Annotated in this window: 104 protein-coding genes and 3 tRNA genes (1 of these 107 only partly in view); 46 read left to right on the top strand and 61 right to left on the bottom strand. The window is 63.2% G+C overall.

Annotated features, from left to right (window positions below; genetic code table 11):
- From ACQ4WO_RS02065 to ACQ4WO_RS02015, 11 genes are all read left to right on the top strand, one after another.
- Positions 1 to 411 carry the end of a glycosyltransferase family 2 protein gene (locus ACQ4WO_RS02065; protein WP_436480023.1) on the top strand. 411 nt of this gene lie to the left of the window's left edge, so only the last 411 of its 822 coding nucleotides appear in the window; its start codon lies beyond the left edge, outside the window; its stop codon occupies positions 409 to 411.
- A gap of 63 nt (positions 412 to 474) precedes the next feature.
- Positions 475 to 1608 (top strand): N-acetyl sugar amidotransferase, encoded by a 1134-nt coding sequence (locus tag ACQ4WO_RS02060; protein ID WP_099401472.1) that lies wholly within the window; start codon positions 475 to 477, stop codon positions 1606 to 1608.
- On the top strand, positions 1605 to 2219 hold the full coding sequence (gene hisH, locus ACQ4WO_RS02055) for an imidazole glycerol phosphate synthase subunit HisH (RefSeq protein WP_436480022.1): 615 nt from the start codon (positions 1605 to 1607) through the stop codon (positions 2217 to 2219). The genes ACQ4WO_RS02060 and hisH overlap by 4 nt, the downstream gene beginning before the upstream one ends.
- Positions 2220 to 2222: 3 nt before the next feature.
- On the top strand, positions 2223 to 2981 hold the full coding sequence (locus ACQ4WO_RS02050; RefSeq protein WP_436480021.1) for an AglZ/HisF2 family acetamidino modification protein: 759 nt from the start codon (positions 2223 to 2225) through the stop codon (positions 2979 to 2981).
- A gap of 61 nt (positions 2982 to 3042) precedes the next feature.
- Entirely contained in the window at positions 3043 to 5178 is a 2136-nt protein-coding gene (locus ACQ4WO_RS02045; RefSeq protein WP_436480632.1) for a bi-domain-containing oxidoreductase, read from the top strand.
- A gap of 46 nt (positions 5179 to 5224) precedes the next feature.
- Positions 5225 to 6865: a heparinase II/III family protein gene (locus tag ACQ4WO_RS02040; protein WP_436480020.1), complete on the top strand. Its 1641-nt coding sequence runs from the start codon at positions 5225 to 5227 to the stop codon at positions 6863 to 6865.
- Entirely contained in the window at positions 6862 to 8076 is a 1215-nt protein-coding gene (locus tag ACQ4WO_RS02035) for a glycosyltransferase family 4 protein (protein ID WP_436480019.1), read from the top strand. Before ACQ4WO_RS02040 ends, ACQ4WO_RS02035 begins: the two co-directional genes overlap by 4 nt.
- 7 nt (positions 8077 to 8083) lie before the next feature.
- Positions 8084 to 9028, top strand: a complete 945-nt coding sequence (locus tag ACQ4WO_RS02030; RefSeq protein ID WP_436480018.1) for an NAD-dependent epimerase/dehydratase family protein — start codon at positions 8084 to 8086, stop codon at positions 9026 to 9028.
- Positions 9029 to 9033: 5 nt separating this feature from the next.
- A complete protein-coding gene (locus tag ACQ4WO_RS02025) occupies positions 9034 to 9594 on the top strand; it encodes a sugar transferase (RefSeq protein WP_436480017.1) in 561 nt (186 codons plus the stop codon).
- A gap of 76 nt (positions 9595 to 9670) precedes the next feature.
- A complete protein-coding gene (locus tag ACQ4WO_RS02020; protein ID WP_436480016.1) occupies positions 9671 to 11593 on the top strand; it encodes a polysaccharide biosynthesis protein in 1923 nt (640 codons plus the stop codon).
- Between the two features lie 293 nt (positions 11594 to 11886).
- Positions 11887 to 13116, top strand: coding sequence for a GumC domain-containing protein (locus ACQ4WO_RS02015; RefSeq protein ID WP_436480015.1), 1230 nt, complete (start codon positions 11887 to 11889; stop codon positions 13114 to 13116).
- A 470-nt stretch (positions 13117 to 13586) separates the two neighbouring features.
- Here the strand turns inward: ACQ4WO_RS02015 and ACQ4WO_RS02010 are convergent, their stop codons facing one another.
- The gene (locus ACQ4WO_RS02010) at positions 13587 to 15131 is read right to left on the bottom strand and encodes a DEAD/DEAH box helicase (protein ID WP_436480014.1); all 1545 of its coding nucleotides are present in this window, start codon (positions 15129 to 15131) and stop codon (positions 13587 to 13589) included.
- A gap of 170 nt (positions 15132 to 15301) precedes the next feature.
- Here ACQ4WO_RS02010 and ACQ4WO_RS02005 point away from each other — a divergent pair, with 170 nt between their 5' ends.
- Positions 15302 to 15724, top strand: coding sequence for an oxidoreductase-like domain-containing protein (locus tag ACQ4WO_RS02005; RefSeq protein ID WP_436480013.1), 423 nt, complete (start codon positions 15302 to 15304; stop codon positions 15722 to 15724).
- 11 nt (positions 15725 to 15735) lie between these two features.
- On the opposite strand, the gene ACQ4WO_RS02000 is transcribed toward ACQ4WO_RS02005, so the two are convergent.
- Positions 15736 to 17421: a methyl-accepting chemotaxis protein gene (locus ACQ4WO_RS02000; RefSeq protein WP_436480012.1), complete on the bottom strand. Its 1686-nt coding sequence runs from the start codon at positions 17419 to 17421 to the stop codon at positions 15736 to 15738.
- Positions 17422 to 17976: 555 nt separating this feature from the next.
- Between ACQ4WO_RS02000 and ACQ4WO_RS01995 the strand changes: the two genes are divergently transcribed.
- The 6 genes from ACQ4WO_RS01995 to ACQ4WO_RS01970 all read left to right on the top strand — a co-directional run bounded on the left by ACQ4WO_RS01995 (position 17977) and on the right by ACQ4WO_RS01970 (position 22087).
- On the top strand, positions 17977 to 18696 hold the full coding sequence (locus ACQ4WO_RS01995) for a Crp/Fnr family transcriptional regulator (protein WP_034747863.1): 720 nt from the start codon (positions 17977 to 17979) through the stop codon (positions 18694 to 18696).
- A gap of 71 nt (positions 18697 to 18767) precedes the next feature.
- Positions 18768 to 19373 (top strand): glutathione S-transferase, encoded by a 606-nt coding sequence (locus ACQ4WO_RS01990; protein ID WP_436480011.1) that lies wholly within the window; start codon positions 18768 to 18770, stop codon positions 19371 to 19373.
- 120 nt (positions 19374 to 19493) lie between these two features.
- Positions 19494 to 19985, top strand: a complete 492-nt coding sequence (locus ACQ4WO_RS01985) for a DUF4265 domain-containing protein (RefSeq protein WP_436480010.1) — start codon at positions 19494 to 19496, stop codon at positions 19983 to 19985.
- A gap of 356 nt (positions 19986 to 20341) precedes the next feature.
- Positions 20342 to 20488, top strand: a complete 147-nt coding sequence (locus tag ACQ4WO_RS01980) for a hypothetical protein (protein ID WP_436480009.1) — start codon at positions 20342 to 20344, stop codon at positions 20486 to 20488.
- A gap of 311 nt (positions 20489 to 20799) precedes the next feature.
- Positions 20800 to 21513: a YjjG family noncanonical pyrimidine nucleotidase gene (locus ACQ4WO_RS01975; protein WP_436480008.1), complete on the top strand. Its 714-nt coding sequence runs from the start codon at positions 20800 to 20802 to the stop codon at positions 21511 to 21513.
- A gap of 97 nt (positions 21514 to 21610) precedes the next feature.
- Positions 21611 to 22087, top strand: a complete 477-nt coding sequence (locus ACQ4WO_RS01970) for a DUF2726 domain-containing protein (protein WP_436480007.1) — start codon at positions 21611 to 21613, stop codon at positions 22085 to 22087.
- 16 nt (positions 22088 to 22103) lie between these two features.
- On the opposite strand, the gene ACQ4WO_RS01965 is transcribed toward ACQ4WO_RS01970, so the two are convergent.
- The 8 genes from ACQ4WO_RS01965 to ybiB form a co-directional block, all read right to left on the bottom strand.
- Entirely contained in the window at positions 22104 to 22439 is a 336-nt protein-coding gene (locus ACQ4WO_RS01965) for an FKBP-type peptidyl-prolyl cis-trans isomerase (RefSeq protein WP_436480006.1), read from the bottom strand.
- Between the two features lie 101 nt (positions 22440 to 22540).
- Positions 22541 to 22619, bottom strand: a tRNA-Ile gene (locus tag ACQ4WO_RS01960).
- 108 nt (positions 22620 to 22727) lie between these two features.
- Entirely contained in the window at positions 22728 to 24968 is a 2241-nt protein-coding gene (gene rpoD, locus ACQ4WO_RS01955; protein WP_034746980.1) for an RNA polymerase sigma factor RpoD, read from the bottom strand.
- Positions 24969 to 25432: 464 nt separating this feature from the next.
- Positions 25433 to 27229, bottom strand: coding sequence for a DNA primase (gene dnaG / locus ACQ4WO_RS01950; RefSeq protein WP_436480005.1), 1797 nt, complete (start codon positions 27227 to 27229; stop codon positions 25433 to 25435).
- Between the two features lie 128 nt (positions 27230 to 27357).
- On the bottom strand, positions 27358 to 27810 hold the full coding sequence (locus ACQ4WO_RS01945; protein ID WP_034746974.1) for a GatB/YqeY domain-containing protein: 453 nt from the start codon (positions 27808 to 27810) through the stop codon (positions 27358 to 27360).
- Between the two features lie 190 nt (positions 27811 to 28000).
- Positions 28001 to 28213 carry a 30S ribosomal protein S21 gene (gene rpsU / locus ACQ4WO_RS01940; protein WP_008451879.1) on the bottom strand — a complete coding sequence of 71 codons (213 nt, stop codon included), beginning with the start codon at positions 28211 to 28213 and terminating at the stop codon, positions 28001 to 28003.
- 183 nt (positions 28214 to 28396) lie between these two features.
- Complete coding sequence (locus tag ACQ4WO_RS01935; RefSeq protein ID WP_046686141.1) at positions 28397 to 29611, bottom strand: BaiN/RdsA family NAD(P)/FAD-dependent oxidoreductase; 1215 nt, start codon at positions 29609 to 29611, stop codon at positions 28397 to 28399.
- A 56-nt stretch (positions 29612 to 29667) separates the two neighbouring features.
- Complete coding sequence (ybiB, locus tag ACQ4WO_RS01930; RefSeq protein WP_436480004.1) at positions 29668 to 30660, bottom strand: DNA-binding protein YbiB; 993 nt, start codon at positions 30658 to 30660, stop codon at positions 29668 to 29670.
- 157 nt (positions 30661 to 30817) lie between these two features.
- On the opposite strand from ybiB, the gene ACQ4WO_RS01925 reads away from it, so the two are divergent.
- Positions 30818 to 31495: a hypothetical protein gene (locus tag ACQ4WO_RS01925; protein ID WP_436480003.1), complete on the top strand. Its 678-nt coding sequence runs from the start codon at positions 30818 to 30820 to the stop codon at positions 31493 to 31495.
- Between the two features lie 142 nt (positions 31496 to 31637).
- On the top strand, positions 31638 to 32699 hold the full coding sequence (locus ACQ4WO_RS01920) for a 3-deoxy-7-phosphoheptulonate synthase (RefSeq protein WP_436480002.1): 1062 nt from the start codon (positions 31638 to 31640) through the stop codon (positions 32697 to 32699).
- 115 nt (positions 32700 to 32814) lie between these two features.
- Here ACQ4WO_RS01920 and ACQ4WO_RS01915 read toward each other — a convergent pair whose 3' ends face one another.
- Entirely contained in the window at positions 32815 to 33222 is a 408-nt protein-coding gene (locus tag ACQ4WO_RS01915) for a nitrite reductase (NAD(P)H) small subunit (RefSeq protein WP_139091172.1), read from the bottom strand.
- A 210-nt stretch (positions 33223 to 33432) separates the two neighbouring features.
- Between ACQ4WO_RS01915 and tsaD the strand changes: the two genes are divergently transcribed.
- On the top strand, positions 33433 to 34473 hold the full coding sequence (tsaD, locus tag ACQ4WO_RS01910; protein WP_436480001.1) for a tRNA (adenosine(37)-N6)-threonylcarbamoyltransferase complex transferase subunit TsaD: 1041 nt from the start codon (positions 33433 to 33435) through the stop codon (positions 34471 to 34473).
- Here the strand turns inward: tsaD and eutC are convergent, their stop codons facing one another.
- From eutC to ybaK, 21 genes are all read right to left on the bottom strand, one after another.
- Positions 34474 to 35247 (bottom strand): ethanolamine ammonia-lyase subunit EutC, encoded by a 774-nt coding sequence (gene eutC, locus ACQ4WO_RS01905; protein WP_436480000.1) that lies wholly within the window; start codon positions 35245 to 35247, stop codon positions 34474 to 34476. It lies immediately after the preceding gene.
- Between the two features lie 9 nt (positions 35248 to 35256).
- On the bottom strand, positions 35257 to 36645 hold the full coding sequence (locus ACQ4WO_RS01900) for an ethanolamine ammonia-lyase subunit EutB (protein ID WP_436479999.1): 1389 nt from the start codon (positions 36643 to 36645) through the stop codon (positions 35257 to 35259).
- A gap of 35 nt (positions 36646 to 36680) precedes the next feature.
- Positions 36681 to 38144, bottom strand: a complete 1464-nt coding sequence (locus tag ACQ4WO_RS01895) for a TIGR01777 family oxidoreductase (RefSeq protein ID WP_436479998.1) — start codon at positions 38142 to 38144, stop codon at positions 36681 to 36683.
- A complete protein-coding gene (locus ACQ4WO_RS01890) occupies positions 38141 to 38782 on the bottom strand; it encodes a DUF4166 domain-containing protein (protein ID WP_436479997.1) in 642 nt (213 codons plus the stop codon). Before ACQ4WO_RS01890 ends, ACQ4WO_RS01895 begins: the two co-directional genes overlap by 4 nt.
- Positions 38779 to 39333, bottom strand: a complete 555-nt coding sequence (locus tag ACQ4WO_RS01885; RefSeq protein ID WP_436479996.1) for a GbsR/MarR family transcriptional regulator — start codon at positions 39331 to 39333, stop codon at positions 38779 to 38781. The genes ACQ4WO_RS01890 and ACQ4WO_RS01885 overlap by 4 nt, the downstream gene beginning before the upstream one ends.
- Positions 39334 to 39400: 67 nt before the next feature.
- Positions 39401 to 40519, bottom strand: a complete 1119-nt coding sequence (locus tag ACQ4WO_RS01880; RefSeq protein ID WP_436479995.1) for a fatty acid desaturase family protein — start codon at positions 40517 to 40519, stop codon at positions 39401 to 39403.
- Complete coding sequence (locus ACQ4WO_RS01875) at positions 40516 to 41631, bottom strand: sterol desaturase family protein (protein WP_436479994.1); 1116 nt, start codon at positions 41629 to 41631, stop codon at positions 40516 to 40518. The genes ACQ4WO_RS01880 and ACQ4WO_RS01875 overlap by 4 nt, the downstream gene beginning before the upstream one ends.
- The gene (locus ACQ4WO_RS01870; protein ID WP_436479993.1) at positions 41628 to 42251 is read right to left on the bottom strand and encodes a phosphatase PAP2 family protein; all 624 of its coding nucleotides are present in this window, start codon (positions 42249 to 42251) and stop codon (positions 41628 to 41630) included. The genes ACQ4WO_RS01875 and ACQ4WO_RS01870 overlap by 4 nt, the downstream gene beginning before the upstream one ends.
- Before the next feature lie 14 nt (positions 42252 to 42265).
- Complete coding sequence (locus ACQ4WO_RS01865; RefSeq protein ID WP_436479992.1) at positions 42266 to 43570, bottom strand: F390 synthetase-related protein; 1305 nt, start codon at positions 43568 to 43570, stop codon at positions 42266 to 42268.
- Positions 43567 to 44397 carry an MBL fold metallo-hydrolase gene (locus ACQ4WO_RS01860; protein ID WP_436479991.1) on the bottom strand — a complete coding sequence of 277 codons (831 nt, stop codon included), beginning with the start codon at positions 44395 to 44397 and terminating at the stop codon, positions 43567 to 43569. The genes ACQ4WO_RS01865 and ACQ4WO_RS01860 overlap by 4 nt, the downstream gene beginning before the upstream one ends.
- Entirely contained in the window at positions 44390 to 45427 is a 1038-nt protein-coding gene (locus ACQ4WO_RS01855; protein ID WP_436479990.1) for an NAD-dependent epimerase/dehydratase family protein, read from the bottom strand. Before ACQ4WO_RS01855 ends, ACQ4WO_RS01860 begins: the two co-directional genes overlap by 8 nt.
- Positions 45428 to 45437: 10 nt before the next feature.
- A complete protein-coding gene (locus ACQ4WO_RS01850; RefSeq protein WP_436479989.1) occupies positions 45438 to 46418 on the bottom strand; it encodes a 3-oxoacyl-[acyl-carrier-protein] synthase III C-terminal domain-containing protein in 981 nt (326 codons plus the stop codon).
- A 49-nt stretch (positions 46419 to 46467) separates the two neighbouring features.
- Positions 46468 to 47376 (bottom strand): ion transporter, encoded by a 909-nt coding sequence (locus ACQ4WO_RS01845; protein WP_436479988.1) that lies wholly within the window; start codon positions 47374 to 47376, stop codon positions 46468 to 46470.
- Positions 47377 to 47456: 80 nt separating this feature from the next.
- Positions 47457 to 49208, bottom strand: a complete 1752-nt coding sequence (locus ACQ4WO_RS01840; protein ID WP_128141999.1) for a cation:proton antiporter domain-containing protein — start codon at positions 49206 to 49208, stop codon at positions 47457 to 47459.
- Positions 49209 to 49319: 111 nt separating this feature from the next.
- A complete protein-coding gene (locus ACQ4WO_RS01835; RefSeq protein ID WP_436479987.1) occupies positions 49320 to 50552 on the bottom strand; it encodes a metal-dependent hydrolase in 1233 nt (410 codons plus the stop codon).
- Positions 50553 to 50605: 53 nt separating this feature from the next.
- Entirely contained in the window at positions 50606 to 52279 is a 1674-nt protein-coding gene (locus ACQ4WO_RS01830) for a GDYXXLXY domain-containing protein (protein WP_436479986.1), read from the bottom strand.
- Positions 52276 to 53235, bottom strand: coding sequence for a DUF2157 domain-containing protein (locus ACQ4WO_RS01825; protein ID WP_436479985.1), 960 nt, complete (start codon positions 53233 to 53235; stop codon positions 52276 to 52278). Before ACQ4WO_RS01825 ends, ACQ4WO_RS01830 begins: the two co-directional genes overlap by 4 nt.
- 39 nt (positions 53236 to 53274) lie before the next feature.
- Positions 53275 to 53565 (bottom strand): DUF427 domain-containing protein, encoded by a 291-nt coding sequence (locus tag ACQ4WO_RS01820; RefSeq protein ID WP_128141995.1) that lies wholly within the window; start codon positions 53563 to 53565, stop codon positions 53275 to 53277.
- A 70-nt stretch (positions 53566 to 53635) separates the two neighbouring features.
- The gene (locus tag ACQ4WO_RS01815; protein ID WP_436479984.1) at positions 53636 to 54295 is read right to left on the bottom strand and encodes a DsbA family oxidoreductase; all 660 of its coding nucleotides are present in this window, start codon (positions 54293 to 54295) and stop codon (positions 53636 to 53638) included.
- A 90-nt stretch (positions 54296 to 54385) separates the two neighbouring features.
- Positions 54386 to 55030, bottom strand: a complete 645-nt coding sequence (gene plsY, locus ACQ4WO_RS01810; protein ID WP_223278936.1) for a glycerol-3-phosphate 1-O-acyltransferase PlsY — start codon at positions 55028 to 55030, stop codon at positions 54386 to 54388.
- A 97-nt stretch (positions 55031 to 55127) separates the two neighbouring features.
- On the bottom strand, positions 55128 to 55619 hold the full coding sequence (gene ybaK / locus ACQ4WO_RS01805; RefSeq protein ID WP_436479983.1) for a Cys-tRNA(Pro) deacylase: 492 nt from the start codon (positions 55617 to 55619) through the stop codon (positions 55128 to 55130).
- 37 nt (positions 55620 to 55656) lie between these two features.
- Between ybaK and ACQ4WO_RS01800 the strand changes: the two genes are divergently transcribed.
- The gene (locus ACQ4WO_RS01800; protein ID WP_436479982.1) at positions 55657 to 56619 is read left to right on the top strand and encodes an endonuclease/exonuclease/phosphatase family protein; all 963 of its coding nucleotides are present in this window, start codon (positions 55657 to 55659) and stop codon (positions 56617 to 56619) included.
- A gap of 8 nt (positions 56620 to 56627) precedes the next feature.
- Here the strand turns inward: ACQ4WO_RS01800 and ACQ4WO_RS01795 are convergent, their stop codons facing one another.
- Entirely contained in the window at positions 56628 to 59162 is a 2535-nt protein-coding gene (locus ACQ4WO_RS01795) for a sensor domain-containing protein (RefSeq protein ID WP_436479981.1), read from the bottom strand.
- Between the two features lie 393 nt (positions 59163 to 59555).
- Here ACQ4WO_RS01795 and ACQ4WO_RS01790 point away from each other — a divergent pair, with 393 nt between their 5' ends.
- From ACQ4WO_RS01790 to ACQ4WO_RS01775, 4 genes are all read left to right on the top strand, one after another.
- Positions 59556 to 60782, top strand: a complete 1227-nt coding sequence (locus tag ACQ4WO_RS01790) for an efflux RND transporter periplasmic adaptor subunit (RefSeq protein WP_436479980.1) — start codon at positions 59556 to 59558, stop codon at positions 60780 to 60782.
- A 3-nt stretch (positions 60783 to 60785) separates the two neighbouring features.
- Complete coding sequence (locus tag ACQ4WO_RS01785) at positions 60786 to 63902, top strand: efflux RND transporter permease subunit (protein ID WP_436479979.1); 3117 nt, start codon at positions 60786 to 60788, stop codon at positions 63900 to 63902.
- A 361-nt stretch (positions 63903 to 64263) separates the two neighbouring features.
- On the top strand, positions 64264 to 64983 hold the full coding sequence (locus ACQ4WO_RS01780) for an MgtC/SapB family protein (RefSeq protein ID WP_230518512.1): 720 nt from the start codon (positions 64264 to 64266) through the stop codon (positions 64981 to 64983).
- Between the two features lie 2 nt (positions 64984 to 64985).
- Positions 64986 to 65303, top strand: a complete 318-nt coding sequence (locus ACQ4WO_RS01775; protein WP_436479978.1) for a hypothetical protein — start codon at positions 64986 to 64988, stop codon at positions 65301 to 65303.
- On the opposite strand, the gene ACQ4WO_RS01770 is transcribed toward ACQ4WO_RS01775, so the two are convergent.
- Positions 65295 to 66692: a sensor histidine kinase gene (locus ACQ4WO_RS01770; protein ID WP_436479977.1), complete on the bottom strand. Its 1398-nt coding sequence runs from the start codon at positions 66690 to 66692 to the stop codon at positions 65295 to 65297. The genes ACQ4WO_RS01775 and ACQ4WO_RS01770 overlap by 9 nt on opposite strands.
- Positions 66685 to 67365 (bottom strand): response regulator transcription factor, encoded by a 681-nt coding sequence (locus ACQ4WO_RS01765; protein WP_436479976.1) that lies wholly within the window; start codon positions 67363 to 67365, stop codon positions 66685 to 66687. Before ACQ4WO_RS01765 ends, ACQ4WO_RS01770 begins: the two co-directional genes overlap by 8 nt.
- 227 nt (positions 67366 to 67592) lie before the next feature.
- On the opposite strand from ACQ4WO_RS01765, the gene ACQ4WO_RS01760 reads away from it, so the two are divergent.
- From ACQ4WO_RS01760 to ACQ4WO_RS01750, 3 genes are read left to right on the top strand one after another with little or no spacing between them, the layout of a single operon-like run.
- On the top strand, positions 67593 to 68717 hold the full coding sequence (locus ACQ4WO_RS01760; RefSeq protein WP_436479975.1) for an efflux RND transporter periplasmic adaptor subunit: 1125 nt from the start codon (positions 67593 to 67595) through the stop codon (positions 68715 to 68717).
- Positions 68710 to 71814: an efflux RND transporter permease subunit gene (locus ACQ4WO_RS01755; protein WP_436479974.1), complete on the top strand. Its 3105-nt coding sequence runs from the start codon at positions 68710 to 68712 to the stop codon at positions 71812 to 71814. The genes ACQ4WO_RS01760 and ACQ4WO_RS01755 overlap by 8 nt, the downstream gene beginning before the upstream one ends.
- Positions 71801 to 73078: a TolC family protein gene (locus tag ACQ4WO_RS01750; RefSeq protein ID WP_436479973.1), complete on the top strand. Its 1278-nt coding sequence runs from the start codon at positions 71801 to 71803 to the stop codon at positions 73076 to 73078. The genes ACQ4WO_RS01755 and ACQ4WO_RS01750 overlap by 14 nt, the downstream gene beginning before the upstream one ends.
- Before the next feature lie 69 nt (positions 73079 to 73147).
- On the opposite strand, the gene ACQ4WO_RS01745 is transcribed toward ACQ4WO_RS01750, so the two are convergent.
- The 6 genes from ACQ4WO_RS01745 to ACQ4WO_RS01720 all read right to left on the bottom strand — a co-directional run bounded on the left by ACQ4WO_RS01745 (position 73148) and on the right by ACQ4WO_RS01720 (position 78224).
- On the bottom strand, positions 73148 to 73345 hold the full coding sequence (locus tag ACQ4WO_RS01745) for a hypothetical protein (RefSeq protein ID WP_436479972.1): 198 nt from the start codon (positions 73343 to 73345) through the stop codon (positions 73148 to 73150).
- Positions 73346 to 73425: 80 nt separating this feature from the next.
- Complete coding sequence (gene xerD / locus ACQ4WO_RS01740) at positions 73426 to 74343, bottom strand: site-specific tyrosine recombinase XerD (RefSeq protein WP_225242529.1); 918 nt, start codon at positions 74341 to 74343, stop codon at positions 73426 to 73428.
- Complete coding sequence (locus tag ACQ4WO_RS01735; protein WP_436479971.1) at positions 74340 to 74840, bottom strand: methylated-DNA--[protein]-cysteine S-methyltransferase; 501 nt, start codon at positions 74838 to 74840, stop codon at positions 74340 to 74342. Before ACQ4WO_RS01735 ends, xerD begins: the two co-directional genes overlap by 4 nt.
- Positions 74841 to 75265: 425 nt before the next feature.
- Complete coding sequence (locus ACQ4WO_RS01730) at positions 75266 to 76546, bottom strand: TRAP transporter large permease (RefSeq protein WP_034746868.1); 1281 nt, start codon at positions 76544 to 76546, stop codon at positions 75266 to 75268.
- Positions 76543 to 77115, bottom strand: coding sequence for a TRAP transporter small permease (locus tag ACQ4WO_RS01725; protein ID WP_436479970.1), 573 nt, complete (start codon positions 77113 to 77115; stop codon positions 76543 to 76545). Before ACQ4WO_RS01725 ends, ACQ4WO_RS01730 begins: the two co-directional genes overlap by 4 nt.
- Positions 77116 to 77231: 116 nt before the next feature.
- Positions 77232 to 78224, bottom strand: coding sequence for a TRAP transporter substrate-binding protein (locus tag ACQ4WO_RS01720; RefSeq protein WP_436480631.1), 993 nt, complete (start codon positions 78222 to 78224; stop codon positions 77232 to 77234).
- A 136-nt stretch (positions 78225 to 78360) separates the two neighbouring features.
- On the opposite strand from ACQ4WO_RS01720, the gene ACQ4WO_RS01715 reads away from it, so the two are divergent.
- Both ACQ4WO_RS01715 and ACQ4WO_RS01710 read left to right on the top strand, forming a co-directional pair.
- Positions 78361 to 80373 (top strand): sensor histidine kinase, encoded by a 2013-nt coding sequence (locus tag ACQ4WO_RS01715; protein ID WP_436479969.1) that lies wholly within the window; start codon positions 78361 to 78363, stop codon positions 80371 to 80373.
- Between the two features lie 39 nt (positions 80374 to 80412).
- Positions 80413 to 80997 carry a response regulator transcription factor gene (locus ACQ4WO_RS01710; RefSeq protein ID WP_230539955.1) on the top strand — a complete coding sequence of 195 codons (585 nt, stop codon included), beginning with the start codon at positions 80413 to 80415 and terminating at the stop codon, positions 80995 to 80997.
- Between the two features lie 113 nt (positions 80998 to 81110).
- Here ACQ4WO_RS01710 and ACQ4WO_RS01705 read toward each other — a convergent pair whose 3' ends face one another.
- Both ACQ4WO_RS01705 and ACQ4WO_RS01700 read right to left on the bottom strand, forming a co-directional pair.
- Complete coding sequence (locus ACQ4WO_RS01705) at positions 81111 to 81938, bottom strand: siderophore-interacting protein (protein WP_436479968.1); 828 nt, start codon at positions 81936 to 81938, stop codon at positions 81111 to 81113.
- A gap of 22 nt (positions 81939 to 81960) precedes the next feature.
- A complete protein-coding gene (locus ACQ4WO_RS01700; protein WP_436479967.1) occupies positions 81961 to 82518 on the bottom strand; it encodes a PadR family transcriptional regulator in 558 nt (185 codons plus the stop codon).
- 244 nt (positions 82519 to 82762) lie between these two features.
- Between ACQ4WO_RS01700 and ACQ4WO_RS01695 the strand changes: the two genes are divergently transcribed.
- The gene (locus tag ACQ4WO_RS01695) at positions 82763 to 83113 is read left to right on the top strand and encodes a DUF3052 family protein (protein WP_436479966.1); all 351 of its coding nucleotides are present in this window, start codon (positions 82763 to 82765) and stop codon (positions 83111 to 83113) included.
- Between the two features lie 7 nt (positions 83114 to 83120).
- On the opposite strand, the gene queG is transcribed toward ACQ4WO_RS01695, so the two are convergent.
- On the bottom strand, positions 83121 to 84212 hold the full coding sequence (gene queG / locus ACQ4WO_RS01690) for a tRNA epoxyqueuosine(34) reductase QueG (protein ID WP_436479965.1): 1092 nt from the start codon (positions 84210 to 84212) through the stop codon (positions 83121 to 83123).
- A 78-nt stretch (positions 84213 to 84290) separates the two neighbouring features.
- Here queG and tsaE point away from each other — a divergent pair, with 78 nt between their 5' ends.
- Genes tsaE through ACQ4WO_RS01675 form a run of 3 tightly spaced genes read left to right on the top strand, consistent with a single transcriptional unit; the run spans position 84291 to position 86991 of the window.
- Positions 84291 to 84779 carry a tRNA (adenosine(37)-N6)-threonylcarbamoyltransferase complex ATPase subunit type 1 TsaE gene (gene tsaE, locus ACQ4WO_RS01685; RefSeq protein WP_034780043.1) on the top strand — a complete coding sequence of 163 codons (489 nt, stop codon included), beginning with the start codon at positions 84291 to 84293 and terminating at the stop codon, positions 84777 to 84779.
- Complete coding sequence (locus tag ACQ4WO_RS01680) at positions 84743 to 86140, top strand: N-acetylmuramoyl-L-alanine amidase (RefSeq protein ID WP_436479964.1); 1398 nt, start codon at positions 84743 to 84745, stop codon at positions 86138 to 86140. Before tsaE ends, ACQ4WO_RS01680 begins: the two co-directional genes overlap by 37 nt.
- Positions 86141 to 86154: 14 nt before the next feature.
- Entirely contained in the window at positions 86155 to 86991 is an 837-nt protein-coding gene (locus tag ACQ4WO_RS01675; protein WP_436479963.1) for a D-hexose-6-phosphate mutarotase, read from the top strand.
- On the opposite strand, the gene ACQ4WO_RS01670 is transcribed toward ACQ4WO_RS01675, so the two are convergent.
- Positions 86988 to 88019, bottom strand: a complete 1032-nt coding sequence (locus ACQ4WO_RS01670) for a carbonic anhydrase (RefSeq protein ID WP_436479962.1) — start codon at positions 88017 to 88019, stop codon at positions 86988 to 86990. The two genes, ACQ4WO_RS01675 and ACQ4WO_RS01670, sit on opposite strands and share 4 nt — an antisense overlap.
- 157 nt (positions 88020 to 88176) lie before the next feature.
- On the bottom strand, positions 88177 to 88827 hold the full coding sequence (locus ACQ4WO_RS01665) for a VTT domain-containing protein (RefSeq protein WP_436479961.1): 651 nt from the start codon (positions 88825 to 88827) through the stop codon (positions 88177 to 88179).
- Between the two features lie 248 nt (positions 88828 to 89075).
- On the opposite strand from ACQ4WO_RS01665, the gene ACQ4WO_RS01660 reads away from it, so the two are divergent.
- From ACQ4WO_RS01660 to ACQ4WO_RS01620, 9 genes are all read left to right on the top strand, one after another.
- Positions 89076 to 90014 carry a peptidylprolyl isomerase gene (locus tag ACQ4WO_RS01660; RefSeq protein ID WP_436479960.1) on the top strand — a complete coding sequence of 313 codons (939 nt, stop codon included), beginning with the start codon at positions 89076 to 89078 and terminating at the stop codon, positions 90012 to 90014.
- Between the two features lie 38 nt (positions 90015 to 90052).
- Complete coding sequence (gene mutL / locus ACQ4WO_RS01655) at positions 90053 to 91966, top strand: DNA mismatch repair endonuclease MutL (RefSeq protein WP_436479959.1); 1914 nt, start codon at positions 90053 to 90055, stop codon at positions 91964 to 91966.
- Between the two features lie 97 nt (positions 91967 to 92063).
- Positions 92064 to 93011 carry a tRNA (adenosine(37)-N6)-dimethylallyltransferase MiaA gene (gene miaA / locus ACQ4WO_RS01650; protein ID WP_436479958.1) on the top strand — a complete coding sequence of 316 codons (948 nt, stop codon included), beginning with the start codon at positions 92064 to 92066 and terminating at the stop codon, positions 93009 to 93011.
- 228 nt (positions 93012 to 93239) lie between these two features.
- Positions 93240 to 93316, top strand: a tRNA-Met gene (locus tag ACQ4WO_RS01645).
- A gap of 59 nt (positions 93317 to 93375) precedes the next feature.
- Positions 93376 to 93452: transfer RNA gene (locus tag ACQ4WO_RS01640), tRNA-Met, on the top strand.
- Positions 93453 to 93635: 183 nt separating this feature from the next.
- On the top strand, positions 93636 to 94163 hold the full coding sequence (locus ACQ4WO_RS01635) for a sigma-70 family RNA polymerase sigma factor (protein WP_436479957.1): 528 nt from the start codon (positions 93636 to 93638) through the stop codon (positions 94161 to 94163).
- Positions 94160 to 95146 (top strand): FecR family protein, encoded by a 987-nt coding sequence (locus ACQ4WO_RS01630; RefSeq protein WP_436479956.1) that lies wholly within the window; start codon positions 94160 to 94162, stop codon positions 95144 to 95146. Before ACQ4WO_RS01635 ends, ACQ4WO_RS01630 begins: the two co-directional genes overlap by 4 nt.
- Positions 95147 to 95225: 79 nt before the next feature.
- Entirely contained in the window at positions 95226 to 97706 is a 2481-nt protein-coding gene (locus ACQ4WO_RS01625; protein ID WP_436479955.1) for a TonB-dependent siderophore receptor, read from the top strand.
- 119 nt (positions 97707 to 97825) lie between these two features.
- Complete coding sequence (locus ACQ4WO_RS01620; protein WP_436479954.1) at positions 97826 to 99406, top strand: histidine-type phosphatase; 1581 nt, start codon at positions 97826 to 97828, stop codon at positions 99404 to 99406.
- Positions 99407 to 99466: 60 nt separating this feature from the next.
- Here ACQ4WO_RS01620 and ACQ4WO_RS01615 read toward each other — a convergent pair whose 3' ends face one another.
- From ACQ4WO_RS01615 to ACQ4WO_RS01585, 7 genes are all read right to left on the bottom strand, one after another.
- Positions 99467 to 100753: an MFS transporter gene (locus ACQ4WO_RS01615; protein WP_436479953.1), complete on the bottom strand. Its 1287-nt coding sequence runs from the start codon at positions 100751 to 100753 to the stop codon at positions 99467 to 99469.
- Positions 100754 to 101297: 544 nt separating this feature from the next.
- Positions 101298 to 101621 (bottom strand): thioredoxin family protein, encoded by a 324-nt coding sequence (locus tag ACQ4WO_RS01610; protein WP_436479952.1) that lies wholly within the window; start codon positions 101619 to 101621, stop codon positions 101298 to 101300.
- A gap of 18 nt (positions 101622 to 101639) precedes the next feature.
- On the bottom strand, positions 101640 to 102335 hold the full coding sequence (locus ACQ4WO_RS01605) for a fumarylacetoacetate hydrolase family protein (protein ID WP_436479951.1): 696 nt from the start codon (positions 102333 to 102335) through the stop codon (positions 101640 to 101642).
- A 76-nt stretch (positions 102336 to 102411) separates the two neighbouring features.
- A complete protein-coding gene (locus ACQ4WO_RS01600) occupies positions 102412 to 103707 on the bottom strand; it encodes an MFS family transporter (RefSeq protein WP_128141967.1) in 1296 nt (431 codons plus the stop codon).
- A 152-nt stretch (positions 103708 to 103859) separates the two neighbouring features.
- Positions 103860 to 105062, bottom strand: a complete 1203-nt coding sequence (gene pcaF, locus ACQ4WO_RS01595; protein ID WP_436479950.1) for a 3-oxoadipyl-CoA thiolase — start codon at positions 105060 to 105062, stop codon at positions 103860 to 103862.
- Between the two features lie 41 nt (positions 105063 to 105103).
- A complete protein-coding gene (locus ACQ4WO_RS01590) occupies positions 105104 to 105745 on the bottom strand; it encodes a 3-oxoacid CoA-transferase subunit B (RefSeq protein WP_436479949.1) in 642 nt (213 codons plus the stop codon).
- Positions 105746 to 105755: 10 nt separating this feature from the next.
- Positions 105756 to 106454, bottom strand: coding sequence for a 3-oxoacid CoA-transferase subunit A (locus tag ACQ4WO_RS01585; protein ID WP_436479948.1), 699 nt, complete (start codon positions 106452 to 106454; stop codon positions 105756 to 105758).
- 165 nt (positions 106455 to 106619) lie between these two features.
- Between ACQ4WO_RS01585 and ACQ4WO_RS01580 the strand changes: the two genes are divergently transcribed.
- Complete coding sequence (locus ACQ4WO_RS01580; RefSeq protein ID WP_436479947.1) at positions 106620 to 107447, top strand: IclR family transcriptional regulator domain-containing protein; 828 nt, start codon at positions 106620 to 106622, stop codon at positions 107445 to 107447.
- Here ACQ4WO_RS01580 and ACQ4WO_RS01575 read toward each other — a convergent pair whose 3' ends face one another.
- From ACQ4WO_RS01575 to ACQ4WO_RS01560, 4 genes are read right to left on the bottom strand one after another with little or no spacing between them, the layout of a single operon-like run.
- Positions 107448 to 108305 carry a ChaN family lipoprotein gene (locus tag ACQ4WO_RS01575; protein ID WP_436479946.1) on the bottom strand — a complete coding sequence of 286 codons (858 nt, stop codon included), beginning with the start codon at positions 108303 to 108305 and terminating at the stop codon, positions 107448 to 107450.
- Between the two features lie 42 nt (positions 108306 to 108347).
- Entirely contained in the window at positions 108348 to 108779 is a 432-nt protein-coding gene (locus ACQ4WO_RS01570; RefSeq protein WP_436479945.1) for a DUF6691 family protein, read from the bottom strand.
- Positions 108776 to 109201, bottom strand: a complete 426-nt coding sequence (locus ACQ4WO_RS01565) for a YeeE/YedE family protein (RefSeq protein ID WP_436479944.1) — start codon at positions 109199 to 109201, stop codon at positions 108776 to 108778. The genes ACQ4WO_RS01570 and ACQ4WO_RS01565 overlap by 4 nt, the downstream gene beginning before the upstream one ends.
- A 7-nt stretch (positions 109202 to 109208) precedes the next feature.
- The gene (locus ACQ4WO_RS01560; protein WP_436479943.1) at positions 109209 to 109562 is read right to left on the bottom strand and encodes an ArsR/SmtB family transcription factor; all 354 of its coding nucleotides are present in this window, start codon (positions 109560 to 109562) and stop codon (positions 109209 to 109211) included.
- Positions 109563 to 109895: 333 nt separating this feature from the next.
- On the opposite strand from ACQ4WO_RS01560, the gene ACQ4WO_RS01555 reads away from it, so the two are divergent.
- Positions 109896 to 110303, top strand: a complete 408-nt coding sequence (locus ACQ4WO_RS01555) for a PEP-CTERM sorting domain-containing protein (protein ID WP_436479942.1) — start codon at positions 109896 to 109898, stop codon at positions 110301 to 110303.
- A gap of 70 nt (positions 110304 to 110373) precedes the next feature.
- Here ACQ4WO_RS01555 and ACQ4WO_RS01550 read toward each other — a convergent pair whose 3' ends face one another.
- The 4 genes from ACQ4WO_RS01550 to ACQ4WO_RS01535 are packed head-to-tail and all read right to left on the bottom strand — an operon-like array spanning position 110374 to position 113117.
- The gene (locus tag ACQ4WO_RS01550; protein ID WP_034746783.1) at positions 110374 to 110553 is read right to left on the bottom strand and encodes a hypothetical protein; all 180 of its coding nucleotides are present in this window, start codon (positions 110551 to 110553) and stop codon (positions 110374 to 110376) included.
- Positions 110550 to 110951 carry a DUF3224 domain-containing protein gene (locus tag ACQ4WO_RS01545; protein ID WP_436479941.1) on the bottom strand — a complete coding sequence of 134 codons (402 nt, stop codon included), beginning with the start codon at positions 110949 to 110951 and terminating at the stop codon, positions 110550 to 110552. The genes ACQ4WO_RS01550 and ACQ4WO_RS01545 overlap by 4 nt, the downstream gene beginning before the upstream one ends.
- A complete protein-coding gene (locus ACQ4WO_RS01540; protein WP_436479940.1) occupies positions 110951 to 111538 on the bottom strand; it encodes a DUF1697 domain-containing protein in 588 nt (195 codons plus the stop codon). Before ACQ4WO_RS01540 ends, ACQ4WO_RS01545 begins: the two co-directional genes overlap by 1 nt.
- 13 nt (positions 111539 to 111551) lie before the next feature.
- Entirely contained in the window at positions 111552 to 113117 is a 1566-nt protein-coding gene (locus ACQ4WO_RS01535) for a sensor histidine kinase (RefSeq protein WP_436479939.1), read from the bottom strand.
- Positions 113118 to 113255 lie beyond the last annotated feature (138 nt).

The following is a 113255-nucleotide window of genomic DNA, read 5'->3' as shown; positions in this document are numbered from 1 at the left end:
CATGGAATTAGCAAATTCCGCGAACTCATGTACGATCTGTATTATTCCAACTACTATCTGGGCCGCTGCATCAAATGGGCCGCCTCCTTTACCCAGCGCGTGAGTGATCGTCGCGATGAAGAACAGTGGGAAACCGGCCAGGTCGTCATCCAGGGTCACGGTTCATGCTATATCCTCGGACCGCTGTTTTTCGAGAAGCTGCAGCAATTGTGGGCCCCGACGTTCCTGATGGGCGAAGAATATTTCTTGAGCAAGCAGGTCAACGATGCCGGCATGTCCATTTATTACGAGCCCGGAATCCAGGTGACCCATCACTGGCACGCGACAATTGAACAATTACCCAGCCGGGCGGTGTGGGAAATGGCCCGCAAGTCACATAAAACCTATCGGGAACATGTGAAAATTTTTTAATTCCCTGTCCTGCACGGGCAGCCCCACAATATAGCCACATATCATACCTAGAGAGCAGCACGAATGAGAGAGTACCAAGTTTGCAGCAATTGCGTGATGGATACCACCGATACCCAGATCGTCTTTGACGAACATGGCGTATGTGACCATTGCCACGATTTCAACGATCATGTTCTTCCCAACTGGCATCCGGACGCCGTGGGCGAACGCGAATTCCAAGCGGTGGCCGACAAAATCAAGCTCGAAGGCCAAGGTAAGCCCTTCGATTGCATTCTAGGCATGAGCGGTGGACTCGACAGTTCCTATCTGCTGCACCTGGCGGTAAAAAAATACGGCTTGCGTCCGTTGGTCTTCCACGTCGACGGCGGCTGGAATTCGGACATTGCCGTCAGCAATATCCAGATGCTGGTGGACGGCCTGGGCATGGACCTTTACACCGAGGTCATCAATTGGGAAGAGATGAAGGATCTGCAACTGGCATTCTTCAAGTCCGGCGTGCCCCATCTTGATATCCCGCAAGACCACGCGTTTGTGGCGACCCTTTACCATTTCGCCAACAAGCACAAGATCAAGTACATCTTAAATGGTGGCAATGTCTCGACCGAATGCGTACGCAATCCGCTCGACTGGCTCTATTACGGCACCGACCTGCGTCAGATTCGCGACATCCATGGCCGATTCGGCAAGCGCAAGCTGAAGACCTTCCCCTTCAGCGGCATCCTGTTCCATAAGTTTTACCTGCGCTATATCAAGGGCGTGCGGGTGGTCAAACCACTTGACTACATGCCATACAGCAAAAAGATCGCGATCGACACGCTCGCCTCGACCTATGGCTGGCGGGCCTACCCGCAAAAACACTTCGAGTCCCGTTTTACCCGTTTCTACGAAGGCTACTGGCTGCCGACGCGCTTCGGCATGGATACGCGCCGCGTCCAATTCTCTAGTCTGATTCTGACCAAACAGATGACGCGCGAGGAGGCGTTGGAGGAACTGCGCAAGCCAGCCCACAATCCGGCCACCATTGACGAAGAGTTTGACTATATCGCCACCAAGCTGGACATCTCGAGTGACGAGTTGCGAGATTGCATGAATTTGCCAAAAAAATCTTATCGCGACTACAAGAACCAGCGCGTCCTGTTCAACCTGGGAGCGGCGATCCTGAAAAAACTGGGCGTGGAAAGGGCCATCAAACGATGATAGCGATCGTTAATTACGGCCTTGGCAACATTAGCGCCTTTGCCAACATCTACAAAAGCTTGGGCGTGCCATTCATACTGGCCGACACCGCCAGTCAGTTGCGCGACGCCAGCAAGATTATCCTGCCCGGCGTGGGTTCCTTCGATCATGCCATGCAATTGCTGCAGGCGTCCGGCATGCGCGAGGAATTGAACCGCCTTGTGCTCGAAGAGAAGCGGCCGGTACTGGGCATCTGTGTCGGCATGCAGATGCTGGCCCACTCGAGTGACGAAGGCCGCGAAGCCGGGCTGGGCTGGATAGATGGCGTGGTCCGCAAGATCGATGCGACCCGTCCAGGCCACGAACTGCTGTTGCCGCACATGGGCTGGAACAGTGTGCGCTCACTCAATGGCAATGGTTTGCTCACCGGACTCGACATGGAATCGGAATTCTATTTCCTGCATTCCTATTACTTCGATTGCAAACAGGCCGGTGACGCCTTCGCCGATGTCGAGTATGGCACCCGCTTCGTCTGCGGCGTGAATCACGAAAACATCTACGGCGTCCAGTTTCACCCTGAGAAAAGCCACCGTAACGGCGTGCGGCTACTCAAAAATTTTGCGGAGTTATAAGCCATGCTCAGAGCCAGAATCATTCCCTGCCTGCTGTTAAAGGATGGCGGCTTGGTCAAGTCCGTCAAATTCAAGGACCACAAATACGTCGGCGATCCTATCAATGCGGTCAAGATCTTTAACGAGAAGGAAGTCGATGAGATCGTTGTGCTCGACATCGACGCCAGTGCCGAAGGACGCGAACCGAATTACCGGCTGATCGAGAACCTTGCACGCGAGTGCCGCATGCCCTTGTGTTATGGCGGCGGCATCAAAACGGTACAACAGGCGAACCGTATCTTTGCACTGGGCGTGGAAAAGATCGCCATCAGTTCGGCGGCAGTGTCCGATATCGGACTGGTCAGCGCATTGGCGGCCGAAGTCGGTTCGCAAAGCGTGGTGGTCATCCTGGACGTCAAGAAGCGGTCGTTCGGCCGTGGTTATGAAATCTATATCAACAACGGCAAAACCGGCACAGGCCTGTCGCCTGTCGAATTTTGCAAACAACTGCAGGAACACGGCGTAGGCGAAATCTGCCTCAATGCCATCGATCGCGATGGCATGATGGAAGGCTATGACCTCGATCTGATCAGCGCCGTGCACAAATGCGTCAAAGTACCGATGACAGTGCTTGGCGGCGCCGGTTCGCTGGACCACATCAAGGAAATGATCGCCCGCTTCGGCATCATCGGCGTGGCCGCCGGCAGCTTGTTCGTCTTCAAGGGACCGTACAAGGCTGTTCTCATCAGCTATCCATCACGCCAGGAACGCGGCTTGCTGTGACCGCGTGCAGCGCCGCTACACCGTTCCAGCCCTACCCACTATTTTATGCATTGGTAATTTTGTGAAACAGATCCTTCAAGACATGGCAAACGGCACCACCTCGCTCGTCGAGGCGCCCGCCCCCGCCCCTTCCAGCGGCAGCCTGAACATTTTCACCACGGTGTCGCTGATTTCCGCAGGTACCGAACGCATGTTGGTCGGTTTCGGCAAGGCATCGATGCTGGACAAGGCACGCCAGCAACCAGACAAAGTCAAAATGGTGCTGGAAAAAGTCGCCACGGATGGCCTGATGACAACCATCGATGCGGTGCGCTCGAAACTGGCCCAGCCATTACCACTTGGCTATTGCAACGTGGGCGTGGTGGCAGAAACCGGCTCGCGCGTGAGCGGCTTCAAACCGGGAGACCGCGTCGTGTCGAACGGACCACATGCCGACATCGTCAAGGTTCCCATGAACCTGTGCGCACGCATCCCCGACACTGTAAGCGATGAAGCCGCGGCCTTCGTGGTAGTCGCCAGCATCGGCTTGCAAGGCATGCGCCTTGCACAACCCACGCTGGGCGAAAGCTTTGTCGTCACCGGCGTTGGCCTGATCGGCCTGCTGACCGTGCAACTGCTGCGCGCACACGGCTGCCGCGTGCTGGCAATCGACTTCGACGAGTCGAAGCTGGCCCTGGCACGCCAATTCGGCGCTGCCACCTGCAATCCGGGCCGTGGCGAAGACCCGGTAGCGGCCGGCATGGCATTCAGCCGTGGCCAGGGCGTCGATGGCGTCATCATTACCGCATCGACCAAGTCCAATGACCCGTTGTCGCAGGCGGCGCGCATGTGCCGCAAGCGCGGCCGCATCGTGCTCGTTGGCGTGATCGGTCTGGAAATGAGCCGCGCCGACTTTTATGAAAAGGAATTGAGCTTCCAGGTATCATGTTCCTATGGTCCAGGCCGCTATGACCCCAACTACGAAGAGCGAGGCCAGGATTATCCGCTCGGCTTCGTGCGCTGGACCGAACAGCGCAATTTCGAGGCGGTGCTTGACATGCTGGCCAGCGGCCAACTCGATGTCGCGCCCCTGATCACCCATCGCTTCGCCTTCGAAGATGCACCTAGCGCTTATCAGGCGTTGACGGACGACAAGGCAGGCCTGGGCATTCTGCTTCAATACCCATCGCCAACGGCGGAGCGCGTTAAGCGTCAGGTGACCCTGGCGCCTAACGCCACCTTCCAGGCGGAACGCCCGGTACTGGGTTTCATTGGTGCAGGCAACTACGCTTCGCGCGTGTTGATTCCCGCTTTCAAGGCCGCAGGCGCACAATTTCACAGCATCGTTACCTCTGGCGGCATCAACAGCGTAATTCACGGTCAGAAAAGTGGCTTTGCCGAGGCATCAACCGATGTCAGCGCCATGCTCGCTATCGCCGCGATCAATACTGTAGCGATCGTCACCCGCCATGATACGCACGCGCAACTGGTGTCGCAATCGCTGGCGGCCGGCAAGCACGTCTTCGTTGAGAAACCGCTGGCCATCGAACACGGTGAGCTGCAGCAGGTCCGCGCCGCCTACGATACAGCCCACGGCGGCGGTAGTGGGCCACAGCTAATGATCGGCTTCAACCGCCGCTTCTCGCCGCAAGTGCAAAAGATGAAATCCCTGCTGGCCTCGGTCGCCGAGCCGAAATCGTTCATCATGACGATGAACGCGGGGGCAATCCCGGCCAATCACTGGACCCAGGACAATGCCGTGGGCGGGGGCCGCATCATCGGGGAAGCCTGTCATTTCATCGATCTGATGCGCTTCTTGGCAGGCAGCGAAATCATCTCGGTGCAGGCGCGCCGCATGGGCGACGCTCCAGGCGTGGCAATTACTGAAGACAAGGCATCGATCACGTTGGGCTTCGCCGATGGTTCCTTCGGCACCATCATGTATCTGGCAAACGGCGCCGCCAACTACCCGAAGGAACGGGTGGAAGTGTTTACGTCGGGCCGCGTCCTGCAGCTTGACAATTTCCGCAAACTCAAAGGCTTTGGCTGGCCGGGCTTTTCGCGCATGAACCTGTGGAAGCAGGACAAGGGGCAGCAGCAATGCGCGGCGGCTTTCCTGGCTGCGGTACAAAGCGGCGTGCCGGCGATCGCTCCGGGTGACATTTTCGAAGTGGCACGCGTCACCATCGAGGTTGCCGAATTATTGCGCCAGCAATGAGATTGCACCACATGAGCTTACGTATCCGATCCCAGGAGGGATTCCGTTGAAACCCGGCCTGTTACTCTACTGGCATACGCTGCGCCACCTGAAACCGGTGCAATTTTATGGCCGGCTGCTGTTTCGCATGCGCCGGCCACGCCCTGACCTGCGCGCCGCGCCGCCGCTACGCCCAGTCGCCGGTACCTGGCAACTGGCGGCGCGGCGCGATCCCAGCCTGACCGGCGACGGCACGTTCTGCTTTCTCGGACAGAAGCACGACCTGTCCGCCATCAATGGCTGGAATGACGGCAATCTGGACAAGTTGTGGCTGTACAACCTGCACTATTTTGATACCCTCAACGCCAGCAATAATATGGCGTTGACAGCCCAGCACCAGCGCTTGCTGACGCGCTGGATCGAGGCGAATCCCCCTGGCCATGGCAATGGCTGGGAGCCCTATCCTATGTCCTTACGCATCGTCAACTGGATCAAATGGGCGCTGGCGGGCAATACGCTCGATACACGGCAGCTCAACAGCCTGGCGATACAAGTGCGCTGGCTGGCCGAACGCCTGGAGATCCATTTGCTGGGCAATCACCTGTTTGCCAATGCCAAAGCGCTGCTGTTCGCCGGTCAGTTCTTTATGGGACCGGAGGCCGATGCCTGGCGCGTCACGGCGCTGCGCATCCTGGCGCGCGAAGTGCCCGAACAGATCCTGGCCGATGGCGCGCATTTTGAACTGAGCACGATGTACCACGCGCTGGCCCTGGAAGATATGCTGGATCTGCTGAATCTGGCGCAAGCGTTTGACGCGCTCGATGGCCAAGCCAGCGACTGGCGCAGCCGCATTCCAGCAATGCAATCCTGGCTAGCCATGCTCAGCCATCCTGATGGTGGAATCGGCTTCTTCAACGACGCCGCTTTTGGCATCGCCGTGGAAACGGCCGAACTGGCGCGCTACGCAGACAGCCTCTGCTGCCCTGCGCCGCCGGCACCCACCGACGGCGTCACACACCTCGCGGCCAGCGGCTACCTGCGCCTGCAACAAGGAGCGTCTGTACTGCTGCTCGACGCCGCCGCCGTTGGCCCGGACTACCTTCCCGGTCATGCGCATGCGGACACATTGTCATTCGAATGGTCGCTGTCCGGCCAGCGCCTGCTGGTCAACAGTGGCACTTCGCAGTATGGGCTGGGCGCCGAACGCTTGCGTCAACGAGGTACCGCTGCGCATAATACCGTGCAAATAGACGGCGCCGATTCGTCCGAGGTCTGGAGCGGCTTTCGCGTGGCGCGCCGCGCCTATCCACACGATATCCGTATTGATGCACCGGGTCCTGTCCTGGGTATCAGTTGCACGCACGATGGCTACCTGCGCCTGCCAGGAAAGAATATCCACCGTCGTCACTGGCGCCTGGCCGCAGGCGAGCTCGCCGTCCACGATCGCGTGAGCGGCCCGTTCCGCCTGGCCGAAGCGTTTTTCCACCTGCATCCGGCAATCCGTGTGGCGCCCGGCGCTGACCGGCAACAATGCACGCTGCTGCTGCCCGATGACAGCACCGTGCATGTCACCATCGATCAAGGCACCATCAGCGTTCAGCCTGGCCATTGGCATCCACGCTTTGGTGTCAGTCAGGAAACGCATTGCCTTCGGATCCGCTTTGAAGGTGCGGATCTGACTACCCGCTTCAGCTGGAACTATCCATGAGAATTTTAGTTTTAAGTTTCTATTATCCGCCCGATCTCGGTCCCGGACCATTCAGAGCATCGGCGCTGGTCGAGGCGCTACGCGAAATCTTGCCAGCTGGCACGCATATCGACGTAGTCACGACCATGCCGAACCGCTATAGCGGCTTTAACGCGGCCGCGCCGGCGCTGGAAGAGCTCCCTGGTCTGACGTTGCACCGTATCAACTTGCCCGCACACCAGAGCGGGATGCTGGATCAGTCAAAGGCTTTTCTCACCTACGCCCGCAACGCCGTCAAGCTAGCCCGCCAAAACAAGTACGATCTGGTCCTGGCCACCTCGTCGCGCCTGATGACGGCCGCGCTGGGCGCATGGATCAGCCGTCGCACGGGTGCATGTCTGTACCTCGACATCCGCGACATTTTTGTCGATACCATCAAGGATGTGCTGCCGAAGCGCTTTGCGCGCGTGGCCAAGCCCCTGTTCTCCGTACTGGAAGGCTGGACCATGCGCCGCGCCAGCAAGATCAACCTGGTCTCGGCCGGCTTCGGCGAATATTTTTCGACGCGCTACCCGCGCCAGCCCTACTCCTTCTTCACCAATGGCATCGACGATGAGTTCCTGCCCGAGGCCCTGCCGCTGGCCGCGCCTGCACAAGAAAAGAGGGGCAAAACCCTGTCAGTACTGTACGCCGGCAATATCGGCGAAGGCCAGGGTTTGCACACGATACTGCCGCCGCTGGCGGCACGCATGCGCGGGCGCCTGCATTTCAATGTGATTGGCGACGGCGGACGACGTGCCGCACTGCAGGCAGCGTTGGCACAAGCCGGCGTGGACAACGTGACGCTGATGGCGCCGATGAAGCGCAGTGAACTGATTGCCGCCTACCGCGACGCCGACGTGCTGTTCGTGCATTTGAACGACTATGCCGCCTTCAAAAAGGTACTGCCGTCTAAATTGTTCGAATATGGAGCGATCGGCAAGCCCATCTGGGCAGGCGTGGATGGCTACGCAGCGCAATTTGTGTCCGCCGAAATCCCGAACGCCGCCGTGTTTTATCCCTGCGACGTAGATGCCGCGGTGAACGCGTTTGACAGCCTGCGCCTGCACGACATGCCGCGTCCCGAATTTATCACCAAGTTCGCCAGAAAAAATATTGTACGGGCGATGGCGCGCGACATTGTAACGCTGCTGCCACCCGCTGCGGGTGAGTGCGGCGACGTACGGAATTAATGCATACATGAAAAAAATACTCGTAACGGGCGCCAGCGGCTTTGTCGGCTCTGCGCTTTGCCAGACACTGATCACCCGCGGCTGGCCCGTGACGGGATCGGTGCGCGTGAAAAGCGCGCCTTTCCATTACGCCAGCGGCGCCCTGAGCGCCAGCACCGACTGGTCTGGAGCACTCGACGATTGCGCCTGCGTAATCCATCTGGCCGCGCGCGTGCATGTGATGAAAGAAGCGGCCGCCGATGCACTGGCGGCATACCGTGCCGTGAACGTGGACGCAACCATGCATCTGGCGCGCCAGGCCGCGGCGTGCGGCGTGCGGCGCTTTATCTTCGTCAGCAGCATCAAGGTCAATGGCGAAGCGAGCGGAAAACACCCTTTCAGCGCCAGCGATGCACCAGCGCCATGCGACCCATATGGCCAATCGAAAATGGAAGCCGAGCAGCAACTGCAGGCATTTGCCGCCACCAGCGGCATGGAACTGGTGATCGTTCGCCCTCCCCTCGTTTATGGGCCCGGAGTGCGCGCCAACTTTCAGCGCCTGATGGAGCTGATCAAGTCTGGCTGGCCGCTGCCTTTCGGCGCGGTCGGTAACCAGCGCAGCATGGTGGCGCTGGACAATCTGATCGACCTGCTGTTGCTGTGCTGCACGCATCCAAAAGCGCCAGGCGCGGTCTTGCTGGTGTCCGATGACCATGACGTGAGCACCGCCGAGCTGATAAACATGCTGGCAGCACCCATGGGGCGCCGCGCGCGTCTGCTGGCCGTGCCGGCCTCGTTGATGCGCGTGGCAGCGGCAGCCATCGGAAAATCCGCGCAGGCAGACCGCGTGCTCGGATCGCTCCAGATCGATGTGGCACCGACCAAGCGTTTGCTCGACTGGCATCCACCTGTTGCGATGCAAGCCGCATTGAACCAGACAGTGACCCATTTCCTGAACCATATCAAGAGCTGATAAACATGAAAAGACTGTTCGATTTACTATTGGCGTTATGCGCAATACTGGTGCTGCTGCTTCCGTTTATCATCGTGGCACTGCTGGTCAAGGCCACATCCAGCGGGCCGGCGCTATACTGGTCCGACCGGGTGGGACGCCACAACCGCTTGTTTCGCATGCCCAAGTTCCGTACCATGCGCGTCGACACACCAGCGGTGGCCACCCACCTGTTAACCGACCCGGCCAGATTTCTGACGCCGCCAGGCTCCTTCCTGCGCAAGTCAAGCCTGGATGAATTACCACAGTTGTGGAGCATCCTGTGCGGCGATATGAGTTTCGTCGGCCCCCGTCCTGCGCTATTCAACCAGCAGGATCTGATCGAGTTGCGGACGCGCTACGGCGTCGACAAGCTGTTGCCGGGACTCACTGGATGGGCTCAAATCAACGGTCGCGATGAATTGCCCATCCCCGAGAAGGTGAATCTTGATGTCGAATACATGCAACGCCAATCGTTTATGACCGATCTACACATCATTCTGCGGACCTTTCTGAAAGTCGTCCGTCGGGACGGCATTGTGCATTGATGAATCACCAGGCGAACGGAACAGACCAAGCCACGCATCGCCATTGCGACAAGCGGCACCTTTAAAAAACAGGCACATGAAAAAATTTATTGTATTACCGAGGTTTCAAAAACAGCTGATCGCCATCATGGCCGACATGTTTTTTTTGCCACTGACCTTTGCCTTGGCGCTGCTGCTGCGTTATGACACCGCCAGTCTGGCGCTGTTTTCACAGTATCTGTGGCTGATCCTCGCGGCCCCCCTGATTTCAGTGCCCGTGTTCATCCGACTCGGCCTGTACCGTGCGGTGGTGCGCTTCATTGACCACAAGATTGTGTACGTCGTCATCCTGGGCGTCACCATCTCCGTGGCAGTATTGGTGGCGATGGCAGCATTCGCTTCGCACATGGTGGGCTATTCGCGCGGCGTATTTGGAATTTACTGGATCAGCGCCATTACCTACGTGGTGGCAAGCCGTTTTGTGGCGCGTGGGATGCTGCGCCACACCAATGCCGAGAACGATATCGTCAAAGTGGCGATTTACGGCGCGGGCAAGGCGGGTAGTCAGTTGGCTAGTGCTTTACGTGCCGGCAATGAATACCTTCCCGTCGCATTTATCGACGACAAGCCTGAATTGAAAGGCGCCATGATCGCCGGCATCAAGGTACATTCTGCAGCCTCGCTAAGCCAGCTAATCGAAAAGACCGGCATCAGCGACATCTTGCTCGCCATGCCCTCGCTGAGCAAAAGCCAGCAAAAACGCATCCTGGACCAGCTCGAACGCTTCAAGATCAAGATCAAGGTGACGCCTCCCATTGCCAGCCTGATCACCGGCGAGCTGCGCGTGCAGGATGTACGCGATATCGAAATCGAAGACTTGCTGGGCCGCGACCCGGTCGCTCCCGATGCTTGCCTGATCGCCAGCGGCATCACGGGCAAGGCCGTCATGGTGACGGGCGCCGGCGGCTCGATTGGCTCGGAACTGTGTCGCCAGATCATCAGTTTACGTCCCAGCCGGCTGCTCCTGCTCGACATGTCCGAATTTGCGCTGTATTCGATCAAGCAGGAACTGAAAGGCCTGAAAACCGCGCAAGGATTAAAGGTAGAACTGCTGCCGTTCCTCGGCTCGGTGCTGGAGACTGAAAAGTGCACCGCCATCCTGAAGACCTTTGCCATTGACACCATTTACCATGCCGCCGCCTACAAGCATGTGCCGCTGGTCGAGCACAATCCGATCGCCGGCGTACGCAACAATGTATTTGGTACCTGGAGCATCGCCCGGGCAGCAATCGCGGCCAATGTGAAGTCGTTTGTCCTGATCTCCACCGACAAGGCGGTGCGTCCGACCAATGTCATGGGCGCCACCAAGCGACTGGCGGAGCTGATTTTGCAAGCATTATCCCGCGAGCAAGAAAACACGCGTTTCTGCATGGTTCGTTTTGGCAATGTGCTCGGTTCGTCAGGTTCGGTCGTGCCGCTCTTTCGTCAGCAGATCATTCAGGGCGGACCGATCACCCTGACCCATCCGGAAATCACGCGCTATTTCATGACCATCCCCGAAGCGGCTCAGTTGGTTCTGCAAGCGGGAGCGATGGGTGAAGGCGGCGATGTCTTTGTGCTCGACATGGGCGAACCAGTAAGAATCATGGATCTGGCCGAGCGCATGGTGCACCTGAGCGGGCTGGAAGTCAAAAGCAAGTCGGCGCCCGATGGCATCGATATCCAGCATGTAGGCCTGCGCCCCGGTGAAAAACTCTACGAGGAGTTGCTGATTGGCGATAACGTCGAGGGAACCGAACATCCATTGATCATGCGTGCCCAGGAAGCGGAAATTCCCTGGGCCGAGCTGCATCCCTTGCTGGAACAACTCGACCATTGCTGCGTGCGCTTCGAATACGATCAGGTGCGCGCCTTGCTGTTGCGCGCCGTGCATGAATATGCGCCCCAGTGCGGCATCGAAGACCTGATCTGGCTGGAACATCAGAAACCCGGCACACTTGGCAAGCTGGACCGTTCCTAAAGCATATTCCGGCGCCGCCAGCGGCGGCCGGACTAACAATAGGCATCGCGAAGCTGTCTTATATCTTCGTGTCGCCTGGCAAGCCGAGTCAATCCACCTGTGACGTTCCATCAACTGCATCAGTCTGCATAAGGTTGCTCGTGCATTTTCGTACTCTCTCAACTTCGAAAAAGCAGCCGTCTCGTTTATACTGTGATTGAAATGACCGTATTAAATATTTCTATTTTCCAACAAAAAATATTTCCTCTTTCTTGATTACCAATCAATTCCGCATCAAACCCGCAAAGAAAATTATGATAAAAGTAAATGAATTCAAAATTAACAACGAGGATGAAAATTCGGGCATTTCATTTACGCAACTGATGATGGTGTTCTGGCGTGAACGCCGGATGATTTCTGCCATTACTCTTGCGGCGACGGCTATCGGTATCGGTTTCACCTTGGCATTTCCCACTTATACCAGCGTCGGCTATCTGCAAATCGGCTCAAGCCTTCCGATCCAGTTGGAGCCAAAAAAAGACTTGGAGGTATCGCAGGGCATCACGATGTCGGATTACAAACGCTATTCTGCGGCATTCAATACCAGCGAACGGTTCAACGATTTTATCGAGGCATATAAACTCGACAGCAAAAGTGGAATTGACGAGTTACGCGGAGCATTTTCTTCGCGCAAAGGAATTAGCTCGAATATAGAACCAATCTATCCGTTTACCAAACTGGATGCAAAAGATCTGGTCATGGAGCAGCCGAAGAATGGCAGCAACAATATTATTGGCGTTCTGATTCGTTACGAGAATAAGGATCCGGTAATTGCCAAAAATATGGTGGATATACTTGGTCGCTATACCCTCGACAGCATTATGTATATCTTTTATGCAGATTTTTTACGCTACAGGTTGAATGAAGTCGAGGCAAAGATCATTCGCCTTGAAAATCACATTATTGAAAATAACATGGATCTGCAAGAGTATGAGCGCAGAAGCGCCGACTTGAAAAAGATCATTGCACGCCACCCGGAAGCCAACAACACCGGCATTCAGGCAATCGTTTCGGTGACCGAAGAGAACTCCCGTTTCCTGGCGCCAAGGACACAACTGATGACCACTGAAGTCCAGATGTCCGAAGCCAATGAGAAAAACATCCGCGCCAGGCACAATGAAATGCAATACCGGATCTTGCGCGAGTATTATCTCCTAGCCAAAAAGACTCTGGACAGCACCCGGTCCGGTGAAACGATGTTACACGCCATGACAACGATTAGCGATACCGTGTTCAAGAACAAGAATTTGAAAGATGAAAATGTTCAGAAAGTTTACAATAAAATCTCGATGGAGAATAAGGACGCGATCAGTGTCTTCCATGAACAAAGCCGCTTTATCGCTGGCCCGAGCCTGCCGGAGAATCGCTCCACCAGCCTGTCCAAAGTGGCCATCATCAGCTTTATGGCCGGCCTGATTCTTTCTTTAATCCTGGCTTTTGGTCGTGACCTACTGGCGGCTAACAGCATGAAGCAGCAAGATTAAGCAATTTAAACAAAAGTGGCAGTGCATCGGGAATGCAGCTGTTCAGTATCATGTCTTGCAGTATTGCCTGGCTCACGCGGCAGGCAAGTATGCTTTCCTCAAAAAACAGCCAGCCTTTCGGGCTGGCTGCTGTTGAAACGGCCGCAGGTGGATCCGCGCTGGCGAAGAGCCTCCCCTTGCCTGGCCTTTCCGAGGCACAGTACCCGTGTTCTTCACGCTTTGCGCATCCACGATGTCAAAGTTCGACACCCTGGCGCGCCCACTGCGCTCGTGTTCGCAGCCCACCTGATATCTCTGTGCTCCCGGCTAACTCGGCAAGGTACGGCTTCCTGCTCATGCCATTAGCTGGCACGTCAACCGGTCGCCTGGTATTTGCCATGGAAGATGTTAATCAGACTCTGAAACACCGGGTCTAGAACCTCGCCCGGCATGATGGCCGCTATGCCTGACGACGTCGAGCCAATCGCTGGCTACTTTGGCAAACCACCCAACAATACCGCAATCTTTTGCTTTGGTTTCGCTGACGGCAAATTGGCGTTGACCACTGGCGCAGGAGCTTTCGTCGGCTCATACGGCTTGAGGAACCAGGGATCGGCCTTTTCGCGGCGGGCGCCGGGACCAAAGGCGGGACGCGCACCGCGCTCGGCGGAGCGGCTGTCGCGGCTCTCGCCGGCATGGCGGCCCTCCGGCGCGCGCGCGGGACGCGCCTCGCCACCTTCGCTACGGCGCGGCGGACGGCGCTCGCTGTCGCTGCTGCGGGCAGGAGCCGGGTTGAAGCCCGTCAATTCGCCGCGCTTGATGCTTTGCTTGATGAGTTTCTCGATATCGGCCAGCAAGCGCTCGTCTTTATCCGAGTAGATCGAAATGGCGTCGCCCGAGGCGCCGGCTCGGCCCGTGCGGCCGATGCGGTGCACATAATCTTCCGCGTTGTACGGCAAGTCGAAGTTGATGACGCAAGGCAGGTCGGAAATATCCAGACCGCGCGCCGCCACGTCGGTGGCAACCAGCACGTCGATCTCGCCCTTCTTGAACGCTTCCAGCGCCGCCATGCGTTCCTGCTGGCTCTTGTCGCCATGAATCGCCGTGGCGCTCATGCCTTCCTGTTCCAGCACGCGGGCCAGGCGCGAAGCGCCGATCTTGGTGTTCGAAAATACGATCACCTGCTTCAGGTCGCGCTGGCGCAACAGATGGGCTACCAGGGCATGCTTCTGGTCTTCCGTCACCTTGTAGACCACTTGTGTGACCTTATCGGCCGTCTGATTGCTGCGCGCCACTTCGATTGTCAGCGGATCGTTGAGGAAGGTGGCGGCCAGCTTCTTGATTTCTGGCGAGAACGTCGCCGAGAACATCAGGTTCTGGCGTTGCTTCGGCAGCAAGTTGATGATGCGTTGCAAGTCCGGCAGGAACCCCATGTCCAGCATGCGGTCGGCTTCATCCATGACCAGCATCTGCACCTGGCTCAGGCTGATGTTCTTTTGCTCGATATGGTCGAGCAAGCGGCCCGGCGTGGCGATGACGATTTCCACGCCGCCGCGCAAGATGACGGTTTGCGGTTTCATGTCCATGCCGCCGAAGACGACGGTCGAACGCAGCGGCGTGTGCTTGGCGTAAGCCTTGACGTTTTCGGCCACCTGCACCGCCAGTTCACGCGTCGGCGTGAGGATCAGCGCGCGTACCGGATGGCGTGCCGGCGACATGCTGCTGCTGGCATGCGCCATCAGCAACTGGATGATCGGCAAGGAAAAACCGGCCGTCTTGCCGGTGCCCGTTTGCGCGGCACCCATCACGTCGCGGCCTTGCAGCACCACAGGAATCGCCTGTTCCTGGATCGGTGTCGGATGGGTGTAGCCCTGGTCGGTCAGTGCGCGCTGGATTTCAGGCGCGAGGCCAAAGTCGGCAAAAGTCAGGCTGGGAGCAGCGGATGCGGCAGGTGCTGGTGCAGACGCGGCGGCGGCGGGTGCCGCTTCAGGGGCAATCGCCGGGCTGGGCGTAGGAGTCAATTCGGTTTCAGACATAAATTTTCTGGTGTGCCTCCGCACTGCGGAAGCCATGCTTTCTCAATAAACAACATTTCGGGGCACAGGCAGCTCCGTCTTGCAAGCCATGGATTATTGTTCTTGCGGCACCTCCGTGCTCCGGGACATGCTGGAAGGCGTATGCGGGAGCGTCGAAGAGATGTGCTGCGATGGCGGCGGAGATCGCGCCGGCGGAACATCGCGCGCAGAAGATACAATATCAGTGCTGTAAACGATACCCTAATTCACTGCAACTGTACACGGAAACCGTGATTTTTGAGCAAAAAGCGTTCCAGCAATGGCACGCAGGAATGCCGTATGATGCCGTTCCAATGCCTGCTCCGATCCCTGCTGCTCCATCCCCTGCCCTCACCATGTCCACCCCGCCCTTACTCCACGATCCGCAACCGCAAGCGCCCGCCAAACCGGGCAATGACGAGTGCTGCCACAGCGGTTGCACCTTTTGCGTTCTGGAAATGTACCAGGAAGACCTGGCCGCCTACGAAGAGGCCCTGAGAGCCTGGCAGCAGCGCCAGCAAGCCGCTGCCGCGCCCGCCACCCAGGGCATCAAAAAGCCGCGCAAGCGCGCTTGACTTAATTTACATTAAAAGCTTTCCCACTCATCGACTGGCGCCGCGCGACGCGCCGTGCTGGCCAGTTGACGCGACGCCATTGCTGGCGCTACGGCTGCCGGCGCCTTGACGGTGGCGGGCGCGCGCGGCCGGCTTGCGGCGGCACTGGCCACGTCAAGCTTGAAGACGCTGACGACGGCGCTCAGGCTGGCGGCCTGCTCCTGCATCGACTCAGCCGCAGCGGCCGCCTCTTCCACCAGGGCCGCATTTTGCTGCGTCACCTGGTCCATCTGGGCAATGGCCTGGTTAACTTGCTCGATACCGGCGCTCTGCTCGCTGCTGGCGGCCGTAATCTCGCTCATAATGTCCGTCACGCGGGTGATGCTGGCAACGATGTCATCCATCGTGCGGCCCGCCTGGTCGACCAGTTTCGATCCCGCCTCGACTTTCTCGACCGAATCGCCGATCAGGACCTTGATATCCTTGGCCGCCGCGGCCGAGCGTTGCGCCAGGTTGCGCACTTCCGTGGCCACGACGGCAAAGCCGCGCCCCTGTTCGCCCGCACGCGCCGCCTCGACGGCGGCATTCAAGGCCAGGATATTGGTCTGAAAAGCAATGCCGTCGATGACGGCGATGATGTCGACGATCTTGCGCGACGATTCGTTGATCGACGCCATCGTGCCCACCACTTCGCCGACGACCTTGCCACCTTCGATGGCGATGCTCGACGAGGTCTGCGCCATGGTGTTGGCCTGGCGCGCATTGTCCGCATTCTGCTTCACGGTCGAAGTCAGCTCTTCCATCGACGAGGCCGTTTCTTCCAGCGAACTGGCCTGCTCTTCCGTGCGCGACGACAAATCCTGGTTGCCGGCCGCGATCTGGCTCGACGCCGTGGCGATGGTATCGGTGCCGCTGCGTACCTGGCCCACCAGCTTTTGCAGGCTGGCATTCATGTCTTTCAGGGCCTGCATCAACTGCCCCGTTTCGTCTTGGGATTGCACAACGATCTGTGCCGTCAGATCGCCAGCGGCCACCTGGCGCGCCACGCCGACGGCCTTGATCAGCGGACGCGCCACGCTGCGCGCCACCCACAATGCCAGCAGCATACCGATGACGACGATACCTACCACCAAGCCGATCAGGCTGGCGCGCGAGGCCGCATAGGTTGCATCGGCGCTGGCGCTCGAGCGCACGCCGCCGTCCGTGTTAATCGACACCAGTTTATCCAAGGCCGCCATCATGTCCGTCATGACCTTGGCCGACGGCCCCACGGCCAGCGCGCGTGCCTCTTCCTTTTTCATCTCGCGCGACAGGCTCAGCATGGTTGCATGCAGGCGCATGAATTCATCGTTGAGCGCCAGGAAGCGCTCGAACACTTCCTTCTCGCCCGCTGCGGAAATCAGGCTGCGGTACTTGTCGGCATCGGCCTTCAGCTTGGCCTGGGTTTCCGTCATGCGCGTTTCGTTCTGCGCCATGTCGGCATCCTGCGCGGCCAGCATGTGCGCCAGCTCCCAGCGGCGGAAATCGCCGACATCGCTGCGCATATTCATGGCCGTCAGCACGCTGGGCATCCAGTTGTCGGACAGGTCGGTCGATGCGGTATTGATGCGCGCCATGGACAAGATCGCCGACACGCCCAAGGCCGCCGTCAATAACAGCACGGCGCCAAACGACAAGATCAGCTTGGTGGCAATTTTCAGATCAAAAAACCATTTCATGCGGTGCTTTCCTTCATTAAACGGATAAACGGGACAAGACAGACACGCGCCGGCGGATAAAGGCGCGGGCAATGAGGCGACCAATGAAGGCATCGCACGGTGAAGCGGACGTGAGCAGCGATGGGAGAGCAAGCGGCTCATACCGACACGCAAGCAAAATTTCCGCAGTGCAACATTTTATCACCGTCGTACTGCAGAGTGGTTTGACCGCAACACGTAGCCAAAGTTCACGCATAGAGGCAAGGCGGCGTTTTTTTACCCAAGCACGCATGCTTCCATACGGAAAAATGCAGCAGCAGGCGTAGGAGTCGGATGACACGGGGCAATGTTCCCAGCCTACATAAGCACGTCGGCTCATCCGATGCCCGCCAGCACCCTCTGGTTCTATAGTGGATACAAGATTCAGCACAACGCTAGCAAGCCAGAAAAGCAGCGCCATCCAACAAAATCAGAAGACGAGGCCCTACCATGTACAAAGCTTATAGCAACCTGACACCAGCAACGAATGCCCACGCAGCCGCTCAGCACAACTGGCAAGCCGCGCCCGCCACGCCCATGATCAGCATCACGGGTGCCCAACAGAACGAATTACTGCGCGCCTTGTCGCGCGCCGATCTGGAGCGCCTGTTTTGCCAACTGGAATTGGTCGCTTTGCCTGCCGGCAAGCACCTGTTCGATTGCGGCGGCAAGATTGAATACACGTATTTCCCTACCAATGCCATCGTTTCCCTGCTGTATGTGATGGAAGACGGCGCCACCACCGAGATCGCCGTCGTCGGTCGCGAAGGCGTGGCCGGCGTGGTGCTGTACGAAGCCGAGCGCGCCACCTGCACCGCCATCGTGCAAACGGCGGGCTACGGCTACCGCCTGAAAACGGCCTTCCTGCGCGAAGTATTCAATGAAGGCGGCGCCCTGGCGCAATTGCTGATGCGCTACACCAGCGCCATGTTTGCGCAAATGGCGCAGAACGTGGTGGGCGGCCGCCATTGCAGCATCGAACAAAAACTGTGCCGCTGGCTGCTGGACCGCCTCGACCGTTCCCTGTCGAACGAGCTCAAGGTAACGCAAGACACCATGGCCAACATGCTGGGCGTGCGCCGCGAAAGCATTACCGTCACGGCCCGCAAACTGCAGGACGAAGGCTTGATCCAGTACCGCCGCGGCACGGTCGAAGTACTCGACCGCGAAGGCCTGGAAGCGGCCGCCGGCAATTGCTACAAGGCCGCCCGCGCCGGTTTCGAACAATTCCGCAGCGGCATCAGCGCACACAATTAAGCACCATGCTGGCAAACGGGCAGGCAAGCGGGTATCGTAGGCATTCCCGCTGACTTCCCCGGAGACTGGCCATGAAACTGATCGGCATGCTCGACTCGCCCTATGTGCGCAGGGTCGCCATCTGTTTGCAACTGCAGGGCATTAACTACGAGCACTTGCCGCTGTCCGTGTTCCGCAACATGGATGCCGTGCGCGAAATCAATCCCGTCATCAAGGTGCCGACCCTGGTCCTGGACGACGGGCAGGTGCTGATGGATTCCACCCTGATCCTGCACTATCTGTCGCTGCTGCGTCCCGCTACTTCCGTCCCCGACCTCACAGACAGCGTGCGCGCACTGCGCCTGACAGGCTTGGCGCTGGCCGCCTATGAAAAGGCCGTGCAAATCGTCTACGAACGCAAGCTGCGCCCGCTCGACAAGCAGCACGCGCCATGGCTGGAACGGGTCAGCATGCAACTGCACGCCGCGTGGAACCTGCTGGAACAGGAATGCGCGCGCCTGCCTCTGCCTGGCGAGACGGGCACCATCGACCAGGCGGGCGTGACCATTGCCGTCGGCTGGAGCTTCGCCCAGCTGGAAACGCCCGATATCGTTAAACCGGCCGACTACCCGGCCATCCACGCCTACACGCGCTCGGTGGAAACCCTGCCTGCCTTCCTGGCCACGCCGCCAGTCTGAACCACCGGGCTCATTGCCTGCGGCAGGTGCGGCCCCAGCAGGCACGCACCCGGTACAATATCGGCATTCCCCTATTTGGCGCGTCCAACAGCGCGGCGCGCTGGCACCATGAAAGAATGAATGGAAGACATCAATTGCGAAGGCTTGCCGCACATCCGCGTACTGGCAGGCGAAAACTCCAGAGGTCCCGTATATGAAACCCTGCCGGCACGCCAGATCGACGAGCACGTCTACGAACTGCTGGCCTCGCCCGGCCTGACCCTGAACCTGGCGCGCGGCGACATCGTCAGCATCGCCGACCCGCTCGCCCCCGCCGAAGTATTAAAACGCGGCGGCAACTTCTGCATCCAGATCTATGCCGACGACGTGTCGCAAGAGGCAGTGGACCAGCTCGAACGCGACGTGCAAAGCCAACTCGGCGGCACCATGGACGGCCAGCACAAGGGCAACCTCACCTTCAGCGTGCCGGGACACCACGGCATCTACAACGTCAACGGTCCCTTCGACGCCTTCCGCGAAGCGACGGGCGTGGAATGGTACTTCGCCAACATCTACGTCAACCTCGATGACGACGATGACGAAACCTTGCTCAACTGGTGGGTGAATATGTAAGGTTGCCCGTGCGCCAGGCGGGGCCATGACACGCGTCAATGCGTCGTATTGCCCTGGCGCACATCAAGATACCTGCCCGCATCTTGCGTACGCTCTCTCTACCGTCAACCACAGAGAGAAACGCTATGCCCTACATTGCGCGTGCCGACGATGCAAAGCAAAAAGAGATCGTAGGAAATGGCGAGTGCGTCACCCTGGCCAAGCACCTCACTGGCGCCCGTGCCTCGTCGCTTTGATCGCCCCGAAATCTATTCGGTGGTCGAATGAAGCCGCTCGCACTGTGGGCATTGGCTATCGCGGCCACGACGATGCAGCCAGTCGCAGCAACTCCTCTTTCTTGCCCGCAAGCAGCTCCATTGAGCTGGAACCTGCCCGCCGCCAGGCTCGATAGCGTGCGCGTACTGTCCTATCCGGCGAATCAGCCGCTGGTGGATGGCGGAGCCTTGCCTATCCTGGCCCCGATCAGGGAGTGGACACGTGCCGGCACCTTGTATCAACGCTGAAATATCAATTTTGATGCCCCCTACTATCTGTTTCAAGTGGACTGCCTGCATGCCGGTACCGAACGCTACCTGCGCTTGGATTTGCCCGGAATCAAACAGTGCACCGCAGCCATTCAACAGCGAACGAAAATAATAAGTTTTCAGTGCAAATAGTGCGCTGGGCCGAATTTCTCATGCATGCTCATGGGGAAAAACGAAGTGCGTGTGACCAGTCTGGCAGCGGTTGTAGCGGATCGCCCGCGCAGGGCACGGCCAACCGAACTCATCGCTACGTGCTACGATGCAAGACAAGTTCCTTTCAATGACACGCCATGAAATACAAGCTATTCCTGTTTGACCTCGACGATACCCTGCTCGACTTCCGGGCATCCGAAAAACGCTCGTTCCTGCACACCATGCACGAACTGGGCTTGCGCGACGGTATCGACGAGTTATTTTCCCAATACCAGGCGATCAACGTCGACCTGTGGAGACGTTTCGAAACGGGGGACGTGACCAAGGATTTCCTGAAGGTGGAACGCTTCCGCAAGACGTTTGCGCTGAACGGCATCGCCATCGACCCGGAACTGGCCAGCCGTCTGTATCTGGACTCCCTGCCGGACACGGTCGTGCTCATCGACGGCGCCAAGGAAGTGTGCGAAACGCTGTCGCGTATTGGTGAAGTGGGCATCATCACCAACGGCGTCGAGTCCATCCAGAACCGCCGCATCACCGCCTCCGGCCTGAGCGACTACATATCCTTCGTCGCCACCTCAGAAGCCTGCGGCCATGCCAAGCCGGACGTGCGCTTCTTCGAATACGCCGCTAACATGGCGCGCGCATTCAGCAAGGATACGACCATCATCGTCGGCGACCGCCTGGACGCCGACATCCTCGGCGCCAACCGCTACGGCATCGATAGCTGCTGGTTCAACCCGGACAGCATGGCCAATACCTCGGCCGCCATCCCCAACTGTGAAGTGGCCAGCCTGCATGACATCGTGCCGGTGCTGGGCATGATGCCGGTCAACTTGAAACAGGCTTGATCGCCAACAAGCGCACCACCGGAAATACGCTGGCAGCGGCACGAAAACGCGCCGCGACTCGCGTACCATCAGGACTCATCCACCCTGGTGCCAGCCCATGCCTCCCTTCATCCTCCTGATCGCCATCGCGGCATTGATCCTGTTCTTTGCCATGCTGGCCACGCGCCAGGCGGCCAAGTCGCGCAAGCCGCTGAGGCTGCAAAGAAAACCCGTCATGACGGCGCGCGAACAACAGATGTACAAGCTGCTGCAGACGGCATTGCCGGAATGCACGGTACTGGCGCAAGTGGCGTTTTCCGCGCTGGTGACGGCAAAAGGATGGGCAAACAGAAACCGTTTCGACCGCAAGGTGGCCGATTTTGTGCTGTGCAGCCAGCAACTGAACGTCATCGCCGTGATCGAGCTCGATGACCGCAGCCATGCAGGCCGAGAACGCCAGGACAAGGAGCGCGATGCCATGCTCAGGCTGGCCGGCTATGTGACCTTGCGCTATGCAAACTTTCCCACGCAACAGGCGCTGCGAGCAGATGTCGAGCAGCTGCTGCTGAAAAAAGCCGGCGTCGTATCGGTCTGATGACACCATCCAGACATCAATCGCGCGTCAGCACTTCCAGCAATTCAATCTCGAAGATCAAATTGGAATGCGGCGGAATCAACCCCACCTGCCGCTCGCCATACGCCAGCGCCGCAGGTACCCTCAGCTTGCGCGTGCCGCCGACCTGCATGCCGCTCAATCCCAAAATCCAGCCCTGGATGACCTTGTTATTGCTCAACACACAGCGAAAAGGCTCGCCCCGCTTGTGCGACGAGTCAAACTCCGTGCCATCTTCCAGCGAACCCCTGTAGTGGGCCGTGATCAGCGCGCCGCGCGCAGCCGTCTTGCCATCGCCGATCACGATATTGTCAATCTTCACTTCAGCCGTCATCTCGTTTCATCCTTCATCAATCGCTATGCCGCGATTGTACGACAGCACGAAAAAAGCCCCGGCAGTCACCCGCCGGGGCTCGTTCTATTGTTGCTAAATTCTGGTGGGCCTCCCGTGAGTCGAACACGGCACCAACGGATTATGAGTCCGCTGCTCTAACCAAGCATGAGCTAGAGGCCCGGTGACTGCGGCGTGGCGACGCTGTTGATGCCCGCCTCGCGCGGCCGTTTTGGAAACGGACACGCGAGGATAGGGGTATCAGGGGCGTACGTCAAGCCCTATTGGCTTCTAGTTGCCTTCCAAGAAGCTTTTCAGCTTGTCGGAGCGCGATGGGTGGCGCAGCTTGCGCAATGCCTTGGCTTCGATCTGGCGGATGCGCTCGCGCGTCACGTCAAATTGCTTGCCTACTTCTTCCAAGGTGTGGTCGGTGGACATTTCGATGCCGAAACGCATGCGCAGCACTTTGGCTTCGCGTGGCGTCAGGGAATCGAGCACGTCCTTGACCACGCCGCGCATGGAGGCGTGCAGGGCTGCATCGGCCGGCGCCAGGGTGTTGTTGTCCTCGATGAAGTCGCCCAAGTGGGAATCGTCGTCGTCGCCGATCGGCGTTTCCATCGAGATCGGCTCCTTGGCGATTTTCATGATCTTGCGGATCTTGTCCTCGGGCATTTCCATTTTGATCGCCAGAGTGGCCGGATCGGGTTCCGCGCCCGTTTCCTGCAGGATCTGGCGGGAGATACGGTTCATCTTGTTGATCGTCTCGATCATGTGCACGGGAATACGGATCGTGCGCGCCTGGTCGGCAATCGAGCGCGTGATGGCCTGGCGAATCCACCAGGTCGCATACGTGGAGAACTTGTAGCCGCGGCGGTACTCGAACTTGTCGACGGCCTTCATCAGGCCGATATTGCCTTCCTGGATCAGGTCGAGGAATTGCAGGCCGCGGTTTGTGTATTTCTTGGCGATCGAAATGACCAGGCGCAAGTTGGCCTCCGTCATTTCGCGCTTGGCCTTGCGCGCCTTCATTTCACCGGCCGCCATCTGGCGGTTGATGTTGCGCAAGTCCGGCAGCGGCAAGACGACCCTCGCCTGCAGGTCGATCAGGCGTTGCTGCAGTTCCTTGACTGTCGGAATGTTGCGGCCCAGGATGGCGCTGTACGCGTGTCCTGCGTTGACTTCGCCATCGACCCAGTCGAGGTTGGTTTCATTGCCGGGGAAAACCTTGATGAAGTGGGCGCGCGGCATGCCGCAGCGGTTCACGGCCACGTCGAGAATCTGCTTCTCGATATGGCGCACTTCGTCGACCTGGCCACGCAGGGTGTCGCACAGCTTTTCCACGACCTTGGCCGTGAAGCGGATGCCCAGCAACTCTTGCGAAATGGCTTCCTGCGCCTTGGCGTACGGTTTCGAGTTGTAGCCTTCTTTTTCGAAGGCGCGGCGCATCTTGTCGAATTGCTGCGAAATGATGGCGAATTTTTCCAGCGCCGTGCGTTTCAGGGTTTCCAGCTGTTCCGCCGAGAAACCGGCGGCGCCCGAAGCGCTCGCTTCTTCTTCCTCTTCTTCTTCCTCTTCTTCCGCTTCGCCTTCTTCCTCGTCTTCTTCGACGGGCGCGGCCACGACAGGAGCGGCGGCGACCGGTTCGTTTTCATCGACGAGGCCGTCGACGATTTCGTCGATCTTGATCTCTTCGTTGGCGATGCGGTCGGCGGCGGCGATGATCTCGGCGATCGTCACGGGGCAGGCGGAAATGGCCTGGATCATGTCTTTCAAGCCATCTTCGATGCGCTTGGCAATCTCGATCTCGCCTTCGCGCGTCAGCAGCTCGACCGAACCCATCTCACGCATATACATGCGCACGGGGTCGGTGGTGCGGCCGAAGTCGGAGTCGACGGTCGACAATGCCGCCTCGGCTGCCGCTTCCGCCTCGTCGTCGCTGGTGACGACGGCAACGTTATCGGACAACAACAACGTTTCCGCATCGGGCGCGTGCTCGTAGACGGCGATGCCCATGTCATTGAAGGTACCGATGATGCCTTCGATGGCTTCCGGATCGACGATGTTTTCAGGCAAGTGATCGTTGATTTCCGCGTAGGTCAGGAAACCGCGTTCCTTGCCGAACTTGATCAGAGTCTTGAGTTTCTGGCGCCGGCGCTCGAGTTCTTCCTCGCTCGCTTCCGTGTCGGACGAGAACGCGTCCTTCAGCAGTGCGCGCTCTTTCGCCTTGCGGTCCTTGGCCTTGGCCTTGTCGACGGCCTTCAGTTCGGCCCGCTCGACGGCGTTCAGGGCGGCGACTTCATCATTTTCTGGCTGGAATTCTTTAGGCTTGCGGCCGCGGCGGCCTGGCACTTTTACCGACGGCAAGACATAACCGGACGTATCGATCGCGGCCAGGGTGGCGGCGTCCGTGGTCTGGCTGACCACGGGCGCGCTGGTGACGCGCGCTTCTGGCCGGTCGAGCGCCTTTTCGGCTTTCGTGGTAACTTTAGTGGGCTTTGCAGCCGCTTTGGATTCGGGTTTCTTGATTGGCACAGGCGCTTTCGATTACACAACGACTTGCTTTACGGTGGATTAGGATAAAGTTTGCTGCCAGTTCCCTGTCTACCTGCGGGAACCACCATCTTCGAACCTGCCGACTACGCAAATTCGACACTGTTACGTTACTTACACCTCATCGGCCACGATCCGCGGGAAGCGCAGCAATTCCTGTCCACCGGCTGTTGCCAGCCGCCTCGGCAAAAATTCCTGCATCGACCGCGTTGGGAGCGAGAGCCTGGCGCGGCTTGCCAGCGTCTGCGAGCCTTGCCCGCAACGCCGAAAGCGCCTGTTGGCCCTGGCCGCCGACACGATCCACCGCGCCGATCAAGAGCCTAACTTACTGAAAACAAATACTATTTACGAAACAGAACTAGCTTGCCAAAGCACACAATACTTAGCATTTAATTATAGCACGCGAAAAATGTTTTTCCAGTGCGCGCCATACCCTCAGAGCAAGGTTAGCGATTCACCAACTCGGCATCGCGCTCGCGTTCCAGCGCCCCCTGCTCCTGCATGATTTCGCGGTAGCGTACACCAATTTTCTCCGATGGCAAACCCGAGGCAAACAATTGCTGCAATTCCGCCTTCAAGGCATTCAATTTGATCTCGCGGATGGTGCTCACCAGCCACGACAATTCGCTGTCGTAATCGGATTCCGTGCCGGCCGCGATCTCGCCGATGATCTCGTCGTATTCGTTGCCCAGCTCCTTCAACTGCTGCGCCAGCGCGGCAAAACTGCCGTGCTCGCCCAAGGCCTGGCCCACGGCCACCAGCTGCCCCAGGCTGTGCGCGGCGTCCGGCCCCAGATGCTGGAAGGCGGCCAGGGCGGCCTCGTCGATACGCATCGTCAGCGGCGGATGCGCCACCAGCATGCGCATGATTTTCAATTCCAGGCCGACAGGCACGGGACGTCCCGATTTCGGCGGCGCCCGGTGCGCCACGGCAACGGGCTTGGCCAGCTCGAACAGGGCTTCGATCTCGGCCGGCGTAGATTGCGTCAGCTGTGCCAGGCCGCGCACGATCTGCAGGCGCAGGGACGATGGCGCCATCAGTTGCAGCAGCGGCTTGGCATCGAACTGCACGCGGGCGCGCCCTTCCGGCTCCGACAGGTCATGCTCGCCCGACACTTCTTTCAGCAGAAATTGAGACAGCGGCATCGCTTCATGCACTTGCTGTTCAAACCCTTCGGCGCCGAATTCGCGGATATAGCTGTCCGGATCGTGTTCCGAAGGCAAGAACAGGAACTTGATGGTTTTATTGTCCGACACATGGGCCAGACTCGCTTCCAGCGCGCGGCGGGCGGCGCGGCGGCCGGCCTTGTCGCCATCGAAGCTGAAAATCACGTTATCGGTCTGGCGCAGCAGTTTTTGCACGTGGGTCGGCGTGCACGCCGTGCCCAGAGTCGCTACCGCTTGCGGGAAACCCATTTGCGCCAGCGCCACCACGTCCATATAACCCTCCGTCACCAGCACATAGCCGGCGTCGCGGATGGCCTGACGCGCCTCGAACAACCCATATAGTTCGAATCCCTTGGAAAACAAGGGGGTTTCCGGCGAGTTCAAGTATTTCGGTTCGCCATGGTCGAGCACGCGGCCGCCAAAGGCGATCACTTGCCCTTTGGTATTGCGGATCGGGAACATGATGCGTTCGCGGAAACGGTCGTAGCGCTTGCGGTTATTGCCTTCTTCATCGACCTTGTCGATCACGAGGCCGGCCTCGGCCAGGGCTACCACGTCGTATTCGGGGAAGACGGAGCGCAGATTGTCCCAGCCGCCCGGCGCGAACCCCATGCCGAAGCGAGCGGCCACTTCGCCCGTCAAGCCCCGGTTCTTCAGGTAGGCGATGGCTTCGGGCGCGTGGCGCAATTGCCCCCGATAATAATCGCACGCCTGCGTCATGGCGTCGGACAGGGCCAGGCTTTGCGCCTGGATCTGTGCGCGCTGGGCCGGCGGGATCTTGTCGTCCGCTTCCGGCACGACCATGCCCACGTTCTGCGCCAGGTCCTTGACGGCGTCGACAAAGCCCATGCCCGAATACTCGATCAGGAAGCCGATCGAGGTGCCATGCGCGCCACAGCCGAAGCAATGATAGAACTGCTTGGTGGGGCTGACGGTAAAGCTGGGCGACTTTTCACTGTGGAACGGGCACAAGCCCATGAAATTGGCGCCACCTTTTTTCAGTTGCACATAGCGCCCCACGACATCGACGATATCGACGCGGTTGAGCAAATCGGAAATAAAGGATTGAGGTATCACTGGCTAGGGCGGGTCTTGTTATAGGTCAGACTATACTACCGCACGTGGCCTGAGGTTGAGCCAGGTCAACGTGTGGGCTGTTAACAGGCTGCCAGCACGACGGCTGGCAGCCTTGCCACTATTTATGCTTACGCTGCCGGCGTCAAGGCTTTCTTGACCAGGGCGGACACCACCGTCATGTCGGCGCGGCCAGCCAGCTTCGGCTTGACGATGGCCATGACCTTGCCCATGTCTTGCGGACCGGCGGCGCCAGAGGCGGCCACGGCGGCAGCCACTTCGGCCGCCACTTCTTCGTCCGACAGGCCGGCAGGCATGTAGCCCGTCAGGTGCACCAGTTCGGCTTTTTCGATGTCGGCCAGGTCGGCGCGGCCGCCGGCTTCGAACTGGGTGATCGAATCCTTGCGCTGCTTGATCATCTTTTCCACGATGGCCGTCACGTGGGCATCCGTCAGTTCGATGCGCTCGTCGACTTCCTTGCGCTTGATTTCCGCCAGCAACAGGCGAATGGTGCCCAGCTTGCCCGCTTCCTTGGCGCGCATGGCGTTTTTCATGTCTTCGGTAATTTGTTCTTTCAAGCTCATGGCAATCCTCGTTGGTCAGTAGGTGGGTGCTCGTGCGCGGCTACCATCAGCGGGCCACAAAAGCGAAAACCCGCTGCGGCGAACCGGAGCGGGTATGCGACTCATCTGAAGTATCACTCCAGGCGAATCAAAACAAAACCCGTGGCGAACAAGGCGCCGTACTACCCGGGTTGGTTCTGACTGAACAGTCTTAGAATAATTTTTTCGGCAGTTGTTGGCTGCGGATGCGTTTGTAATGACGCTTGACAGCAGCTGCCAGCTTGCGCTTGCGCTCAGCTGTTGGCTTTTCGTAGAATTCGCGAGCGCGCAATTCGGTCAGCAGACCCGTTTTTTCGATAGTGCGTTTGAAGCGACGCATTGCGACTTCGAACGGCTCGTTTTCTTTAAGGCGAATAGTGGTCATGTAAAATTCAAACCGTTGAGGTGGTGTATAGGAAGAGATAGATAGTAGCAGCTTTTATTCGGAAAGGGAAGCCCCTCCCCCACTTGCGTGCGGCATGCAGCCTGCTGTCACTGCCGGAATGTGGCGTAAACCACGCACCGGGGTGGGCGCACGGGGCGCCAGAACCCCATCCTACAGACTTGCTTACTGCAAGGCAATACCTGCCGCGACGCCCGAAGCCCAGGCCCACTGGAAGTTGTAGCCGCCCAGCCAGCCCGTCACGTCAACCGATTCGCCGATGAAATACAGGCCCGGCACTTTATTGGCCATCATGGTCTGCTGCGACAACTCGCGCGTATCGATGCCGCCGCGCGTCACTTCGGCCTTGCGGTAACCTTCGGAACCGTTCGGCACGATGGACCAGGCATTGATGGCCTGCCCCAGCTTGCGCAGCTGCGCGTCGGGCATGTCGGCGATGCGCGCGTCCGGCGCCAGGCCGTTGACGGCCAGCAGGCAGTCGGCCAGGCGCTGCGGCAGCCATTGGGCGACGATATTACCCAGTTGCTTCTTCAAGGTGCCCTTGCCTTCGATCAAGGTCTGCGCCACGTCCACTTCCGGCAGCAGGTTAATGACGATGGGCTCGCCCGGCAGCCAGTAGCTGGAAATCTGCAGAATCGCCGGGCCCGACAGGCCGCGATGCGTGAACAGCAAATCTTCGCGGAAACGCGCGCCCGTTGCCTTGCGGCCTTTCAGGCTGCCCGTTTCCACATCGACTTCCAGGGCGATGCCGGACAATTCCGCGAACGGCGCCCAGCTGGCAGCATCGAACGTCAGCGGCACCAGAGCCGGACGCGGCTCGACCATCGTCAAGTCGAATTGCTTGGCGATGCGGTAGGCAAAATCCGTGGCGCCTATCTTCGGAATCGACAGGCCGCCCGTGGCGATGACGATACTGGCCGTCTCGATGTCGCCGCTATCGGTCTGCAGCACAAAGCCGCCATCCGCTTGCTGGACAACATTGTCGATCTTGCACGGCATGCGCCAGTGCACGCCGCCAGCGGCGCACTCGTCCTTGAGCATGTCGATGATCTGCTCGGCCGATTCATTGCAAAACAGCTGGCCCTTGTGCTTCTCGTGGTAGCCGATCCGGTATTTTTTCACCAGCGCGAGGAAATCCTGCGGCGTGTAGCGCGACAGCGCGCTCTTGCAGAAATGCGGATTTTCCGAGAGGAAATTTTGCGGGGTGGCGTTGATATTGGTGAAATTGCACCGTCCACCACCGGAGATGCGGATCTTTTCAGCCAGTTTGGCCGCGTGATCGATCAACACCACGCGCTTGCCCTGCTGGGCGGCCACAGCCGCACACATCATGCCGGCCGCGCCCGCGCCGATCACTGCCACATCAAATTGTTTTGCCATAAGAATTCCGGTCACCGCTGATTACAAAGACGCCATTGTAAACTGCGACGACGCGGCTAGCGTGGCCGTGCTGCAATCTGTCGCGATGCCGTCAAGCATTGCGCCACCTGCTCGGCGATCGACGGCGGCACAGGCACCTCGCCGCACAGCACGGCCGCGATCCAGGCCGCCGTGGTGGCCGCATCGCGCTCGGCTGGCAAATGCGGCAACTCTTCCACGAGCAACTGCTTTTCCACCAGCACCGTGCGTTCCACGCCATGGAACCAGTCGATCTGCTGCGCCTTGTTGGCGTTGGCCACCGTCTCGCCCTCCGTGCCACGCATGAGGAAAGCGTCGCCGCGCGCGGGATCCGAGGCGGTCAGGAAATACTCACCGAGCATTTCCAGATATTCCGGATGCGTGTACGACACCAGACGCAGAGCGGGACCGGCAAACGGCTGCATGATTTTCACCAAGGTGTGCGTGGAATTGCGCACACCCAACACGCGCCGCAGCGACAGCATCCAGGATAAGCGTGGCGCCAGGGCCTCGATGGGCAGGAAGGCGGCCTCCCCGCGCGCCATGGCGGCCTCGGCTTGCGCATGGTCCGTGGAAGCGGGCACACCCAGCGCGGCCAGCACTTCGGCCGTCGTGATGCGGCCCGGGTCGCTGGTGACGCCATGCACGAGCACGGGCGCGCCCGCGCGCGCCAGCAGCAGCGCCAGCAAGGCCGTCAGGTTGGCCATCTTGCGCGCGCCGTTGTAGCTGGGAATGATGATCGGGGCAAATTCGCCGGCCGGCGCGGCCAGCGGGGCAAATGACGCTTCGGCAGCGTCGAGGAAACCGGCGATCTCGTCCACGGACTCGCCCTTGATGCGCATCGATAACAAAATGCCGCCCAGCTCCAGGTCCGACACGCGGCCCTCGAGCATGGCGCGGTACAGGGCGCGGGCGTCGTCGCGCGTCATGCTGCGCGCGCCGTTCTTGCCGCGTCCTATTTCCTTGATGAAACGTGCTGCGGGGAATGGCTCACTGGCCACATCGGTATGGGGTATGGAAACAGTCGTCATGGCGCCAGCTTACACGGATTTTCCCCCTTGCAGAGGCGCTGGAAGATGCCATAGGCGAGTATGCAACAGTCTTTCAAGCAATTTTTCGATGAAGGTGCATCGCGGCTGCATCCAAACGCGCCACCGCTGCGTATAAGACTGCACAGGAGGACTCATCATGGAACAGGCAATCAAACGGGAAACGGCCTTCGTCGGCATCGAAACGAGCAAGCTGCTGCTGAAAGCCGTGCTGCTCTCGGGTAACGAAGTACTGTGCAAGGTGCTGGAAAACGACATGGCCGGCTACCGCTGGCTGCGTAGCTGGCTGCAAAGAAACGACGTTCCCGTCATCGGCTTGCGCGTCTGCATGCGCCTCGATATGCCGTACAGCGAGGCACCCACCCGCATGCTGGCCGACATGGGCATGGTGGTTTGCGATGCCCAGCCCGCGCAACTGAACGACTATCTGCGCGGCCAGGGCTTGCCCGATGACGCGGCGCACAGCGCCGTGGTGCTGGCCAACTACTGTGCGCACAGGCGCCCCGCGCGCTGGACGCCGCCCTCGCCCGCCTACGTGGAACTGCGGCTATGGCTGCGCCGCCTGCACGCCATCGAAGGCGTGCGCCAGCAGGAATCGGCGCGCCTGAATGTGCATCTGCAGGCTGGCCAGCATGCGCTGCACGCCCTGTTGCGCCAGCAGATCGCCTGCCTCGACGCGCAGATACGCCAGCACGAAAGCGCCATCCTCGAGCATGTGAAGCGCCATCCCGGCCTGCCCCGGCCGCCCGAGCTGGCCGGCAACTACCAGCGCATCGCCCGCTACAGCGTTGGCGCCAGCCTGGCCGGCGGCCATTGAGCGCACGGAGGCCGGCCACGTGCCGGCCCTGCCATAAAAACAACTGAACCATTCCGTTTTGGCTCCATCCCGGCCGCCAGGCCGCATTTCCGCTACACTATTGCCTCTTAAAGAACGCAATCGCGAAAGCCGAGCCAGAATCATGAATACGCCAGACATCGAAAATATCAACGTCACCTCTTTCGCGCCCATGCCGACACCGGCCGAACTGCACGCCAAGCTGCCCCTGTCGGAGAGTGCCTTCGACACCGTCAGCCGCGGCCGCGAAGCGCTGCGCAACATCATCGACCGCAAGGACCAGCGCCTGTTCGTCGTCGTCGGCCCATGCTCGATCCACGATCCCGTCGCCGGCCTCGATTACGCGCGCCGCCTGAAAGCGCTGCAAGAGGAAGTCAAGGACACGATGCTGCTGGTGATGCGCGTGTATTTCGAAAAACCGCGTACCACCACGGGCTGGAAAGGCTATATCAACGACCCGTACATGGACGATTCGTTCAAGGTCAATGAAGGCATGGAAAAGGCGCGCCAGTTCCTGCTCGACGTGTGTGAACTGGGCCTGCCCACCGCCACCGAAGCGCTGGACCCGATCTCGCCGCAATACCTGGGCGACCTGATCGCCTGGACCGCCATCGGCGCGCGCACGACGGAATCGCAGACGCACCGCGAAATGTCGTCGGGCCTGTCGACCCCAGTCGGCTTCAAGAACGGCACCGATGGCGACATCAGCATTGCGGTGAACGCGATTTTGTCGTCGGCGCACCCGCACTCCTTCCTGGGCATCAATGGCGAAGGCAACGTCGCCATCGTGCGCACGCGCGGCAACGCGTATGGCCACGTCGTGCTGCGCGGCGGCGACGGCCGTCCGAACTACGATTCGGTGTCGATCGCCATCGCCGAACAGGCGTTGGCCAAGGCCAAGCTGCCTGCCAACCTGGTGGTCGACTGCTCGCATGCGAACAGCTACAAGAAGCCGGACCTGCAACCGCTGGTGATGGCCGATGTGGTCAACCAGATCCGCCAGGGCAACCGCTCGCTGGTGGGCGTGATGATCGAATCGAACATAGTCAAAGGCAACCAGAAGATCCCGCAAGACCTGTCGCAACTGACCTACGGCTGCTCCGTCACCGACGGCTGCATCGACTGGGACACGACGGCCACCATGCTGCGCGATGCGCATGCGCACCTCGTCAATCGCCCGGCGTAAATATACGGCCAACAATGTTGTCGGATTACGGCCCTGTGGGCCTAATCCGACCTACCCGGCCGGCCGTAGGTCGGCTTAGCGCACAGCGCGTGAGCCGACACCACCACGAAACATATCACGCCATCTGCACATGCGGCAGCAGCGCAAACGAGCCGGCCAGCGCCTGCTCGGCCTTGCTGGCCGGGACATTGAGCTCCTTCAAGTCCAGATAAATGCGCCCGTCCAGGATGCGCACGGCATACATACGCGCCATGCCCTGCACGGGCGCCACCAGGCGGCCCGAATCGAGCTCGATGATCCAGCTGTTCTTCGGCCCCATCAGGTTTTTCTCCATCAGCACCCCCTGCGCGAGCGGGCCGCCCAGGCAGGGCACCGTGTCGAGCAGCGCGTACACCGTATCGTCAGCCGCGCGAAACAGCGCCACGCCGGGCAAATCCTGCCACGCCAGGCCCCGCTGCACCATGCGCGCGCCCGCCAGCGGCATATCCTTCAGGCGGCAAATCATTTTCCATTGTTCCGACATCGCTAGCTCCCTCGAGAAAGGTACACGCTTGCATAAGCAAGAGCGGTGCCAGTGCCGGCGCAGGCGGGGAATGGCCAAAATCCAGGGAAAAACGGCACCGCGCCGCACTGCGCAAGTGCACACTGCCGCCGAAATGGTGCGCCGGCCGCACGGTGGACTGCCCGGCTTTCCTTTACAATGGCGGATTACTCCTCCCTATTTAGCACCTTCATGATTGTTCTTGGCGTCGAATCCTCCTGTGACGAAACCGGCCTGGCCTTGTACGACACGCAACGCGGCCTGCTGTCGCACGCCCTCTATTCGCAAGTCGCCATGCACGAGCAATATGGCGGCGTGGTGCCGGAACTGGCGTCGCGCGACCATATCCGCCGCGCCATCCCGCTGCTCGAAGAAACCCTGACCAGGGCCGGCATCACCCTGCCCGAGATCGACGCCATCGCCTACACGCAAGGGCCTGGCCTGGCCGGCGCGCTGCTGGTCGGCTCCTCCGTTGCCTGCAGCCTGGGCCTGGCCATCAACAAGCCGGTGCTGGGCATCCACCACCTGGAAGGCCATCTGCTCTCACCCTTGCTGGCATCCGAACCGCCGGAATTCCCCTTCATTGCCCTGCTGGTGTCGGGCGGCCATACGCAGCTGATGCGCGTCGATGGCGTGGGCCAGTACACCATGCTGGGCGAGACGCTCGATGATGCGGCGGGCGAAGCGTTCGACAAGTCGGCCAAGCTCCTGGGACTCGGTTATCCGGGCGGCCCCGCCATTTCGCGCCTGGCAGAATTCGGCGACCCGCTGGCCTACAAGCTGCCGCGCCCCATGCTGCACTCGAAGGATTTCAATTTCAGTTTCTCCGGCCTGAAGACGGCGGTGCTGACGGTGGTGAAAAACCATGAAGAAAAAGTCATTGCGAATATCTGCGAGCAGGACAAGGCGAACATCGCGCGCGGCTTCGTCGACGCCATCGTCGACGTGCTGACGGCCAAATGCGTATCGGCCCTCAAGCACACGGGCTTGAAGCGCCTGGTGATCGCCGGCGGCGTGGGCGCCAACGCGCAACTGCGCGCCTCGCTCAACGCGGCCGCCGCCAAGAAGCGATTCAAAGTGTATTACCCGGAGCTGGAATTCTGTACCGACAACGGCGCCATGATCGCCTTTGCCGGCGCCATGCGCCTGCAGATCAATCCCGACGCCGCCAAGCACGATTACTCGTTCAACGTGCGCCCGCGCTGGCCGCTGGACGAGATCCGCGAAGTCTGATCACTTCAGCAGGAAGTGGCGCGCGCCCGCCAGGGCCGCGCCCTCTTCCACCGTTTCATCCTTCAATTCCACGCCCGACAGCTGCCTTGTAAACGCCTGCGACAGCAAATAATGCAGCCGGTACGCCGCCTGCGCATACACCAGCCCCTCGGGGCGCACGTTCGAAATGCAGTTGCGGCGCTCGTCCAGCAAGCCCACTGCAGGTGCCCACGTCAGGTACAGGCCCAGGCTGTCCGGGGAGCTCAAACCCGGCCGCTCGCCGATCAGCACCAGCACGGCCTTCGCTTGCAGCAGTTGCCCCACCTCGTCGCCAACGGCCAGCCGTCCCTGCGCCACGATGTGTACGGGCGACAGCGTCCACGCCTCCAGCGCCAGCCGTTCACGCAGGGCGGCCAGGAACGGTGCCGCGTGACGCTGCACTGCCAGCGCTGACAGGCCATCGGCCGTCACCAGCGCCAGGTCGACTCCCTTGGCAGCGGCGGCCAGCCGCGCCCGTGAAGCGTCGTCGAGCCGGCGCCCCAGGTCGGGCCGTTGCAGATAGTCGGCGCGCGTAGCGGCCGCGCTGTGCAGCTGCACGCAATCTTGCCCCTGCGCGGCGAGAGCGCGCGCCAGGCCCTCGCCATCAAGCGCCAGGTGCACTGCGTCGCGCGCCTGCGCGTGGGCCAGCTGGAACGCCAGCTGCGCCTTGGTCGGCACGCTCACGCCGCGCCGTCCCAACGCGATGCGGGCGGCCGTATGCGCGCGCAGCGCTTGCCAAGGATGGTTCTCGTCCATGTGCCCTCCCTAATCGTCCAGGCGCAGCAGGGCTGCCTGGAAGGCCGGCGCCAGCGCCGTGTTCAAACGGCCCTGCCCATCCGTGATCTGCATGCGCGCCAGCCAGGCCGCGAATTCCGGCGCAGGGCGCAAGCCCAGCACCCGGCGCGCATACAGGGCGTCATGGAACGAGGTGCTCTGGTAGCCGAGCATGATGTCGTCCGCGCCCGGCACGCCCATGATGAAATTGCAGCCGGCCACGCCCAGCATGGTCAGCAAGGCGTCCATGTCGTCCTGGTCCGCTTCCGCATGGTTGGTGTAGCACACGTCGCAGCCCATGGGCAGTCCCAATAACTTGGCGCAGAAATGGTCTTCCAGCCCCGCGCGCATGATCTGCTTGCCGTCGTACAGATATTCGGGGCCGATGAAGCCGACGACGGAATTGACCAGCAGCGGTTGATACGCGCGCGCCACCGCATACGCGCGCGCCTCGCACGTCTGCTGGTCCATGCCGTGGTGGGCGCCGGCCGACAGCGCGCTGCCCTGCCCCGTCTCGAAATACATGACGTTGTTGCCCACCGTGCCGCGCCCCAGCGACAGGGCCGCCGCCCGGCCCTCGCCCAGCAGCGCCAGGTCGATGCCGAAGCTGCGGTTGGCCGCCTGCGTGCCCGCCACCGACTGGAACACGAGGTCGACGGGCGCGCCGCGGCGTATCGCCTCGATGGTATTGGTGATGTGCGTGAGCACGCACGACTGCGTGGGAATCTGGTACTGATCGATGACGGCGTCGAGCAGGTGCAGCAGCGAGACCACCTGTGCCACATTGTCGGTGGCGGGATTGATGCCGATCACGGCGTCGCCGCTGCCCAGCAGCAGGCCATCGAGGATGGAGGCGGCAATCCCCGTGGCGTCGTCCGTCGGGTGGTTCGGCTGCAGCCGCGTGGACAAACGGTTTTCCAGGCCCAGGGTATTGCGAAAGGCCGTGACGACCTGGCACTTGCGGGCCACCAGCACCAGGTCCTGCAGGCGCATGATTTTTGAGACGGCGGCCGCCATTTCCGGCGTGATGCCGGCGGCGACCCGGGACAGCGTTTGCGTATCCGCCGCGTCATCGAGCAGCCAGTCGCGAAAGTCGCCCACGCACAGGTGCGCAATCGGCGCAAACGCGGACCGGTCATGGCTATCGATGATCAGGCGCGTGACCTCGTCCTCTTCATACGGCACCAGCGCCTCGTTGAGGAACAGCGATAGCGGCACGTCGGCCAGCGCCAGCTGCGCGGCCACCCGCTCGCGCGCGCTGGCGGCCGCCACGCCGGCCAGCACGTCGCCCGAACGCAGCGGCGTGGCCTTGGCCAGCAGCTCCTTCAGGCTGGCGAACGCATAGGTATGGCTGTCTATCGTATGACTGAAGCGGGGCATGGTTCGGTTCCTCCGATGCCCCATTCTACGCCAGACTACAGGCTGCGCAACGCCCCTTCCAGCTGCGGATAGCGGAAGGCAAAGCCGTCGGCCAGCAAGCGGCGCGGCGCTACCCGCTGGCCTTCGACCAGCAAGTCGGCCTGCTCGCCCAGCAAGGCTTGCATGACGAAGGCCGGCGTGGGCATGAAGCTGGGGCGGTGCAGCACGGCGCCCGCCACTTGGGCGAAGCGGCGCTGCGCTATGGCTTGCGGCGCGCAGAAGTTATACGCGCCACTGACTGCCTGCTCTTCGCTGCGGCGCGCCAGATGGGCGATGCCGCGGATCACGTCGCGCACGTGCACCCACGTGACCCATTGCCTGCCGCTGCCCAGCGGGCCGCCCACGCCGAAGCGGATCGGTAGCAGCATCTGCGGCAACGAACCCTGGTGGCCGAAGACGAGGCCAAAGCGCATACAGCCCACCTGCACGCCATGGCGTTCCGCCTGGCGCGCGGCCGCTTCCCACTCCTGGCACAGCTGCGACATGAAGATGGCTTGCGGCGCGCTCTCCTCCGTCAATTCCGTCGTGTCGCCCTGCGGCTGCACGCCGTAGTAGCCGATGGCCGATGCCGACAGCAGCACCCGTGGCTTGTGCTGCGCGCGGGCGATCCACGCCACCAGTGCCTGCGTCAGCGCGACGCGGCTGCGGCGCAGGACCGCCTTGCGCGCATCCGTCCAGCGACGCCCGACGATGCGCGCGCCGGCCAGATTGACGACCATGTCGATACGCTGCGCATCCGCCAATTCGTCGAACGACTGGATACAGCGCACCTGGCCGTCAAACGTCCATGCGGCCTGCTTGGGCTGGCGCGTCAGCATCGTCACGGCATGGCCGTCGGCCAGCAAGGCGGCAACCAGCTGCTGGCCGATGAAGCCCGTGGCGCCCGTCACCAGCACGGATTGCGGCGCGGCGGCAAAACGCAGGTGCTCCTCTTGCTCTGCTGTCTCTTGCACCTTGCGCCGTCCCAGCTGCCACACGGCATACGCGTCGCGCAGGCCGGACAAGCCCACGCCCACGCCGCACAGGGCGAGGAAGACGCTGAGCCAGCCATACGGCTGCCACATGAGGGCCGTCGGCAAGGTCGCCCACTGGCTGCTGTTCAGGGCCAGCAGGGCGATGAAGGCGCCCGCGTTAATCGCCAGCACCGTGTGCGTGACCCGCTCCGTGGCGGGCAAGAGGCGCGTCTGGTCTTCCACGACGAAGTCCCACAAGGTCAGCACGATTTCCACGCCAAAGACGATGACCAGCACCCAGGCCCAGGCGCCATGCCACTCCCAGGCCGCCAGGCCCACAAACAGCAGGCTGTAGATCAGGGCGCGCGTCGCGTGGATCGTCAATTCAAGGCGCGCCGACGCCTTTTGCGGGAGCGCCTCGGTAATTTCATGGTGGTAGATGGTGTCGAAGGCGCCCAGGCAGCCTTGCGCCGCCATCAGTTGCAGGGCCAGCAGATGCGTATTCATGGTGTCTCCTTCATTTCCGGTGCGGCGGATTCGCGGAACACGCCCGCCTGCGTGAACGTGGTGCCGAACAGCGCGTGGCGAATTTCGATGCGGATGTTGAACTGCTGCGGCGTCTCGTTGCGGTGGCACAGATACGTCTTGCCGGGCGTGAGCACGCCGGGCAGCGGCAGGCGCCAGCCGAAAAGATCCCAAAAATAACCATCGCTGGTAAAGTGCAGATTGCCGTCTTCGACGTGCAGCACCAGCTTCATGCCCAGGCCCATGCCCACGTATTCGAGCACTTCACCTGTCGCGCTTTCGGCCATGTAGGACGTGAAGCGAATCGGCGCGCGGCCATGCAGGCGGTAGGTGCGCTGCTTGAAGATGAACGGGCAGCCGGGGCGCGAATAGACTTCGATATCGACGGGGAAATCGTGATCGTCATACGGGATCAGGGCGCCATCGATGAAAGGGCGCGTCAACCAGCCGAGGAATTTCCCCAGGCGCGAGCTGGTGAGTTCACTGAGCTCACCCCGGTAATACAGGGGCTGGCCCGGCGCGGGATTTTTCTCGAAGCGGCGGCGGATATCGGGGTGCAGGGTCAGCCACTGCGCGCCCATCACCTTTTTGAACAGTTCTCCTTCCGAAGGGCCGTTCATGATTTTGCGCGCTTGACAGGTTTGTCTTCCGGACTGAGGAACTTGGCCACCTTGCCGCCCATCGACAGCATCCGCTGCAGGGTCGCCGGTGGCAAATTCTTGTAGTCGCTGTAGGTGCTGCTGAGCATTTCCAGAAACGCCAGCACTTCGCCCATGCGCTCCAGGGTAGCCGGCGGTATCGCCGTATCGTGCTCGCCTTCGATCGCGCATTCGCGCAGCACCGTCAGGGTGGGATCGATCTCGCGCCGCTTGCGCTCCTCCATGATGACGCGGAAGATTTCCCACACATCCTGCAGGGCGACGAAGTGATCGCGCCGGTCCCCCATCACGTGCGTGATGCGCGCCAGGCCCCAGCTTTGCAATTCCTTCAGGCTGTTGCTGACGTTGGACCTAGCCACGTTCAGGCTGGCCGCGATGTCTTCCGCCGTCAGCGGTTCGTTCGCCAGGAACAGCAGCGCGTGGATTTGCGCCACCGTGCGGTTGACGCCCCAACGCGTGCCCATTTCGCCCCAGTGCAAAATATATTTCTGCGTGGTCGGACTCAGTTCCATGATTTTCTCTTATTTCTGTCGTTACAGAAATTTAAGACAGAACGGAAATAGAGTCAAGCACGATTCGTCAGGTGCGGGTGGGCGGCTGTCCCATGGCGCGCAGGAACTGCTGCTGCGACGCGTGCAGTTGGCCGTAACCGAGTTCGCGGTAGACGAGGCCGTGGCGCGGCGCCAGTTCGGCCAGGATGCGCGCCAGCGCCGGGTAGTGACGGTGATTCCAGGTGGGGAACAGGTGATGCGTGAGGTGCAGATTCAGGCCGCCCAGCCAATAACCTAGCCAGCGCAGCGCGCGCGGTTTCGGCGTCCAGTCGCAGGCCGTATAAAACGTGTGCTGGTACCAGTCGTGCGGCAAGGTGCCGTCCGCGCCCGGCTGGAAGAATTCCACTTCGGCCCAGTGGGTGCCGAGGATCAGTGCCACCAGCGCGCACGAGGCAATCATCTGGCCCAGGAAATACGCGCCCAGCACCACGCCCCAACCTATTCCATGCTGCTGCAGCACCCACATGGGCAGCGCCAGCACCAGCGCCACATGGCCCAGCTTCCAGCCGAGGAATGACAACCAGCCGCGCCAGCCCTGCAGCCGGCTATGGGCCGCCACGGGCGTCTTGCCGAAGCGGTCCAGCCAGTCGCCATACCAGTTCAGGTACGGCAGCGACAGGGCCGCTACCACGGGCCAGTACAGGTATTGGTAGCGGTACTGGGGCAACCAGCGCTGGAATGGTGTCTGGCGCAGGAAGGGGTTCGGCTCCGTGTCGAGGTCATAGCCTTCCACGTTCGCATACGTGTGATGAAAGTGCACGTGGCGGATGGTCCAGAAATCCGTGTCCACGCCCACGGGCAAGCCCACCAGGCGGATCAGCACGCGGTTCAGGAATCCCCGGCGGAAGACGGCGCTGTGGGCCGCGTCGTGCAGGGTATTCATGGCCAGCGCCATGGCCGCGACCAGGCAAGCGACATAGCTGGCGACAAACGGCCAGGTGCTGTCGGCGTTCAAGGCCAGCGCATACAGGCCCACCGCCAGCGCGGCCAGGAACACGGTTTTCGCATGCAGGCGCGCGTCGCCGAAGCGGTGCGTTCCTTCATCCGCCAGATAGGCGTCGGCGCGGGCGCGCAATTCGCGGCGGAAGGCGGAGTCGCGGGCGGGCTGAAAGCGCAGGGGCGGCAGCGAAGGTACAGGCTGCGTCACGCGCGCGTCCCCGCTGCGGCAGGCCACCACAGGCGGCGCGCGCCGTCGAGGCCATGCGCCAGCAGCGCGGCCAGGAAGACCATGCCCCACACGTCGCGCGCGCCATACCAGCCCAGGTACAGGGCCGGCATGGCCAGCGCGATGGCGACCCAGGCGATGGCGCCCCAGCGGCGCGCGTCGGACAGGCCGCCCAGCGCCAGCGTGCCGCCGAAGATCAGCGCAAACAGAATGGCCTGCTGCGCGCCGGCCAGCACCGCTTCATGGTTGACGTAATAGATCACGAGGCCGAACAGGATCACGCCGCCGATGCCGATGAACAGTTCGGGCACGTGAAAGGTACCGCGCGACTGCCAGTGGGGAAAGCGCGCGCGCAGCCATGTAAATAGTTTGCCGTTGCTGGCCAGCAGCGGATTGTGCGTTGGCGTCATGCCCTTCACGCCATAGCGCATTTCCACGCCCTCGAGTTCGGGCTGGAAGCTGCCGAACAGCCTGTCCCACAGCAGCAGGGTACCGCCGAAATTGCGGTTGATGTAGCGTTTATCCGTGCCGTGGTGCACGCGGTGGTGCGACGGCGTGACCATGAAACGATCGAGGATGCCGGATTTGTTCACCAGCGCATTGTGGTTATAGAACTGCACCGTGTAATGCAGCGACGAGACGACAAGGAAGATTTCCAGCGGCACGCCCAGCACGGCCAGGATGGCGATGAAGGGGAAATTCGTCAGCGACGAATACCAGGAATTGCGCACGCCCAGCGACAGGTTGAAATGCTCGCCCTGGTGGTGCACGACGTGCACGGCCCACAGCAGCGGAATTTTATGGTGCAGCCGGTGCATCCAGTAAAAGCACAGGTCCCAGGCAAAAAAGGCGAACACCCATTGCGCCGCCACGGACCACTGGTCGACGACGTGCAGGTTCGCATGGCGCAGCAGCAGGGCGAAGGCCGCCACTTCCACGCCGCGGAACACCCACATCAGGATGTGGCCGGAATTGAGGTTGAAGATCACGTCCTTCCACGGTACGGGTGTCTTGCGTACCCATTTGAGTATCAGCAGTTCGGCCAGCACGAAGGCCAGCATGATCAGGAACGACAGGGCAAATGGATTCATCATGGTGCGGTTTTGATGGAAACGGCGCGGCGGGCAGCCAAGGATACCTGCATTTTCGCCAGCATGCCGCCGGCGATGCCAACAAACAGGCCGGCGGCCAGGTCGATGCTCACGTGCCGGCGCAGCGCGATGATGGCGTAGCAGATGGCCACGCCCAGCACCAGGGCCAGCGCGGAACGAATCAGGTGGCGTTTGTCGCACAAGGCCCATACGCACAGCAGGGTCAGGGCGCCATGCAGCGAAGGCAGGCAGTTTTGCGTGGAGTCCGCCGCCTGCAGCATGCGCAGCGCCTGCGTGCTCCACGCATTGCCTTCGCCCACGGGCGGGTAGGCGAGCGTGGTCGGATACAGCAGGAAGACCACGCCGCACATGACGGTGGAAAGCGCCATGGCGCGCGCCAGCCAGCGCACGCGGGCCGCATCGGCCGCCAGGTAAGCGTATGGAATCAGGATGAAGAAGGACAGGTACAGCCAGATGGCAGAGTCGCTGTAGGGAATGGCGCGGTCGATGGCCGTTTCGGGCAGCAGTATCCCCTGCCCTTGCAGCAAATCGCTGGAAAAATACACGAGGCCGACGCTGCCCCAGCCGGCCAGCAGATGCAGCAGGCGGGAATACAGCGTCATGGTGTCTACAGATTTCATGCGGTGGCAAGGCGCCGGATGCGGCGCCGTTTCATGGTGGGGTCAAAAGGAGGCAATTCGCCGCTCATCGTCCAGGCCAGGCCATCGGTGGCCACGCCCAGGCCCTGCAGCACCGTTGCCAGGTGATCGCGCAGGCAGGCCAGGCCGGCATCGTCCAGCGCCGCATGCAGTTGCAGGGCCGCTTCGCCCGACTGCACCAGGCGGTAATCGGCATCGGCCGGCAAGGCTTGCGCAAACGCGCGCGTCAGCACGTCGGCAAACACGGCAACCGGTTTGCCGCCTTGCGCGGATGGCAAGGATGGCAAGAACAACATATCGTCGCAGCGCCCTTCGATGCCATCGATGGCGCGCGTGGCGCGGCCGCACGGGCATGGCGCGGCGCGCGCGATCAGGATATCGTCCAGCCGGTAGCGCACGATGGGCTGCGTGATGCGCGTAAAGTCCGTAATCACGGGCACGAAGCGGCGCTGCTCAGCGTCCAGCCACTGCGGTTCGATGTGCACGTATTCCTCGTTCAAATGCAGCACGCCGTGTTCGCAGCTGCTGGCAAGGAAACCCTCGGTGGCCTGGTAGATTTCATGCACGGCGCCAAACGCCTGCACGATCAGCGCGCGGTCCTGCGCTTCCAGCACTTCGGCCACGGAGATGACTTTTTTCGGCGCCAGCGCCAGGCTGCCGTCGATGACGCGCAAGGCCAGTTGGCGCAGCACCTGGGCCGGCGCGACGATGACGGATGGCCGGTATTGCGCCAGCCGCGCGCACAGTGCGTCGAACGGTTCGAACAGATCGTAAAACGCAAAGGTCAGCCATGGCGAACGCACGGCCGTGTACAGATTGCTGTTCGCGCGCAGGAACAGCGCGACTCTTTCGCCGGAAAACAGGCCGTCGGGCAGCGCCTTGGCCAGCATCACGCCCGCCCATTGGGCCTTTTCGCGGGGGCTGACGGTAAACACGGCACGCCGCGAAGAAGTGCCCGACGACAGGCCCACCGTGATGTCGCCGACGGCCGGCGTGAAGTCGCGGCTATGCTCGGCCGCCATGGCCGCATCCATCGCCTGCGCCAACGTAATTCCTTCGGTGTTCATGGCGTCGAAATGCTCGAGCATCAGCGCCTTGTTCATGGTCGGCCAGGCATCGAGCGGCAAGTTGCGGTATGGGGCAAAGTAGCGGCTGCGCGCGCACAGCACATCGATAAAGCGGGCCAGTTGCCGCTGCTGGTAGGCGGCCAGCTGCGCGCGGTCCGCGAAACGCAAGCGGCGCGTGCGCCAGTACGACAGCAACAGCCAGAAAATACGCTTCATGGACGGCCCGCCACTGCAATGTAGTCGACCGTGTCTTCATGCGTGATGCGGATCTGCGCATTGCCCGACCGGTGCAGCTGGTGCAGCCGGTTCAAGGTGGCGTAATACGGCGCGCGCTTGTGCTGGATGACGAACGACAGTTCCGATGGTCCGCGCAGCTGCTGGAAGCTTTCCGGCACCCAGGCCGCGTCCGACGCCAGCAGGGTCCAGCCGCCATCCTGCAGCACGAAGGCGCCCAGATGGCCGATGGCGTGGCCGGGCAAGTCGACGATGTAGATCTCGCCCGTGCCGCTGACGTCGCGCCCATGCGTGAATGGCATCAGGGCCGCCGGCAGGGCCGTCTCGGGCACGCTTTCCACGAAATCCAGGCGGTCGGCGATATCGTTCGGCAGCAGCTCGGGCACGAAGGCCTGGCGCACGGCGGCCACGCCGGACAGGCCACGCACGGCGTCCCAGCCCGTCTTGGACGCCATCAGCCGCGCGCCGGGAAAGTCGCGCATGCCGGCGATATGGTCGGCGTGAAAGTGCGACAGCAGCAAGGTGTGGATGTCGCCGGGCGAAACGCCATGCGCGCGCAGCTGGCCCTGCAGCGACTCGTTCTCGTCAAACGAAATCGGCGTCACCCATGCGTACATGCGGTACACGCCTTTCGACGTGGCGGCGCGGAAATGTTCGGCGTAACCGGTGTCCCACAGGTACAGGCCCGTGCGCGTTTCGATCAGGTAGGCGCGCGAGGGGAAGCAGCGGCTGGCCAGCCCGCTGCCTTTCAAGACCATGCACGACGGATGGGTGCAGTGGCCGACGCGAAACGCGGTGATGCTAGCCATTGCGCTCCTTGCCCACCTTGTGCGCCGCCGCTTCCTGGCGCATCCATTGCGCCGTGCGGGCGATGCCGTCCTGCAGGCTGACGATGGGCCGGTAGCCGAGCACCTTGCGCGCCTTGGCGTTATCGAGCGTCATGTCGAAACTGAGCGCGCCGATGCTGTAGGGCGTCAGCGATGGCTCGCGGCGCGTGAAGCGCGAGGCGAACTGCATCAGGCGCGCGACTACCGCCAGCACGCGGTAAGGCACGCTGACGATCTCGAATGGCTGCTGCAGATGGTCGCAGAACAGGGTGCGCAAGATGTCGCACAGACGCGCCGGTTCGCCATTCGTGATATTGAAGGCGGCGCCGGACGCGATGGACTTGTGCACGGTGGCCAGCCACATCGCGTGCACGACGTTGTCCACATAGGTGACGTCGATGGTGGCCGCGCCGCCATTGGGCAGCGGCAGCTTGCCGCCGCGCTCCTGCAGCACCCTCGCCAGGCGGGGAATCAGGACCTGGTCGTGCGGGCCGAAGATGGCGCGCGGGCGCAGGATCACGCACGTCATGCCGCGCTGGCGGTCGACGCACTCCTGCACCAGTTTTTCCGCCATCGCCTTGCTGCGCGCGTAGGCGTTGACGAAGGCGTCGGGGCGGAAGGTTTCCGGCACCTCGTAGCGGTTGCGGTAGTCGAAATAGATGGCCGGCGTGGAGATGTGCACGAAGCGCGCCACGTGCAGGCTGGCGGCCGCGCGCAGCAGCTGGGCCGTGGCCGTGACATTGGCGGCGATGAAGTCGCGTTCCGCGCCCCAGGGCGACGACAGCGCGGCGCAGTGCCAGACGGTGTCCATGCCGCGCACCAGCTCATCGACCTGGCGCGGCGTGGCCTGCGCCAGGTCGAGCGCGACAAATTGCGCGCCCATGCGTTCGAGTTCGCGGCCCACGGCGGCGTTGCGGCCCGTGGCGCGCACTTCCACGCCCTGCGCCAGCAGGGTGCGCACGGCATTGCGCCCCAGCCCGCCCGTCGCTCCCGTGACCAGTATCCGCCTCATCGCCCCACCTTCACAGGTCAAGTATCATGCCGCCGATGGTCAGGCCAGCGGCCGTGCCCATCATCAGCAAACGCTGGCCTGCCACGGCACGCCCCGTCATCACCGCCTCGTGCAGGGCGGTGGGCAAGGACGCGGCCACCTGGTTGCCATGCGTTTCAAAGATCTTGATGATTTTAGCATCGGGAACGTCGAGGATGCGCGCCGCATGCGCGAGGCCCAGCGGGCTGGCCTGGTGCGGCACGACCACGTCGATTTTTTCCAGTCCCGCACCCGATTCGGCCATCAGTTCCGCCAGGAAATCCGGCATCACCTTGACGGCCAGGCGGAACACGGCCTTGCCATCCATGCGGAACAGGTAGTCGCCCGGTTCGCAGCCATTGCGCGGATTGCGCTCGGTGCCGCCGCCGCGAATTTCGCAGTAGCGCCGCCCTTCCGGATACGTGCCCATCTTGTAGGCGCGGATGCCGGCGCTGCCGTCGCCCCGCTCGACGATGACGGCGGCGGCGCCGTCGCCAAAGATCATCGACGCTTCCGGCTCGCTCCAGTCGACCCCGCGCGACGCGAGGTCGGACGAAACGATGGCGATGCGCCGATAGGCGCCGCCGGCCAGCATGGACGCGGCCACGCGGAAGGCGGCCATGAAACTGAGGCAGCTGGCGTTGACATCAAAGCTTTGCGTGCCTGGCGGCAAACCCGCGTGTTCGGCCACGAAGCAGGCCGTGTTCGGCAACGCCTGCTCGGGCACGCCGCAGGCGCAGATCAGAAGATCGATGTCGGCCGGACGCAGGCTGGCATTCTTCAGCGCGTCGAGCAGGGCGGCGGCGCCCAGCTGGCTTTGCGACTCATCGGGCGCGGCGACAAAGCGCGACAGCACGCCGCTCTTGCGCAAGGTGTAGCCGGCCGGGTGACCCAGTTTCAGGTCCAGGCTGGCGGAGCTAACGCTGTGCGACGGCACAGCTTTGCCCGTCGCGATCAGGCGAACTGGAATCATGTTGGCCTTAAAAAAGTAAAGTAAATACGGTGGATGAAGGGTTCAGTCGCTAATCGCGTGCCAGCGGCGGCAATGCGACACCACAGTTCTTGCAGAAATTGGCATCGTCGTCGAGCCCTTCTTTCAGGCACGTGGGGCAGGTACGCGTGGTGACCAGCTTGGAGCTGCGCTGTACTGTCATCTCGGCGCTGATAATGCCGGTAGGCACAGCCAGGATGCCCCAGCCCAGCAACATCATCAGCGAGGCGATGGTGCGCCCGATGTCGGTCTTCGGCGTGATATCGCCGAAACCCACGGTGGTCATGGTGCTGATGGCCCAGTATATCGACGTGGGGATACTGCTGAAACCGTTTTCCGGCCCTTCCACGACGTACATCACTGTGCCCAGCAGAAAGACCACCATCATGACGAACGACAGGAAAATGAGGATCTTGCGCCGGCTGGCCAGCAAGGCCCGTCCCAGCACCGTGTATTCATGCACATACGACGTGAGCTTGAGGATACGGAACATGCGCAGCAGGCGCAAAATGCGCACGTCGATCAGCACGTGCGCGCCCGGCAGCAGCAAGCCGATGTAGGTCGGCACGATGGCCAGCAAGTCGATAACGCCGAAGAAACTCTTGGCGTAGCGCACAGGATGCTGCAGGCACGACAGACGGGCGAAATATTCGATGGTAAATAAAATGGTGAAAAACCATTCGAGCGCCGTCAGCCAGGTGCCATAGCGCTCGGCCACGGAGGCGACACTGCTGAGCACGACCACCGTCACGCTGATCAGGATGGCGGCGATCAGCAGCAAATCGAAGGCGCGGCCCGTGCGCGTTTCCGCCTCGAAAATGACGGTGTACACCTTCTCTCGCCAGCCCCGCTCGGGCTTGCCAAATTTTTGCTGCGTTTCCTGCGCCGCCAGCTGCTGCGGCGTCAGGGGTGCCGCTCCGCTTTTCGTCGCGGCTTTCATGTGGTTGATGTGCTCATATACTATTATTGTATAGATAATTGACACAGCACGGCGACACGCACTGTTGCGCTACGGCAGCACTACGACAGCTTTTTCGCCAGCAGCACGGCATTGCGCCGGTCGCGCTCGGCTTGCACGATGTCCGTCGTGCGCGCTTCCGACAGGCCCACCTCGTGCAATACCGTGGCCGTCAGCTGCAGCGCGGACTCCAGCGCCTCGGGCACGACCAGGGTGGCGCCCGCCTGTATCAGGGCCACGGCATGCGCCTCGTCGCGCGCCCGCGCATACACGGGCAGCTGCGGATATTCGCGGCGAATCGATTTCACGGCGTGCAGCACGGAGGCCGCATGGTCCATGGTCAGCACGACGGCGGCGGCCCGGTCCGCATTCACCTTTTGCAACAATTCCGCGCGCGACGCATCGCCGAAATACACGGGAAAACCGCGCGGATGCAGGGTCGTCACCAGGCGCGCATCGTTTTCAATCGCCACATACGCGATATCCTGCTCGGTCAGCACCTTGGCCAGCAACTGCCCCACCCGGCCGAAACCGGCGATGATGACGGTGCTGCCCTGCGGCGGCAGCGCACCGTGCGCCAGGTCGGCCAGCTGATGGTGGTGGCGCTGTTCCCACCAGTTGCCGAACGCGCGCGCGGCCTTGGCCAGCGCCGGCGTGGCGAACAGGCTCAGGCCCACCACCAGCATGACGAACTGCGCCACCTGCGGGCCGATCAGTTTGGTACCGAGTGCATACGCGACGACGATGAAGGCGAATTCGCCGCCCTGCCCCAGCAGTACGCCCGTTTCCACGGCGCGCCCCCAGTGAAAGCCGCCGATGCGGAAAATCACGCTGATAACCAGGGCTTTCAAGGCAAACAGGCTCAGCACGGCCAGCGGAATCAGCACGGGCGACTTGAGGATTTCGCGCACGTCGATCTGCATGCCCACGGACATGAAGAACAGCCCCATCAGCAAGCCCTTGAAGGGCTCGATCGTCACTTCCACTTCGTGGCGAAATTCCGTTTCCGCCAGCAGCAGGCCGGCCAGCAAGGCGCCCAGCGCCATCGACAGGCCCGCCAGATACGTCAGGCCCGCGATGCCCAGGGTACTGAGCAAGGTCAGTGCCATGAAGACGTCGGGCTGGTGTTTCTTGACGAAGAACTGGAACAGCGGGCGGATCACGCGGCGCCCCAGCAGATAGATGAGCAGGATGGCGCCCGCCGATTTCACGGCCGCAAAGCTGAGCAGGTAGGCCAGGTCGTCGCTGCGCCCGCTGGCGAACACGTCGATCAGGATGAACAGCGGCACCACCATCAAATCCTGGAACATCAGGATGGAAAAGCCCGCCTGGCCGGCCGGCGTCTGCAAGGAACGCTGATCGGTCAGCAACTGCATCACGACGGCCGTCGACGACAGCGACAGCACCAGGCCCAGCACGATGGACGCTTCCAGCGACAGGCCAAAGTAGTAGGCCACGCCACCGATCAGGCAGGCACTGACGGCCACCTGCCCCACGCCCGCGCCGAATACCCAGCGCCGCAGCGCCCACAGCCGTTCCGTCGACAGTTCCAGGCCAATCATGAACATCAGGAACATCACGCCCAGCTCGGCCAGGCCGCTCACCTGCTCGGCCCGCACGAACGAGAAATACGTGAGCCACGTGAAATCGCCGGCCCACAGGCCGAAGCCGAACGGGCCGAACAGGGCGCCCACGGCGAGGAAGCCGAGCACCTGGTTGACCTTCAGGCGTTGCAATAGCGGAATAAAAATCCCGGCCAGGGCGAGAAACAGCAGGGTTTCTCGCAAATACGGTAAGGCGTGCTGCTCTTCCAAAATAATCCTAACTAAATATCACTGTTGCTGAATTGGTAGTGTCGCATGCTGGACCGTGGCAAAACAGGCGCGCACGCGATATTTTTTGCCTAAGAGCAACACATCCGTTCTCTATTTCGGCGGCGCCAGCATGTCCGCGCGGGGGCGGTCCCAGCCCGGCACATAGGCGGGACATGGCCGGCTGCGGAACTGCTGCAATTCGACGGTCGTGAAATTGGGCTGCATGCCAGGATTGAAACGCACGTCCGTCAGCTTGTCGGCATTCAACCTGGGCATGCGCGCAAAGCGGAACCAGGCGTCCACATAGCAATTGTCTTCCTGCAAGGCGCGCAAGGCGGTCAGGCTGCCCGCCGCCCGGGCGGACACGGCGATGCCGGGCGCCAGCTGCTGCTCCCTCTTGCCCGTCTCGGCCAGCCCGGCCGGGCAGGCGGCGGGCGCCAGCGATTCGGGCAGCAGGCTCAGGGTGCCGCGCCGCAGGGTGTACACGTCCGTCTTGCTGTCGAGCGAGACATAGATCCAGCACAGCGGATTGCTGGGGAATGCCGTCATAGCCACGTCCCACACGCGCGTGCCGGGGTCGAGCCGCTGCACGGCCGCCTCGATGCGCGTACGACCGAGCGCGGAAGCCACGCCCTGCGTACCGATGAAGGTGGCCGCCAGCGCGAAAGCCAGCAGCAATGGGCCGCGTCCCCGTTCGCCAGCCCGTCCCTGCAGCACGGCCAGGATCACGCCCAGCCCCAGCAGCACGGCCAGCGAGGCGGGCGCCAGATAGGTTTTATAGGTGAAGAAACACAGGGCCGCCGCCAGCCCCGCCAGCAGCACGCTTTTGACGATGCCATAGCGCAAGGACATGATCACGGGCACGCCCAGCAGCACCCAGAACATCGGTTCGACAATGAAGACCATGTCGCCATACAGCCAGCGGCTGTCAAACGGATAGAACGGGTGCAAACCATAGGAATTGAGGAAATCCATGCTCATGTGCAAGCAGAATCCCAGCAGCAGGCAGGCGGCCAGGCCGATGCGGGCGGGCACGCTTTCCTTCAGCAGACGGCGCGCGCCCGGCCATAGCAGCCACAGCAAGGCCAGCAAGATCAGCGCCTGCGGCAAGGCCAGCAGCAAGGTATGTGTATGGCCGCGGTGGTGCAGCATGTAGCCGAACGGACGCGGCAGCAGCCGGGTCAGCACCAGATCGAGGTCGGGCGCGTTGCTGGCAAACCATGCTGTAAAGAGAAACAGCGCACGCCGGGTGCGCTGCGCGGGGGCTTGCGGCTCGGGCGGCAGGCTGCGGTGTACCAGTTCGCCGACCCCGAGGCCGATGACCGAATGCGTAATATTATCCATCGGGCAATTTTACAGGATGCCCGCCCCGGCGCGCTTTTGCGCTGTTACTTGCGCTACAGCTTTTCCAGTTCCGGGCCGCGCATGCCCACCAGCAAGGCGCGGCCATCGGGCAGCACGCGGAACTCGCCATAGCGTGCTTTTTCCCAGCGCGCCGCCTCGCCTTCCTTGAAGAACCAGGCATCGCTGACCAGCACCCAGTTCCCATCCTTCGGTGTCAGCTCGAGCAGGAATTCACCGGGCGCCAGCGCCTCTTTGGTGTACGGGCGCAGCAGTTCCGCCACGCCGCGCGCATCGCGCCTGGCCACGACGAAGGGCCGGCCGGGCGCCCGCTCCACGCTGGCCAGGGTACTCAGCACGCCCAAGTTGACGAAATTGAGGCGCATGTAATCGCCCTGCATCAGCGAGCGGGGATCGACGGGTTCCAGCGCCACGAAGATTGCTTCCCCCTTGGCAATCAGCTGCTCTTTTTGCCAGATGCCGCCATTGGCGACCAATAACACCAGCAGCAATCCGCCCAGCACGCCCAGGCGCGCGGCGCGGCGCTCGAGCGCCACGTCCGCCGGTTTGTTTTCCACCAGGTGCAGCACGGCGCCGCGCGTGGCCAGCCACGACAGCGCACACAGCACGGCGCCCGCGATCGCCAGCAGCGCCGCCTTGCTGGCCAGCGGCCAGGCCAGCTGGTAATAAAAGCTGCCGATGATCCACGCCGCCGCCAGCGCGGCCGCCACGGCCACGCGCGAACGCCCGCTCGTCACGCAATACGCGAGGATCAGCAGCACGGGCCCCAGCGCCGGCATGAACCACGACAGCACGATCAGCACCAGCGCCACGCCGATGGCCGGCAACTGGCGCAATGCGGGCCAGCGCCACCCCGTCCAGGCAGCCGCCGCCGCGGCCAGCACGAGCGACACGCCATTCAGGGCCTGCGCATACCAGGCAGCGCCCTGATGCCGGGTCACTTCGCGCGCCACTTCGCCGGCAAAGCCACCGGCAAAGCCACCGCCCAAGGCGCCGCCCAGCATGAAGGTCATGCCGGACCAGAAGACCAGCCCCAGCAGGATCGCCAATACCCACCCCGTCGACAGCGATTCCAGGAAGGCGGCGACGGGCGCGCCGCGGCCATCATTGAACGCTTGCTTCTGCAGCCCGTGGGCGGCCAGCCACAGTGCCAGGGCCAGCATCCAGGCCAGATACAGTTGCGTGGGGTCGTTTTCGAAAATCCAGTCGCGCGTGCTATCGACGATGCCCAGCCCCAGCAAGCCGCAGGCGACAAGTCCCAGCAGCACGCGCAGCCAGTCGCGCGGCAAGGCGGCGGCCACCACCAGGCACGCCAGGCACAGCAGCAGCGATGCCGTCTGCGTGGAATAGTCTCGGTACAGGGCATAGCCGAGCAAGCCGCCGCCCACGAGCAGGCAGGGCACTGCCAGTTGCTCGACAAACAGCGCCACGCCGCGCGTGCGGATCAGCAGCACGGCCACCACCAGCACGATGGCGGCCACGACATACGCGCCGGGACCGTGGCGCACGATGCTTTCCAGCCCCACGCCCAGCGCAATCATCAGGGGAATGGCGGCCAGCCAGGCGCCGAAGGCCGTCATCAGCACCAGCGGCCACGGCCGAACATCCTGCACGGGGCGGGTGGCGTTGGGCGGCAACAGGCCCGCGCGCGTGGCGTCGTCGATCAGGGTGGCGAGCGCATCGTTTCGTTGAGTATTGATATTGCTCATGCCGCCTCCCGGCGCGTGCGCCACAGGATGCCTTGCACGGTCAGCGCCAGCAGCACGGCGGCCAGCAAGCCCAGCACGGTCAGCGCGCCAACGCCATCGCCTTGGCCGTTGAACAGCACGTGCGTCAGGCCGCCCACCAGCAAGATGTTGATACCGAGCGCCACGGCGCTCAGGCCGAACACGTCAAAGAACCGGCCCGTGGCCAGCAGGACGCCGGCGACGAGCAGCAGGCCTAGTCCGGCCCAGTACGGCGACTCGATCTCATTGCCGAACAGGGAGCTGACGGCCGTGCCCGTGATGAGGATGGTGGCCAGCACCAGACCCAGGCGCAGGGCCCAGCTGCCCGCGCCCGTCCAGCGCGCCAGGAGGGGCGAGACAAACGCACAGGCAAGCAGCACGGCCAGCCAGCCGCTGAGGAAAATGCTCAGGTCGGACGAATCGATGCGCCAGCTATGGCGCACATGGGCCTGCATCCACAGCGTGACGGCCGTCGACAGTACCAGCATCCACGGCGTCCACAGCACGTCGCTGCGCGCGACAAAACACAGGGGCAAGGCCAGCACGGCCCACAGGGCGAACAGCTGCCACGGATCGGCGCCCGTCTGGTAAGTCTGGCCGAAATACGCGAACAGGCCGCCGATGGCCAGCAAAGCCAGCAACAGCAAGGGAACGCGCGCCTTGGGCACGGCAAACGCGCCCACGCAGGCGGCGGCAAACACCGCTTGCAGCAAGGCAAAGCGGCCCATGCGGCCGAAGTCTTCCCAATTGGCGGCCACCCAGCAGATCAGGCCCATGCCCAGCAAGGCGACCCCCAGCACGGCCACGCCGCGCGGTAGCCAGTGGGCCAGGCGCGCCGGTTCGCGCTGGAAACCGGCCACTTCCTGCAACTGCCTGGTTTGTTGGGCATCGAGCGCATGGGCCGAGGCGAGTTGGTACACGGCGAGGCGTAAATCCATCGTCTGCTTTCTATTGATTTTTAGTATGGAAAGAAAGTGTCAACGCTCGACGCTGACACCGCGCCAGAAGGCGACGTGGCCAGCAATTTGCTTGGCGGCATCCTTGGGCTGGGGGTAATACCAGGCCGCGTTGGCATTGACCTGGCCGTCGACGACGAGGTCGTAATAGCTGGCCGTGCCCTTCCAGGGGCAGACGCTCGTGTGGCTGCTGGGACGCAGGTAGTCCTGCGTCACCGCCGACAAAGGAAAATATATATTGTTTTCAACGACTTGCACCTGCGCATCGGTCGCTTGCGCGATGACGGCGCCATTCCAGCGGGCTGTTGGCATTTGGCTATCCTCCTTCACTGCGAAGTGTAGCCGAAATTAACCGTCATGGCGCGCGCCATTGACGCCTGGTTCAGGCGCCCGCGATGATCTGGCGCAAGGCTTGCTCGAACACTTCAGGCGGCTGGCCGCCGGAAATCAAATGGCGCTCGTTGATGATGACGGCCGGCACCGAGTTGATGCCGTTCTGCTGGTAGAACTGCTCTTGCGCGCGCACCTCGTCCGCATAGGCGCCGGACGCCAGCACTTCGGCCGCTTTCACGGTGTCTAGCCCCACTTTGCCGGCCACGGCCAGCAGCACCTCGTGCGACGACGGATCCTGGCCTTGGGTGAAGTAGGCATCGAACAGCGCCATCTTGAGTTCCTTCTGGCGCCCTTCCAGAGCGGCCCAGTGCAGCAGACGGTGGGCGTCAAACGTGTTGTAGATGCGGCCGCGCTTGTCCATGGCGAAGGTAAAGCCCAGCTGTTCGCCGCGCGCGCGGATCGCTTCGCGCGATTGCGCCATCTGTTCCGGCGTGGAGCCGTATTTGCGGGCGATGTGTTCGCCGATGTCCTCGCCTTCGGGCGGCATGTTGGCGTTCAGCTCGAAAGGCTGGAAGTGGATGTCGGCCTGGACGGTGTCTTGCAGCTTGTCCAGCGCCTGCTCCAGCGATTTCAGGCCGACCACGCACCAGGGGCAGGAAACGTCGGAAACGAAATCGATACGGACGGGAGTGGGAGTGGAAACAGTCATGGTGGGCAGCCTTTGCGCGAGTCGGTGGCGGCCGCACCGCGCGGCGCCGCAAGCACAGCATATGCGTGCGGGCCGCGGGAAATCAAGCGCTTACTTTTTCTTGGCAGGCGCCTTGGCTGCATCCTTCTTGCCGCCGATCTTGCTTTCCTTGCCAGAGAGCAAGTTGGCGATGTTCTGGCTGTGGCGGTAAGCCAGCAGCACGCTCATGACGATGACGGACAGCAAGATGGGATCGACGCCGAACAGCAAGCCATAGTAAAACGGCGCGAACAGGGCCGCCACCAGCGCTGCCAGCGAGGAATAGCGAAACGCGTAGGCGATGATCAGCCAGGTGGCCAGAGTCGCCAGGCCCAGCCATGGATTGATGCCCAGCAGCACGCCGAGGGCCGTGGCCACGCCTTTGCCGCCGACAAAGCGGAAGAACACGGGCCACAGATGGCCGAGAAAGACAGCGATGGCCACCAGGGCCACGGCCGTGTCGCCCACGCCCAGCGCGCCGGCAAAGTGGTCGGCCAGGAACACGGCCAGCCAGCCCTTGGCGCCATCGCCCAGCAGGGTCATGATGGCGGCGCCCTTGTTGCCGCTGCGCAGCACGTTGGTGGCGCCCGGATTTTTCGAGCCATAGGTGCGCGGATCGGCAATGCCGTAGACCTTGCTCATCACCACGGCAAACGATATCGAGCCGAGCAAGTAAGCGGCCACTGTCATTGCCACGGTTGTGATTACTGGATTCATTTCTTCCCTTTATTGTGTTTATTACACCGGCATCGAGGCTGGCGCAGCAGAATATACACCAGCGCCCCGCCTACGGACAGGGCGGGGACTGGTTTTCTTAATCCTGCAAGGCGCACTGCACCGGCTTGGCTTGCAGCAAGTCAACAAGCACCTGTGGCGCCAGCGAGACGAGAAAACCGCGCCGTCCGCCATTGATGTAGATGCGCGGCAAGTCCAGGATCGATTGCTCCACGTACACGGGCATGGCCTTCTTCGTGCCGAACGGCGAGGTGCCGCCGATCATGTAGCCGGAATGGCGCTGCGCCACGTCGGGCTTGCACGGCTCGACGGACTTGCAGCCGATGCCGCGCGCCAGGTTCTTGGTCGACACCTTGCAATCGCCGTGCATGAGCACGATCATCGGCTTGGCCGCCTCGTCCTGCATCACCAGGGTCTTGATCACGTCGTGCTCGGGCACGCCAAGTTCGCGCGCCGACACGCTGGTGCCGCCGTGCTCTTCGTACGGATACGGGTGTTCTTCGAAGGAAACTTGATGCTTGCGCAGCAACTGCGTCGCCTGGGTTTCGGAAATATGCTCTTTTTTAGCCATGCGTGATACGCTGATCGTTCAGTGAGGAGTGCTAATTATGCAGGAAGAAATCCGCTTTGCCACATTCAATGTCTGCAACCTTGCCCCCGCCGGGGCGAAATTGTATGACAACCTGGAACCGTTGGACCCGGCGCAATACGAGGCCAAGGCGGAGTGGACGGCGCGGCAGATCGACCTGCTCGACGCCGACGTGATCGGATTCCAGGAAATTTTCTCGCAAGCGGCCCTGCGCGACGTGCTGTCGCGCACGCGCCATTACCGCGAAGCCACCGTGGCCGGCTACGATGCGATGGCCCCCGCCGGACGCATGCTGCCCACGGTGGCGCTCGTGTCGCGCCTGCCCCTGGTGGACGCCGGTGTGGCCTGGGCGGATTTCCCCGCCGGCGTGAGCATATCCGCCGACGACAACGCCTGCCGCTTCGCCCGCGCGCCCCTGCATGTGCAGATCATCTTGCCTGGCGGGCAACTCACGGATGTGGTTGTCGTGCATTTGAAATCGCGCCGGCCCGACTTCCGGCATGGCGACGGCAACGATGCGGCCGCCTACGCGCTGGCCAACCTGCGCTCGCTGCAGCGGCGCGGTGCGGAAGCCGTGGCCCTGCGCGTGCTGGCAAGCGAGCTGGGCCATAGCGGCCGTCCCCGCATCGTGCTGGGCGACTTCAACGACATCGCCAATGCCGTCACCACGGCCATCGTCATGGGCGCCGGCGCCCCGTGCGAAGCGGGCATGGAAATGCGCGCGCGCCTGTACGACGCCAACGCCATCCAGTTGCGCCAGGATGCCTTGCGCCACGTGGGCTACACGAATATCCACGACAGCGCCTACATGACGATCGACCACATCCTCGTGTCCGAACATTTTCATCCTGCCTCGCCGCGCGCCATCGGTGTGCTGCAGGAAGTGACTTATCTCAACGACCATTTGCTGCTGGGCTTGCCGCACGCATCCGACCATGGCCAGGTGCTGGCGCGCATCAAGCTGCTGGGAAATATCCATTAACTCAGTCACTAATGTAATAACTTCCCCATAGCACTACCCTCGACTTGCGCGCTGGCAAAGCGGCCCTGGTATTGCTGGCAACCCTGCGCCCGCAGATACGCCAGTTGCTGCGCCGTTTCCACGCCTTCGGCGATCACCGTCAATTGCAGCTCGCGCGCCATGGCGATGATCGCGGCGGCGACCGCCGTGTCGGACTCGCCCGCTGCGCCATCGGCTACGGCGGGCAGGAACGAGGGGTCGATCTTGAGTTTGTCCACAGGGTAATGGCGCAGATTGGCCAGGCGCGAATAGCCGGTGCCGAAGTCGTCGATGGCCAGCCTGGCGCCCAGCGCGCGCAGCTGCGCCAGCACGCCAGCCAGGCGCGCGCCGCCCTTCATCAGCAAGGATTCCGTCACTTCCAGTTCCAGGCTGGCGGCAGGCAAACCCGACACGGCCAGCGCTTCTTGTACGCTGAGCAATAAATTATTGTGCAGGCATTGCGCCGGCGACAGATTCACGGCCACTCTCCAGGCATGGCCCGCATCGTGCCAGGCCCGCGCGCGCAGACAGGCGTGGCGCAGCACCCAGTTGCCAATCGACACCATCAAGCCGCATTCCTCGGCCACGGCGATGAAGCGCTCGGGCGGCAGCACGCCCAATTGCGGGTGATGCCAGCGCAACAGCGCTTCGGCGCCCAGGATCTGCCCGCTGGCCACATCAAGCGCAGGCTGGAACTCGAGCACGAATTCATCGCGGCCCAAAGCTTCGCGCAAGCCCTGCTCCAGGCTGGCGCGCTCGACGATTTGCGCATTCATTTCGGCGTTGAAAAACTGGAAATTGTTGCACCCGTTTTCCTTCGCGTGGTACATGGCGATGTCGGCGTTGTGCACGAGGGTATCGATGCCGTCGCCATCGCTGGGAAAGATGGCCACGCCGATCGAGATCGACACGTGCAGTTCATATTCGCCCAGCTGGTACACCTGCGTCACGGCATGCAGCAGGCTGGCCGCCACGCGGGCCACCTGGTCGATGCCGCCCACCTCGGCCAGGATGATGACGAACTCGTCGCCGCCATGCCGGCTGACCGTGTCGACGCCGCGCACGCAGCGCACGAGGCGCCGCGCCACTTCTTTGAGCAGCAAATCGCCCACGTGGTGGCCCATGCTGTCGTTGATGTGCTTGAAGTGATCGAGGTCCAGGTACAAAACGGCCAGCATGCTCAGCTTGCGCCGCGCGGCCGCCAGCGCCAGCGACAGCCGGTCCAGCAGCAGCACCCGGTTCGGCAAGTCGGTGAGGAAATCGTGCTCGGCCAGGTGGCGCGTGTGTTCTTCATTCTTCTTGCGCTCGCTGATGTCGCTGAGGATGGCCAGGTAATTGCTCAATTGTCCCTGCGGGTCGCGGATGGCCGTCAGCGACAGCCAGGCCGGGTAGCGCCCGCTCGCCTTGCGCTGGCCCATGATGTCTCCTTGCCAATAGCCGTTCGCCTCGACCTCATCCCACACGTGGTCGAAAAACGCGGGCGCGTCCGGCTCCACGTCGTGCAGGACGAAGGGTTTGCCCAGCATATCGTCCAGGCTGTAGCCGCTGATCTCGCTGTACGCGGGATTCATGCTGACGACCCGCTGCTGCGGGTCCATCACGACGATGGCCTCGCGCGCATGTTCGACCACCTGTGCCGACAGGTACAGGGCACGCTCGGCCAGTTTGCGCGAGGAAATATCGCGGATCACGGCATAAAACAGATAGGTATGGTCGAGCGTGACGGATGTGAGCAGCACTTCGCCCCAGAACAGCTCGCCGGTGCACGTCTGATAACGCCAGTCGTAGCGGCAGTTGCCGTCGGCGTGGGCTTGCGCGGCCAGTTGCGTGCCGCGCAACGAGGACAATGCGCCATCGGGCTGGCGCAAAGGCGAAAAGTCGCTGAGGCGGCGCCCCAGCAACCGTGGCCGCCCTTCGCATTGAAACAGGGCAATGGCAGCCGGATTCGCTTCGGCGATATGCTCGTCGCGCAGCTGCAAAATGGCGTCGGCCGATTTCTCGTACAACTGGCGGAAATTGTCGCCCATCAGCAACATCGCGCCCTGCGCGACCCCATCCTGGCTGCTGGCCGTGATGTCGACATCGATGCAGACCACTTGCCGCACACGACCGGATTGGATGACGGGAAACACGGTGGAACAGATGCAGCGCGGCGCGGCGCCGTCTGCAGCGAGCTTCCACAGGCGCGTACTGCGCGCCTTGCCGCTTTCCCACACGGCCGCCAGTTCGCCCGTGGCCTCCTCGGCCACGCTGACGGCGCCGGGCAGCGCGGCGGCCACTGTGGCCCACGGCTGGCCCAGCACCAGCTCCGCTGCCACGCCATACAGGCGCGCCGCACCAAAGCTCCAGTAGCGCACGATGCCGTCGCGGTCGATGCCGCGCACGGCCAGGCCGGGTGCCTGTTCGATCGCGGCAACAATGATCGACAGCAAATCGAGTGCCTTGCCGGCCGGCCCCGCCTGCGGTTCGGCCGCGGCCAGCAAACGGCCCGGCGACGGGGCGGCTCCGGCAATCCGATCAGACATCAGGCCCCCTGTGGCGCGGCCGCGCGGCAACCGGCGGGCGAACGGCCTGTCCGGCGGCGCAACCATCCCGACCATTCTTGCGCGCCGGCGAATCGGCTTCTTGAGGATGCGCAAGCATCGTGACGCGCATGGCGGGCATGCTGGCCGTGGTCTCCGGTCGCCGTTTTTTGCATTCCAGCCCCGATTTTGTGCAATCTGTCGCATGGCGATGGCGGCAAGCCTTGAATCTTCCTAAAGTGGCAACATGCGCATCGCCGTGAACGGGCGCAGTGGCAGGCGTGCTGTCTGCGGCCGCCACGGTGATGCGCTACCCGAATTCCCCCGGCCTGCCGCAGGCCGGCCGCACCGAGACCTGGCGCCAAACCCCTGCGCCGCTCCTGACTAAAAAAACCTATGAAAAACGAGACCCTGCCCCCCGCCTCCCCCCTTGCCTCCACGCGCCGCCGGCGCTGGCGCACGCCCGTCTTGATCGTCGTCGTGCTGGGCCTGGCCGGCGGCGGCTGGACGGTGATGCAATCGAAGCAGCAGGCCGCCAAGGCGGCCGAACAGCAGGCGAGCAAGAAGAAGGAGCAGGAAAAGACGCCCGTGCATGAACTCGCGCAGGGCGACGTGGCCGCCATCGATGCGCGCGCCCTCAGTATCAGCCTGCCCCTGTCCGGCTCGCTGGCGCCCGTGACCCAGGCCACCATCAAGGCCAAGGTTTCCGGCGTGATCGAGGCAACGACCTTGCAGGAAGGCCAGCACGTAGCCAATGGGCAAATCCTCGTGCGCCTGGATGCGGCCGACCAGCGCGCCCGCCTGACCCAGCAGCAAGCCATGCTCGACGAAGCGCAGGCGCGCCTGTCGATGGCCAGCAAGAATGAAGCGAACAGCCAGGCGCTGCTCAAGCAAAAATACATTTCGCAAACGGCTTACGACACGACGCAGAACTCCGTCGACCTGGCGCGCGCCAACGTCAAGTCCGCCGCCGCCATGCTCGACATCGCCCGCATCGCGCTGGCCGACACGGTGATCCGCGCACCGATGGCCGGCATCGTCAGCAAGCGCCACCTGCAGGCCGGCGAAAAAGTCTCGCCCGACATGCCCGTCTACACCATCGTCAACCTGGCCCAGCTGACCCTGGAAGCGCCCGTGCCCAGCGCGGAAATCCCCCGCATCAAGCTGGGCCAGGACGTGCACTTCAAGGTCGACGGCTTCGGCGCGCGCGACTTCGCCGGCAAGGTCACGCGCATCAACCCCACCACCGAGAGCGGCTCGCGCGCCATGCTCGTCTACATCGCCGTCGACAATGGCGATGGCGCGCTGCGCGGCGGCATGTTCGCCAAGGGCAGCATCGTCACCGAGCGATCAATCGTGGCGCCGCTGGTGCCATTGACGGCCGTGCGCAATGAAAAGCAGGGCCCCGTCGTGTATGCGCTGGTCAACAACAAGGTCGTCGCCCAGCCCGTCACCCTGGGACTGCGCAACGAGGATGAAGGCTATGCGGAAGTGACGTCGGGCCTGGTGCCGGGCGCGAAAGTCATCATCGCCAAGCTCGATGGCGTGAAACCTGGCCACGGCGTGACCTTCGCCGCACCGCCCCCCGCCGCGCCGGCAGCCGTGCTGGCACGGAAGGATTAAGCCATGTGGATGACCAAAGTCAGTATTCAGAATCCCGTCTTTGCCACCATGGTCATGGTGGCGCTGGTGGTGCTGGGCATCTTCTCCTACCGTGGCCTGGGCGTGGAGAGCATGCCCAGCGTGCAGTTCCCGTTCGCCGCCATTGAAGTGAACTACCCGGGCGCCTCGCCCGAGGCCGTGGAAAACGATATCACGCGCCCCATCGAGGACGCCGTCAACACCGTCAGCGGCATCAAGACCATCCGCGCCAACTCGTGGGAAGGACGCGCCGGCGTCTACCTGGAATTCGAGCTGTCGACGAACATGGACAAGGCCATGCAGGACTTGCGCGACAAGGTGGCCCTGGTGCGCCCGCGCTTCCCGAAAGAAGCCAAGGACCCGTTCATCGCCCGCGCCGAGGGCGACAACGAGCGTCCCATCGCCACCATCGTGCTCACATCGACCGGGCATGACCTGCGCGCGCTGTCGACCATGACGGAGCAGATCATCAGCAAGCGCTTCCAGGGCGTGGCCGGCGTGGGGCAAGTCAAGCTGCGCGGCTTGCGCGCGCGCCAGATCCTCATCAGCATGAAGCCGATCGAGCTCAATGCCCAGGGCATCGGCGTCGATGAAGTGATCCGCGCCATCCAGGCCACGAATACCAATTTGCCGGCCGGCTCCATCAGCCATGGCGCGGCCGAACAATTGGTGCGCGTGGAAGGCAAGATCAAGGATGCGCGCGAATTCGGCAAGATCATCGTCGCGCGCCGCGCCGTCGGCCCCGTTTACCTGGACCAGGTGGCCACCGTCGTCGACGGCGAGCAGGAAGAACTGTCGATCTCGCGCATGAACGGCCGGCAAGCCGTGACGATGGAAATCACCAAGGTGCAGGACGCCAACGTGGTGGAAGTAGGCACCGGCATCCTGAAAGTGGCGGCCGACCTGCAAAAGACCCTGCCGCCCGATATCACCCTGCGCGTGCTGGACGACGAATCGGAACGCGTGCAAAGCCAGCTCAATAACGTCAAGCGCACCATCATCGAAGGTGCCGTGCTGACCATGGTGATCGTCTTCCTGTTCCTGCATTCGTGGCGCTCGACCATCATCACGGGCTTGACCTTGCCGATCTCCGTGCTGGCCAGCTTCATCGCCATGAAGGCTTTCGGTTTTACCCTGAACTTTTTGACCCTGATGGCGCTGTCCTTGTGCATCGGCCTGTTGATCGATGACGCCATCGTCGTGCGCGAAAACATCGTGCGCCACCTGGGCATGGGCAAGAATCACTACAAGGCGGCCAACGACGGCACCAATGAAATCGGCCTGGCCGTGATGGCCACCACCTTCGCCATCGTCGCCGTGTTCGTGCCCGTCGCCTTCATGGACGGCATCATCGGCCGCTTCTTCCTGCAGTTCGGCATCACCGTGGCCGTCGCCGTGCTCGTGTCGCTGTTCGTCAGCTTCACGCTCGACCCCATGCTGTCGTCCGTCTGGCGCGACCCCGTCAAGGACCGCTTCAAGTACGTGCCGTGGCTGGGCCGCTTCATGGCCTGGATCGAGACAGGCATCGACCGCCTGCACGTCTGGTACGGCAAGGTGCTGGCAGTGGCCCTGCGCTGGCGCAAGACGACCCTGGCCACGGCTGTGGCCCTGTTCGCGGGTAGCCTGATGCTCGTGCCCATGATCGGCGGCGAGATGTTCCCCGAGACGGACCAGGGCTGGGTCAACCTGCGCTTCAAGACGCCCGTCGGCTCCAGCCTCGAATACACGGATAGCAAAGTACGCCAGATCGAAACGGCCCTGAAGGAATTCCCCGAGATCGACAGCCTGGTGGCCAATATCGGCACGCCCGATGGCCGCAACACGGCCGAGGTGAACCTGAAGCTGACGGACATCAAGAAGCACAAGCGCCGTTCGCAGCAGGAACTGGAAAAGCTGATCCGCGAACGACTGGCGCCGATTGCCGGCATCACCCTGTCCGTCGGCCAGCGTCCCATCTTCATCGCCATCCTCGGCACGGACGAAGGCAAGCTCGATGCGGTGGCGCACACCCTGATGGACAAGATGCGCAACATCAAGGGCCTGGCCGACATGGAATACAGCCAGGAAGGCGCCAATCCGTCGACCACCGTGAAGATCAATAACGAACTGGCCAGCGACCTGGGATTGTCGGTGCAGCAGATCGGCAATGCCCTGCGGCCTTTCGTGGCGGGCGACACGGTCAGCCACTGGCTGGCATCCGACGGACAAAACTACGACGTCAACGTGCAGCTGCCCAAGTCGGGCCGGCAGAAGGTGGCCGACCTGGCCGACCTGTCGCTGGCCTCGAGCAAGCTTGACGCGAATGGCAAGCCCGTCATGATTCCGCTGCGCCAGGTGGTCGACTTCGTGCCGTCATCGAGCCCGCAAGTGCTCAAACGCCAGGCCTTGCAGCGCCGCGTTGCCATCTATGCGGGCACGCAGGGCCGTCCCGCCGGCGACGTCGACGCCGACGTGCAAAAGGCGATGCAATCGATCGACCTGCCGCCGGGCGTGCGCTTCGACGTGGCCGGCAATGCGCAGCAGATGGCCGAAACCATGGGCGGCGCAATGATGGCGCTGGGGATCGCCGTGATCTTCATCTACCTGGTGCTGGCCTCGCAATTCGGCAGCTTCTTGCAGCCGATCGCCATCATGGTGTCCCTGCCGCTGTCGTTGATCGGCGTGCTGGCCGCGCTGCTGATCACGGGCAGCACCTTGAACATCTTCTCCGTGATCGGCTTCATCATGCTCATGGGCCTGGTCACCAAGAATGCGATTCTGCTGGTCGACTTCACCAACCAGCGCCAGCGAGAAGGCCTGGGGCAGTTCGAGGCGCTGATGGAAGCGGGGCAAGTGCGGCTGCGCCCCATCCTGATGACGACCCTGGCGATGGTCTTCGGCATGCTGCCGATGGCTATCGGCATGGGCGACGGCGGCGAATCGCAGGCGCCGATGGGCCGCGCCGTCATCGGCGGCGTGATCACCTCGACCTTGCTGACCCTGGTGGTGGTGCCCGTCGCCTACACCTACCTCGATAGCCTGGGCAAGCGCGCCGCGCGCTTCTTTGGCGGCGGCGAGCATGCCCACGCCGATGCCGACGGCACCAAGGCACACGCCCACTGATCCACCGGTCGCCTTCACCGTCCCCGCATTGGCGGGGACGACGCGGCGGCTTCCTGAAGAGAGCTTCAGTTGACCAAAGCTGCGCCACTGGCTAGACTGTCCCACGTTATCAATGATATGGAGTGACTCGTGGGTGCTTGTTCCAGTGACAGTAGTCGATTGACCATCGGCGATCGGCCTTAGGCAAGACGCGCGCATTCCGCCCGCCTTGCCCTCGGCAAGGTGCGGTTTTACCAGCGGCAGTACTCTCTCGCCGCCACTTCCCCCTCTTCGTTCCACCGTTGTCGTCTGCTGCCCCAATCCGGGCGGATAGTCTTCGCCTTTGCACTCGCCTGTTCCTCCCCAGCCGGGAGAAATAATGGTGGTATTTGACTTTGCGCTGCGCGTTGCCGCGGCATTGACCCTGGGCGCCATGATCGGCGCCGAACGCCAGCTGCGCCAGCGCATGGCGGGCCTGCGCACGAACGCGCTGGTATCCGTCGGCGCCTCGCTGTTCGTGATGGTTTCCGTGCTCGAAGGCGATGCCTCTGGCCACATGCGCATCGCCGCGCAGGTGGTGTCGGGCATCGGCTTTCTGGGTGCCGGCGTCATCATGCGCGAAGGCATGACGGTGCGTGGCTTGAACACGGCCGCCACCCTGTGGTGCTCGGCCGCCATCGGCATCCTGTGCGGCCTGGGGTTTGCGCTGGAAGCGGCGATCGGCACGGGCTTCGTGCTGATCGCCAACCTCGTGCTGCGCCACCTGGCGCAGCGCATCAACACGCACGGCAGCGAAGCGGGCATCGAGACGGAAAGCATCTACCGCGTGACGGCCGTGTGCGAGGCGGAGCAGGAAGTCCAGGTGCGCAAGCTGATGCTGCGCTTGATCAGCGGCATGCCGGCCCTGATGCTGCAATCCTTGCATAGCGAGGATGCCGCGCACGCGGGACGCATCGAAGTACGCGCCGACTTGCTCACGCCCTTGTCCAGCCTGGGATTGCTGGAGCAGATCGTCAGTCAGGTGAGCCTGGAAGGCAGCGTCTCGGCCGTGCGCTGGGCGCTGGTGAACAACGCGGAATTTGTCGCCGAACGGGGAGTTTGATAATGACAATGATGAAAAAGTTCTTCCATTGGTTTGCCAAACGTGGTCCGGCTGTCGCCACCTACCGCCTGACCGTCACCTGCCCCGCCGCGCAGGCCGACCATGTCGTGCGCCTGCTGCTGGCCGAACTGAAAGGCGCGGGCCTGGCGCCGTCGCAAATGCTGCGCAGCTGGGACGAAGCCCGGCGAGTGGTGCAACTGATCGCCACGGTGCTGTGCCAGGCCGTGCAGCGCGCCGTGCTGGTGCGCTTCGTCAACCGCGCGGGCGCCTGGCCGCAAGTGCGGCAAGTGCGCTGGGAAGGCGTCGCGCCGTCACTCTGACGCGGGAAGGCGCATGAGGAACAGCGCGCCGCCTTGCGGGCGGTTCTGCGCCTCGATGCTGCCGCCGTACGCGTGCACGATGGCTTGCGACAGGGCCAGGCCCAGGCCGAAGCCGGGCGCCTCGCCCGCGCGCGCCTGGGCGCCACGGTAAAAGCGCTCGAACAGATGCGGCAAGTCTTCCACGCCGATGCCCGGGCCCGCGTCCGCCACGCCGACGACCGCATGTGCGCCATCGCGCGCCACGTGCACGGAGATGACGCTGTCGGGCGGCGAAAACTTCACGGCGTTATCGAGCAGATTGGCCAGCACCAGGTCCACGGGGCCGGCCGCCACGCGCGCCTGCACGGCCACACTGTCATCGAAGACGATGCGGATGCCGCGCTGCGCCGCCGCCTTTTCCAGGCGCTGCGCGGTCGCCCGCACGAGGGGATTGAGCGCGATGGTTTCCACGGCATTGCGTTCCTGGCCCACGTCCAGGCGCGTGAGCATCAACAGTTCTTCCACCAAGGTCGTCAGCCGCTGCACTTCATCGAGGCAGGACGCCAGCGCATCGACATATTCGGGCGCTTCGCGCGGGCGGCGCAGGGTGATTTCGATTTCCGTGCGCAGGCGCGACAGGGGCGAGCGCAATTCGTGCGAGGCGTCGGCCGTGAAGCGGCGCTGCGCATCGTAGCCGTGCTCCAGGCGGTCCAGCATCGCGTTCAGGGTGTCGACCAGGCGGCCGATTTCATCGTGCGTGCCGGGATGGGGCAGGCGCTGGTGCAGGCTGGCTTCGCCGATCGAATGCGCCTGGTCCACCACGTCGTCGATGGCGCCCAGCACGCGGCGCGTGAGCATTTCGCCGGCCAGCCCCACGGCCGCCAGCAAGGCCAGCGCCATGGCGCCAAACAGCACGGTGGCCGCGGCCAGCACGTGGTTGGTGTCGTCGAGCGAACCGGCCACCTGCACCGCCAGGCCCGCGCCGGACGAGGGCACGGGAATCGACACCATGCGCAGCGGCTCTTCGCCGAACTTGGGCAGGGTCTCGAAGACGGTCTCGCCGGCCGCCAGGCGCGTGAGCAGGGCGGACGGCGCCGGCAGCTGCGCCGCCTCCAGGTTGCGGCTGCGCGCCAGCACGCGGCCTTCGCCATCGATGATCTGCACCAGGCGGTCGAGCCGTGTCAACGACGGCGGCGCCAGCCCCGGCGCCACCTCGTGCACCTGCACGGGCTGGCGCGGCGCGGCCGGCAGCATGGCCATTTCCGTCTCGCCCAGCGCCAGCAGGGCCGCGTCGAGCTGGCCGTGCACGGCGCGCGACAGGCCCCAGTAGCCGGCCAGCGCCGTGCAGGCGACGATGGCAAGAATCACGGCCAGGTGCACCAGCAACAGGCGTTTGCGAAAGCTAGCCACCGTTGTTTTCCGCCAGGCGGAAACCGCGTCCGCGCACCGTGTGGATCAAGGGCGGCAAACCCGGCGCATCCACTTTTCCCCGCAAATTGCGCACGTGGACGTCGATCAGATTATCGATGCCGATCAGGTCCGCCTGCCATATCTGCTCGGCCAGGCGCGCGCGGCTGACCACCTCGCCCGCCTGGCGCAGCAGGATCAATAAAATCGCATACTCCTTGGGAGTGAGCACCAGCGGCGCGCCGGCCCGCGTGGCCTGATGGCTGACGGGATCGAGCGTCAAATCGGCCAGCGCCAGCACCAGCGGGCGGCTGATGTCGGAGCGGCGCAGCAAGGCGCGGATGCGTGCCAGCAGCTCCTCGAATTCGAACGGTTTGGTCAGGTAATCGTCGGCGCCCGTGTTCAGGCCCGCCACCCGGTCGGCCGTGGCGTCGCGCGCCGTGAGCATCAGCACGGGCGTCTGGATGCCGCGCGCGCGCAAGTCGCGGCAAAAATCGATGCCCTGCTTGCCCGGCAACATCCAGTCCAGCACGATCGCGTCGTAATCGACGGCGTAGCTTTCATCCTCGCCCCCTTCCGCGCTGTGCGCCACGTCGACGACAAAACCTTCTTCCTGCAAGCCGCGGGCCAGCAGGCGCGCCGCCTTGCGGTCGTCTTCCACCAGGAGGATTCTCATGCCTGCCTTTCGCGTCGCGCCTTGTTTTCCATGCTGGCATTTTACCGCGCCGCAGCGTGCGCACACGGAACCTGAAGAATGATTCAGGCGTTCTTGGGCGCTTCTTCAGGAGCACATTGCTATGCTTTCCCGGCGCTGTACTGATATTGCCCGCGCCCCCTCTGACCGCCCGCCTGGGCACGGCATTCACGCATGCCCCATCACCATCAATAACAAGGAAACACGGGATGAACACGACCACCCGCAACGCCCTGGGCGCCAGCTGCGCCCTCGCTCTCGCCTGTTCGGCCCTGGCCGGCTGCGCCAAGCCGACAGCGGCATCCACGCCGCCCGCCCAATCGATACACCTGGACGACGGCAGCATCGCCGTCGACAAGATGTCGCCGCTGCGCCAGCGCCTGCAGATCGCGCCCGTACAGGAACAGGACATCGCCACGCAGACGCAGGCGCCCGGCAGCATCGAAGCGATGCCGGAAAAACTGGTGAAAATCACGCCGCCGCTGGCCGGGCGCATCACGCGCTTGCAGCGTTCACTGGGCGACAGCGTGAAGGCGGGCGACCCGCTATTCACGCTCGACTCGGCGGAACTGAGCACCGCCTACGCGGACGACAGCAAGGCCAAGTCCATCCTGCTGCAGGCGCGCCAGGAACTCGAGCGCCAGAAGACCCTGTTCGACGCGGAAATCGCCGCGCGCAAGGAGTACGAAGCGGCACAGGCAGCCTACGACCAGGCCGGCAGCGACGCCCGGGCCAGCGCCGACAAGCTGGCCCAGTACGGCGCCGGCGCGCGCGGCACCCGCCGCGACTATGTGCTGCGTTCACCGATCACCGGCACCGTGATCGCCGTGGAAGGCGCCCAGGGCGGCTACTGGAACGATATCAACGCACCCGTCATGACCGTGGCAGACCTCTCCACCGTGTGGCTGTCGGCCAACGTGGCCGAGCGGGACCTGGCGCAGGTGGCCGTGGGACAAACGGCCAGCATCACCGTCGACGCCTGGCCCGGCAAGGCTTTCGAGGGCAAGGTCGCGTATGTCGGCGCCGTGCTCGATCCCGAAACGCGCACGGTGAAGGTGCGCGTGGCCATCGACAACCGCGCCGGCGCCTTCAAGCCGGGCATGTTCGCCCACGCGGGATTTGCCGGCGCTTCCCGCCGCGCCCTGCTCGTGCCGGCCGCCGCCGTCCTGCAAAGCGGGCCGTCGATGCGCGTGATGGTGGAACGCAGCCCGCTGGTATTCACACCGCGCACGGTGCAGGTGGGCGCCAGCCATGGCGAGCAAGTGGAAATCGTCTCGGGCTTGCGCGCGGGTGAACGCATCGTCGTCAAGGAAGGAGTGCTGCTCAATGATTGACCGTTTCATCGCCACCTGCTGCCAGCGGCGCGGCATCGTCTGGCTCGTGCTGCTGTTCGTCGCCGCCTACGGCGTCTATTGCTGGAAGCAGCTGCCCATCGAAGCCTATCCCGACATCGCCGACGTCACCTCGCAAATCGTCACGCAGGTGCCGGGCCTGGGCGCCGAGGAAATCGAGCAGCAGATCACGATTCCGCTGGAACGCGCGCTGCTGGGCACACCGGGCATGCACGTGCTGCGCACGCGCAGCCTGTTCGCGCTGTCGCTGATCACCGTGGTGTTCGAGGATGGCAGCGACGGCTACTTCACGCGCGAGCGGCTGCAGGAACGCCTGGCCAGCGTGAACCTGCCCTACGACGCCAAGCCGGGGCTCGATCCCTATACCTCGCCCACGGGCGAAATCTACCGCTACACCCTGGAATCGACAACACGCTCGCTGCGCGAACTGTCCGAACTGCAGTTCTGGACCGTGATCCCGCGCCTGCAGCAGGTGCGCGGCGTGGCGGACGTGAGCAATTTCGGCGGCCTGACGACGCAGTTCATGCTGGAACTCGACCCCGCAAAGCTGGACAGCTACGGCTTCTCGCTGGCGCAGGTCAAGGACGCCATCAACGCCAACAACATCAGCGGCGGCGGCAGCGTGATCGACCGCGGCCAGCAATCGTACGTGGTGCGCGGCGTGGGCTTGCTCCATTCGCTCGACGACATGGGCAACGTCGTCGTCAGCAGCAAGAATGGCGTGCCCGTCCTGGTGAAGGACCTGGGCAAGCTCGCTTACGGCAACGTGGAGCGGCGCGGCATCCTCGGCAAGGACGACAACCCCGACACCATCGAAGGCATCACCCTGCTGCTCAAGGATTTCAATCCATCCGAAGCGCTGGCCGGCATCCATGCGGCCGTGGACGACTTGAACGCCAACGTGCTGCCGAAGGACGTCAAGGTGGTGCCCTACCTGGACCGCAGTTCGCTGATCGACGCCACCCTGCACACGGTGGGATTTACCCTCGGCGAAGGCATGCTGCTCGTCGCGCTCGTGCTGCTGCTGTACCTGGGCAGCCCGCGCGCCGCCGCCATCGTCGCGCTGACGATTCCGCTGGCCCTGCTGATCGCCTTTATCTTCATGCACCATTTTAAAATTCCAGCCAATTTGCTGTCGCTGGGGGCGATCGACTTCGGCATCCTCGTCGACGGTTCCGTCGTAGTGCTGGAAAACATGCTGTGCCGCCGCGAACGGGAACAGGAGCGCCCCCTCAGCCTGCAGGACGCCATCGACGCGACCCTGCAGGTGGCGCGCCCCATCATGTTCGGCATGGCCGTCATCATCGCCGCCTATCTGCCCCTGTTCGCTTTCCAGCGCATCGAGTACAAGCTGTTCTCGCCGATGGCGTATGCGGTGGGCGCGGCGCTCGTGGGCGCGCTGGTCGTGGCGCTGGTGCTGATCCCGGGCCTGGCCTGGCTGGCCTTGCGCAAGCCGCGCCGCATGCCACACAACCGCGCGCTGGACACGCTGGCGGCCGCGTACGGCCGCTTCCTCGAGCGCATGGTGGGCCGTAAGCGCTGGGTGGCGATGGTGTGCGCAGGATCGCTCGCAGCGCTTGCCATCCTGGGCGGCAGCATCGGGCGCGACTTTTTACCGTACCTAGATGAAGGCTCCTTGTGGCTGCAGGTGCAGATGCCGCCCGGGATCACCCTGGACAAGGCGTCCGAAATGGCCAGCGAACTGCGGCGCGCCGCGCTGGAATTCCCGGAAGTGTCGACCATCGTCACGCAGACGGGACGCAACGACGACGGCACCGATTACTGGACGCCGTCGCACATCGAAGCGAGCGTGGGGCTGCATCCGTACAAAAGCTGGAAGTCCGGCATAAGCAAGCAGCAACTGATCGCGAAAATGAATGCACGCTTCGCACGCATGCCTGGCATCACCGTGGCCTTCATGCAGCCGATGATCGATGGCGTGCAGGATAAATTGTCGGGCGCGCACAGCGACCTGACGGTGAAAATCTTCGGCAACGACCTCGATGAAGTGCGCGCCATCGCCGGCAAGGTGGCCAATGTCCTGAAGACTGTCCACGGCGCCTCCGACGTGGCCGTGGACGTGGAGCCACCCTTGCCCAACCTGAAGGTGGAACTGGACCGCGCCAAGGCGGCGCGCTACGGCATCAATGCCGCCGACGTGGCCGACCTGATTTCCACCGGCATCGGCGGCGCGCCCATCGGCCAGGTCTATGTGGGCGAGAAAAGCTACGACATCGCCGTGCGCTTTCCGCCCGCCACGCGTTCCAGCCCCGACGTCATCGCCAGCTTGAAGCTCGCGGCCGCCAACGGCGCGAAGATCCCGCTGGCGCAGGTGGCCACCATCAGCACCACCTCGGGCGAAAGCGTGATCGTGCGCGAGATGGGACGGCGCCACATCATCGTGCGCCTCAACGCCCGCGGGCGCGACCTGGCCGGCTTCCTGGCCGAAGCGCGTCCGCTGGTGGCGCAAACCGTGGCAGGCGAGCACCAGCGCATCAGCGTGGAATGGGGCGGCCAATTCGAAAACCTGCAGCGCGCGCAAAGCCGTTTGGCGCTGATTCTGCCGATGACCCTGGGCGCCATGTTCCTGCTGCTGTTTGGCCAGTTCCGCAATCTGCGCCAGCCCGCGCTGGTCTTGCTGGCCGTGCCGCTGGCCATGCTGGGCGGCCTGGCCGCGCTGCATTTGCGCGGCATGACCTTGAACGTGTCGAGCGCCGTCGGCTTCATCGCCCTGTTCGGCGTGGCCGTATTGAATGCCGTGCTGATGCTGGCGCAGATCAACCGCTTGCGCACCGACGAGAGCAAGAGCTTGCGCGACGCCGTGCTCGAAGGCGCGCGCGACCGCATGCGCCCCGTGCTGATGACGGCCACCGTGGCCGCCCTGGGGCTGACGCCGGCCATGCTGGCGACGGGCCTGGGCAGCGACGTGCAGCGCCCGCTGGCCACCGTCGTGGTGGGCGGCCTAGTGACGGCGACGGCACTGACCTTGTTGCTGTTGCCGGCCCTGTATTACCTGATCGAGGCGCACCTGCAAAAACGCCAGACGCATACCGAAGGAGAACCCCATGACGCGTTTTAATGTACTGCTGGCGGCTTGGCTGATCGCGCCCTTCGCCAGCGCCGCCCCGTTGACTTTCGAGGCCTATTTGTCCGCCGTGGAAAGCCACAGCCTGGAACTGCAGGCGCAGCAGGAAGGCATCGTCTCGGCCAAGGCCGGCATCGGCATCGCCGGCCTGCGTCCCGATCCCGAGTTCACCGTGGGCGCCACGCGCGAAACCGTGCGCAGCACCGAGCACCGTCCCGTCACGTGGAACCCGGCCATCAGCATGGCCATCGAGACGGGCGGCAAGCGCGCCGCGCGCATCAAGGCGGCGCACAGCAATGTCGCGCTGGCCGAGGAAACGGTGGCCGGTTTCAAGAGCGAACTGTATGGCACGGCCGCCGCCGCGTTCACGGAAGCGTGCCGCACGCGCGACGTCCTCGCGCGCAAGGAGCAGACCATGGCGGCCTTGTCGACAGTGGTGGAAGCGAACGCCGTGCGGCGCAAGGCGGGGGACGTGGGCGGCATCGAGCTGCTGCAGTCGCGCGTGGAGCGCGACCAGTTCCAGGCCGAACTTGCGCAGGCGCGCAGCGAGGCGGACAGTGCCATGTTGAATTTGTCGCCGCCGCTGGGGCGCCAGTTCGACGCGCTGTTTCCGGACGCGCAGCTGGCCTGCGACTTCGCTGCATACGAAGACAAGGATGCCAGGGTGCTGGTGCCGCAAGCGCTCGGCGCCCGCAGCGACGTGCGCATCGCCCGCGCCACCGTGGACAATCTGCGCGACGGCGCGGCGCTCGTGCGTGCCAACCGCGCCGTCGATCCGACCGTCACCGTGGGCCTGGCCGCCGCGCGCGGCTACCATGACGGCATCGATGGCAGCGGCAATCCCGTCGACGGTTCGCCCCGCTCGCGCGCCCTGTCCATCTCGCTGGCCATTCCCATCCCCCTGTCGCGGCGCGACACGGGCGATATCGTGCAGGCGGAATCAAGTGTCACGCAGGCGATGCTGGCCCTGCGCCAGGCGGAACTGGCGGCGGAAACGCAAGTGCGCACGGCGCAGCGGCAATTGCGTGCGGCGCGGGACAGGCTGGCGCGCTACCGCGACGGCGTGCTGGTCGATGCGCAAAAGGTGGTCGACGGCATGCGCCTGTCTTACGTCAAAGGCAATGCTTCGCTGCTGGAATGGCTGGCGGCGCAGCGTTCGGCCGATGAAGCCTACCAGGGCTATGTGCAGGCGCGCGCCGATGCCGCCATCGCCAGCACGCAGCTGCAACTGGCGATCGGCCAGCGGCCGAGCTTATAGCGGGGAGAAAGTGGAACGAGGAGATACCGGCGCGGCGATGGTGCCGCGCCGGTCGTCAAGCACGGGGAATTACTGGGGCTGGGCGGGCTCGTCGGTAGCGTCGTCCGCATCGTCCGCTTCAGGCTCTTCACCCTCGGCACCCTCTTCGCCATCGGCCGGCTTCGGATTGTTCTTCGCTTCCAGCTTGCGCCTGGCTTTTTCCTCGGCTTTCTTCTTCTTTTCCAGCTCTTTTTGCCGTTTTTCGTATTGGAAATTTGTCTTGGCCATTTACTACCTCTTTAGTTTTTAGATGTTACAGATAAGCATATAAGGCACATTATGACGTAGTTGGAGCAAACACCAAATGTTTAGCCGCGTGGATGATGCTGCGCATGCAGCAGTTTCAGCCGTTCGCGGGCCACATGCGTGTAAATCTGCGTGGTGGAAATATCGGAGTGCCCCAGTAACAATTGCACAACACGCAAGTCCGCGCCATGGTTGAGCAAATGGGTGGCGAACGCGTGGCGCAGGGTATGCGGCGACAGCGGCGCCGTGATGCCGGCGCTCAGCGCATGTTTCTTGATGATGACCCAGAACATTTGCCGCGTCATGGCGCCCCCGCGCCGCGTGACGAACAGCGCGTCGTCCATTTGCCCGTCGAGGATGATGCCGCGCGCTTCCTTCAGGTAGCGCTCGATCCACAGCCGCGCCTGTTCGCCGAACGGCACCAGCCGCGTCTTGCTGCCCTTGCCCGTGATGCGCAGCACGCCATCGTTGAGGCTCAGTTCCACGGATTTCAAGTCCACCAGTTCCGACACGCGCAAGCCGCTCGCATACATGAGTTCGAGCATGGTGCGTTCGCGCAGGCCCAGCGGCGTGCTCACGTCGGGCGCCGCCAGCAAGGCTTCCACCTGCGCTTCGCTCAGGGTATGCACGAAGCGCGCGGGCTGCTTGGCCGAGACCATCTTCAGGCACGGGTCGGCGGCGATATGCTTGTGCCGCAGGGCCAGCTGGTAAAAACGCTTGAGCACGGACAGGCGCCGGTTCGACGACGTCGCCTTGCTCTCGTCGTGGCGGGCCGCGAAATACGCCTCGATGTCGGCCGTGGAGACCTCGTACAAGCCCTCGCGTCCGGGCCGCGCCACTTCCAGCCAGCGCGCAAACAGCCGCATGTCGCGCCGGTAGGCGTCCAGCGAGTTTTTCGACAGGCCGTCTTCCAGCCACAGGCTGTCGCAGAATTCATCGATCAGGGTAGCGTTGTCGGGCGCCAGCAGGCTGTTCATCATAGGTAAGCCGCCACGCCTTCGTGCGCCAGCAGCCAGCGCTTGACACCCAGGTGGAAACCCGTCGCATCGTCGTGATGGGCAAAGCCGCCCAGGCCGCCAGCGGCCGTGACCCGGTGGCAGGGGATCACCACGGGAAACCAGTTGGCGCCGCAGGCCTGGCCCACGGCGCGCGGTGCCGAGCCGATCAGGCGCGCCACGTCGCCATACGTGCGCACCTGGCCGCGCGCAATGCCGCTGATCGCCGTCCACACCCGTTGCTGATAGGCGCTACCAGAAGCGGCCAGCGGCAGGTCGAAGACATAATCGGGGTCGCGGAAATAGCGCGCCAGTTGCTGGCATGCCCGCTCGGAGACGGCATCCTGCGCGTCTTTCTCGCCAAAGTGCGGCGGCAAATACACCAGCTCGCATACCTGGCCATCCTGCGCGCGCACGCCCATGGCACCGAATGGCGCGGCCACGATGGCGCTGAACAGTTCACTGCCCTGTTGTTTTTTCATCTGCTGATCATTATTCAAGTGTGGCATATATGCAACCTGCCGGCGCCGGAAACCGCGCCACGGGAATTATGCACCGACTTTGGGCGTGCCGGCGGACGTTTCCTGCGCACGAAAAAAAAGCGCACCAGTCGGTGCGCTTCAAATATTGCTTCACGTTCCCGGTCGTTTGGGTCCGCCGGTGCCGGCTTGTGGCCGCAGACAGCTATGACTCAACAACTTCTGTGAAACGTGTGTCTCCTCAATATATCCCCGGTATCAATACCGTTTTTATAGACCACTCCCCCACTAACCTTATTACCAATTCTGTATTTCAGCCTTGCTACCGGGGCGCATATGCATATACGTGTTTCCCCTTGAGGCTGCCCATCATAGCGCATTTATTCGGCCGTATCGACTTTTTTTGCACCATGACGGGGACAACTGTTTTAGTTGTAAATTAAATTTGGCAGCCACAGCGAAATTTGTGGTACGTAGGTGATCAGGCCCAGGAAGGCCAGCATCGTCAGCAGCCACGGCATCACGGCCACGGTCAGCTCCGAAATGCCCATCTTCGTGATGCCGGATGCCACGTACAGGTTCAGGCCCACGGGCGGATGGCACATGCCGACCTCCATGTTGACCACGATCAGGATGCCGAAGTGCACGGGATCGATGCCCAGCTTCATGGCGACGGGGAACAGGATAGGCGCCATAATCAGCACGATGGACGACGGTTCCATGACGTTACCAGCCAACAACAGCAGCACGTTGACCACCAGCAGGAAGCTGATCACGCCCAGGCCCTTGCCCGTGATCCACTCGGCCATCGCTTGCGGGATGTTTTCACTGGTCATCAGGAACGAGAACAGCACGGCATTCGTGATGATGTACAGCAGCATCGCCGACATGGCGGCCGAATCGAGCAAGACCTTGCCCACTTGCTTGATCTTCAAGTCCTTGTAGACAAAGACGGCGATGATGAAGGCGTACACGGCAGCCATGGCGGCCGCTTCCGTCGGCGTGAAGGCGCCCGAATAGATGCCGCCCATGACGATGACGATCAAGAGCAGGCCCCAGGCGCTCTTCTTGAACGTGACGAAGCGCTCGCCCCAGCTGGCCTTTTTCATGCGCGGATAGTTGTGCTTGCGCGCCAAAAACCACGTCGTCAGGCCCAGCAGCATGGCCAGCATCATACCGGGAATCACGCCCGCCATGAACAGCTTGCCCACCGAGGTATTCGTGCTGACGGAATACATCACCATCACGATCGATGGTGGGATCAAAATGCCCAGCGCGCCCGAAGTGGTGATGACGCCGGCGCCGAAACCGCGCGGATAACCCTGCTTGACCATGGCCGGCAGAATGATGGAGCCGATCGCCACCACGGTGGCGGGGCTGGAGCCGGACACGGCGGCAAACAGCGCGCACGCCATCACGCCGGCCAGCGCCAGGCCGCCATGCCAGTGGCCGACCATGGAGCTGGCGAAGTTGATCATGCGCCGCGCCACCCCGCCATGCGTGAGGAAGTTGCCGGCCAAAATAAAGAATGGGATGGCCATGATCTCGAATTTCTCGATGCCCGTGAAAATCTTCAGGGCCACCGATTCGATGGGCACGCTGGTCATGGTAAACAGGAACGTCAGTACCGTCAGGCCCAGCGAAATGGAAATCGGCATGCCGGTCAGCATCAGCGCCAGCAGCAACACAAAAATGATCAGTGCGTTCATGCCTTGCCTCCTTTTTCTTCAGCCGTCAGTTCGTCTTCCAGCCCCTCGACATGCGAGTGGTCGTGTTTCGGCAAGGCGCCCGTCTTGATGAAATGCACCATCACTTGCAGGAAGCGGAAGCACATCAGGTAGGAACCGAGCGGCACGGCCAGGTAGACCAGCCACATCGGCACTTCCATGTCGGCCGAGGTCTGGTCCGTGTGGCCGATCGACCACACGAAGCTGGCGCCCAAAGTGCCAACGATGCCCGTAAACAGGGCGCCGGCAGCCAGGCCGAAGACGATGAAACGGTCGCGCCAGCGCGGGTTCATGCGGTTGATCAGCACATCGACGCCCACGTGGATGCCCGTGCGCACGCCATATGCGGCGCCGAACTTGGCCATCCAGACGAACATGTAGATACACAATTCCTGGGCCCAGCTGGTATTGATTTGAATCAGGAAGTCTTGCAGGCCCGGTATCGGCAGGCCCGCCAGGTAGCGGTGCACGACCGCGACGAAGATGATGAAGGTGGCTGCGCCCATCAGGGTCGCGATCAGCCACTCTTCCAGGTGATCCAGAAATTTCATGGTGGACTTTCAAAGAATGCGGGTACGCTGGCACCCGCGCAGGACGCGCAGGTGCCGTTGCTACAGAAAGACAGGGATGCCCCTGACAGCCGCGCCGGGTGGCGCGGCCAGCGCGATTACTTCGCGCTTTCCTTGTTGATGGCCGAGATCAGATCCTTGCCGATGCGCCCTTCCATGGCCTTCTGCACGGGCGCCAGCGCCTTGCGCCACTCGGCCTGCTCCTGCACCGTCAGGGTATAGATCTGCGTCTTGCCCGCTTTCTTGATGGCGTCAAGGGCCTGGTCGTTGTCGCGCTGGGCGATGGCTTTTTCAAACGTCGTCGCCTCGCGCATGGCTTTTTCCAGCTGGCCGCGGATATCGGGCGGCAAGCCATCCCAGAATTTCTTGTTGACGATGACGGCATAGCCCAGGTAGCCGTGGTTCGACACGGTCACGTGCTTTTGCACTTCATGCATCTTTTGCGTGTACATATTCGATGGCGGATTTTCCGTGCCGTCGACCACGCCCGTCTGCAGCGCCTGATACACTTCCGAGAAGGCCAGCACTTGCGGATTGGCGCCCAGCGCGCGCATCTGCGCGTCGAGTACCTTCGACGACTGGATGCGCATTTTCAGGCCCTTGAAATCGGCCGGCGTGTGCAGCGGCTTGTTGGCCGACATCACCTTGAAGCCGTTGTCCCAGTAGGCCAGGCCCGTGATACCCTTGGGTTCCAGTTTTTTCAGCAGGCTCTTGCCGATTTCGCCTTCGGTGACGTTGTACAGCGCCGTCTTGGTGGGGAAGATGTAGGGCAGGTCGAACGCTTCGAATTCCTTCACGCCCAGCGGGCCGAACTTGGCCAGCGACGGCGCCAGCATCTGCACGGCGCCCAGCTGCAGCGCTTCGAGTTCTTCCTTGTCCTTGTACAGCTGGCTGTTCGGGTACAGTTCGACCTTGACCTTGCCATTCGTGGCTTTCTCGGCCAGCTGCTTGAAGCGCTCGGCGGCCTGGCCTTTCGGCGTGTCGGTCGCCACGACGTGGCTGAATTTGATGACGATGGGGGCTTGCGCGTAAGCGTGGACGCCGGCGGTGGCGCCAATGGCCGCGCACAGCGCGACGAACATGGTTTTCATCTGCATTTTTGTCTCCCGAGTGGTTTTTTAAAAAACTTTATTATTTGTCTATTTGAATATTGTGCCAAAGAAACTGCTTCGGCTATTGTGGTTAACCACAATAGCCGGTTCCCGATAAGCCGCTACCCTGCCAGCCATGCCAACTCCCCCCACCCTTGCGCGCCGCTTCAAGCTATCGAGCCCGATGCGCTGGCTGCTGCCCGTCATCCTGCTGCTGCTGTTCCTGTCCATCCTGTTCTGGCTGCCCTGGCAGGCGCGCCAGATGGAAAGCAACGAACGCCAGGAGCAGCTGATCGCCGACACCCTGTGGGTGGAGCAGACCATCCGCTTCCAGCTGGCGCGCAACGAGGAAAGCCTGTTCAATCTTGGCGTGGACATCGCCAGCGGCTCGCTGTCGGCGGAAAAAGTGCACGAACGGCTGCAGCAGATGTTGCGCAATGGCCGCGAATTGCAGCGCGTGCTGTGGCTCGACACCAGCGGCAAGGTGCTGGCCACCAGCGACAACAGCCTGCCGCACGCGCTGTCGTTTTCGCCGGCCTCGCTGACGGCGGCCGACAATGCGCGCCGTTTGCACCGGGGCCAGTACGCCCAGCCTTCGCAGCAGACGGGCTTTCCCGACGCGCCGCCGGGCGCCATGCTGATGGATTACCAGCAGCCCCTGTTCGATGGCCAGCGCTATGTCGGCAGCCTGGTCGCCACCTACCAGATCAGCAGCCTGCTCGATGAAATGGTGCCGTGGTGGTTCGCCCAGGATAACCAGATTTCGCTGATCGACCGCGACGACAAGGTGCTGGCGCGGCGCGCCGCCGCCGGCCCTGGCCACGGCGTGTACACGCACAAGCGCGCGCTCGACGTGCCCGGCGCCAGCATCACCCTGTTTACCGACAGCGTGAAAAGCCAGCCCAAGCTGCTGCCCAATCTGCTGGTCGGCTCCGTCATCGCCCTGTCGCTGGGTTTGCTGTGGAGCTTGCTGGCCCTGTGGCGCCATATTTCGCGCCGCCTGATGGCCGAAGGCGCGCTGCGCCAGCAGATGCTGTTTCGCACGGCGATGGAAAACTCGCTGGTGACGGGCATGCGCGCGCGCGACCTGGAAGGCAGGGTCACCTACGTGAATCCCGCGTTTTGCCAGATCGTCGGCTATCCGCCCGAGGAAATCCTCGGACGTTTGCCGCCCATGCCGTACTGGGTTCCCGAAGCGCTGGAGGAATACCAGCAGCGCTTCGTCAAGGCCCTGGCCGGCAACCCCACGCCGCAGTTCGAAACCTATTTCCAGCGTCCGGACGGCACGCGCGTGCCCGTGCTGATCTTCGAGGCGCCGCTGGTGGACAAGAATGGCCAGCAGACGGGCTGGATGGGGTCCGTGCTCGACATCTCGGATCGCAAGCGGGTCGAGGAACTCAATCGCCAGCAGCAGGAAAAGCTGCAAACGAGTTCGCGCCTGGCCACCATGGGCGAGCTGGCGTCGATGCTGGCGCACGAATTGAACCAGCCGCTGGCGGCCATTTCCAGCTACACGACGGGCGCCCTGAATTTGATCCGCCGCGCCATCGACAGCGGCGCGCCCGTCGAGCCGAATACATTGAAACCGGCGCTGGAACAGGCCAGCGCGCAGGCGCAGCGGGCCGGCCAGATCATCCGCAGCGTGCACGATTTCGTGCGCAAGAGCGAGCCGCAGCGCCAGGATATCGCCATCCGCACCCTGATCGACGGCATCCGCGCGCTGATCGACCTGCAGGCGCGCAAATACTATGTCACCATCCAGGAAGAGCTGCCGCCGGACCTGCCGCTGCTGCGCGCCGATCCCGTGATGATCGAACAAGTGTTGCTGAACCTGACGCGCAACGCCATCGAGGCCATGCAGGATGCGGCGCCAGGACGGCGTATCATGCGCCTGCGGGCCAGCCACGACGCGCAGCAGGGCATGGTGACGGTGGACGTGATCGACCATGGCCATGGCATTGCGCAGGACGTGGCCGAGCGGCTGTTTTCGCCGTTTTTCTCGACCAAGTCCGAAGGCATGGGCATGGGCCTGAACATCTGCCGCACCGCCATCGAATTTCACGGCGGCGCGCTGACCTTCGGCGCCAACCCCGCTGGCGGCACGATCTTTACCTTCAGCGTGCCGGCCGCGCCAAGCGCGCCGCACTAACGAATAACTAATAACGCATAACGACAAGCCGGAGACCCCATGCTACACATCATCGACGACGAAGAGGTCGTACGCGACTCCCTGTCCTGGCTGGCCGCCTCGCGCAGCATCGAGGCGCGCAGCTACGCCAGCGCCCAGCAATTTCTCGATAGCCTCGATGGCGGCTTCGACGCCGCCGGCGACTGCGTGCTGCTCGACGTGCGCATGCCCGACATGAACGGCATCGCCATGTTCGACCAGCTGGTCAAGCGCGACCTGACGGCGCGCCTGCCCGTGATTTTCCTCACCGGCCACGGCGACGTACCGATGGCCGTCGACAGCCTGAAACGGGGCGCTTTCGATTTCTTTGAAAAGCCGTTCAACGACAACGACCTGATGGACCGCGTGCAGCAAGGCCTGGCCAACTCGCGCCAGGCGGGCGAACTGGCCGCCGTGCACGCGCGCCTGGCCACCCTGTCGACGCGCGAACGCGAAGTGCTGGACCTGATTTTGGCGGGCAAGATGAACAAGGTGGTGGCCGACAAGCTGGGCATCAGCATGCGCACCGTGGAAGTCCACCGCGCGCATATCTTCGACAAGATGCAGGTCAAGACGGCGGTGGAGCTGGCGGGATTGTTGAAGTAATGACGCTGATGTTGGATTACGCGGCGCTGGCGCGCCGCTAATCCAACCTACATTCCAATGTAGGCCGGCGTAGGTCGGCTTAGCGCGCAGCGCGTAAGCCGACACCACCCCTATCACTCATCATGATGTTCATGATGCTCGGCCGCCCCATGCTTCCAGTAACTGGCCACGTGCAGATACTGCTTCGGGACCCCGGCGTCAATGAAGTGCCCGCGCAAGCCCTGCACCTGCGCATGCTCGCACGCCACCCACACGTAGCCGTCGCCTTCTGAAGGCAGCGTGACCTCACGCAGCGCTTCCAGCAGCAGCGGCCCCTTGCGGCCGTTGCGTGCGACCCAGCGCACGTCCAGCTGCGCCGCGCAATCGAGGGCGATCTGCTCGCCGTCTTCGACGATCTCGATCACGGCAATGGCCCGCGCCGTGGCCGGCAGCTGCTCCAGGCGGCGGGCGATGGCCGGCAAGGCCGTCTGGTCGCCCACCAGCACATACCAATCGAAGTCGAGCGGCACCAGCATCGAGCCGCGCGGGCCGCCCACGCCCAGGGTCTGGCCCGGCTGTGCTTGCGCCGCCCAGCTGGCCGCAGGGCCGTCGCCATGCAGCACGAAGTCGATTTCCAGCTCGCGCCGCGCGGCGTCGTAGCGGCGCGGCGTGTAATTGCGGGCGATGGGGCGCGCGCCTTCCGCGTACTGGATGGGATTCGGCCCATTGCCCAGCACGGGGAACACGGGCGTGGTCTCGCCGGGTGCGGGGAAGAACAGTTTCACGTGATCGTCGTGCGCCGGCGAGACAAAGCCATCGAGGTCGCCGCCCGCCAGGGTGATGCGGCGCATGTGCGGCGTGATCTGCTCGGTGCGCACGACGGTGAGCACGCGCAGTGTCAAGTCATGCCGCACGCGCTCGATGGCGTGCGGGCGTGGCGCTGTAGGTGATGCAGTAGTCATCGGGTATCCTTGTAAAGTGGGCTCAGTGGCCGTCGACGATGGCGTTCGCCGCCTGTTCCAGCACGGCGGAGACGCGCTCGGCTTCCGCCTCGCTCCAGTTGGTCTTGTTCAGCAGCAGCGCATGCTTGAGAGTATGCATGGCCTGATGCACGCGCTCGGGCAAGGCCTTGCGCGCCTGGACGCGGGCAAACATGTCGAGGCGGGCCAGGATGCCGTCGACCTGGGCGCGGTTCTCGTCCAGATACGCGCGGCCCAGATCCGTGATCGTGTAGAGCTTCTTGCCGCTGGCGCTTTCGGACGACGTCACGTGGTCCTGCTCTTCCAGCAGGGTCAAGGTGGGATAGACGGCGCCCGGGCTGGGGGCGTACGCGCCGCCGCAACGCTCTTCGATGGCCTTGATGATTTCATAGCCGTGGCGCGGGCTGATTTCGATCAGCGCCAGCACGATCAGCGGCAGGTCGCCGCGGCCGAAGACGCGCTCGGCCCGCTCGCCGCGTCCACCGCGCCCGCCAGGACCACCGCCCATACCGCCCATGCCATCACCGCGCTCGTCGAAGCCGCGCGGGCCGCGGCCATGCATGTAGTATTCGTGGCGATGTTCACCATGGTGGTGGTGATGCTGGCCGCAATGGCCGTGATGATGATGGCCGCCGTGGCCGTATTCTGCGTGGTGTGAGTTTCTCATGTTTTCTCTCTAAAGATATATCGTTAGTAGGTATCGCCATTTTATAACGATATATCGATAAGTCAAGGAGAAATTTGTTATGCTCGTCTTTTCCAATCGACTAGCCCCTGCCATGCCCGACAAAACCGCCCTTGACAAAATGTACGTAAAAAATGCCACGGCCCTGGCCATGCTCAATGACGACGGCGAACATGGGGCATTGCTGGCGCAGTTGCCGGCCGAGCGGGTGGTACGGGAAGGTGAAAATGCCGATTGGATCCTGCTGTTCGCGCGCAGCCGCGCGGAACTGGAACAGTTCCTGCCAGTGGCGCAGGCGCGCCTGGCGCCGGGCGGCGCCCTCTGGGTGGCGTACCGCAAGGGCGGCGTGAAGGCGGGCAGCGACATCCACCGCGACGATATTCGCTTGTATGCGCGGGAATCAGGGCTCGACAGCGTGGCGATGGTCGCCATCGATAGTCAGTGGTCGGCGCTGCGCCTGAAGCAGGTTTAAGGACGGTCTAGGCGATGCCGTGCAAGGCCAGCGCCCATTCGACATGTTCGCGCACGATGGCCGACGGGTGCTCGCGGCGCGACAGCAGGGCCGCGACGATATCGGCCTGGCCTTTGGCCTTGGCGGCCGCATTGCCCATGCCGACGGCCAGGTTGCGCAGCCAGCGTTCGTGGCCGATGCGGCGAATCGCGCTGCCTTCCATGCGGCGGTTGAATTCCTCTTCCGTCCAGGCAAACAGCTCCACCATGCCGGCGCTGCCCAGGCTGTGGCGCTCGTCGAAGTCGGGCACGACGGCGCGCTGGGCGAACTTGTTCCACGGGCAGACGGTCTGGCAATCGTCGCAGCCATACACCTTGTTGCCGATCAAGGGGCGCATTTCGACGGGAATGGCGCCCTTCAATTCGATCGTCAGGTAAGAGATGCAGCGGCGCGCATCGAGCTGGTACGGTCCCAGGATCGCTTGCGTCGGGCACACCGTGATGCATGCCGAGCACTGGCCGCAGCGCGGCGTTTCCGGCGGGTCGACGGGCAGCGGCACGTCGATCAGGATCTCGCCAAGGAAGAAGAAGGAGCCGCCCTGGCGGTTGATCAGCAAGGTGTGCTTGCCGCGCCAGCCCAATCCCCCTTTTTGCGCCAGCTCGACTTCCATCACGGGCGCCGAATCGCTGAAGACGCGGTAGCCGAAGTCGCCGATCTCGCCCTTGATGCGCTCGGCCAGCTGCTGCAGGCGCGAACGCATCACCTTATGGTAATCGCGGCCGCGCGCATACACGGAAATCACGGCCGCGGCAGGGTCGGCGTCGCGCGCCGCCTCGCGTTCGCGCCAGTCCGTCCCCAGCGCCGGCGGCAGATAATTCATGCGCGCACTGATGGCGCGCACCGTGCCAGGCACCAGTTCGGCCGGGCGCGCACGCTTCATGCCGTGGCTGGCCATGTAATCCATTTCGCCGTGATACCCTGCATCGAGCCAGGCTTGCAGCGGCGCTTCCATGTGCGACAGGTCGACGTCGGCGATGCGCACCTCGGCAAAACCCAGCTCGCGCCCCCATTCTTTGATGGTGCGCGCCAGGACGGCGAGATCGGTGACGGTGGCGGACATAGGGGACTTTACGGAAAACGGCAGGCGCGCGGGCGGTTACAATGACGGCAGCCTCCATTTTATGCGATACCGAAGATAATGACCGAACACTTCAAAGCCCACCTCCACGACGAAGCCGGCACCGCCGCGCTGGGCGCCGCGCTGGCGCGCGCGCTGGCGCCGGGCCTGGCGATCTACCTGCACGGCGACCTCGGTGCCGGCAAGACGGCCCTCACGCGCGCCCTGCTGCACGCGGCCGGCCATGCGGGCCACGTGAAAAGCCCCACCTATACCTTGTCCGAACCGTACACGGTGCAGCTCGACGGCCAGAGCGTCAACGTCATCCACTTCGACCTGTACCGCATGGGCAGCGCCGAGGAATTCCTCGATGCGGGCTTTCGCGAAGACTTCGACGGCCGCAATATCTGCATCGTCGAGTGGCCGGAGAAAGCCGAACCGGTGCTGCCGCCGGCCGACCTGAATATTTATTTGAACGTTGCGGGTACAGGACGTGATGTAGAATTGCAAGCGTCTTCTGAATTGGGTCTGTCATGCCTTCACCGTCTCAAATTCGCCCCGAACCTTTGATCTCCTCGCCCATCACCCGGCGCACGGTCCTCAAGGCCGGCGGCACCCTGCTGTTGTCCGTGTTCGCGCCCATGTCGGCGATGGCGGCGCAAATTCTCGCCGTGCGCGTCTGGCCGGCCGAGGACTACACGCGCGTCACCCTGGAAAACGACAGCATCCTCAAGGCGACCCACTTCATCGTCAAGGACCCGGAACGGCTGGTGGTCGACATCGAAGGCCTGGAACTCAATCCCACCCTGAAGGGCCTGGTGGCGAAGATCCAGTCGAACGACCCGTACATCAAGCAGGTGCGCGTGGGCCAGAACCGGCCCAACGTCGTGCGCCTGGTCTTCGACCTGAAAGAGGAAGTCACGCCGCAGCTGTTTACCCTGCCGCCGGCCGGCTCCTATAACCACCGCCTGATCTTCGACCTGTATCCCGTGCGCGAACCGGACCTGATCGCGCAGATGATCGAAAAAGGAGACTGGTCGAGCGACCCGGCCAAGCCACCGATGGCCGATACGCATACGCCGCCGCCCGCGCTGCCCCTGCCCGAGAGCGGCAAGCCGCCCGTGGCCACCGCAACGCCGGCAACGCCGATCGTGCCGCCCGTAGCCGACGTACGTCCGGAACAGCGCCCCGAAGCGCGCCCCCTGCCTGGCCAGAAAGTGGTGCGCATGATTACCATCGCCCTCGATCCCGGCCACGGCGGCGAAGACCCGGGCGCCATGGGCAGCCGGGGCAGCCGCGAAAAGGACGTGGTACTGGCCATCGCCAAGCGCCTCAAGACCAAGCTGGAACTGCAGCCTAACATGCGCGTCATGCTCACGCGCGACGCCGACTTCTTCGTCCCGCTGGGCATGCGCGTGGAAAAAGCGCGCAAGGTGCAGGCAGACCTGTTCGTCTCGATCCACGCCGACGCCTTCATCCAGCCGACGGCGCGCGGTTCGTCCGTGTTCGTGCTGTCCGAAAAGGGCGCCACCTCGACGGCCGCGCGCTGGCTGGCCAACAAGGAAAACCAGGCCGATCTGATCGGCGGCGTGAACGTGAAGAACCACGACAAGCAACTGGCCAGCGTGCTGCTCGACCTGTCGACGACGGCGCAGATCAATGACAGCATGAAGCTGGGCAAGGCCGTGCTGCGCGAAATCGGCGGCATCAACCGCCTGCACAAGGGCTCCGTCGAGCAGGCCGGCTTCGCCGTGCTCAAAGCGCCGGACATCCCTTCCATCCTGATCGAGACGGCTTTTATTTCGAATCCGGAAGAGGAAGCCAAGCTGACCGACAACGGCTACCAGGACCAGATGGCCGACGCCATCGTCACGGGCATCAAAAATTACTTTGCGAAGAATCCGCCGCTGGCGAAAAGCCGCCTGACCTGACATGAAAGCCTAGCATGAGCGAGAGTATCTTTGGCGAGCTGCCGGCCGTGACCATCCGTGCGGCCGATGGCGCGCAGGCGACCGTCACCCTGTACGGCGGCCACTTGGTCTCGTGGCAGACCAGCGATGGCCAGGAGCGCCTGTTCTGCAGCAGCGCATCGAGCCTCGACGGCAGCCGCGCCATCCGCGGTGGCGTACCCGTGATCTTCCCGCAGTTCGGCGCGCGCGGTACGGGCATGCGCCACGGCTTTGCGCGCGTGGCGACGTGGCAGCTGGAATTGAGCGGCGACAGCGATGGCGCCGCATGGGCGCAGTTTGTCCTGACCCAGGCCAACTTGCCACAAGCGATCGCCGCCAGTTGGGCCTGGGCTTTCACCTTGCGCCTGCGCGTGGCCGTCAAGGCGCAGGCGCTGGAACTGCACCTGTCCGTGCACAACACGGGCGAGCAGGCGTTTCCGTTTTCGGCCGCCCTGCATACGTATTTTTCGATTGATGATTTGAGCGAAGCGCGCATCAAAGGCTTGCAGCGCGTGCGCTATTCGGACGAGACGCCGCAGGATGCCCTGCAGGCGGAAGAGGTACTGCAATTTTCGGACAAGCTCGACCGCATCTACTACCAGCTGCCGGGCGCCTTGACCCTGCAATCTGGCCGTCACACCCTGCGCCTGGAGCAGCAGGGCTTTACGGACGCCGTCGTGTGGAACCCGGGCGCGCAAGACGCGGCCGCCCTGCCCGACCTGGCCGGCGACGAGCAGCCGCGCTTCATCTGCATCGAACCGGCCCTGATCCAGCCCGATACGCTGGCCGCCGGCGCCGAATGGACCGGGCGCCAGCGCCTTGAATTTATTTAATTCGATTCCTTGATGATGCGGCCATTCGTCGGCTGAATCGGGCGCGCATTCAGGGGATACAGGCGGCTGAACAGCGCCATCTGCGCCGGCGACGCCTGCACCGGCTGCTTCATCACCATCCACAGCACGCCTTCGCTGCAAGGCGGCTCCGTCATCGACCCCATATACGTGTAGTAGTCGCGCCGCGCCGGCAGCATCTCGGCCGGGTCGAGCAGGATGGTCGGCTGCATGGTTTCGAATTTTTCCAGCGGCAGGTTGTTCCACACGGTCTGGATGGTCGCTTGCGGCGCACCGCGTTCGAGCAGCAGCGCCAGCACGGCTTGCCGGCCTTCCGCGTCGCGGTGCACGAGGTGCACCACCATCTCGAAGGCCTTGCCATTGATACGCTCTTCGGACGGGCGGTGGAAATGGAATTGCTGCAGCTCGAACATGCGGTTCTGCACCGTGATGTAATTGCCGCCGCTCACACCCACCTGCACCGTGTGGCCATTGTCGACCACATTGAATGAGGACGGGTGGTAGTCAAAACTGATCTGTTCGAGCTCCACCTTCATGCCGTCGCGGATATCGATCGGCGACTGGCGGCTGCCATTGCCGCACTTGCCCCAGTCAACATTGATCTTGCTCCAGTTGGCCGGGCCGCTGTCGCCTTCGTACGACCAGTGCGTGCCGCGCGCCACGGGCGGCGGCGGTGGCGGCGCGGCCTTCACCACGGCGGCGCGCTTGGCGCGGGCGGCGGCGCGTGCAGCCTGGGTGGCGCGCATTTCCGCCAGGCGCGCGGCGATGCGTTCGGACAGGTCGACTTCGGCCGCTTCCTCCTTCTCGCGCGCCGTGGGCGCGACGACGACAGGCGCCTTGGCCTCCTTGCCCTTTACCGATTCGGTCAGGGTTTTCATGGCGGCCGCGCGCGCCGACGCCGACATGGGCGCGGATGCGGTGGCGCTCGCCGGGGCGGGGGCATCTTTGGCGCTTGCCATGGCCGTCATCACGGCAAGGCTGCAAGCTAACAGGGCGCTCAAATGTCGCATGGAAATCCAGAAAGTGAGAATACCTTCTGGTTTACGGCTGTAAAGCAACAAAACTTGAATCAGGGCAGGAGCAAAACAGAAGTACCGAAGAGAAAACGGGATCCAGGGCCAGCTGCGGACGGCGCCGCAGCATGCTTGCCCTGGATCTTTGCAGCAATTACGCCGACTTGCCGATCATGCGCTTGTAGAGTTTCCACATGCCGCCCAATACCACCGGCACGACGGCGGCGCCGACACCGATCAGCACGATCAAGGTCAGGTGGTCGCGGATCCACGGGATATTGCCGAAGAAGTAACCCGCCGTGACCAGACCGACCACCCACAACAGGGCGCCCGTGATGTTGTACATCTGGAAGCGCGCATGCGTCATGTCGGAAATGCCGGCCACGAACGGCGCGAAGGTACGCACCACCGGCACGAAACGGGCCAGGATGATGGTCTTGCCACCGTGCTTTTCAAAGAATTCATGCGTGCGACGCATGGCATCCTTGTTGATCCAGCGGTAATCGTGGGTAAACACCCTCTGCCCGATGGCCTCGCCTATCCAGTAATTGAGCGTATTGCCCGTGATGGCCGCCGTGACGAGCAGGAAGATCAGCAAGCCCAGGTGCATCTGTCCCGTCGCGCAAAACGCGCCGGCGATAAACAACAAGGTATCTCCAGGGAAGAAAAACAGCACCACAAGGCCTGTCTCGCAAAAAATAATGGCGAACAGCACCGCATACACGAGGGTGCCGTACTGCTCGATCAAGATACCCAACGTCTTGTCGACATGCACGATCATGTCGAGGAATTGCACAAAATCCATATATTTTTCCCTAAAGGTAGCGGCGGAATCATACACCACCCGGCCCGCGCAACGGCAGTCCCCGGGCCGATATTTCTGGATTAATTATGCGTCGCCCTTGCGCATGTGGCAATTTAAGTAAAGGTTAAGGAAACGCCATATCGGCAGGCAACTCTCAGGATTACGGTATGCAATGTTTTTACGACGAAATATTGCCATTCCGGTATACACTTTCTGCACGGCGCAACCCGCGCCGACCAGGAGAAAACATGTATCGACACCCACTGAGCGGCCTGACCATGGCCACCGTACTGGGCCTTGCACAGCTGGCCGCCCAGGCCGCGCCCGTCCAGATCAAGACGCCCGCCGAACTGCCCGCCAAGGCGACCTTGGCCGACGTGATCAAAGCCTCGAAGCCATCCGACTGGCGTCCACTGGACCCGGACAACACCCTGTACCTCGACATTCCCGCCGGCCGCGTGGTGATCGAACTGGCGCCCGACTTCGCGCCCAAGCACGTGGCCAACATCAAGGCCCTGGTGGCGGAACAGTATTACGACGGCCTGGCCATCACGCGCGCGCAGGACAACTGGGTGGCGCAGTGGGGCGATCCGAACGAGAAGAATCCCAAGCCGATCCAACATGCGCAGCGCACCCTGCCCGGCGAATTCACCGTGCCCCTGAAAACCATCAAGAGCTTCACGCGCCTGCCGGACATCGACGGCTATGCGCCGCAAGTGGGCCATTCGAACGGTTTCCCATCGGCGCGCGATCCGAAAACCGGCACGGCCTGGCTCACGCATTGCTATGCCACCGTGGGCGTGGGCCGCGACAGCGCCAGCGACAGCGGCGGCGGCACGGAGCTGTACGCCGTCATCGGCCAGTCGCCGCGCCACCTGGACCGCGACATCACCGTCGTCGGCAGGGTTGTCTCCGGCATGCCATTGCTGTCCACGCTGCCACGAGGCACGGGTCCCATGGGTTTTTATGACAGCCCCGAGAAAAACGTGCCGATCAAGGCCATCCGCCTGGCCGCCAGCGTGCCACCCGAGCAGCGCAGCAAGCTGGAAGTGATGCGCACCGACAGCGCCGCCTACCAGGCCGTACTGGAAGCCCAGCGCCACCGCGGCGGCCCGTGGAGCAAGGTCACGGCCGGCCACGTCGACGTGTGCAATGCGCCGATACCGGTGCGGGAGGTGGGTAAGTAGCGGGTGCCCGGCAATTCGCAACCCGTTATAATCAGGGCATGAACGCTCCCATTACGCCCCACCGCCCGATCCAGGCCCTGCCTGACCAGTTGATTTCGCAAATCGCCGCCGGCGAGGTGGTCGAGCGGCCATCGGCCGTCGTCAAGGAACTGCTGGAAAACGCGCTCGACTCGGGCGCCACGCAGATCACGGTGCGGCTGGAAGAAGGGGGCGTGAAACGCATCGCCATTACCGACAACGGCCGCGGCATCGACAAGGATCAGCTGCCGCTGGCCCTGGCGCGCCACGCCACGTCAAAAATCGCTTCCCTGCACGACCTGGAAAACGTGGGCACCCTGGGCTTTCGCGGCGAGGCGCTGGCCTCCATCGCCTCGGTGGCCGCCGTCACCGTGACGTCGCGCACGATGGATGCGGCCCATGCGTGGGAAATCGTCGGCTCGCACAATGGCAGCGTCTCGCCATCGTCGGGCGCGCACGGCACCACGGTCGACGTGCAAGACCTGTATTTCAACACGCCTGCGCGGCGCAAATTCCTCAAATCGGAGCAGACGGAATACGGCCACTGCGCCGAAGTCGTGCGCCGCATCGCGCTGGCGCGGCCGGACGTATCGTTCTCGCTGTCGCACAACGGCCGCACCATCGACCAGTGGAATATCAGCGAACTGGCCAAACGCAGCGCCCACATCCTCGGCAACGACTTCGCCGAAGCGCGCCTGGCGCTGGACGAATCGGCCGGCAGCCTGCGCATACACGGTTTTGCCGGCTTGCCGACGGCATCGAAGGCGCGCGCCGATGGCCAGTTCTTTTATGTGAACGGGCGCTTCGTGCGCGACAAGCTGCTGGTGCACGCCGTGCGCATGGCCTACCAGGACGTGCTGCACGGCGACCGTTTTCCATCGTACGTGCTGGCGCTCGACCTCGACCCGGCCCTGGTCGACGTCAACGTGCACCCGTCGAAGATCGAAGTGCGCTTCCGCGACAGCCGTTCCGTGCACCAGTTCGTCTTCCACGCCGTGCAGCGCGCGCTGGCGCAGACGTCGGCCACGGCCTTCGGCAGCGTACCGGCGCCGTTGCCGGCCGCTTCCACCCTGAGCGGCGATACCGCCAGCGCGGGTTTGGGTGGCCCCGGCATCTGGCGCCGCGAGCAGACGCAGACCTCGTTCGGCGCGCAATTCACGAATACCTTTGCGCCCGCCTCGCCCGGCGCGAACCTTCCCTTTTTTGCCGACGCGCCAGGCGTGGCCCAGGACACGGCGGCCTATGGCGCCCTGTTCGGCGGCGGCGCAGGTGCCGCCAACTCGCCGATCACGCAAGTGGAACCGTACATCGCCTCCCCCGAAGCGATGGCGCGCGAAGAGTATCCGCTGGGCTTTGCCCTGGCCCAGCTGCATGGCATCTACATCCTGGCGCAGAACACCAAGGGCCTGGTGCTGGTCGACATGCACGCGGCGCACGAGCGCATCCTGTACGAACAGCTGAAAAACGCGCTGCAGGCGCAAGTGTCGGGCCAGGACATGCAGGTGCAATCCTTGCTGATCCCCGTGACGTTCTATGCGGACGCCATCGAAGTGTCGACGGCGAATGAAAACCAGGACACATTAAAAGCACTGGGCTTCGATATCGCCGCCCTGTCGCCCACCACCCTGGCCGTGCGCAGCGTGCCGACCCTGCTCAAAAACGCGGATGCGCAAACCCTGGCGCGCGACGTGCTGCGCGACGTGCGCGAATACGGCGGCTCGCGCGTGCTGATCGAGCGCCAGAACGAATTGCTGGGCACCCTGGCCTGCCACACGGCCGTGCGCGCGAACCGGATCTTGTCGGTGCAGGAAATGAACGCCCTGCTGCGCCAAATGGAGAGCACGGAACGCGCCGACCAGTGCAACCATGGCCGGCCGACGTGGGTGCAGGTCGAGATCAATGCGCTCGACAAGTTATTCCTGCGCGGCCAGTAGGTCGGATTAGCGCAAGCGTAATCCGACGTGATGCCGCCGCCGCAGTGTCGGATTACGCTGCGCTAATCCGACCTACGCATCACCTTAAAGAATCAATATGCTAAACACTCCACACCTCCCCCTGGCCGTCGCCATCATGGGTCCCACGGCCAGCGGCAAGACGGCCAGTGCGCTGGCCATCGCGCAAGCGATTCCGTCCGAGATCATTTCCGTCGATTCCGCCCTCGTCTACCGGGACATGGATATCGGCACGGCCAAGCCGTCGAAGGAAGAACTGGCCCAGGTACCGCATCATCTGATCGACATCATCGACCCGCTGGACGCCTATTCCGTGGCGCAGTTCCGCAACGATACCCTGCGCCTGGTAAGCGACATTTCCGCGCGCGGCAAGCTGCCGCTGCTCGTCGGCGGCACCATGTTGTACTTCAAGGGCCTGGCCGATGGCCTCGACGACTTGCCCGGCGCCGATCCCGTGCTGCGCGCCCAGCTGGAAGAAGACGCGGCCGCCATCGGCTGGCCCGCCATGCATGCGCGCCTGGCGCAGCAGGACCCCGTCACGGCCGCACGCCTGGCGCCGCAGGACGCGCAGCGCATCGGCCGCGCGCTGGAAATCATCGCCCTGTCCGGCCAGCCCATGTCGGCCCTGCTGGACCGCCGCGAAAAGACCGTGCTGCCGTTTCAATTGCAATCGTTCGCGCTGGAACCGTCGGACCGCGCCGTGCTGCATGCGCGTATCGCCACGCGCTTCGACCTCATGCTGAAAAACGACGCCCTGCTCGATGAAGTGGAGCAGCTGCGCCGGCGCGGCGACCTGCACCCGGGCCTGCCATCGATGCGCTGCGTGGGCTACCGCCAGGCCTGGGACTACCTTGATGGCCGCATCGACCGCGCCGCCTTGCGCGAGACGGGCATCATCGCCACGCGCCAGCTGGCCAAACGCCAGCTGACCTGGTTACGCTCGATGCCGGAACGCATCGTCATCGATTGCCTGGGCGCTGATCCGGCCTCGTCCATGCTGGCACAAATTGTCCCTTTGCTGAAATAAGCATCGCCACACAACAACTGGCCAAGCGCTAGGCTCGACTTAGGCTACGCTCAATGCCGGAACGCATCGTCATCGACTGCCTGGGCCCTGATCCGGCCTCGTCCATGCTGGCACAAATCCAGCCATTGCTAAAGTAACCACCACCGATGCGCACGCAGAAAAAACCGCACATTTTTTTGCGTCGGCATTGACAAGGAAATGGGAAGACTGGATAATGCTCGGCTGTTGGGTGATATAGCTCAGTTGGTTAGAGCACAGCATTCATAATGCTGGGGTCGGTGGTTCAAGTCCACCTATCACCACCAAAGAACATCGATCGGGTTTCCCCCGGTCAAAACGAGCATCCGGTCTGACCGGTCTGTTTGGTGATATAGCTCAGTTGGTTAGAGCACAGCATTCATAATGCTGGGGTCGGTGGTTCAAGTCCACCTATCACCACCAAGAATTTGCAGTACTGATGAACCCGCCCCTGCCCCGTGCAGCGGCGGGTTTTTTCATTTCCGGCAGCACCGCGTATGCGGCCTGCGCGCAACACCTGCCCCATCCGCATGCAATCGGGGATTGTGACAAGTCGCCTCTGCCGCTTACAATGAGAATAATTCTCATTTATAATATTCATCTCCCATGTCCGCCATCCAGCCCAGCCTGCAACAGCAAGTGCAGTCGCTCTACAGCGAGCATCACGGCTGGCTGGTCGGCTGGCTGCGCAAGAAACTCAGCTGTCCGCATGGCGCGGCCGACGTGGCGCAAGATACGTTCGTGCGCATCATCGCCTCGCGCGACGCGCTGTTCGGCATGCGCGAACCGCGTGCCTATCTGTCGACGACGGCGAAGCGCTTGCTGCTCGACCGCGCGCGCCGGCAAGTACTCGAGCGCAGCTATCTGGCGGAACTGGCCCTGCTGGCCGACAGCCTGCCCGGCGCGCCCTCGCCGGACGAGATCCTGATGGCCGTACAGGCGCTCGGGCAGATCGCCACGGCGCTGGACGGATTATCCACCAAGGCGCGCGACGCCTTTTTGCTGCATTACCTGGAAGAGCAGCCGCAGGCCGCCGTCGCCGCGCAATTGAACGTCTCCACGCGCATGGTGCAAAAATACCTGGTGCAAGCCTTGCTGGCCTGCCGCCACGCCTGCCCGGCCATGGCGGCATGAGCGGCGCGCGCAACGATATCGCCGCCGAGCAGGCCGCCCGCTGGATCGTGCAACTGAGCGCCGACGACCCGGCCGAGCGCGACATGGCGCGGGCCGGCTTCGCCGCATGGAAGGCGGCCGATCCGCTGCACGCGACAGTGGCCGCCGGCATGGAAAACCTGCTGCGTCAATTGAATGCCGTGCGCGAGCCGGCCGGCGGCGACCATCGCCCCGCGCGCGCGGCCCTGGCCGCCATCGCGCCCAAGCGCCAGCGTCTGCGCCAACTGGCCGCGGCCAGCGCCGTGGCCGTGCTGGTGCTGACCGGTGCGCTGGTCCTTGGCGAGCGCCCCGCCTACCTGCTGGCCGACCTGCGCAGCCCCACGGGGCAATGGCAGACGCACACCCTGACCGATGGCAGCCGCCTGACCCTGGCCGGCGGCAGCGCCGTCAACGTGCGCTTCAATGCGGGCGAACGGCATGTGGAACTGGTGCAGGGCGACATTCTCGTCGACGTGGCCAAGGATGCGCAGCGCCCCTTCATCGTCGACAGCAAGCAGGCGGCGATCCGTGCGCTGGGCACGCGCTTTGCCGTGCGCAGGGAAGACGGCGCCACCATCCTGAGCATGCTCGAATCGACAGTATCGGCGCAGGTGCCGCAGCATCGGGCCGTCGTGGTGCAGGCAGGCCAGCGCACGCGCATCACGGACGATGGCGTCGGACCACTGACAAGCATCGATGCGGCCAGCGTGCTGCAAGCGTGGCGCGCGCACCAGCTGGTGGTCGACGACTTGCCGCTGGCCGATGTGCTCGACGAGCTGGCCCGCCACCGTCCCGGCCAGCTGCATTACGACCGCGCGCAGATCGCCGGCATCCGCGTGGCGGCCGTGCTGCCGCTGGACGACACGGACAAGGCGCTGCAGCTGCTGATCGACAATTTCCCCCAGCTGCGTATCCGCATGCTGACGCGCTACCTGGTGATGGTGGACGCCCCCGCCAAAAAGTAAATATTTTTTGCATTCGCGGTTCCACTTTGCGCATCTCGTGCGTCAAGGCAGTTGAGATCAATCAAAAAAGGCTGTCACCATGTCCGCTCGTATCCTTACCGTTTCCTCGCCGCGCGCGCTGCGCACGCGGCTGCATCCCCTGGCGCTGGCCGCCCTGCTGCTGGCTGGCGCCGGCATGCACGTCCAGGCAGCCGCCCAGGCACAGGCCAACCTTGCCACCGCCAGCTACGCCATCCCCGCCGGTCCGCTGGCAGGCGCCCTGAACCGCTATGCGCAGCAGGCGGGCGTATCCATCGTCGTCGACGCAGCCAAGATACAGGGACTGCAGACGGCCGGCCTGCAGGGCAGCTACGCCATCGACGACGGCTTTGCCGTACTGCTGCGCGGCAGCGGCTACGCCATCGGCAAGACGGCGACCGGCTATGTGCTGGTGGCCGCGCCGGCATCCGCGCCCACGGCAGCGGCAAGCGCCGCCTCGGCGGCCGAGCGCACCATGCCCTCGATTACCATCGTCGGCCAGGCCGAGCAAGGCGCCACCACGGAAGGCAGCGGCTCCTACACGGCGCGCAAGATCACCCTCGGCAAGGGCGAGCAGTCGATGAAGGACATGCCGCAATCGGTCAGCGTGCTGACGCGCCAGCGCCTGGACGACCAGGGCATCACGGACTTGCGCGAAGCCGTCAACAACGTCACCGGCGTAGTGGGCGTGCATGGCGTGGGCGCGGGCGTGGTGATCACCTCGCGCGGCTTCCAGATCGACCAGTGGCAGTACGACGGCGTGCCGATCGACCGCAACACCTACGCGCTGGGTAACTGGGGCCAGGAAAACATGGTGATCTACGACCGCCTGGAAGTGCTGCGCGGGGCATCGAGCCTGCTCGAAGGCACGGGCAGCCCGGGCGGCTCCGTCAACCTGGTGCGCAAGCGCCCGTTGGCAACGCGCCAGGTCGCGCTCACGGGCCGCGCCGGTTCGTGGGACCATTACGGCGCGCAGCTCGACGTCAGCACGCCGCTGAATGCGGAAGGCACTTTGCGTGGGCGCGCCATCATCGATGAAGACGACAGCCATTCCTTCATCGACCAGGTGTGGAGCAAGAACCGCACCGTGTATGCGGCGCTCGACTACGACCTCGGTCCCGCCACCACCGTGGGCCTGGCCGTGAGCAACGTCAACGGGCGTGGCCGCCCGATGTTCATCGGCCTGGCGCGCTACGCCGACGGCAGCGAACTGGGATTGCCCCGTTCGACCTATACGGGCGCCGACTGGAACCGCAGCAAGGTGGAACAGACCACCGTCAACCTGGACCTCGAGCACCACTTCAACAGCCGGTGGACCTTCAAGACGGCCGCGCTGGGCGTCAATGAACGCACCAATTCGACCCACCAGCGCATGGCCGGCACCATCAAGGCCAATGGCAGCGGTTCCATGTACGGCGACTTCTCCACCGATTTCAAGAACCAGAAGCGCGGTATCGACGCCTTCGTGCGCGGCAAATTCGATGGCCTTGGCATCGCGCAGGAAGTCGTCATGGGCGCCAGCTATGTGAAGTTCCACTCCGACGACCGCTATGCGCGCGCGTGGACGCAAGGCGCGCAAATCTTCAATATCAACCACCACCGTCCATGGCAGGACTTCGACACCATCGCCGCGCGCGGCGTGAGCTCCAGCAGCACCTACGACATGCGCCAGAAAGGCCTGTACGGCACCTGGAACGGCCAGCTGACCAGCAACCTGAAAGCGCTGCTGGGCGGGCGTTTCAGCTGGTATGACTTCGAGTATGTCCCCAAGGGCGGCACGACGGACAGCACCAGGGTCACGGCCAAGTTCACGCCATCGGCGGCCCTGATGTATGCGCTGACGCCGCAATGGTCCACTTACGCCAGCTATGCGGGCGTGTTCCAGCCGCAGACGAACCGCAACGCGGCGGGCGGAGTCCTCAAACCGGTCACGGGCGACAGCTATGAAGCCGGCGTCAAGGGCGAACTGCTGGACGGCAAAGTCAACTCCTCGCTGGCCGTCTTCCGCTACGAGCACAAGGACCGCGCCGTCAACGACTACGCCGCCGGTTTCGCCTGCGACGGCTGGTACTGCTCGCGCGCCTCGGGCAAGGTGCGCAGCCAGGGCCTGGAAGCGGAAGTGTCCGGCGAAGTGGCGCGCGGCCTGCAGCTGTCGGCCGGCTATGCCTACACGACGACGACCTACCTCGACGACCCGGACAACAAGGGCGAGGTCTTCTCGACGTGGACGCCGAAGCACATGCTGCGTCTGTGGTCCGGCTATACCCTGCCTGGCGAGTGGAGCAAGTTCAGCGTCGGCGCCGGCGTGAACATGCAAAGCCACACGCTGGACTTCGGCCGCTCGTTCGACGTGGCCGGCTTCTCGCTGTGGAACGCGCGCCTTGCCTGGCAAGCCACGCCGCAGCTGTCGCTGGCCGTCAACGTCAACAACCTGTTCGACAAGCGCTACGTGATCCCGTCGTATAACGACACGGGCGGCAATAACCACTTCGGCGACCCGCGCAACGTGCAGCTGACCCTGAAGTACACGCCGAAGTGGTAGGCTGACGCGCTGCGCTGACAGCACAGGCGGGCCGGCATTCAGCCGCGCCCGCCTTTTTTTCCGTTTTTTTTCGTTCAGTGCTAGGCTGGCGTACGAGAAATATTCACCACGAAAAAACCATGCCCTTACTGCTCCCCCTGTCCAGCATTGCGCTGGCCCTTGCCCTGCACGCCAGTCCCGTCCTGGCCGTCGAAGGCCATTACCAGACCAAGACGCCATATGCGCCGCAGCAGGACCCGGCCACCTATGCCGCGCCACCGGCCGGCTTTCAGCCCATCTACACGCAACTGGTGGCGCGCCACGGTGCGCGCGGATTGACCGGCATGAAGAGCGACGCGGCCCTGTATGCGATGTGGCAGCAGGCCGCCGCACAGGATGCGCTCACGCCATTGGGGCGCGAACTGGGTCCCGACATCCTGGCCCTGATGAAGGCCAACGCGCTGCTTGGTTATGGCGTGGCCGGCATCGAGAAACCCGGCTACGGCAATCTGTCCCAGACGGGCATCGAAGAACACCGCCAACTGGCCGTGCGCATGCTGGAGCGCCTGCCCGCCCTGTTCGCGCAAGTGGGCCAGGACGCGGCGACGGCGCCGCGCCAGCTCGTCACCATCGATTCCGGCGTGGACCGCGCGCGCGACAGCGCCCGTTTTTTCACGCAGTCGCTGCTCGAGCACGCGCCCGCGCTGGCGCCCTTGCTCTACCTGCCGCCCGCGCTGGCGCCGTACCCGCAGGGACGCAAGCCCGTGGCGCAGCCGATATTGCAGCCTGCTGGCGTCAACCGCTTCCTGCTGTACGCGCACAAGCTGGCGCCGCGGACGGATCTTGTCGCCGATCGCGCCACCCCGTACTACGCCACCTATGCCGCCAGCCAGGCCTACCAGTATTATGAGAGAACCAAGCAGCTGCATGCACTGATGGATGCCCCCGCCAGGCTGCCTGCGGCGGCCGCGCATGCGCGCCACGTGCTCGAGCGGCTGTTCGCACCCGCCTTCCTCGACCAGCTCGAGCGGGGCGCCGCCAGCTATGCGGACACGGGCAGCTACAGCTTCACCAGCGCGGACGGCCAGCTCACGCGCACCATGACGGGCAGCGGCAAGACCGTCATCCGCAGCCTGAATGCGGCCGCGACAAAACTATATGAGCTGTATGCGATCGCCGCCGGCATGCACCATGAAGTACCGGCCGATTTCAGCCGCTACATGCCCGCCGAGGATGCGCGCTACTACGCCGATATCGCGGACCACGAGGATTTTTACCAGAAAGGGCCGGGCAGCACGACCAGCGCAGGCGTGACCTGGCGCTTCGCGCTGGCCTTGCGCGACGATTTTTTCAAGGAAGTCGATGCGCTGGCCAGCGGTGATTTGCGCCACGCGGCCAAGCTGCGCTTCACGCACGCCGAAATGATCATCCCGCTCGCTTCGGCCATGGGTTTGAAAAAGGCGCTGGCACCGCTGCCGGCATCGGCCAGCGACAGCCATGCGGGCCCTCGATGGCGCGGCCAGAGCATCTCGCCGCTGGCGGCCAACATGCAGTGGGATGTGTACCGCAACGGCGCAGGACAGCTGATCGTGCGCCTGCTGTACAACGAAAAGGAAACGCCGTTCCAGGCCGCTTGCGATGGCGCGCGCATCGCGTCCGGCAGCGTTTTCTACGACTATGCGGGACTGAAAGCCTGCTACGGCCACGTGGCAACGCCGTAGGCACAAAAAAAGCCGCCAGCTTATGCAACTGGCGGCTTTCGACCATCGTGTAGCAAGCAGTTACTGCCAGGCTTCCTTGCCCGCGCGTGGCTTGCCCACCATCAGCAGCGCGCCCAGGGTCAGCACCGCCGCCAGCGACAGGTAGTAGCCCACGTATTGCAAGCCGTAGTTGGTGGCCAGCCAGGTGGCGATGTACGGCGCCAGCGAGGCACCGAGGATGCCGGCCAGGTTGAACGTCAGCGAAGCGCCCGTGTAGCGCACTTCGGGCGGGAACAGCTCGGACAACATCGTGCCCAGCGGTCCGTAGGTCATGCCCATCAGGCCCAGGCCGACGGCCATGAAGACGGTCACTTCCCAGGTCACGCCCGAACCGAACATCGGCGCGAGCACCAGGCCGAAGATGGCGATGGCGACGGAGACCCAGATCAGAGTCGAACGGCGGCCGCGGCGGTCGGCCAGCACGGCCGAGAATGGAATCGTCAGGGCGAAGAACAGCACGGCAAACAGCTGCACGATAAGGAATTCCTTGCGCGTGAAGCCCAGTTTGGTCGTGCCCCAGCTCAATGCGAACACCGTCATCAGATAGAACAGCACGAAGGTGGCCAGGGCGATGATGGTACCCAGGAACAGCATGCGGCCATGCTGGCGGAACACGGTGGCGACCGGCAGTTTGACGACTTCGTTCTTGTCGATGACTTTCTGGAAGTCCGGCGTTTCCGTGATCTTCAGACGCACGTACAGGCCGACGATGACCAGCAGCGCGCTGGCCAGGAACGGGATGCGCCAGCCGTAGCTGAAGAACTGCTCATCGGTCATGGTTTCGCTCAGCAGCAGGAAGATGCCGCCCGACAGGAAAAAGCCGATCGGCGCGCCCAACTGCGGGAACATGCCGTACCAGGCGCGTTTGCCCGGTGGCGCGTTTTCCGTGGCCAGCAGCACCGCGCCGCCCCACTCGCCGCCCAGGCCCAGGCCCTGGCCGAAACGGCACAGCGCCAGCAGCAGCGGCGCCAGGGTGCCGATGGCGGCATACGTCGGCAGCAAGCCGATGATGACGGTAGAGATACCCATGGTCAGCAAGGCCGCCACGAGAGTGGCCTTGCGGCCGATGCGGTCGCCGAAGTGGCCGAACACGGCCGAACCGATGGGGCGGGCGAAGAAGGCGATGGCGAACGTGGCCAGCGACTGCAGCACGGCGGCAGACGGGTCGCCGGCGGGGAAGAACAGTTTCGGGAACACCAGCACGGCGGCGGTGGCGTAGATATAGAAGTCGAAGAACTCGATGGTGGTGCCGATCAGGCTGGCGAACAGCACCGTGCCGGGGGAATTTTTCTTGGGGGGGGTGCTCATTTACTGCGCTCCTTGGGGAGGGTGTCTAAAGGCCATTCTCTGGATGTTTTTTCAGGCAGCAGCACAGCACGTTGTCTAGGCGCGCGGTTCACATATCATAGCTGTGCTCGGGCGTAATTGCTGCGAATTTGCTATTAAATTCACAAACAAATTCCACGCCGTAACACGCCGTTGTTAACGGCAGACAACGGTGTACCAACGCGCGCTATCGCGCCGTGATCAGTGCTGATTTAGAGAAACAACGGTCGTGCGCCATCCGGTTACCCGGGGCACGGCAGGAAAGGCGTCAGGGGGTGGGCGACGTGTATCAGGCCCGGCGTATCGCCAGGCATTCCGTACCAGACCCGCGCGTCGGCATCGCGGCATCGGTCATTTGTGGTGAGTCCTTGCCTGCGGCCCCTCCGGGTGGAGCGGGCCGGCGATGATCGCGCTGCATCACTCAGGATGCGGTTGATCTTGCTGTAAGCGGCTTATGATACGCGCAGTGGTGCGGTGCGGCAAGAATTTGTGATGGAGCAGTCGGCTTACGCTGCGCTAAGCCGACCTACGCATCAATCAATGCAAAAGCCTGCTCAATTTCGCGGCTGTCGAGCGGGCGCACGAGGCGCGCCACTTCCTGGCCATCCTTCAAAAAAACCAGGGTCGGCCACAGCTTCACCCGGAAGTAGCGTCCCAGCGCGCGGCCGGGGCCGTCTTCCACGCGGATATGCAACACCCCGGGGTGTTGCGCAAACGCGGCGGCCAGCGGCGCCTGGGTGGCGCGGCAGTGGCCGCACCAGCCCGTGCCGAATTCCAGCAGGGCCGGCCCGGTCAAGGCGTCGATCTCGGCGCGCGTCGGTTGCGCTACGGAATACGTGTCGTTCATCATGTCAGTCTCCTTGAGAACTTAGACCACTTTCACGCGCAAGGTATCCAGGCCATCGATGGCGCCCGCCAGCTCGTCCCCGCGCTGCACGGCCGCCACGCCGGCCGGCGTGCCCGTGTAGATCAGATCGCCCGGCTGCAAAGTGAAATAGGTCGACAGGTCGGCGATGGTTTCGGCCACGTTCCAGATCAGCATGTCGATGGTGCTCGCCTGGCGCAGCTCGCCGTTCACGTGCAGGGTGATGGCGGCATGGCCAATGTCACCCGCCTGCGCGGCCGGGGTGATGGAACCGATGGGCGCCGAGTGCTCGAAGGCCTTGCCCGTATCCCACGGACGGCCCTGCTTTTTCGCCGCGCCCTGCACGTCGCGGCGCGTCATGTCCAGGCCGATCGCATAGCCCCACACGTGGCTCAGCGCGTCGGCCACGCCGATATCGCTGCCGCCCTTGCCGATGGCCACCACCAGTTCCATCTCGTGCTGGAAATCCTGCGTCTGCGCCGGGTACGGCAGTTCACCCGTCGTGCCAGCAGGCACGGGCAGCACGGCATCGTTTGGTTTCATGAAGAAAAACGGCGCCTCGCGGCCCGTGTGGCCCATTTCCTTGGCGTGGTCGACATAGTTGCGGCCCACGCAATAGATGCGGTGGACGGGAAAGCTGTCGGCACTGCCCGTGACGGGAACGCTGGGCTGGATCGGTGCGGGAATGACATACGACATGAAAACTCCTGATCGGCACGATAAAAAGGCGGTGATGAAAAAGGGACACCGCAGTGTCCCCCATTTTACGACAACGTTACTTCAGCAGGCCCGAGCGGCTCGGGTCCGGCATGCGGATGGCGACGATGAAGGAAATCAGGCACATGATGGTCACGTACCAGTAGAAATACTCTTCCACGTGCCAGGCCTTGAATTGCAGCGCCACATATTCGGCCGAACCGCCGAACATGGCGTTGGCGACCGCATACGACAGGCCCACGCCCAGCGCGCGCACTTCGACGGGGAACATTTCCGCCTTGATCAAGCCGCTGATCGACGTGTAGAAGCTGATGATGGCCAGGGCGATGACGATCAGGCCAAACGCCGCGTACGGGCTGGTGATGTCCTTCAAGGCATGCATGATCGGCAGCACGCACAGGGTGGCCAGGCCGCCGAAGAACAGCATCGAGGTACGGCGGCCGATGCGGTCGGACAAGGCGCCGAATACCGGTTGCAAAATCATGTACACCAGCAAGGCGCAGGTCATGACGGCGCTGGCCGTCTTGGTGTCCATGCCGGCCGTGTTGACCAGGTATTTCTGCATGTAGGTGGTAAACGTGTAGAACACGAGCGAGCCGCCGGCCGTAAAGCCGAGCACCGTGATGAAGGCGCGCTTGTGCTTGAGCAAGCCGCGCAAGCTGCCCGCATCCTTGTCCTTGCGCTCGCTGGCGGTGGTCGTTTCCGTCAGGGATTTACGCAGGTTCAGCGACACCAGAGCCGCCAGGGCGCCAAACACGAATGGGATGCGCCAGCCCCAGGCACGCAGCTCTTCCAGGGTCAGCAGTTGCTGCAAGACCACCAGCACCAGCAAGGCCAGCAGCTGGCCGCCGATCAGGGTCACGTACTGGAACGAGGCGAAGAAGCCGCGCTTGCCCGATTCCGACACTTCGCTCATGTAGGTGGCGCTGGTACCGTATTCGCCGCCCACGGACAGGCCCTGGAACAATCGTGCCACGAGCAGCAGGAACGGGGCGAAGGCGCCGATGGTTTCATAGGTCGGCAGCACGGCGATCATCAGGGAACCGCCGCACATCATCAGCACGGAAATCATCATCGACTGGCGGCGGCCGTATTTGTCGGCGATGCGGCCGAACAGCCAGCCGCCCACGGGACGCATGAGGAAGCCGGCGGCGAAGATGCCGGCCGTCTGCAGCAGCTGCGTCGTCGGGTTACCGGAGGGGAAGAACGCGTGCGAAAAGTACAGCGCGCAAAACGAGTAAATGTAGAAGTCGAACCATTCGACCAGGTTGCCGGAGGAAGCGCCAATGATGGCCTTGATGCGCTGCTGGGAAGTCAGCTGCGCAACGTCATGCGGAGTATCGTGGGATGTCATATCAGTCTTCTTGTTCGTGTGAAAAGCCAACGCCAGCCCGGTTGCCCGGGCTGGTTTTGCATCATACGCCCTTGATCGGGGTCCAAAAGCCGCCCGACATACGGGTTAATACGTATCGCCGGCAACTATTTTTCGCCTGCGGGCGCGTCGAATCAGACCCGTTCCAGCACCAGCGCAATACCCTGCCCCACGCCGATGCACATGGTGCAGAGCGCATAGCGGCCGCCCGTGCGGTGCAGCTGATTGACGGCCGTCATGGCCAGGCGCGCACCGGAGGCGCCCAGCGGGTGGCCGAGGGCAATCGCGCCGCCATTCGGGTTGACGCGCGCATCGTCATCGGGCAAGCCCAGCTGGCGCAGCACGGCCAGGCCCTGGGCGGCAAACGCTTCGTTCAATTCGATGACGTCGAAGTCGGCCAGGGTCAAACCCGTCATGGCCAGCACTTTCAGGGTGGCGGGCGCGGGGCCGATGCCCATGATGCGCGGCGCCACGCCGGCCGTCGCCATGGCCACGACCCTGGCGCGCGGCGTCAGGCCAAAACGGGCCGCGTTCGCCTCGTCGGCCAGCAGCAGGGCCGCCGCGCCATCGTTGACGCCGGAGGCGTTGCCGGCGGTAATCGTACCGTCCGCGCGCACGACGGGTTTCAATTTGGCCAGGGTGTCCAGGGTGGTGGCGCGCGGATGCTCGTCGCGGGCAACGATGACGGGCTCGCCTTTCTTTTGCGCGATGCTGACGGGGCAGATTTCACTGTCGAACACGCCAGCCTGCTGCGCCGCCAGGGCCTTGACCTGGCTGGCCAGGGCGAACGCATCCTGGTCCGCGCGGCTGATGCCAAAGTCGACGGCCACGTTTTCCGCCGTTTCCGGCATCGAATCGACGCCGTACTGCGCCTTCATCAAGGGGTTGATGAAGCGCCAGCCGATGGTCGTGTCTTCCATTTTCATGCCGCGCGAAAAGGCGCTGCCGGCCTTGCCCATGACAAATGGCGCGCGGCTCATGCTTTCCACGCCGCCGGCAATCATCAATCCCGCCTCGCCGCTCTTGATGAAACGCGCGGCGCTGCCGATGGCGTCCAGGCCCGAACCGCACAGGCGGTTCAGGGTGGCGCCCGGCACGCTGTCGGGCAAGCCCGCCAGCAGGGCGGCCATGCGCGCCACGTTGCGGTTATCCTCGCCCGCCTGGTTGGCGCAGCCGTACAGCACGTCGGTGACGGCAGTCCAGTCCACGTTCGGATTGCGCGCCATCAAGGCACGGATGGGCTCGGCGCCCAGGTCGTCGGCGCGCACGCCAGCGAGTCCGCCGCCATAGCGGCCGAATGGCGTGCGCTGGGCGTCACAGATATAAGCGTGGGTCATGTTCTTTCCTCCAAGAAAGTGGTTTGCGTATTGATACTGAATTAACGTCCGTCCGCCAGCGGCACGGCCGTCAACGCTTGCAGCTGTTCAAAACTCAAGCCATCGACCAGTTCGACGACCTTGGCGCCATTTGGCCCCAAGTCGAGCACGGCCAGGTCGCTGTAGATGCGGCTGACGCACCCGATGCCCGTGAGCGGATAGGTGCAGGCCTGCACCAGCTTGCTTTCACCCGTCTTGGTCAGCAATTCCATCATGACCCAGGTTTTTTTCGCGCCGATGGCCAGGTCCATGGCCCCGCCCACGGCGGGAATGGCGTCCGGCGCGCCCGTGTGCCAGTTGGCCAGGTCGCCCGTGGCGGATACTTGAAACGCGCCCAGCACGCAGATGTCGAGGTGGCCGCCGCGCATCATGGCGAAGCTGTCGGCATGGTGAAAATAGCTGCCGCCGGGCAGCAGGGTGACGGGCTGCTTGCCCGCATTGATCAGGTCGTAGTCTTCCTCGCCGGGCGCGGGCGCGGGGCCCATGCCGATCACGCCGTTTTCGCTGTGCAGGATGATGTCCGCGCCAGCCGGCAAGTGGTTCGCCACCAGGGTCGGCAAGCCGATACCGAGGTTGACGACACTGCCTTCATGGATGTCGGCCGCCACGCGGGCCGCCATTTGGTCTCGATTCCATTTGTTCACTTGATACTCCTCAGGCAGCTTTGAAGCCGGCGGGGCCGGTGGCCGTGCGCGGCACTTGCACGATGCGCTGCACGAACAGGCCCGGCGTGATGACGTGCTCGGGATCGATGCTGCCCAGTTCAGCAACTTCATGCACGGAAGCAATGCTGACCTTGGCGGCCATGGCCATGATCGGGCCGAAGTTGCGCGCCGTCTTGCGATAAGTCAGGTTGCCCCAGCGGTCGCCCTGCTCCGCCTTGATCAGCGCGAAATCGGCGTGGATCGGCGACTCGAACACATACATGCGGCCATCGATCTCACGCGTTTCCTTGCCCTTGGCCAAGTCCGTGCCATAACCGGTGGGCGTGAAAAAGCCGCCGATGCCGGCGCCGGCGGCGCGGATGCGCTCGGCCAGGTTGCCCTGTGGCACCAGCTCCAGCTCCAGCTTGCCCGCGCGGTACAGCGCGTCGAAGACGTGGGAATCGGCCTGGCGGGGGAACGAGCAGATGATCTTGCGCACCTGCCCGTTTTTCAGCAGGGCAGCCAGGCCCGTGTCGCCATTGCCCGCATTGTTGTTGACGATGACGAGTTCGCGCGCGCCCTGGGCGATCAAACCGTCGATCAGCTCGGCCGGCTGGCCCGCGCCGCCAAAGCCGCCAATCATGACGGTGGCGCCATCGTGGATATCGGCCAGCGCATCAAGCACGCTGGAACGCAGTTTGTCGATCATTGCGGTCTCCTCCCAATCAAATACATCGGCCATTTGTTCGTATAACGAACAAATATTCGTATTTAGAACTTATTCGTGAGAATATGCCTGATCGGAGCGCTTGTCAATTTGCCGTTTTCGCCAGCGCCATGGCTATAATTGCCACCTTGACCAATTGGAATTGCCATGACCGCACGCAGCAGCACCTCCGTTCCCGCCGAAGAAACCGCCGATGCCGACGGTGCGCCGCGTCCCGGCGATAGCTATGTGCAATCGTTCGCGCGGGGCCTGGCCGTGCTGCGCAGCTTCGGCGCGGACGCGCCGCAACAGACCCTGAGCGAAGTGGCGGAACGGGCGCAGCTGACGCGCGCGGGGGCGCGGCGCATCCTGCACACCTTGCTGCATCTCGGTTATGTGGAAGCGGATGGGCGGCTGTTCCGTTTGACACCCAAGGTGCTGGACCTCGGTTACGCCTATCTGTCATCCTTGCCCGTGTGGACGCAGGCGCAGCCGCTGCTGGAAGAATTGATGCAGACCTTGCGCCAGTCGTGCTCGGCCACCGTGCTCGACGGCGACGACATCGTGTATGTCGTGCGCCTGTCCGCGCACCGCACCATGTCGATCAACCTGGGCATCGGCAGCCGCCTGCCCGCCTACTGCACCTCGATGGGACGGGTTTTACTGTCGGGCCTGGCGCCCGACGCGCTGCGCGAACGGCTGTCGAAGATGGCGCTGCTGAAAATCACGCCGGCGACCAAGGTCGATATCGACGTCTTGATGGAAGAGATTGCGCAAGTGCGGCGCCAGGGCTGGTGCCTGGTGCAGGAAGAGCTGGAACAGGGCTTGATCGCCCTGGCCGCGCCCGTGTTCGACCGGGCCGGCAAGGTGGTGGCGGCGATCAACGTCAGCGGCCAGACGGCGGGGCCGTCCGTGGTGCATCTGCTGGAACACAGCTTGCCGAAACTGCTCGATACGGCAAGCCGGGTCAGCGCCCTGGTGCGGGTGCAGCAGTGATTATTTCTTGAACTTGGCGCACGGGTCCGGGCGCGGCTGCGCCGGCATTGTTTGCGTCAGGTCGAACGTGCCTTTGTAGCCGGTGGTCCCCTGCTCCAGGTAGCCGATGCTGCGCACGTTCAGCTGCGGGTCGGCCAGCTTCAGCCAGCGGGGTACGCCGATATCCTTGCGCACATGCTCATTGCCGGCGATCAGCACCACGTCGCGCGGCGCCTGGTCGCGGATCAGCTTGGCCATCCAGATATCGCGCGCCACCTGGGCGTTGACGACGCCACCCACCATCATGTCGGGCAGCATGTTGCAGCGGGCCGCCTGGACTTCCTTCTTTTGCCCTTCCAGAATATCGGCCGGCACGGGTGCGGCCAGGTACGTGGCCGCCATGGCGGGCGGCATCGACCATTGGATGCCGTCGCGCACGATACGCGAGGCATCGGCCGGCGACAAATTGCCGGCGACCAGGGTCAGCTGGTAGCTGATGACGAGGTCCAGCACGGGACGGTACACGCTCCAGTCCCAGCGCGGCTGTTCCATTACGCGAATGATGCAGTCGGGGTCGGCGCATTCGCGCGCGGCGCGCGTCAGCAAGGCCTGGTTTTCGCGGTCGAACTGCTCCATGACAATCACGGGACGCCAGCCGGCCGCCAGGCGGCGCTGCAATTCTGCGACGCGCAGGCGGTGGCCTTGCGCATTGTCATGCACTTCACCGAGCAGCAGTACTTGCGGATTGGGCAAGGCGTCGGCCACAGGCGGGGGTGGGGGCGGCGCGTCCTTCTTCAGCAGGCCGCCGCAGGCGGCCAGTGCCAGCACGCTGCACAGCAGGGCGGCGCGCGCGCCGGCACGGAAAATCTCGGTCTTCATGTAAGCGGTATCCAAAGTGGCGATGCGCCAGATTGTACCGTCTCAGGCCGGCGCGGGCAGCTTGCGGCGCTCCAGCACTTCAAACACGGCCATGCCGGCCAGCATGGCGCCGGCAAACATCCACGCTTTCGGCTGGCCCGCCAGCAGCGACACGAGGGCGGGACCGGGACAGAAACCGGCGATGCCCCAGCCCGCGCCAAAGGCCAGGCTGCCCAGCAGCAAGCGCCGGTCGATGCGCCGCGATGCCGGCAACTGCATGGGTTCGCCCAGCAGCGACCTGGTTCTCTGCCGGGCCAGCCAGAAGGCCGGCAAGGCCACGCCGATGGCGCCGCCCATTACCAGCGCCAAGGATGGATCCCAGGCGCCGGCCAGGTCGAGGAAAGCGAGTACCTTGGCCGGGTTGGACATGCCGGAGGCGATCAGGCCCAGGCCAAAGACGAGGCCGCTCAACAGGGAAAGAAATAGTTTACTCATACGTGGCGCAACAGATAGACGGTGAGGAAACCGGTTGCCATGAAGACACAGGTGGCCGCCAGCGAACGCGGAGACAGGCGCGACAAGCCGCACACGCCGTGGCCGCTGGTGCAGCCGGCGCCATAGCGCACACCCACGCCCACCAGCAGGCCCGCGACGATCAGGGCCGGCGTGCCTGCGTCGATCTGTACGGGCGGCAAGGCTTGCCACAACGGGTACAGCAGAGGGGTGCCGATCAGGCCGACAAGAAAGGCAATGCGCCAGCCCAGGTCGCCACTGCGCGGACGCAGCAAGCCGCCGACGATGCCGCTGATGCCGGCGATGCGGCCATTGAACAGGATCAATAGCGCAGCCGCCAGGCCGATCAGCATGCCGCCGGCCAGCGAGGCCCACGGCGTGAAGTGCTGCCAGTCGATGGTCATGGCAGGGTCAGTCCGCTTCGTCGTTGAACGGGGTGCGCGGCGCGCAAAATTGCGCGTACAGCACTTGCAGCACGGCCAGCACGGGCGCGCTGGCGACGCGGTAATAAATCTGCTTGCCGTCGCGCCGCGTGGCCACCAGCATCTCTTCCCGCAACACGCCCAGCTGCTGCGACAGGGTCGGCTGGCCGATGCCCACTTTTTGCTCGAGGTCGCTGACGCAATGCTCGCCCTGCGACAGCTGGCACAGCAGCATCAAGCGGTCGGCATTGCCCATGGCCTTGAGCAGCGAGCTGGCCTTGTAGGCCGAACCACGCATAGCGTCGAGGTTGTATTCGGCGTGTTGTGTTGCGACTGTCTCCATCTTGCCCTCCCACAGGCGGTCATGTTGAATAGCGTGCGATAAACAATATACTAATCAATATATTGTTTTCGTGCTGGCGATTCGCGCAAAAAAACAACAGTGTTTTTCGTCGATAGCGTGCTTATGCAAAGTGTGCGGCAGCGATCATGTTTACGCTATCAAAATGACAAATATTCGTAATAAAGAGGAAATAAGCGTATCAAAATTGTCACGATCTATGCTGTAATGGGAGAACAGCAGAAAAACCATGATACGCCCCCGTACGGGCGAATTGTCCGTCCATGCGCTAACCGGTTTCGGCTGCGCAGCACGGTGAACCACAGGGAGAGCACGATGAGAATCTATCAGTCGCTATGCATGGCCTGGCTGGCGCTGTCGGCCAGCACATGGAGCATGGCGGCAGTCAGCGACACGACAGCCGGCAAGCTGCAGGAAGCCGGCGAACGCGTGACGATCGATGAAAGCATCAGCTTGAATAATAATCCCGGCTGGGAAACGCCGGACTTGCCGTATGCACGCCTGCTGGCCAGCAGCAGCGCGACGGCGGCACCGCACTGGAGCACCAGTGGCGCGCGCCATGTGGCCCTGGCGCCACCGAGGCCCATGACGGCCGCACCCGCACAGCAAGCCAACATGCCGGCCCCCGTGCCTGAAGCGAGCATGTACTCGATGTTGCTGGTGGGATTGGGCCTGGTGGCCTTGAGCCTGCACGGCGAAAAACAGGAAAAATTCGATAATTGACGGCGCCTGCACTGGCAAGGCGCTGCTGAAGAACATTCCGCCTGGTGCGGAATGTTTTGTTATGGCGCCATCATTTGTCCAGCAGGCGGCAGACCCGTTCGATGTTCCCCACCGGAATGCCCGACTTCAGGGCCCGCGCGATGCAGCCCGCCTTGTCCGGGCCCGAGGCGGAAATGAGCACGAAGGCCGTCACCACCACGCTGATGGCGACAAGCACGATCAAGACACCCTTGACGATATCCCAGTTCATTGCGTCTCAACAATGTCATACGTAAAATCATAATAATGCTTGCCGTCCTCGATGCGGATGGCCAGGCTGCCCCTGAGTCCTTGCAACTGCTCCGTCCCCGTATCGGGTACCACCGTCACCGACAAGGCGGGGCCGCCGCGCGTCATCGTGCCGCTGTGCTGCAAATAAAAACTGCCGTGGCGCCCGTCCAGGCTGCCTTCCACCCGTTCCAGCGCCACATAGCCTGCCGAGCCCGTCACGCTGGCGCGCGCGCTCAGCATCTCGCCCTGCGCGCTGGCCTCGAGGGCGCCGTGGTAGCGCTTGTCGAGCGACAAGCGCCCCAGCCCCGATTGTGCGGCCGTGTCCGACAAGGTTTCCGGGGTGATGGTGACGTCGAAGGTACCGGTAATGGAAGGCATCAGTGCTCCTTGGAAAATGAAGATATGGCTGCCGCATCGGGTCCGCTCAGCAGCGCATGCAGTTTTTGCATGGTGGCCCAGTTGCGCGACGTGACGCCGTCGCCCAGCAGCACGCCCAGCGCCGCCACCACCTTGCTGGCCAGCACGCCATCGGGACACCAAGCATATGCGGCCCAGCGCCCCAGCGCCAGCGCTTCGGGCTGCCACGACTGCTGCAAAAGCGGCGCCAGGCGCTTGACGTCGGCCGGATTGTTCAGCACCAGGGTCAGCAAGCGGGCCGCATCGGCCGCCGGCGCCAGGGTGTTTTGTTCGACCAGCTCGGCAAACTGGCTGGCCGACAGCACCGTCACCCTGGCTGCCACGCCCAGTTTCAGCACCAGTGCTTCCTCGATGCGGGAAGCGGCCTCGGCCGGCGCTACCTTGCCGCCGTCATACACGACGTTGCCGCTGTTGAGTACCGTGCGCACTTGCGCAAAACCCAGCTCGCCCAGCAGCTTGCGCAGGTCGGCCATGGCCACGCGCTTGGCGCGGCCCACATTAATCCCGCGCAACAGCGCCACTTGCTGACTGTCTTCTATTTGTGCCATGCTGTCTCCTTGCCTATGCCTGGCTGCTGGTGCTTTCCGTCAACGGCGTCACCGTGGGCAGGCGCAGCAGGAACGTCGCACCCTGCCCCAAGGTGCTGCTGACCGTGATGGTGCCGCCAAATTGCTTGGCAATCAAGTTGAACACGATATTCAAGCCCAGTCCCGTGCCGCCCTGCCCGCGCCGCGTGGTGACAAACGGATCGAACACGCGGTCGAGCATGTCGGGCGCGATGCCGCGGCCGTTGTCGCGCACCTGCATGGCGATCGCGTCGCCATCGCGGCGCACGCCGATATGGATGTTGCCGGCCATGTCCGCATCAAACGCATGCTCGACGCAGTTCAACACCAGGTTGGTCAGCACCTGCGCCAATGCGCCCGGATAGCTGTCGAGCATGATGTCTGGCGGGCAGTCGATATCGATGCTGATGCGCGTCTTTTTCAGGGTCGGCTGCAGGCTCGAAATCACTTCGCCGATATAGTCGCGCAATTCGAACAAACGGCGCGCCTCGCTGACCTGGTCGACGGCGATCTGCTTGAAGCTGTGGATCAGATGGGCGGCGCGGTAGGCATTGTTCATGATCAGCCGCGCGCTTTCGCCGGCCGTTTCCAGGTAGCGCACGATGTCGGTCTTCTTCACGCTGCCGCCGGCCACGGCCGCGCTGATGTCATCGGTGGCTTCCTTCAGCACCGAGGCGCTGGTCAGGGCGATGCCGACCGGGGTGTTGATTTCATGCGCCACGCCAGCCACCAGGCTGCCCAGCGAAGCCAGGCGTTCCGATTGCAGCAACGATTCCTGCGCGCGGCGCAGCTCGTCCATGGCCTGCGCCGTTGCCTGCTGGGACCGGCGCGCCATGTCTTCCGCCTCGCGGCTGCCTTCGATGATGGACTTGAGCTTGCGCTGCACGGCATTGAAGCCGCGGATCACGTCGCCCAGTTCGTCGCGCCGGTTTTCCGGCAGCTCTTCGACGTCATCGCTGCCGCGCGTGGCCAGGTCGAACAAGCCGTCGCGCAACTGTTTCAGTGGCTCGAAGACGATGCGCAGGCTTAGCGCCAGAGCGCCCACGAGGATGATGTCAAGGAGCAACACTTCCAGCACCTTGCGCCGCACTTCGGCATGCAGGGCCGCATCGATCTGCGCGCGGCTGAAATTGACGATGACCTTGCCGACGATCACCGGCTTGCCGCCCGTAGCCGCCGCCACGGCGTCGCGAAACACCAGCGGCGCCTCGACGGGCGTGCCGCCCGTGGCCACGTCGGCGCTCAAAGGCACCAGGGTGCCGCCCGCGTCGCGCACCTCGCCCGCGAACAGGCCGACCGAGGCGTCGTAGACGCGGATGCCAACCAGTTCCGGCGGCAGCATTTCAGCCGCGACGATACTGTCGACCTTGGATTTGTCGAGGTCCCACAGTGCCGAAGGCAAGCTGGTCTGCAGGCGCGTGAGCACGCCGCTGCGCAAGCGCGCACTGCCCGCTTCGAGTTCTTGGCTCAGTGTATATTGGGTATAGCTGCCGGAAATGCCCAGCACCAAGGTGACGATCACGACAAAAAGCAGGGTCAGCCGGACTTGGATACTCGCCATCAATCAACACTCCCCGGGCCAGGCCAGCCGCCGGCCCGCGGCGCGGGCGCAGATACGTCGGCAATACAAGGGCCTGAATCAAATGTACGGTATGACATGCTTATTGGCAAGATTTACAGTATTTCCACTTTCGATAGG

The sequence above is a fragment of the Janthinobacterium aestuarii genome (genome assembly GCF_051380835.1).
In the GTDB taxonomy this organism is placed as follows: Bacteria; Pseudomonadota; Gammaproteobacteria; order Burkholderiales; family Burkholderiaceae_D; genus Janthinobacterium; species Janthinobacterium aestuarii.
The sequence above is the reverse complement of the archived record's forward strand: the minus strand, read 5'-3'. Positions and strand labels throughout refer to the sequence as shown.

Excerpts from the sequence above, each read along its gene's own strand:
- ACQ4WO_RS01575 (WP_436479946.1), bottom strand. The coding sequence starts at position 108,305 with ATGAAGACCGAGATTTTCCGTGCCGGCGCGCGCGCCGCCCTGCTGTGC.
- ACQ4WO_RS01605 (WP_436479951.1), bottom strand. The coding sequence starts at position 102,335 with ATGTCGTATGTCATTCCCGCACCGATCCAGCCCAGCGTTCCCGTCACG.
- tsaE (WP_034780043.1), top strand. The coding sequence starts at position 84,291 with ATGACCGAACACTTCAAAGCCCACCTCCACGACGAAGCCGGCACCGCC.
- ACQ4WO_RS01760 (WP_436479975.1), top strand. The coding sequence starts at position 67,593 with ATGAACACGACCACCCGCAACGCCCTGGGCGCCAGCTGCGCCCTCGCT.
- ACQ4WO_RS01815 (WP_436479984.1), bottom strand. The coding sequence starts at position 54,295 with ATGACTGTTTCCACTCCCACTCCCGTCCGTATCGATTTCGTTTCCGAC.
- ACQ4WO_RS01715 (WP_436479969.1), top strand. The coding sequence starts at position 78,361 with ATGCCAACTCCCCCCACCCTTGCGCGCCGCTTCAAGCTATCGAGCCCG.
- ACQ4WO_RS01750 (WP_436479973.1), top strand. The coding sequence starts at position 71,801 with ATGACGCGTTTTAATGTACTGCTGGCGGCTTGGCTGATCGCGCCCTTC.
- ACQ4WO_RS01620 (WP_436479954.1), top strand. The coding sequence starts at position 97,826 with ATGCCCTTACTGCTCCCCCTGTCCAGCATTGCGCTGGCCCTTGCCCTG.
- ACQ4WO_RS02020 (WP_436480016.1), top strand. The coding sequence starts at position 9,671 with ATGAAAAAATTTATTGTATTACCGAGGTTTCAAAAACAGCTGATCGCC.
- eutC (WP_436480000.1), bottom strand. The coding sequence starts at position 35,247 with ATGGACGAGAACCATCCTTGGCAAGCGCTGCGCGCGCATACGGCCGCC.
- ACQ4WO_RS01885 (WP_436479996.1), bottom strand. The coding sequence starts at position 39,333 with ATGGAACTGAGTCCGACCACGCAGAAATATATTTTGCACTGGGGCGAA.
- ACQ4WO_RS01730 (WP_034746868.1), bottom strand. The coding sequence starts at position 76,546 with ATGAACGCACTGATCATTTTTGTGTTGCTGCTGGCGCTGATGCTGACC.
- ACQ4WO_RS01825 (WP_436479985.1), bottom strand. The coding sequence starts at position 53,235 with ATGGATTTACGCCTCGCCGTGTACCAACTCGCCTCGGCCCATGCGCTC.
- ACQ4WO_RS02005 (WP_436480013.1), top strand. The coding sequence starts at position 15,302 with ATGGCGGCGGAGATCGCGCCGGCGGAACATCGCGCGCAGAAGATACAA.
- ACQ4WO_RS01765 (WP_436479976.1), bottom strand. The coding sequence starts at position 67,365 with ATGAGAATCCTCCTGGTGGAAGACGACCGCAAGGCGGCGCGCCTGCTG.
- ACQ4WO_RS01970 (WP_436480007.1), top strand. The coding sequence starts at position 21,611 with ATGCCTCCCTTCATCCTCCTGATCGCCATCGCGGCATTGATCCTGTTC.
- ACQ4WO_RS01725 (WP_436479970.1), bottom strand. The coding sequence starts at position 77,115 with ATGAAATTTCTGGATCACCTGGAAGAGTGGCTGATCGCGACCCTGATG.
- ACQ4WO_RS01935 (WP_046686141.1), bottom strand. The coding sequence starts at position 29,611 with ATGGCAAAACAATTTGATGTGGCAGTGATCGGCGCGGGCGCGGCCGGC.
- ACQ4WO_RS01775 (WP_436479978.1), top strand. The coding sequence starts at position 64,986 with ATGACAATGATGAAAAAGTTCTTCCATTGGTTTGCCAAACGTGGTCCG.
- ACQ4WO_RS01580 (WP_436479947.1), top strand. The coding sequence starts at position 106,620 with ATGACCGCACGCAGCAGCACCTCCGTTCCCGCCGAAGAAACCGCCGAT.
- ACQ4WO_RS01675 (WP_436479963.1), top strand. The coding sequence starts at position 86,155 with ATGAGCGAGAGTATCTTTGGCGAGCTGCCGGCCGTGACCATCCGTGCG.
- ACQ4WO_RS02060 (WP_099401472.1), top strand. The coding sequence starts at position 475 with ATGAGAGAGTACCAAGTTTGCAGCAATTGCGTGATGGATACCACCGAT.
- ACQ4WO_RS01535 (WP_436479939.1), bottom strand. The coding sequence starts at position 113,117 with ATGGCGAGTATCCAAGTCCGGCTGACCCTGCTTTTTGTCGTGATCGTC.
- ACQ4WO_RS01560 (WP_436479943.1), bottom strand. The coding sequence starts at position 109,562 with ATGGAGACAGTCGCAACACAACACGCCGAATACAACCTCGACGCTATG.
- ybiB (WP_436480004.1), bottom strand. The coding sequence starts at position 30,660 with ATGACGACTGTTTCCATACCCCATACCGATGTGGCCAGTGAGCCATTC.
- ACQ4WO_RS01665 (WP_436479961.1), bottom strand. The coding sequence starts at position 88,827 with ATGGATTTTGTGCAATTCCTCGACATGATCGTGCATGTCGACAAGACG.
- ACQ4WO_RS01785 (WP_436479979.1), top strand. The coding sequence starts at position 60,786 with ATGTGGATGACCAAAGTCAGTATTCAGAATCCCGTCTTTGCCACCATG.
- ACQ4WO_RS01925 (WP_436480003.1), top strand. The coding sequence starts at position 30,818 with ATGGAACAGGCAATCAAACGGGAAACGGCCTTCGTCGGCATCGAAACG.
- ACQ4WO_RS01610 (WP_436479952.1), bottom strand. The coding sequence starts at position 101,621 with ATGATGAACGACACGTATTCCGTAGCGCAACCGACGCGCGCCGAGATC.
- ACQ4WO_RS01795 (WP_436479981.1), bottom strand. The coding sequence starts at position 59,162 with ATGTCTGATCGGATTGCCGGAGCCGCCCCGTCGCCGGGCCGTTTGCTG.
- ACQ4WO_RS01555 (WP_436479942.1), top strand. The coding sequence starts at position 109,896 with ATGAGAATCTATCAGTCGCTATGCATGGCCTGGCTGGCGCTGTCGGCC.
- ACQ4WO_RS01545 (WP_436479941.1), bottom strand. The coding sequence starts at position 110,951 with ATGCCTTCCATTACCGGTACCTTCGACGTCACCATCACCCCGGAAACC.
- ACQ4WO_RS01695 (WP_436479966.1), top strand. The coding sequence starts at position 82,763 with ATGTACGTAAAAAATGCCACGGCCCTGGCCATGCTCAATGACGACGGC.
- ACQ4WO_RS01915 (WP_139091172.1), bottom strand. The coding sequence starts at position 33,222 with ATGTCGGAACAATGGAAAATGATTTGCCGCCTGAAGGATATGCCGCTG.
- ACQ4WO_RS01735 (WP_436479971.1), bottom strand. The coding sequence starts at position 74,840 with ATGAAAAAACAACAGGGCAGTGAACTGTTCAGCGCCATCGTGGCCGCG.
- ACQ4WO_RS02010 (WP_436480014.1), bottom strand. The coding sequence starts at position 15,131 with ATGTCTGAAACCGAATTGACTCCTACGCCCAGCCCGGCGATTGCCCCT.
- ACQ4WO_RS01745 (WP_436479972.1), bottom strand. The coding sequence starts at position 73,345 with ATGGCCAAGACAAATTTCCAATACGAAAAACGGCAAAAAGAGCTGGAA.
- ACQ4WO_RS01565 (WP_436479944.1), bottom strand. The coding sequence starts at position 109,201 with ATGACCATCGACTGGCAGCACTTCACGCCGTGGGCCTCGCTGGCCGGC.
- ACQ4WO_RS01965 (WP_436480006.1), bottom strand. The coding sequence starts at position 22,439 with ATGACGGCTGAAGTGAAGATTGACAATATCGTGATCGGCGATGGCAAG.
- ACQ4WO_RS01865 (WP_436479992.1), bottom strand. The coding sequence starts at position 43,570 with ATGAAGCGTATTTTCTGGCTGTTGCTGTCGTACTGGCGCACGCGCCGC.
- ACQ4WO_RS01680 (WP_436479964.1), top strand. The coding sequence starts at position 84,743 with ATGCCTTCACCGTCTCAAATTCGCCCCGAACCTTTGATCTCCTCGCCC.
- ACQ4WO_RS01835 (WP_436479987.1), bottom strand. The coding sequence starts at position 50,552 with ATGGATAATATTACGCATTCGGTCATCGGCCTCGGGGTCGGCGAACTG.
- ACQ4WO_RS02050 (WP_436480021.1), top strand. The coding sequence starts at position 2,223 with ATGCTCAGAGCCAGAATCATTCCCTGCCTGCTGTTAAAGGATGGCGGC.
- ACQ4WO_RS01855 (WP_436479990.1), bottom strand. The coding sequence starts at position 45,427 with ATGAGGCGGATACTGGTCACGGGAGCGACGGGCGGGCTGGGGCGCAAT.
- ACQ4WO_RS01975 (WP_436480008.1), top strand. The coding sequence starts at position 20,800 with ATGAAATACAAGCTATTCCTGTTTGACCTCGACGATACCCTGCTCGAC.
- ACQ4WO_RS01895 (WP_436479998.1), bottom strand. The coding sequence starts at position 38,144 with ATGAATACGCATCTGCTGGCCCTGCAACTGATGGCGGCGCAAGGCTGC.
- ACQ4WO_RS01870 (WP_436479993.1), bottom strand. The coding sequence starts at position 42,251 with ATGACGCTGTATTCCCGCCTGCTGCATCTGCTGGCCGGCTGGGGCAGC.
- ACQ4WO_RS01995 (WP_034747863.1), top strand. The coding sequence starts at position 17,977 with ATGATCAGCATCACGGGTGCCCAACAGAACGAATTACTGCGCGCCTTG.
- ACQ4WO_RS01600 (WP_128141967.1), bottom strand. The coding sequence starts at position 103,707 with ATGACATCCCACGATACTCCGCATGACGTTGCGCAGCTGACTTCCCAG.
- mutL (WP_436479959.1), top strand. The coding sequence starts at position 90,053 with ATGAACGCTCCCATTACGCCCCACCGCCCGATCCAGGCCCTGCCTGAC.
- ACQ4WO_RS01890 (WP_436479997.1), bottom strand. The coding sequence starts at position 38,782 with ATGAACGGCCCTTCGGAAGGAGAACTGTTCAAAAAGGTGATGGGCGCG.
- ACQ4WO_RS01860 (WP_436479991.1), bottom strand. The coding sequence starts at position 44,397 with ATGGCTAGCATCACCGCGTTTCGCGTCGGCCACTGCACCCATCCGTCG.
- xerD (WP_225242529.1), bottom strand. The coding sequence starts at position 74,343 with ATGATGAACAGCCTGCTGGCGCCCGACAACGCTACCCTGATCGATGAA.
- ACQ4WO_RS02030 (WP_436480018.1), top strand. The coding sequence starts at position 8,084 with ATGAAAAAAATACTCGTAACGGGCGCCAGCGGCTTTGTCGGCTCTGCG.
- ACQ4WO_RS01920 (WP_436480002.1), top strand. The coding sequence starts at position 31,638 with ATGAATACGCCAGACATCGAAAATATCAACGTCACCTCTTTCGCGCCC.
- ACQ4WO_RS01790 (WP_436479980.1), top strand. The coding sequence starts at position 59,556 with ATGAAAAACGAGACCCTGCCCCCCGCCTCCCCCCTTGCCTCCACGCGC.
- ACQ4WO_RS01550 (WP_034746783.1), bottom strand. The coding sequence starts at position 110,553 with ATGAACTGGGATATCGTCAAGGGTGTCTTGATCGTGCTTGTCGCCATC.
- ACQ4WO_RS01615 (WP_436479953.1), bottom strand. The coding sequence starts at position 100,753 with ATGAGCACCCCCCCCAAGAAAAATTCCCCCGGCACGGTGCTGTTCGCC.
- ACQ4WO_RS01540 (WP_436479940.1), bottom strand. The coding sequence starts at position 111,538 with ATGGCACAAATAGAAGACAGTCAGCAAGTGGCGCTGTTGCGCGGGATT.
- ACQ4WO_RS01850 (WP_436479989.1), bottom strand. The coding sequence starts at position 46,418 with ATGATTCCAGTTCGCCTGATCGCGACGGGCAAAGCTGTGCCGTCGCAC.
- queG (WP_436479965.1), bottom strand. The coding sequence starts at position 84,212 with ATGTCCGCCACCGTCACCGATCTCGCCGTCCTGGCGCGCACCATCAAA.
- ACQ4WO_RS01985 (WP_436480010.1), top strand. The coding sequence starts at position 19,494 with ATGGAAGACATCAATTGCGAAGGCTTGCCGCACATCCGCGTACTGGCA.
- ACQ4WO_RS02035 (WP_436480019.1), top strand. The coding sequence starts at position 6,862 with ATGAGAATTTTAGTTTTAAGTTTCTATTATCCGCCCGATCTCGGTCCC.
- ACQ4WO_RS01845 (WP_436479988.1), bottom strand. The coding sequence starts at position 47,376 with ATGAAAGCCGCGACGAAAAGCGGAGCGGCACCCCTGACGCCGCAGCAG.
- ACQ4WO_RS01635 (WP_436479957.1), top strand. The coding sequence starts at position 93,636 with ATGTCCGCCATCCAGCCCAGCCTGCAACAGCAAGTGCAGTCGCTCTAC.
- hisH (WP_436480022.1), top strand. The coding sequence starts at position 1,605 with ATGATAGCGATCGTTAATTACGGCCTTGGCAACATTAGCGCCTTTGCC.
- ACQ4WO_RS01585 (WP_436479948.1), bottom strand. The coding sequence starts at position 106,454 with ATGATCGACAAACTGCGTTCCAGCGTGCTTGATGCGCTGGCCGATATC.
- ACQ4WO_RS01660 (WP_436479960.1), top strand. The coding sequence starts at position 89,076 with ATGTATCGACACCCACTGAGCGGCCTGACCATGGCCACCGTACTGGGC.
- ACQ4WO_RS01710 (WP_230539955.1), top strand. The coding sequence starts at position 80,413 with ATGCTACACATCATCGACGACGAAGAGGTCGTACGCGACTCCCTGTCC.
- rpsU (WP_008451879.1), bottom strand. The coding sequence starts at position 28,213 with ATGACCACTATTCGCCTTAAAGAAAACGAGCCGTTCGAAGTCGCAATG.
- plsY (WP_223278936.1), bottom strand. The coding sequence starts at position 55,030 with ATGAATCCAGTAATCACAACCGTGGCAATGACAGTGGCCGCTTACTTG.
- ACQ4WO_RS01990 (WP_436480011.1), top strand. The coding sequence starts at position 18,768 with ATGAAACTGATCGGCATGCTCGACTCGCCCTATGTGCGCAGGGTCGCC.
- ACQ4WO_RS01625 (WP_436479955.1), top strand. The coding sequence starts at position 95,226 with ATGTCCGCTCGTATCCTTACCGTTTCCTCGCCGCGCGCGCTGCGCACG.
- tsaD (WP_436480001.1), top strand. The coding sequence starts at position 33,433 with ATGATTGTTCTTGGCGTCGAATCCTCCTGTGACGAAACCGGCCTGGCC.
- ACQ4WO_RS01630 (WP_436479956.1), top strand. The coding sequence starts at position 94,160 with ATGAGCGGCGCGCGCAACGATATCGCCGCCGAGCAGGCCGCCCGCTGG.
- ACQ4WO_RS02025 (WP_436480017.1), top strand. The coding sequence starts at position 9,034 with ATGAAAAGACTGTTCGATTTACTATTGGCGTTATGCGCAATACTGGTG.
- ACQ4WO_RS02015 (WP_436480015.1), top strand. The coding sequence starts at position 11,887 with ATGATAAAAGTAAATGAATTCAAAATTAACAACGAGGATGAAAATTCG.
- ACQ4WO_RS01830 (WP_436479986.1), bottom strand. The coding sequence starts at position 52,279 with ATGAGCAATATCAATACTCAACGAAACGATGCGCTCGCCACCCTGATC.
- ybaK (WP_436479983.1), bottom strand. The coding sequence starts at position 55,619 with ATGGCTAAAAAAGAGCATATTTCCGAAACCCAGGCGACGCAGTTGCTG.
- ACQ4WO_RS01800 (WP_436479982.1), top strand. The coding sequence starts at position 55,657 with ATGCAGGAAGAAATCCGCTTTGCCACATTCAATGTCTGCAACCTTGCC.
- ACQ4WO_RS01670 (WP_436479962.1), bottom strand. The coding sequence starts at position 88,019 with ATGCGACATTTGAGCGCCCTGTTAGCTTGCAGCCTTGCCGTGATGACG.
- ACQ4WO_RS01875 (WP_436479994.1), bottom strand. The coding sequence starts at position 41,631 with ATGATGAATCCATTTGCCCTGTCGTTCCTGATCATGCTGGCCTTCGTG.
- ACQ4WO_RS01755 (WP_436479974.1), top strand. The coding sequence starts at position 68,710 with ATGATTGACCGTTTCATCGCCACCTGCTGCCAGCGGCGCGGCATCGTC.
- ACQ4WO_RS01570 (WP_436479945.1), bottom strand. The coding sequence starts at position 108,779 with ATGAGTAAACTATTTCTTTCCCTGTTGAGCGGCCTCGTCTTTGGCCTG.
- ACQ4WO_RS01705 (WP_436479968.1), bottom strand. The coding sequence starts at position 81,938 with ATGACTACTGCATCACCTACAGCGCCACGCCCGCACGCCATCGAGCGC.
- ACQ4WO_RS02000 (WP_436480012.1), bottom strand. The coding sequence starts at position 17,421 with ATGAAATGGTTTTTTGATCTGAAAATTGCCACCAAGCTGATCTTGTCG.
- miaA (WP_436479958.1), top strand. The coding sequence starts at position 92,064 with ATGCTAAACACTCCACACCTCCCCCTGGCCGTCGCCATCATGGGTCCC.
- pcaF (WP_436479950.1), bottom strand. The coding sequence starts at position 105,062 with ATGACCCACGCTTATATCTGTGACGCCCAGCGCACGCCATTCGGCCGC.
- ACQ4WO_RS01700 (WP_436479967.1), bottom strand. The coding sequence starts at position 82,518 with ATGCATGGCCGCGGCCCGCGCGGCTTCGACGAGCGCGGTGATGGCATG.
- ACQ4WO_RS01900 (WP_436479999.1), bottom strand. The coding sequence starts at position 36,645 with ATGCCCCGCTTCAGTCATACGATAGACAGCCATACCTATGCGTTCGCC.
- ACQ4WO_RS01720 (WP_436480631.1), bottom strand. The coding sequence starts at position 78,224 with ATGAAAACCATGTTCGTCGCGCTGTGCGCGGCCATTGGCGCCACCGCC.
- ACQ4WO_RS01820 (WP_128141995.1), bottom strand. The coding sequence starts at position 53,565 with ATGCCAACAGCCCGCTGGAATGGCGCCGTCATCGCGCAAGCGACCGAT.
- ACQ4WO_RS01945 (WP_034746974.1), bottom strand. The coding sequence starts at position 27,810 with ATGAGCTTGAAAGAACAAATTACCGAAGACATGAAAAACGCCATGCGC.